Genomic DNA, 115343 nt, shown 5'->3' on the forward strand with positions numbered 1-115343 from the left:
TTTGGCGAATTTCATCCGTAGACACGATGGTTGCCCGTTCCTTTTTGGCAATTTCTTGTGCCCACTTGCTTTTGCCACTGCCCGCAATGCCTGACAGGACGATTAATTTCTTTTTCACTTATATCTCACCTCCTTTCAATAGAAACTAACTTTTCGACTTACTTTTCCAATATTATACACACTTCGCGTATAGATGGCACCCTTCTTTGTTCCTAGATTTTCCGTTCTTTACAGCCACGGACCAAAGAAATTCTGGACAGCTTGCTCGGAATAGCTATCTTCACCGCGCCAATTCACGACGGCGAAAAAGTCGTTCTTCCCGCCACGCCCTGGTCTGTCCTTGCTTGGAGCTAAAATTCCAGTGGATGCAAGAATTTCCATGAAGACATCCCGTTCATTCTTGCTAGACGGAAAGGCTCCAGTAAGACGCTTCTCCAGTTGACGGGCGGCATCGGTTGGCTCAATGCTTGCAATGATGTCTAGCACCTGACGGAGGATAGCTACATCTTCTTCCTGTACCGTAAGATTTTCTTCCTTGCTTAACAGCTCCAGATCAAGCATGAGGTACGGTAGATAATTCAGGCGAATGCCTCCCCATTTGATTCTTTCGAAATTCAGGACATTCAAATCTTCATCGGTATATTGCTCTCGTCCAGCGATATAGTAACGGTCGCATTTATGGCAGTCTCCATACATGGCGAAGTAGGTGCCGTTTTCAGGATTCGTATACTTCCCGACGTTACTTTCGAACGTATGGGCTGTCAAAGACTGAGTCAAAGCCCAACTAGACATGGCGCTGCGCAGGTACACCTTTCGCGTCGAGAGACTGTGCAAAAATGCTGCGGCGACTTGTTCTTTCGTCACTTTTTCATGCAGAGCAATGATTTTCTCTATGCACTCCTCGTGACTGATCGTCAGCGGGTCAAACATGAGGCCTTTGCTTTTGGCGTATTCAAAATCTGCTCCCGAAAAATCGAATGGGCGACTCTTCCATCCGTTGCTGCTCCAAAATGTTTTCATCAAGATTTGCTTTGCTTTTTTATCCATAAAACGATTGCTCCTTTTTTCTTTGCTTTCCATATTTTAGCGCGGATCGGATGTATGAAAAAAGAGTCCAACGTGTGAAAGATCGTTGGACTCTGATTGCTTGCTATCACGTACCGCAAAACGTTTGGTAAGGACGTGCCGATTCCGCTGGTAAAGTCGTGTATGCTACCTGTTCAGGCGTGTACGCATATGGATCAGAAAGGACTGCCAAAAGCCGTTCCATCACAGTGTTGTCGCCCTCTTTCCATGCTGCTTCCAACGCTTCTTCTACACGATGGTTTCGAGGGATGACTGCCGGATTGCTGTTTTTCATTACCTGTTGTACCGCTTCGATGTCTTCTGGCTGTCTTGTTAGTCGTGCTTTCCACTGCTCCTGCCATTCCGTGAATTCGCTCGTGCCAAACAGCACGGTACCTTCTGGTTGATTGATCGTGAGCGCACGGAATGTATTCGTATAGTCTGCACCGTGCTCCTTCATCATGTTGAGCAGACCTTCGATCAACGCTTCGTCTTGCTCCTCTTCGTTAAACAGTCCAAGCTTTGCCCGCATTCCTCTGAGCCAATTGCTGTGATACAGCTTGCTAAATTCGCCAAGGGCATCTTCGGCCATTTTCACAGCCTGCGCTTCATTTTCATGCAGCAACGGCAATAAGGTTTCCGCAAAACGAGAGAGATTCCACACAGCAATGTACGGCTGATTTCCGTAAGCATAGCGGCCTTGAACGTCAATGGAGCTAAATACCGTTGCGGGATCATACGTGTCCATGAAAGCGCAAGGACCGTAATCGATGGTTTCGCCGCTGATCGCCATGTTGTCGGTGTTCATGACTCCGTGAATAAATCCTACGAGTTGCCACTTGGCAATCAACTCCGCTTGACGCTTGATAACTCCCTTCAGTAGGAGGAGATAACGGTTTTCTTCTGTTTCGATCTCTGGGAAATGTCTTTGCAAGGTGTAATCAGCTAACGCGCGGAGATCTTCAATCGAGCACCATCTTGCCGCGAATTGAAACGTGCCTACTCTGATATGACTGGCTGCAACACGTGTCAAAATGGCACCAGGCAGCTCGGCTTCGCGATAGATAGACTCGCCAGTTGTCACTACTGCAAGGCTCCGAGTGGTAGGAATTCCGAGTCCATGCATGGCCTCGCTAATGATGTATTCGCGCAGCATCGGGCCAAGGGCCGCTCTACCATCGCCACCGCGTGAATAAGGTGTTCTTCCTGAACCTTTCAGTTGGATATCAAATCGCTCTCCGGAAGGGGTAATCTGCTCGCCAAGCAGAAGGGCCCGTCCGTCGCCTAGCATGGTAAAGTGACCGAATTGATGTCCGGCATATGCTTGCGCGATAGGCATTGCGCCTTCTGGTGCCTCGTTTCCCGCGAGCATAGCTACAGCATCGGTGCTTTGAAGGGCTTCGGCGTTCAGCCCGAGCGACTTTGCCAATGACTCGTTTAGAATGGCGAGCTTCGGTAAATGCACAGGAGGTGGGCTCATTCGGGAATAAAATGATTTCGGCAGCGTTGTATAGCTGTTGTCGAAGTTCCATCCCGGTTCAATCGTTACTTTTTTGTCCGTCATTGTATCTCCTTTTATCGATTGGTGTATTTGAATGGAAGTAACTGTACACTTGATACATTTTGCCAGTTTATTATACCCTTTTCACGCAAGATTGGAGCACATTGGTCAGGTGAAAAAACAAAAAAAACGCCGGTAAAAAGAGTCTGCTATGATGACCAGCAGACCCTTCCCAATGTTTGCAATGACTAGCTTGTCTTATTCGAATTTTGTGACAACAAATGTTCCGGTCAGCGTATTTTGGGTCATTCCTTCAAAAATGTCGTTCACTTCAGAAAGAGAAACCTCACGATTCACCATTTTGCTAGGAGAAAGTTTTCCTTGCAACACAAAGGAGAGAAAAGAGGAGTAACCATGAACCGGCATGCCAAAGGTAGAAAGGAAGCGAATCTCTTTCTTGACCATATCAGTCACAGGGATCGTAACATTTCCACCATCGTGTGTAATAAGCCCCCCTTGCAAGTGGCGTCCGTCCTTTTTGAGGCTGAGAATCGAGTTTACACATGTTTCGGAATGGCCCAGTGCATCTACAGACACGTCTGCTCCACCCTTCGTGAGTTCCATGATGGCTTCGACGGGGTTCGTTTTACGGCTGTTAATGGTATAAGCTGCTCCCATCTGCTTGGCTAACGCTAAATTCGTATCTTGAATGTCCACACCGATTACATTTGCCCCCATTGCTGAGGCAATGTTGATCGCAGAAAGTCCAAGTCCACCACATCCATAAATGGCCACCCACTCCCCAGGCATAACTTGTGCCCGATCGACCAGACCATGGAAAGCGGTCATGAAGCGGCAGCCCAAGGCCGAAGCATCGAGGAAGTCAATTTCCTCTGGCAAGTGGATGACATTCCGGTCTCCTTTTGGAACGGCGACGTATTCTGCGTAGCCGCCATCATAGGACATCCCGGGGAATGACCTGGAGTCACACAGGTTTGACTTCCCACTGAGACAAAAAGGGCAAGTTCCATCACTTCCGATAAATGGGACAACTACCCGATCTCCCTTTTTAAAATGGGTCACTTCCCTACCCACTTCTTCTACGACGCCGCAGAATTCATGACCCAAAATACGGTTTGCCGGTTGTCCATGCAGCCAAAAATGCAAGTCACTTCGGCATACTCCATTTGCCATTACTTTAATAAGAATCCCGTCTTTATCAGGTGTGGGATCTTGAACATTTTTCACTTCACATTTCTGTTTATCTACGAGTACCAGTGCCTTCATTCTGTTTACCCCCTGATATGGTTTTGATTGATCTAATTGAGGCTAATTAAGACACTTTTCGTTTTTGTGTATGCTTCAATACCTTGATAGCCCATTTCCACGCCAATTCCGCTATGCTTATGCCCACCAAAGGGAAGAGCGTTATCCGATTTGAGGTACGTATTTACCCAGACAGTTCCTGCTTCTAATGCATCGATGACTTTATGTGCAGTTGTCAAGTTTTGTGTCCATACACCGGCAGCCAATCCGTATTCGGTTTCGTTCGCTCTTTCAATGACTTCCTCTATCTGTTCAAACGGCATGACGCACAAGACAGGGCCGAATATCTCCTCTTTTACGGCAGTGCAATTTTCTTCGAGATCAGTAAGAATGGTAGGCTCCAAATAATTACCGCCTGCCAGCTCGCCCTCTTGTAGAACGTTCCCACCTATTAAAACGGTAGCTCCTTCTTTTTGGGCGATTTCAATATAATTTTTCACCGATTGCAAGTGCTCTTTGGAAATCAGCGGTCCCATCTGTGTAGCTGGGTCTAGTGGGTTCCCCACTTTCATTTTTTGTGCCATTTCAACCAATTTTTCTGTGACCTGTTGAAAGACTGACTTTTCCACATAGAGCCGAGTCCCTGCCACACATATCTGGCCCTGGTTTGTAAACATTCCCATAAACGCGCCTTGAATCGCTTTATCCAGGTCAGCATCCGCAAAAATAATGTTTGGTGATTTTCCGCCTAATTCCAGTGTGATTTTTTTCAGAGTGTCAGCGGATTTTCTCATGATGCCTTTGCCCACTTCCGTTGACCCTGTGAAACCGATTTTGTCGATATCAGGGTGACTCGTGATCGCTTCCCCAATTTTACGGCCGGAGCCTGTTACAATGTTCACCACTCCTGCGGGGAAACCCGCTTCCATGATCAGTTCACCAAGTAGCAAAGTTGTAAGGGTGGTTTGCTGGGAAGGCTTCAAAATCACGGTATTCCCTGCGGCGAGCGGAGCAGCTAACTTCCAGACTGTCCCCAGCAAAGGATAGTTCCATGGTGTGATTTGTCCGCATACCCCTAAAGGCTCTCTTCGTGTATAGGCATGAAAATTGCCACCTGATGTAAGCGGTATCGTTTGTCCTGTTAATTTTGTCGCCCATCCGGCATAATAGCGCAAATGAGCGACAGCACTTGGGACGAAGCCGTGGCGTGTTAGCGTAATCGTATTTCCGCCATCCAGCGTCTCGAGATAAGCAAATTCTTCGACGCGTTGTTCCAGCAAATCGGCGAGCTTATTGAGGAATTTTGTTCGTTCTGCAGGAGAAGTTTTGGACCAAGGCCCGTTAAATGCTGCTCTTGCTGCACGAACTGCCTGATCTACGTCTGCCTCGTCTCCTTCATAAATTTTCGCAATGACCTCCCCATTTGCTGGATTGATAGATTCATAGGTTTTGCCGGAGAGAGAAGGAACCCATTCACCGTTGATCAGCATTTGTTTTGTGCCGGAAAGGAACTGTGCTACGCTTTCTTGCGGTACACCCAAAACTTTGGACATGCTTTTCATCTCCTGTCATTTGCTTTTCTTCATTTGCATCTACTTCTAGGATATGGTTTCTCTAGTGGACGACGGTGTTAAGGAGAAGCCCTCATAGCCCTTGGCTGCTACCTCGTTGCAAATTTTGCGATAAGCTCCAACACCGCCTACATAGATGAGGAATCCACGTGGTTTGCCCTCTATATTTGCACCTGTGTACCAGGAATCTGTTTTCGTGTAGAGTGTCGAATCAGCCACTTCGCTACAATGCGTGCTCCAAGCCTCCTCTGCCTCCACTTTCGCCTCAATAGATGCAATCCCATGTTCGCGCAAATATTCTATGCAATCGCCAATCCATTCCACATGCTGCTCAATGGAAACAGGAACGTTGGACAAGGAGGAAGGACTCTCAGGACCCGTAATCATAAACATGTTCGGGAAACCAGCGTTTGCGATGCCAAGGTACGTTCTAGTTTGCGGACCTCCCGCCCATTTTTCTTTGAGTGAGATCCCGTCTTTTCCACGAATATCAATCTTAAACAACGGCCCGGTCATCGCATCGTAACCCGTTGCAAAAACGAGGATATCCAGTTCATACTCTTCTTCCGTCGTTTTGATTCCCTTGGGTGTTATCTCGGTAATCGGCCTACTCTTCACATCGACTAGCGTGACATTGTTGCGGTTATATGTCTCATAATAATTGGTGTCCAGAACAGGCCGTTTCGCAGCGAAATAATAAGTTGGTTTCAAAAGCTCGGCCACCTTGGGGTCTTTTACAACTTCGCTTATTTTGGAGCGAATAAAATCGGCTGCTGTTTCGTTGGCTTCTGCGTTTATTATCAAGTCATTGTAAGTGCTGCCTAACCCAAAGCCTCCCCGATCCCAGACCGTTTGATATTCCCGCTGGCGTTCTTCCGGTGTATCTTCCAACGCAGATCGATCATTTTGCACTTTGTGAAGATAGCCAGTTGCAGATTCACGTGTTTGCCGTTTTATCTCGCTATAGTTGGATTTCGTCTGGCGTATAAATTCCGGATCATAGGGATGGTTTCTCGCTGGCGTGCAATACCCTGGTGTCCGCTGAAAGACAAACAGATGCACTGCCTCCTCGGCAATGACCGGAATCGATTGGATGCCGCTTGAACCTGTACCGATCACGCCAACTCGCTTCCCCTTGAATTCTACTTTTTCATGTGGCCAATGTCCGGTGTGGTACCACTCGCCTTCGAAGCTATCAAAGCCCTTGAACTTGGGAATATTGGAGGAGGAGAGATTACCGACCCCCGTAATAAAATACGTCGCCGTTACATGTGTGCCATCTTCCATTTGGAGTCGCCACCTGTTATGTACCTCATCGAAATGGGCCGCCGTTATGCGCGTATGAAACTGGATGTCACGCCGCAAATCGAATTTGTCCGCTACATAGTTGAGGTAACTCAGAATTTCTGCCTGTTCCGGGTATCTAGAGGACCAAGTCCATTCCTGATAGAGCTCCTCAGAAAACATGTAATTGTAGATGATGCTTTCCGAGTCGCATTTCGCTCCGGGATAACGATTGGCATACCATACGCCACCAACATCTGGAGCGGCATCATAGGCTTGCACAGAAAATCCTGCTTCACGCAAGCGATAGAGCATGTATAGTCCTGAGAATCCCGCGCCGATGATCACCGCGTCGAAGTCGTTACTCGATTTCACCTGGGCTTTGTGCTGAGTTGATGTCATTCCTGTTCCAACCTCCCAATAAAATCATTTTGTTAGTTATCCGAATATTCCTAATTCCGCACGTGGACATTCCCTCAAAAGAAGAGGTTCAAAGCTTTACTCATTCACTACTTTGATAGCCGGTATGACAAGGGTATTCTCCTGTAAAGACTCATCCGGGGTGTAGATTCTTACTACCAAACTAAAATTTGGAGCTGTCGTTGAGGTAGGCGATGGCAGCCAGTTAGTCTCTTTGTCCTTCGGTGGTGTGCTCTGAATGTAGATATCCAGCGAACCATCCAGGTTGTATTTCAGCCCTTCCGTGCGATCGCCAATGGAATAGCGGTCCAACTCATTATCGATAAAGTGATTTTCAAAATTGTATAGGCTAATCGACCAGAACGATTTTGTCGGAGGAATCTGCTCTTTTTCAAAATGAATTACGTATTTTTTCTGTCCGACCAACGGAGTCCCGCCATCATCCACACGAGTTGATGCATAAACAGCTTCCTCCGGTGTATTGGCACCAATTCCATGCATGGCAATCATGGCTCTATTTAAATAATAGGTATCATAAATACCCACTCGCTCATTGTTTACTCGCCAATTTCCATTGTTGGGTCTTTGCAGAATACTGATGGAATTTTTTATGATCTCTTTTGCATCTTTTCCTGCTTTCGTCAAACCTTCCCATACAACAGGATCATCGTCTGCGTGAAATGTCCCTGCCTGATAATCCAAGCCGATGAACTCAAGCTTGCTTAGAAAAGCTTCATCCCTTTGTGGCGGCGGGTTAAGCTTCATCAATTCGGCGAGTAACGGGTAAAATTTTGACGGATCATCGAAGTCAGCCGATTCTATTTTGGGCAGACCGATCGCACCTGGTTTCTGTTTATCATCCAAGGGAGCTAACGTATACCCTTGTTGAATTTTATAAACGTTGGGCAAGTCTTTTTCGCCATTCACAAATGTTCTACCAAGAATCCAAAGCATGTCCGTAGGCGCCCGAACGACCTCTACGTTACTTGGCAGCTTTCCTTCCCACTTCGGTCCCACAATAATTACTTTTCCACCTTTGTAATCATCCAGATTGGACCCGCCAATATACTTGAAGGAGTTGCTGTAGGCATCCATCATTTGTAAGGTGAAATATCGATCGATTTTGGGATAGCTCAACACTTGAGGACCTTTTGATAAATCCAGCCATGCTGATGAGTACAACGTGTCATTGTTCGGTTTGACAAAATCTTTGAAGCTTGCATCTGCCAGCACCTTGTCGTGATGGAATGTGTTTAAAGGGGTTTTCTCAGTGAACTGCTGCATCGTTCTAGCCATTTCCACAAGGGTATAACCGTAAATGTAAGCATCAACCCCTACACTGTACGCCAAATTGGTACGGTACGGAGCTTGCACGAGTGGCGCCGAATTTCGTGTGGCCGAAGTCTGTGGCTGAACACTTCCTGCATGATATTGCTTGTTTTCGTTTACATATGCACTACCCGTTGCCATTGATGTCAGTACACTCAATGCTGTAATGAACATTCCTGCCTTTTTCACAAGCACTTCCTCCTTTGCTTTTTGTCAGTTTACTTTTTGCACCGTGGGAATTTCGTAATTGCCTTCCAGAACAATCGGCTTGGGTAAATACAGTCTGAGCATCAAGTTAAAATCTCCTGCTGGAGTCGGTAGCCAGTTCGATTCTTTTCCAGCAGGCGGATCTTTCTGGAGGTAGATATCGAGAGAGCCGTCTGCATTGTATCTCAGTTCCCTCGTGCGGTCGCCAATGGCATAACGGTTGAGACGGTTTGGTACGAAGTAATAATCTGCTCCATACAGGGTTAATGACCAAAAAGCATCAACAGGAGGAAGGTTATCTTTTGAAAAGTGAATGACATAGCGATTCTCTCCCGATAGTGGGGTTCCATCGCGATCCACATCCGTCCTTTGGTATACGCTCTCACTCGGGATGTTGGCACCGAAGGCCGTACGAGCGACAACTGCTCGCTTTAGGTAATCCACCCCATATGTTCCGTAATCGAGGTTTAGACTCCATGTATTTTGTCCTTGTCCTTTGACAGCACTTGCCATTGTAATGATTTCTTCCCCATCTTTTACAGCGCGCCTTAATCCTGCCAGAGTCGCTTTATCCAACGTAGTTTCATCAAAATCATCGGTTGGGGAAATTCCAATGTGTTCGAACTGGTTGACGTGAGCTTCATCCGCTGAAGCCGGCTGATTAGATTTCATGGAGCTGGTCAGGAGGCGAAAGAACGACAGCGGGTCCTTTTCGTCCAATATCGCAGCAGATGCATTCGAGGAAGAGCTGATCTTCGTTGATTGGACAAGGGGTGTAATCGTCATCTGTTTTTGAAGAGCGGTTACATTCGGAATATCTGTTTCTCCATCTATTAAAATACGCCCACCAGCAAGCACTGTATTGGTCGGGGACTTGATGACTATCCTATTTGCCGGCAGATCGCCTTTCCAGTTTGGTCCGACGATCAAAAATTTGCCTTCTTTTGTGCCAGTGGTTCTCGTCCCAATATAGTCAAAAGAATTTGTCCAAGCGTCCATAAATTGGATAGTGTAATATCTTTTTCCGAAATCAGGTACGTGCAGAACCAGTGGACCTTGCGCAAGGTCAAGATAGGCAGCAGAGTACAACGTATCGTGATTCGGGGAGACCACGCCTCTATAATCAGCAGCAGGCAGCGCTTGAAGATGAAAAAACTGATTCAAGGGCCTTTTGGCTTGTAAAGCACTTCTCTTCTTTTTTTCCAATGTCACAAGAGGATAGCCGTAAATGTAGGCTTGGATACCCAGGCTGTATGCAAGATTCTCACGTGACTGTTTGGTTGATACCGTTCCCTGCGACGCCATAGCGTTAGCCTGTGCATGAGCTGTTAAAGCAGGGGTACTAACAGAAAAGGATAGCGTTGTCAGAACAGTAGCCAGTGATAAAATCAATCGTTTTCCTTTCACCATCGTTCCAAGCCCCCTACCCTACTTGGTTACAATCTGATCGATTGTATACAGAAATTCCGTTATGCGAGAAATCGTCGCTTTTATCTGCTCCGGAAATACGGACATATTCGTAAAATATCCGTGTACTAACCCCTTCTCGCATACCGCTTCAACCTTTACTCCCGCATTCTTCAAGCGTTCGGCATATGCTATTCCCTCATCGCGCAATACATCACATTCAGCAGTGATCACGATAGCAGGAGGAAGATTGCTCAAATCTCTCGCTGATAGTGGAGCTACATACGGATTGCCTTTATCATACTCATGATTGATATAATGGTTGGAAAACCACAACATCAGGTCCCGATTCAGACCAAACCCTTCTTGAAATTCCATGTAAGATGGAGAGTCAAAGCGCATGTCCGTCACTGGGTAAATAAGGACCTGCGCCTTTATTGCCGGGCCGTTTTGGTGTTTTGCAAGAAGCGAGAGAACGGTAGAAAGATTTCCTCCTGCACTATCACCGCCAACTACCAAATCGGAAGCGCTTCCATTAATAGAGGAAGCATTTTCACTCACCCATTTTAACGCTGCATAGGAATCAGCGACGGGAACAGGAAACTTATGCTCCGGCGCCAATCGATAATCGACCGATACGACGATTCTTCCTGATAGATGAGCCAGCATCCGGCAGCTAGCATCTACGGTTTCAAGATCACCGATTACCCAACCGCCACCATGATAATAAACAAAAAGCGGAAACGGACCTTGACCCTCCGGTGTGTACATCCTGATGTTTATTTCGGCATCCGCTCCAGCAGGAATCAGCTTGTCCTCAACTTTTGCGAGCGGTGCAAGCTCTACCTCGACAGTAGGAATCTGTGCAAATATGTCTCTTACTGCTTGCGGCTCCAATTTATGAAGGGGCGGTAATTGGTTAATCCTTTCCAAATAAACTTTTGCTCTTGGATCTAAATTTGCCACGAAGCATCCATCCTTCCCTTGATATGATGTATACTTGAAGGAAATAGATTCAGAGAAGAACTATAATCCTTATCTTAAGCCTACTTTTTTCTGTATAATTGGAATATTCCCATTTTGTCGTATACTGATTCCCCCAAAAGGAGATGACAAAGTGACTGCAATCTATACCATTGAAGAACAAGTTCGAAAGCTGGATGCCATAACGAATCATGAAGAAAAATTATATAAAATTCTTGAGTACTATATGGAGCTATTTCCAGTCCAGGATGCGTCTTTATATCGCTATTCGCCTATTGGCTATTTTGGCGAAGGAATTATCTCTCTCTCTTCAAGAGGATTAAGTCATATACGGGAAAAACGAGATGATATTCGGGGATACAGCTTTTTGCAGGATATCATCCGTGAAAGAAAGGCCAAGTACTGTTCTGGCATTGAGTTCTTCAAACAAACCAGCAGCAATTACCCTCATTCCTCCAATGCTCATGCCGTTTTAGTTTCCCCCATTTGCTACGGTTCGGTCGTCATTGGCTTTATATCCTCCAAAGAATTCCATACGGGAGCAATCATTGATGACGAAATCCTTGCGTCTGTCACTCTGTATGGCAAGCTCGTTGGGAAGTTCATTGAAGACTATCAGCGGGTAGAAAACTCTTTGCAGCTAAGCAAACGAGAACTGGAAGTGATGAAAAAAATCGCGTGGGGTGAGAGTACGAAGGAAATGGCAGATTCCATGAGTATCAGTGAATTAACCGTCAAACAATACGTAAAATCCGCGATTCAAAAGTTGGGAGCTAACAATCGTTCCCATGCAGTTGGAGAACTCTACCGCCAAGGGATTATTTGATAGGATGAGTACACGGTCACATAAAAGCCGACAGGGATATCTGTCGGCAGTCTGTTCTTTGTGAAAATTCCTTTTCCCCTATAAGCCAAGATTTTTGGCGATAATATTTTTCATAATTTCTGTTGTGCCTCCATAGATTGGCATCACGGCAACATCCCGATAACGACGGGCTATCGGATATTCTTCCATAAATCCGTATCCGCCATGAAGCTGTAAGCAGCGGATTGACATCTTCCTTGCCATTTCTGTAATGAACCATTTTGCCATGGAAATTTGGGTAACGAAATTTCCGCCTTGCATATGCTTTTCTGTTAAATCATCAAGGAAGGTCTGCGCCATTTTTAATTCGGTTGCCATTTCTGCTATTTCAAATTGTGTATTCTGAAAGGAACTGATCGGTTTCCCGAAAGCATGTCTTTCTTTTACATAGCTCATGGTTGTCTTGAGCATCTCTTCTGCTATGACCATTGCACCCAAAGCAATCAAAAGCCGTTCCTGCTGCAATTTTTCCATCAAGTAGTAGAAGCCCTGCCCTTCTTCTCCTAGCAGATTACCAACGGGAACACGCGCATCCTCAAAAATCAACTCAACCGTATCTGTAGAATGCTGGCCCAGCTTTTTCAACTTGCGTCCGCGGAAAAATCCGGGTGTATCCGCATCCACCAAGAGGATGCTGACACCTTTCCGAGCTGGAGTTGCTTTTGGATCGGTTTTGACTGCAACGAAAAACAGCGATGCATTGATACCGTTGGAGATAAAGGTTTTCTGCCCGTTTACGATATAATGATCGCGCTCACGAATAGCCGCTGTACTCATACTCGCCAAGTCCGATCCGATCCCAGGCTCTGTCATCGCCACTGACGTCGTTACCTCTCCACTCACACATTTGGGCAAATACCTTTTCTTTTGCTCTTCGTTTCCAAATCTTTCGAGGTAAGGGACGATAATCGAAGAGCTCGTGCTTGCCAACGTACCTACGCCAACACGATGTAACTCTTCCGCCAAGACGAGATTAAAGCCGAAGTCGAGGCCAAGACCGCCATATTCAGGCTGCACCTGCGGACAAAGAAACCCTTGCGCACCCAGCTTCTCATAAAATTCTCGTGGCGTGTATTTTTCTTCTTCCCATTTCTCTATGTAAGGGACAGCTTCTTTTTCGAGAAATTTTTGCAAAGAAGTTCGGAGCATATCGTGTTCATGGGTGAGAAAACGTCTCTCTCTTCTAAATAAATCAAATGTATTTGGTTTAGATGAAGTCGTTGAATATGACACCATGCACCCCTCCTCTTTTTTGGATTCTTTATACATATAGGAAAGACCGTCTATGAGAACCGTGAGGGCTATAGTGGCAACCAATTCCACGGTACTCAAGCCGGTCAGTTAGGAAACGCAGACAAATCTATTACCTTGATGGCAATTTCGCCTCAAAGATGCCTGAAACTTTGACTTCTCCTTCGCTGTTCTTTGCCAGTACTTCTCCCACTACAGTGTTATCCAACTTTTTCTCCAGAACTTTTCCTACAATCTGGATCGATTCGCCAGGAAGTGTCATTTTGCTAAAACGAACTTGAATTTTCTGGATATTTTTTCGAGAAACCCAGGAAGTAACTCCTTGGGACAGCATCCCCATGACCAGCATTCCGTGAGCGATGATCTTCATGCCTGCTTTCTCGGCGAACTCTTCCACCAGATGCAGCGGGTGAAAATCGCCGGAAGCACCTGCAAACCGAACGAGCTGCACGCGGGTGATCGGTTCTTTTTCCAGAACAGGGAACTCGTATCCTTCACTTACATCCTCATAAAATATCATGGCGTTCTCCTTTCTTCTCATGCCCCATTAATGACGATGCACGATCGTGTTTCTCGTAATAGCTACCAGTTCACCTCGTTGATTTCGATACTGATTTTCAGATGTAACCAAGTCCATCGATCCGCTGCTTCCTGTCTTCGTTTCGGCATCGACAACCTTGCTCGTGACTGACAGCACATCTCCCGCGACAATGTCACCCAAGTATTCATAGGATTGCTGTCCATGCAAAACTCTCGCCAGTTTTAATCCCAACTTCTCCATTTTTTCAACGGAACCCATGCCGCCCCACAAGTCAATAACTTGCAAAAAGGTTGGCGGGATCGGGATTCCATCGTAGCCTTCTTTTTTAGCAGCCTCCAGATCGTAATAGATCGGGTTGTCATCACCGATAGCGAGTGCCAATTCTTTTATTTTTCCTTTTTCTACGGGCATGGTGTAAGGCTTAAACTCCAGCCCGATCAAATCTTTCACATTTGACACGTTCATTCACCTCATCTGCATAAATTGGACAGAATGATTACGTCAAGGAACCGCCGTTTACCCCAAGCACTTGTCCATTGATATAGTTGGACAAGGGGGAGGCGAGGAATAAAATGCTTTCAGCTGCTTCCCTTCCGCTACCAACTCGTTTTTGCGGAATGTTACTGATTAGCTTCTCCCTTACTTTTTCTGGAATGCCCGCTGCTTCTCCGTTGACAATAAGACCTTCCTCTTTGGGACGAGTAAGCCTAGTATCGATGAAACCAAAGGCAACTGCATTGCTGTTGATGTTGAATTGCCCCCACTCTTTCGCTACCACCTTGGTTAATCCAATGACACCTGCTTTTGCAGAAGAATAGTTGGCTTGCCCCATGTTTCCTCTCACCCCGGAACCGGAGGAAACATTGATAATCTTGCGGTGATGAACGATACCTTGTTCGATCTCTTTTTTGGCGACATCGCGCATGTATGGGGATGCTTCACGAATCAATCGGAAGGGCGCGATCAGATGGATGTCTAGCATTGCCTGGAATGCTTCGTCCGTCATTTTATGAAGAAGGCCGTCAATACAATAGCCAGCATTGTTCACCAAAATATCCAGTCGGCCAAAAGCAGAAATCGTCGCATCTACCAATTGCTTCGGATAGACTGGATCTGTTACGTTTCCGCAAAATGCGATCGCATCGCTTCCGAGATCCTTGATCGTAGAAACTACTTCTGCTGCCGGTTCTTCATCTCGATCTGCCACAACGACTCGCGCGCCATTTTCAGCTAATACCAATGCCGTTTCACGACCGATTCCCCGTCCAGCCCCTGTAACGATCGCTACTTGGTTTTCCAACATTTTTGCCATTTCCACTCTTCCTTCCATTTCGTTTTTATCCAACTCGATACATAGTTACGACGCAAGCACCACCAAGACCCAAGTTGTGATGCAAGGCAACTCTTGCATTTTCCACTTGCCGTTTCTGTGCCTGTCCGCGAAGCTGCCAGACAAGCTCCGTGCACTGGGCAAGACCCGTTGCTCCGATTGGATGTCCTTTTGACATCAAGCCACCAGAAGGATTGACAACCACTTTGCCACCGTATGTGTTATCGCCATCATTGATCAATTTCTCTGCTCCACCTTCCTCACATATCCCCAGGCTCTCATAGGTAATGACCTCATTTGGGGTGAAGCAGTCATGGAGTTCCAGCACATCGACTTCATCTGGGCCGATGCCTGCCTCCTCATAGACCTGTTTGGCGGCACGACGTGTCATATCCGCTCCCACCAGATTGAGGATATTGTCGTGACTGATATTCATATCCGTTGTCAGCGCTTGCGCCACGATCTCGACTGCGTTGGAAATACCGTGCTTTTTGGCAAATTCCTCACTGCAAACAATAGCCGCTGCTGCACCACACGTAGGAGGGCACGCCATGAGACGAGTCAATTTAGGCATCAATTCCGGAGCACTCATGACCTCTTCTACTGTCAGTGTTTGTGTGAATAGCGAGTACGGATTTTGAACGGCATGATTCCTTGTTTTCACGGAGACTTTTGCAAAAATGTCGGGATTCGCTCCATACTTCTCCAGATACTCCTTACCTGCTGAACCAAACAAGCGGATGGCATTTGGTGCTTGCGGAACTTCTGGCCACAATTCCTTCAAGCGATCCTGCAACCAGCCAGTTGCTGGTGTTCGATCATCCCAATGAGATTTCAATGCGCCCGGCTTCATTTCTTCAAAGCCAACTGCCAGTGCGCACTCTACAGCGCCAGACTCTACTGCTTGTCGTGCCAGGAACAGCGCATTGGAACCAGAGGAGCAGTTGTTGTTGATATTAAAAATCGGAATCCCGGTCATCCCCACCTGATATAACGCTCTTTGACCACACGTGCTGTCACCGTAAACGTAACTTGCATATGCTTGCTGGATCTCGGAATAGTCAATTCCCGCATCTTCCAGTGCACCTTTTACCGCTTTCGCTGCCATGACTTCATACGGCTCGTGTGCTCCCGGTTTTGTAAACGGTATCATATTGACGCCAATTACTTTTACTTTTTTACCCAATAGTCTCGCCTCCTTTAGTAGATTGATGAAGTCACTTTTGATATTTACGAATAATTAGAATCTTTAAATGAATAATAAATTTATGCTCGTATTTCATAAAGTTTAGAACGCAAAAGGTACATTAAGAAAATATTAATGGGTACGATTTTCCTCAACCAATGTACGGCGCAATATTTTGCCCACTGCCGATTTCGGCAATTGCTCCCTGAATTCGATCAATCTGGGCACTTTGTATTTCGCCAACCGCTCTTTGCACCATTCCACAATTTCTTTTTCTGTCAGCGAATGGTCTTTCTTCACAACAATGGCTGCTTTGACGGTTTCTCCCCGGTAGGCATCCGGGACACCGAATGTACACGCTTCTGCAACGGCTGAATGCATGTACAGGACCTCATCAATCTCGTTGGGATAAATATTGTATCCTCCTGCGATGATCATTTCCTTCTTTCTTCCGACAACATACAAGAAGCCATCCTCATCCAGCATGCCCGTGTCACCCGTAAAGAGCCATCCATCACGGATCGTTTGCGCTGTCTCTTCTGGTTTTTTCCAATATCCTTTCATGATTTGCGGACTTTTCAAAACAATTTCACCCGTTGCTCCCGGTGGCATTTCTTTCAAACCTGTTTCCATATCCACGATTTTTACATCGGCATTTGGGACTGGTATCCCTACGCTCCCTGTTTTTCGAACACCTTTTCCAAATACCCGAACGATAACAGCGTTGGATTCTGTAAGTCCATACGCTTCAGAAATACGGACGCCCGACTTATGTTCAAATGCTCGCAATACTTCTAACGGGATCGGAGCAGCACCTGATCTGCATATTTTCAATGAATGCAAATCATCCTCCCGAAAATCAGGATGATTCACTAATGCGACAAAGACAGTCGGTGAGGCTGAGAGATGAGAGGGACGATACTTGCGGATGATGGGAAGAGTGTCATGGATGCGAAAATGCATGATGGGAATGTAGACACCTGCATGGAAGATAGAGGCGATCATGACCATCAAGCCTGCACCATGGAACAACGGGAAAACACCAAGAAACCGTTCGTCGGGACGCTGAAGTGCCCCTTCGTCTGTGATCGAGGTATGGTACGTAGTCGCTACCGTGTTGTAATGCGTAATCATTACCCCTTTTGGTGTTCCTGTCGTTCCGCCTGTGTACTGTAGGACTGCAATATCTTCCATGCTATTGATTTGCAAAGGAGGGAGTGTATCGTTTTGTTCTTCGATCCACTGATAGAAGTAGGCATATCCAGCTGGATTGTGATCTATGGTTACGATCGTCAGCTTATGGTGATAGCCAGTACTTTCTAGTTTCTCGATCTGACTACTATCACAAATCAACCAGCTCGGCTCCGAGTCATCCAGCATGATAAGCAATTCCCGCTGCTGAAACATGGGATTCAGTTGGACGACAATCCCCCCTATTCGTTGAACTGCGAAATAGGCGATGATATATTCTTTGCAATTGTACAGCATGATTCCCAAGCGATCTCCCTTCTTGCATCCACGTCGATGCAAGGCACCCGCAAAACGATCCACTGCGTGCTTCAGTTCGGTATAAGTGAACGCCAGATCCGCTTCGATAATAGCTGGATGATGAGGGAATTCTTGTGCAGCTCGCTCAAGGAAATGGTAGATGGAGCACAGAGGAATTTCCATTTCAACGGGGATCGTTTTCGGATAAAAGGCGTGCCATGGCTTTTTCAAACTACCGACTCCTTTCATTAGAAAAAGTGGATTCGGATTGATGTTTTATGTAACGGCTCCGCAATTCATATTTCAGTATTTTCCCAGAAGGATTTCTTGGCAAAACGTCCGTGAAGATTACTGCGCGAGGAATCTTGTAAGCAGCGAGATGCTTCCGACAGAATTCAATTAACTCGGTTCTATCGATGGTATAACCAGGTTTTGCGACGATTACCGCTGCCACTATTTCGCCCCACTTCTCATCGGGAACTCCTATCACTGCTGCTTCCCATACACCATCAAAAGCGTACAGAATGTTCTCTACTTCAACGGAATAGATGTTGCTGCCACCCGAAATAATCATATCTTTTTTGCGATCAACAAGTGTTATGAAGCCATCTTCATCAACGGAACACAAGTCTCCCGTATATAGCCACCCGTCACGAATTGCCTCAGCAGTAGCCTCTGGATTTTTATAATACTCCTTCATGATCATGTCGCTCCGAAGAAGCAATTCCCCAATTTCTCCTGGGGCAACTTCTTTTCCATCCTTGTCAACGACTTTAGCTTCCGTCAAGAATCTTGCCTTTCCGCTTGTCCCCAGCTTTTCCTTATGATCCTCCGGATATAAGTAAATCCCGGAAGGACCGCCCTCTGTCAATCCACAGCGGTTGTTAAACTGATCCGTCTTAAACAGCTCCATGCTTCTCTTGATCAGTTCTGGGGACATCGGTGCCCCACCATACCTTAGACTTTCAATCGAGGATAAATCGTATTGGTCTGCATCTGAGACTTGCAGCATCATGTTATACATCGTTGGAACAGCAATAAATGATTGAATTTTGAAATGATCAATTGCTTTTAGAACTTCAACAGGATCAAATTTTTGTTGAATGACAAGTGTTTGTCCTAAAAATAAATCCTTGAAGAGGATACTGAATCCTGCACCGTGAAAGAAAGGCATGAAATGCAAGATTCGGCTGTTCATTGTTTCCCCACTCAAACCAAGCGAATGAAAAATGAACAAAATAGCTCGATGATGATCGAATACGGCTCCTTTGGGTCTTCCTGTCGTTCCGGATGTATACAGGATGTGAGAATCATCATGCTGTTCAACTACTACATCAGGCTCATTTTCATTTTCGGTCAGAACCTGTTGCAACGACAAATGTCCTTCTACTTGCGTATGGTGAACAGCAATACAATGAGCGACCTTGGCAGATCGAGCCTGTTCAATCAGCGCTCCATACTCTTCATCATAAATGACTAGCTTGGCATCCGAATGATCGATGAGGTATGCTGCTTCTGATTTCGTCAGGCGAACGTTGATCGGAACCGTGACAGCACCGATCTTGGCGGCCGCAAACAAAGCGATCGGGAAGATATTGGAGTTTTTCATCATGAAGCATATTTTTTCACCTTTTGTGATCCCAAGTGAAAGCAAGCCATGTGCCAGTCGATTTACGATTCGATTTAGCTGTTCATACGTGTATGTCTGATCCTGATAGATGATCGCGACTCTATCCGGCATCATATTCGCGTTTCTGACAAGTGAACTCCCCATATTCACGATGACGCACCTCACCAACAAGGAAATCTCACATTATTTCCCTTTAAATTGTGGAGCCCGTTTTTCAAAAAATGCAGTAACTCCTTCTTTCAAATCTTCCGTCTGAAAACATACTCCTTGACCAAAGGCTTCCAACTCCAAAAATTCTTCTAAACTGACATTTGCGCTATAGTGAACGAGTTGTTTGATCAGTCCAATTGACAAACTTGGCCCTTCTGCAATCTTTTGCGCTATGGAACATGCCCGCTCCAGTAAGATGTCATCATCGACTACTTCATTCACCAACCCGAGTTGGTATGCTTGTTCTGCCGAGATGCTCTCTCCCAACATCATCAGTTCTTTTGCTCGGTGAGGCCCTAATGATTGTGTTAAAAAATGAATCCCACCGAAATCGGGAAGTGCCCCCACCTTCACGAAACTTTGAATGAAGAAAGCGGAACGGGCTGCAATCACCAAGTCACAGGCTAATGCCAGACTGACTCCTGCTCCTGCTGCGGCGCCATTCACTGCTGCTATCATGGGTTTTTCCACTTTTCTCATCATGTGGAGCAGCTCATAATACTGTTTCATTCTTTTACGGGTAGAAAAGGCATTCGAAGTATCGCCCTGAACGTTATTCAAATTGCCACCAGCACTAAACGCACGTTCTGTACCCGTGATGATAACCGCTTTGACTTGGTCGTCATATTGAATTTCTCTTAATGTATCGAGTAGTTCCCATGCCACTTCCGTTAAAGGATTTCTGATTTCTGGCCTGTTCAATTTGATGATGCAGACTTTGTTTTCCATAGTGGTCACGATGTTTTTTTCCTTCATACGACTCACCTCTTTGCGTACTTGGATCGAGTTTGGTCAAATGTCATTAAAACGATAATTCTGATTGTTCGGAATCTTATATTCATGATATTCTGGTACTATCTATTTTTAAAGTTTAGAAATGAAAAGGTTCGTTATGTAAATATTAATGGCTCATATAAGCAAGCCTAAACAGTCTACTTGAAAATCAATGGTACTGAGGTGAAGCTATGCGAATCGAGCAACTAATCTACATAACTGAAATAGCAAAAACAGGATCGATTGCCAATACAGCCGAACGACTTTTTGTATCTTCACCAGGTATAAGCCTTGCGATTAGCAGTTTGGAAGAGGAACTCGGAGTTAAGATTTTTGAACGCTCACGAACTGGATTAGAACCTACCGAGTTGGGAAAAAAACTTATCGCTCATGCTCAGGAAATATTAAACCGCATCGAAGAATTTAAAAATGAGGCGAAATGTGATTCTTCCGAGTTCGAAGGACAGCTATCCATTTCAACTGTTCCAGGCATCTGTCGAACACTAGTTCCGAAAACCTTGGCTGCGATTACTACAAAATTCCCAAAGGTCCATCTTCATGTGAAAGAAGCACATCTTATGCAAGTTCGAAAAGATGTTTTAAATGGGGATGTTGACATCGGAGTTATCTACTCCTTTCCTTCTTCCCATGAAGATAACAAGTTGCTTACTACAACCCATATCACAGATACCTCAATGATGGTTTGTTTTCGAAAGGACTCGGAATTGGCAAGCAAAGAGATACTTTACATGGAGGATTTATATAACTATCCGATTGTGGCATCCACCAATTTGAGTGACACAAAAAAATTTCATGCCTATCTATTTGGCGAATTTCACAAAATTAATTTCTTTGTTCAATCTCAAAACTATGAAACAAAAAAACATTTTATCTCACAAGGAATGGCATTGGGGTTTGAAACTCGCCTAACGACGAAAACCGATCCATTTTTTCAAAGGGAAGATATCATTTGCAAGCCCCTCATTGCAAAAGAACCCGTAGTCTCCTATTATTGCATCAAATTAAAAAACCAATATGCTTCAGTACCCGGTAAGGAATTTTTAAAGGAACTGCAAGCCCAAGCGAATCAATATATAGAATGAGTAGACAATGAGTACATACATGTTACAAAAGGAGCTTCAGTAAATCTGATCTCCTTTTTTGTATAGTCGTTGATCATTGGAGGAAAAATACCATTTACATAAAACCAAATGGTGTTATATCATCATGAAGTAAAACCAAAAGGTGTTATATTTTCACTACGAAACGGAGAGATTTATCGTGGAACAGAACAATCAACAAACCGTAGAAGATATTAAACAAACCATTGTTTTCGACGCCCCTATTCAAAAGGTATGGGAGAAAGTATCCACTGCGGAAGCCATTTCTGCTTGGTTTATGCCAAATGATTTTCAACCAGTGGTAGGTCACGAGTTTCATATTCAATCGCCCTTTGGACCGTCCCCATGCAAAGTGTTGGAAGTAGAAGCACCTCATCGCCTTTCTTTTGCTTGGGATATAGACGGTTGGGTAGTCTCGTTTCTTTTAAAAGACCTGGGAGATAAAACGGAGTTTACCCTTATTCATGGTGGATGGAAAGCGGCAGATGAGATCATCGGAAAAGCAAACGCGAAGAGCGCAATGATTCGTGAGAAGATGAATCAAGGTTGGGTTGGAATTGTTCACGAGCGTCTGAAAAAGGTTGTGGAGGGCTAAATGTCTGCTTCAGCAGAAAAGGTTGATGTATTTCAAGCGATCGCTGACCCTACTCGTCGAGAAGTACTTCGCTTGCTAGCTGAAAAAGAATTGCCTATCTCTGCAATTACCTCTCATTTCCCCATAAGCCGAACGGCTGTGGTCAAGCATCTTCATATACTTGCTGACGCAGATTTGGTTACGGGACATAAGGTAGGTCGCGAGAAAATCTATCGGTTGCATCCCGGTCCCCTAACAGAAGTAAAGCAATGGCTTTCCTTTTACGAGCAGTTTTGGAACAATAAGCTCTCTATGTTGAAGCATCTGGTGGAAACCGATGGCGATGCGGCATTAACTGTCGTGCAATCGGAACCGGATCAAAAAAGGAAATAGCTTATCATGCCCTTCCCTCTTGATCGATTGACCCAAGATCAAGAGGGGTTTCTTTGATCAGGCATTTCTTATAGCAAAAAGACTGCCGATTGCTCGACAGTCTGGGTAGTTGGTTTACTTATTCAACAGCTCGGTCAGTTCAATGGATTCGGTCAAGTGCAACGGTGCCGTTCCATAAGCTTTGCCATCTTCTGAATCAAACATATGGTTTTTGTTGTCTCCGCTCAATACGAAGAACAGTGTCTTCGCCTTTACTTCTGCTTTGTTATCTGTACCAACAGTTGCTGGCAAAGTGTTTGTCGTTACTTCAGCGTAGTTGAATTCAACTGCCAAAGCCTCTTTCTTGTCCTTCTCCACCGCTTGGGTGCTGTCATCAAAACGCATTTGGTCCGCAGGTGTTTCAAAACGTTTATTCATTAGCGCAAGAATTTCCTTGAACTTGTCATCTTCCGGCTTCAGGGATGTTTTTTCCCCTTGCTTGTACACAACGATTTCTTGTGGAGCAACGATCACCTGTTGCTCTTCTTTTTTCGCTTCTTCTGGTTTTTGCGTAGTTGCTTCACCAGCTGGTTGTTGGGTACCTGTTGCCGCTTGATTTTGATTTGCTGGTTGCTCTGCAGTTTGCGTGTTGCCGCAAGCAGTCAGGACTGCTAACAGAAGTGCAGCTGGGATCAATGTAGACTTTTTCATGGTTGAGGACCACCTTTTCCATATTCTCTCTCCACTATTTTACTCGTGTAATAGAAATAAGGGCGATCGCGAATAATCGCGAACACGCCCGTGCCGTTACTGATACGTGGAGTGCTATTAACCCAAGCATTATATTACATATGGATATGAATAGCAAATTACCACTTATTGATTCTTACTTTGAAAGCTCCCCTAATCGATGAATCACATGGCATGTACATGAAATGCCCTGATAAAAAAGGGCCACTTTCATATTTTCATTCGGCGCATGATTCGCCTCATCTGCGTTCGCATACGGGACCATCACGGATGGGACTCCGAGAATCTGAGTCCAGACATAATCGGGGAGGCTCCCGCCGACTCCAGGTACAAGAAGAGGATCTACTCTGTACGCATCTCTGACTGCCTGTGTAACCACTTTCACGATCTCCAGTTCAGCAGAAGTACGAGAAGGTTTCATATCTCCTTGATGCAAGACCTCTATGGAAGGATTGTGTGTTTTCACATGTTCGCAAAGCTTTTGAAAAATATCGTCTGGGTCTTGATCGATGACTAGCCGTATATCCATTTTCACACGCGCAGTGGCAGGAATAATCGTCTTGGAGCCGTCTCCCCCGTATCCACTGTGAAAACCGCAAATATTGAAAGTCGGTTCCAAGGATACCAAGCGATAAAAGGTTTCGGCGTCCGCTTCGATATCTGGATATCCGATCTGCTCGATTAACACCTCGCGTTCAAAAGGAAGCTTGCGAAGCAAATCCAGCTCATAGGCAGTCGGTTGGCGGATATTATCGTAAAATCCTTCGATTAGCACCCTCCCTTGCTCATCACGCATCGTTTTTAACAAGTCAATAAGCATCCATGCCGGATTGGGTGCGATATTTCCCATATTTCCCGAATGATGATCCCATTTTGCTCCGTGTGCTACCAGTTCGACACCAAGAATACCCCTGACACCTAACTCAACAGAAGGAATACCACTTCCATGCATGGGCCCATCTGATGTGTAAACAAGGTCACATGCCAATAGCTCTTTATTCTCTTCAACGAAAGTCGCGAGATGAGGACTACTGTTTTCCTCCTCCCCTTCAAATATCAGCTTCACATTGACTGGCAACTCACCAAAGCTGTCCAAATACGTTTGAATCGCCAGTACCTGAGCCATTAACTGACCTTTGTTGTCTCCTACTCCTCGACAATAAATCCTTCCGTCTCGTATGGTCGGTTCAAAGGGTGGCGACAGCCATTCCTCGAGAGGCTCAGGGGGCTGGACATCATAATGACCATAGATCAATACTGTGAATGCATTCTCAGCCTTTATCCATTCTCCATATACAACTGGATGTCCTGCTGTTTCCATTAGGCGACTCTGTATCCCACATGCCTGCATCATCTCATTCAACAGCTCCGCACATTCTCGTACGCCTACATTAGTTGTACTTATGCTTTTCTGTTTCAACAAGGCGAACAATTGCTGTAAATATTGTTCTTTTCGCTCCTCTATCAGACGCTTAACAGTAGCCAAGCTCATCGTTATATTCTCTCCTATCGATTGTTTCCTTTTTGATCAGACATAGAGATGACAAGCCACACTATGCGCATCGGTCACTTGCCGCATATCTGGTCTGATTTCTTTACAAATCTCCATCACACTCGGACATCTACTGGCAAAAGCACAGCCCTGTGGAGGGTTGGCTGGCGAAGGCACGTCCCCTTGCAAAATAATTCGTTCCTTTCTCAATCGGGGATCTGCCACCGGGATGGCAGATAACAACGTCTTGGTATAGGGGTGTAATGGATTAGCGTACAATTGTTCCGTTGTCGCAAGCTCAGCCATTCTTCCTAAATACATGACTCCGACACGATTGCATATATGCCGAACTACCCCGAGATCATGGGAAATGAACAAGTAAGTCAGTTGAAATTCTTCTTGTAAATCCTGCATGAGATTTAAGATTTGCGACTGGATCGATACATCTAGTGCAGAGACGGGTTCATCAGCCACTACTAGCTGTGGTTGAAGAATCAGTGCACGAGCAATGCCAATTCGTTGCCGCTGCCCACCCGAAAATTCATGAGCATACCGCTCAGCATACGTGCGATTTAACCCGCAAACCTCCATCATATGATGTATTTTTTCCAAACGCTGATGTTCATCACCCAATCTATGGGCTTTTAGCGGCTCATCTAGAATTTCCTTTACCGTCAATCGTGGGTTAAGCGACGAGAATGGATCTTGGAACACCATTTGAAAATGCTTGCGCTGTTGCCTCAGTTCACTCGCTGATAAGGAGGACAGACTCCTGCCTGCAAAGCTGATATCTCCTGAAGTTGGTTTTATCAGGTGCAAAATCGCCCTGCCCATCGTCGATTTTCCACATCCGGATTCTCCTACCAGCCCGAGCGTCTCTCCTTGATTGATGGTAAACGAAACATGATCGACGGCCTTCACTACACTCTTCGTTTTTTGCAGCAGCTTGCTCTTCCCTGGATAAAACACCTGTAACTGTTGTACTTCTACTAATGGGTTCATCCCAACACCTCCCGTTCTCCTAGGCATGTAACCAGCAGCGGCACGTATGATTATTGCCGACCGAAACGATCGCGGGGTCTTCCCCCCAGCAACGGTCAATAACACGATCGCACCGTTCTGCAAAGCGACAACCCTTGGTGATCGACCCTGCTGGCGGGACTTGCCCTTTGATCGTATATAAGCGGCTTCTCTTTTCTACTGAAGAGGGCATGGATTGCAGTAGACCAATGGTATAAGGATGCTTAGGATTATGGAATAAATCATCGACGTCAGCTTCTTCCACGACTTCTCCTGCATACATCACCAGAACGCGATCACACATCTCAGCGACCACCCCCAGGTCATGAGTGATTAGCATGATGGCTGTATTTTCTTTTTCTTGCAATTTTTTCATCAGGTCTAAGATTTGCAATTGAATCGTTACATCCAGCGCCGTTGTTGGTTCATCCGCAATCAACAGCTTTGGCTGGCATGCCATCCCAATCGCAATCATTATCCGTTGCCGCATTCCACCCGACAATTCGAACGGATAGCTTCGGTAGATTTGCTCAGCACGGGATATACCGACGCGCTTTAGCATCTCAATGGATTGTTCTTTTGCTTCCTGTTTGGATGCGCACGTATGAAGTAGAATAATCTCATCGATTTGTCGGCCGATCGTAAAAACAGGGTTTAAGGAGGTCATCGGCTCCTGAAAAATCATCGAGATCTCGTTTCCTCGGACCACACGCATTTCTTCCTCGGAGAGTTGGGTCAAATCCCTGTTGTTATAAACAATTTGTCCATTCGTAATGCGGCCGGGTGGGCTGATCAGGCGCATGATCGATAGTGAGGTAATGCTTTTGCCGCAACCGGATTCTCCGACGATCCCCAAGGTTTCACCCGCATGAACAATAAAGGAAATACCGTTGACGACAGTTATCTCTTCCTTTTCTTTCTTAAAAGAAACCTGTAACTGGTTGACCTCTAAAATAGGCGTATTCATTCGTTCACTTCTACTCCTTTAGCTTGGGATCAAGCGTATCTCGCAGACCGTCGCCAAACAAATTGAAGCAGACGACAGTCAGTACAATGGCGATCCCAGGAAAAAATGTTGGGTAGAAAAAATTCCGGCTGTTGTCTTTGGCTGCGCTCAACATCGCCCCCCATTCCGGAGCTGTTATGTCACCACCTAGACCGAGAAAGCTAAGAGCGGCTCCAAGCAGAATCGCTGTACCAATTCTCATCGTCAAATAAACTATGACCACAGGAAGCATACCGGGCAAAATATGCCGTATGATAATCACAAAATCCTGCACACCGATTGATTTAGCCGCTTCCACATACGTCATTTGCTTTAACGCTAAAGCACTCCCTCTGACGATGCGGATGAAGATGGGAACCGTAAAAACTGCTACTGCAAAAATAAGGTTAACCATCCCAGCCCCTAGCACGGCAATCACTGCGATCGCGAGCAATATCCCAGGAAACGCCAACAAAATATCGGTTAGACGCGTAATGATCGAGTCAATCCACCTTCCGCAATATCCAGCTAATAGGCCAAGCAGCGTCCCAATAACAGCACCGATCCCGACAGATACGAAACCAATGAACAGTGTTTCACGAGTCCCAGCCAAGACACGACTGAAGATATCCCGATTTTGATGATCGGTTCCGAACCAGTGCAGTAGGGATGGCTGTTGATGTTTCCTATTGTCCATAAGTGCGATATGCGTCTGACTAGGCTGTATTTGGACGAGTACAGGCTCTTGCATCGATGTTTCAACAGCTATCGGGACAATGGTAGATACAGGCCCGATTGATACTTTCACTTGCCCGATACCCTGACCAAGCGCGGTCACCATCCCATCAGGCGTTACACGTACTACTTTTTCATCTGTCGACTGGTAATGAATTTGTCCGTCCTCTTCCGATTGCTTTTTCTTGGCTGTTACGAACCCGTTGTTTTCTTGTGAGACAGCCTTGTTCGCCCCCACTACTTGTTTCAGGTTGCTACGAATTTGTTCAAAGCCGATCAGCTTAACCTCATTTGAAAGTCTGGCCTCTAGCTCAAGCTGGAAGATGTCCCCCTTCTTTACCATGCCTGCCGGACCTTGAAGCAGCAGCTGCGTAAGAATCGGTGGGGAGTCCTCTGCAGAAACGTCTAGCTTGATCTGCGTAGCGACATCTCCTTTTGCCATCAGCACCGTTGTGCTTCCTTGCCCGACTGGTGTTATGGTGATCGAGCCATTTGATTCCCTGACGGAGGAAATCTGTCGGTTCGTACTTTGCAGCATAAGCTCAGACACAGGACGTTCTGTACCATCACTCATGATCCCGCTTATTTGAATTGATCCGGTCAATTCTTTCGTTCTGTCGATTCCCTTTTCCTCATACTGCTCTGTCACAGGCCGATTCGGATCATAGGGTGTGATCCATGGCCCTGCCAACCCTAGCAAAAAGATACCGATTAATATCCAGAAGGCTACTACCGCCATCGTCTGTTTCTTGAACTTTTTCAAAAATAGCTGAAAGGGAGAGTGAGTATTCTGACTTTTCATTCGTCTGCTCCTCTTTGTTATTCATAACGGATTTGCGGATTCACAAGACTGTAGCTGATATCTACAAGAAGATTGACGATGAGAAACTGGACGGAAAAAAGCAGAATGAGCGCTTGCATGGCCGGATAATCGCGAGCGAGAACGGAATCAATCAAATACGATCCCAGCCCTGGCCAGGCAAAAACTTGCTCAACTACGACTGCTCCTCCGAGCAAAAAGCCAAATTGCAAACCAGTCATCGTGATCACGGGAATCAGCGCATTACGCAATACATGCGTCCAAATGATGACTGACTCTCGCTGCCCTTTTGCCTTGGCTGTGCGTACAAAATCTTCCTGTAATACTTCAAGGACACTGGAGCGTGTAAAGCGGGCAATGATCGCAGACACTCCGAATCCTAGTGTTATCGACGGAAGCAGAAGGTGCGCAAAGGTTCCGCTGCCACTGGTTGGGAACCACCCCAACTGCACGGCAAACATTTGCATGAGCATGAGTCCGAACCAAAACTCCGGAATGCTAATGATCGTCGTGGTTGAGATAATCCCGATGCGATCCCAAATCGACTTGCGCCGAGCCGCTGAATAAATTCCGACAACCAGGCCTATAATCAGCGCCCAGAACATGGCGGCAAACGTTAATCCAAGCGTGTATAAGAACCGCTTACCGATCTCGTCAGACACATTGGTCTTTGTTTTATAGGAAACACCGAAATCGCCGGACAAAATTTGCTGAAGATAACGACCGTACTGCACATAGAGTGGATCATGAAAGCCTAGATTCGCTTTTACTTTCTCATAGGTGGCCATATCCATTTCCGCACCGTACATGATGCGGATTGGGTCGCCAGGGGTAAGATGTACGAACAAAAAAGAAAGGATCGAGATGATCACTAAAATGGGAATCATGCCCAATATGCGACCAAAAATATATCTAGCCATTTCCTACACCTTCTCTTCTCTTTAGAAAACTAACTTATTGTTTGTATGCAGCCTGGAGACGAACTGTATCAAGAGTAACCCCAACATCCAAGACATTTTTCCGTTTTGCGATCACCACATCCGGGACGTACAGGAATATCCATGGGGCTTCATCCATGATGACTTTTTGTGCTTCAGTGTATTTTTGCTGTGCCATGCTGTTGGCCGTTGCTTTCAATGCTTCATTTAGCAGCTGATCGACTTGTTGGTTCTGATAATAGCCAGAGTTATTATAGTTCGGTGGAATTCGGTCAGATGCAAAGTTCGGTCGCATTCCCCAATCCGCTTCCGCTGTACCTGTACCCCATCGCCCGATATAGAGATCCGTTCCCTCTCCGGCATCCAGCCTTTCAAATAGCGTGCCGCTCTCGTAAGCTTGCACCTCTATTTTGATCCCCACAGCTTGCAGCTGCATCTTGATATTTTCAGCAATCGCGACGAATTCCGTTGAATTGCGCGTCCACAACGTAGCTGCAAAACCATCAGGATAACCAGCCTCTGTCAAAAGCTGTTTCGTTTTGTCAGCGTTGTACGAATAGCTTTGCTGTTTCGCGTAGCCTTTTACCAATGGCGAAAGCGGTGAGTCGGCAGCTGTGCCAAAACCGTCAGCAACCTGGCTGATCAACAGTTCTTTGTTGATCGCGTAGTTCATCGCCTGACGCACCCGCTTGTCCTTGTACTTATCCAGCTTCGTATTCATACCGACATAAATCATGTTGAGCGATGGACCGGAGTAAACATCCAAATTTGGATCTGTTCCCATACTCCGCGCATCCAGGGTCGGCAAACTTGTCACAATGTCTACTTCGCTGGCTTTGAGCATATTGACCCGCGTACTCGCCTCCGTCACAGGCTTAAACAGAATCGCTGCTAGCTTTGCCGGCTTCTCTTTATCCCAGTAACCATCAAAGGCAGCTACCTTCACAAACTGCCCGTTCTTCCATTCGCGGAATTGGTAGGGTCCTGTCCCTACTGGATTGCGGTCCAAGTTGTATTTCGGATCATCGATCTTTTTTTGCAATTCTTTCAGCGATTTAAAGGTGGCAGAAGGATGTGCCATATAGGCAACCATCGCAGAATTGGGTTCTTTCGCCACAACAGTGATCGTGTACGGGTCTACTACAGTAACCTCCTTGATAAATCCGAAGAAGCTCGCTCTTGCCATGCCATTCTCCTTGTTCCGTACGTAATCCAGATTCTTTTTCACTACTTCTGCATCAAAGGGTGAACCGTCATGAAATAGGATTCCTTTACGTAAATGAAAAGTCAGAGAAGTTGCATCAGCGCTTAATTTGTAATCGGATGCAAGAATAGGGACAACCTCCCCATTTTCATCCAGCGTAATCAATCCTTCGAACATCGTGGACAAAATATGCAGCGTGTTGCTATCCGTGGAATTCCAAGGATCAAGTGAGGTGGCCTCCGCTTCAAGAGCCACTGTTAATTCCGCATTTCGTACTGCCTTTGCTGGTACTTCTTGTTGTTGAGCATTTCCAGGCGCTGGTCCGCTTGTTGGCGGGGGGTGACCAGAATTGCTCGTACAGGCAGATAGCATGGCTGTTGCCATCAAAAAGCTGACTGTGAGTAATCTCACTCTTCTTCTCATCTGCACGTAAATCTCTCCCCTTTCTATCAATGAAGTGAAACTACTGAATTAATTAGCATGATCTATGCCAAAAAAATAGGCAGCAGTCTATGCTGCTTCCTCGTCCTGAACCGTTGATATTTGCTGGTTTTCTCCATCAATTAATCGTGCAGTGAAATACTATTTGGTTTACGATATAGAATATTCGGTTATTTCTTGCAATTAATTCAACCAAACACACCCAAATATCCAAAAGCGAGGAAGGCATGATGAACCAATTCATTTTACTAGCTGGCAGCAAAGACACCCGAATCGCGCTTGTCAATCAACTTCAGGAGATTATGGACGGGTATGTGAGGATGAGTAGTTATTCCGTCGAGGAGGAGCTTCCAACAACCCTTCATAATCAATTGGTCGTCCTCTCCCACCCGCTCGTATTAGAAGAGCCAAAAATAAGAGCATGCCTTGGAACAAATTGCAAGCTCATCATCGCCAATAGGATCATCAATTACGAAAACATCGACAGGCTCTTATACTTACCAGCTGGAACCAAAGCTTATTACGTCAATGACTCCTTAGAAACATGTTTGGAGTCCATTGAATCACTGAAAAAGCTGGGGATTGACCACATTCATTACATACCGTATTATCCCGGCATTCCGCACGTAGAAAAAATTGATCTCGCAGTGACACCAGGGGCGTTCGAGCTAATCCCTGACCATGTTCAAGATGTAGTGAGTATCGGTCCCCGCCTGATGGACATCTCGACGATTCATCAAATACTCGACCATTTCCAACTGAACGGGCCAGGAGATGTGATCTCTCAGCGCTATTTGCGTAAAATCATTCAATTGAGCAAGCGGCTGGCTGATGCCAACCAGATCGCCACAGATTTGAATAAGCATTTGAATGAGGTGCTGGATGGCGTAAACGACGGGATCTTGACAATTACGCAAGATGGCAAGATCACGGTCTTCAATGAGGAGCTCGGCCTTCTGCTCGGTGTCTCTGCCAAGCGTGTTATTGGCAGACATATTCGTGATGTCATGGATCATCCTGAGCTCATCGACTTTTTATTTGCCCTCTCACAGGAAGAGGATCGCTGGTTTACGTTCGGTGAGGTTGAAGTCATTGTTCACCGCTTCCCTTTAAACAATGACCAATCACTCGTCGCTACGTTCAAGAATGCGAGAAAGACAATCGAGTTGGAAAGATCGCTGCGCTCCGAATTGAAAAAGAAAGGCTTTGTGGCCAAATACACATTTGACGATATGATTGGGGAAAGCTCAATCCTCACGCGCACAAAGGAAAAGGCAAAAAAACTGGCAAAAACAGACCTCACCCTCCTGATCCAAGGAGAGAGCGGCACGGGCAAGGAACTTTTTGCGAGTGCCATCCACAACGCATCGCTGCGGGATAAGAGGCCGTTTCTCGCTGTCAATTTCAGCGCCATTTCTGAGGATTTGATGGAAAGCGAGCTGTTCGGCTATGATGACGGTGCATTCACAGGGGCTAAAAAAGGTGGAAAAGTTGGCTTGTTCGAGCAAGCAAACGGTGGCACGATCTTTTTGGACGAAATCGGTGACAGTAGCCTGAAGCTACAGGCACGACTTCTGCGGGTCCTGCAGGAAAAAGAGATTATGCGCATCGGGGGAAGCCAAATCATTCCAATCGACGTACGGATTATTGCCGCCACTAACAAAAATTTGCTGCATATGATCGAACAAGGGACTTTTCGGGAAGATTTGTATCATCGGCTACGTGTGCTCTTTGTCGATCTCCCCTCCCTGCGAACTCGAACCGATGACATCCCGCTGCTCGTTCGGCATTTTATCCGACAAAGCGTACACCCACAAGTGACTATCAAGCCGGAAGTCATCGAGAGGCTCACTACCCTACCGTGGTTTGGAAATGTGCGGGAGTTAAAGAACACCATCGATTACATGCTGGCTGTCTGTGACGAGGATATCATCCAAATTGAGGACATGCCGTGGGAAAATAGCTTTTTAAAAAGCGATCATTCACATACCGAAGCGCCGGTCATTCCTGATGAAGAAGACGAGCTGCTGCTTATCTTACGGAGTATTCAAACCATCGCTGAACGTGGCGAAAGGCCAAATCGACGGAAAATAACCGAGATGAGCAAGGATTGGGCAAAGCCACTGAGCGAGCAGCAGATTCGCAGCAGATTGGATGTACTTGAATCGCGTGGATATATTGTGAAAAGCCGGGGGCCTTTTGGGACGAGGTTAACCGATACTGGATTGAGGGTATTGAAATAAAGATGGTCTATCTATTGCGGTCCTGGGAAAAATGATTTATGGTAGTGAACTACGAAATCTGGACTCATTTGATAAGGAGATGCTCAATGAATCATCAAAAAATCGTCCATTTCAGTGATAAGGACTTGGATGGCGTATCCTGTGCTATCCTGAGTCAAATTGCTTTTTCCAATCAAGAAGTCGATTCTCGCGGGGTAACTCCTTACACTGTCAATCAAGACGTACAAAAGTTTATCGAAGAAGAGCTTACCTCCGAGATGTATGTCGTGATTACCGATGTAAGTGTCAATGACGAGGTCGCAACGCTCATTCAGAAAAAAGTCTATCAGGGACATGCGTTTATCTTGATCGATCATCACCCAACCGCCCTGCCACTGGCTTCCAAGTACGAGTGGGCACAGGTTATTACAGAAGAATCAGGGAAAAAGACTTCGGCAACGAGCCTTTATTATGATTACCTGGTAAACCAGGGATATTTGACCCCTACTGGCGTTCTCTCTAACTATGTGGAGCTGGTTCGTGCCTTTGATACGTGGGACTGGGATGCAACCGGCACTGTACAGGCTAATCAACTGAACATTTTATTCTATATGGTCGAGCGAGACACGTTTGTTCAAAATGTGCTGGGACGCTTGCGTGGTGAAGGTGCTGATACGGATCAATTCGTATTTGACGAAGTAGAATCCATCCTCATTTATACAGAAGAAAAACGAATGGATGAATTTGAACAAAAAAAGCTGAAGCAAATGAAGCTGATTCCGGTAGAAATCGATTTAGACGAGCCAAAAACGTATCAAGTGGGTGTGGTTTTCCTCGAACAATATCACTCCACGACAGGCAATTTCTTATGTAAGAATGCGGAAATGATTGATTTCGTCGCGATGCTAGATCCTGGGAAAGGCAGAATCAGCTTTCGAACCATTCGCGAAGACGTGAATCTGTCTGTGATCGCCCAGCATTACGGTGGTGGCGGTCATCCAAAGGCTTCTGGATGCTCCTTTACGGGCGTTACGTTAAAGTCTTTCGTGTACCCTGCTTTACGAACGAATTAGAGCAAAAAACAATCAGTCCAATTTCTCCATCCGTGAAATGAGAAATTGGACTTTTTTTGTTTTATTCTCCTTGTGCCTCTCCGATCTCATATCGCAGTTGTATGGATCCACTTTTTCCGTAAAGCTTGGTTTCTATCAACTTCATGTCGTGACGTGTATGGATGTTGTCAAAGTAATATTTGCCGCTGCCCATTAAGACCGGATGAATAATGATTCGGAGTTCGTCAAGTAAATCAGCATTGATCAAACTTTGAACAAGACCCGCACTTGCAGGAACAATGATATCACCCTTGATTTGTTTTTTTAGCTCCTTTATTTTCGTCATGACATCGGAATGAAGGAGTGTAACCGTTTCGGCGTAGTCCCCCCAATGAACTTCTGTAGGCTCACTATTTTTGGTTACTACATACTTTTGTGTCTTATTCATAGCATCAGCCCAATCTCCCTCTTGGAACGGCCAATAGCTTGCGAAGCCTTCATAGGTGACTCGCCCCATCAAGATTGCGTCGACCTTCTGGAAGAACGCAAGACCATCCTCTGTGGCGTCCATGATTCCAGGCAACGCCCAGCTAACCATATTGTCCTCTTCTCCTGTCGGCCCCGTATAGATACCATTCAATGTGCTGCTTACGTTTGCAATTATTTTCCCCATCAGATCTCCGCCATTCTTTCGTATCGTATTATCTAAAAATTACCACATTTCACTACTCAGTATTTCTTCTCGATTGCTCAAATTTCCCTTTCGACAAAAAAGAAGGTGAGGAAAACGAAACGGTTTTCCCCACCTTCTTCCTTTTAGACGCTTTTCGTCCTATTACAGTTCAACGATCTTTGTCGCGATGTTATTGCAAAATTCCCTGTCATGCTCTACAAAAAGAATCGTTGGCGAGTGTTCGAGGAGCAGCTCTTCGATTTGCATGCGAGAAATGACGTCAATAAAGTTTAGCGGCTCATCCCAAATATGAAGATGTGCTTTCTCGCAAAGACTTTTCGCAATGAGTACTTTCTTCTTCTGCCCGCCACTAAAAGCGGAGATATCCTTCTCGAATTGCACCCGGGAAAAATCCAGCTTGCGCAAAATTGATTTAAACAAGCTCTCTTCGATCCCGTTGTCTCGCGCAAAGTCAGTCAGATTGCCCTTTAGATGGGAAGTGTCTTGAGAAACATACGAGATTTTCAATTGACTCCCCTTTCTGAAGGTCCCCGTTTGTTGGATGTTCTCTCCGCAAATGAGCTTGAGAATGCTGGATTTTCCTGAACCGTTCTTTCCCGCCAGCGCAATGCGCTCTCCTTGCTCAATTGTAAAGTTGACATCTGCGCAGACGAGCTTCTCTCCGTAATAAATTGAGACCTTCTCCAGTTCGGCTAGTTGATTTTTATGATAAGCAAGCTGTGCAATTTTTAAGCTATCCTGGTTTTCAATGTTTTTCAGCAGCTTCGATTTTTCATCAATGGCGGATTGCTGTCTTTGCTCCATCGATTTGGAGCGCTTCATCATTTTCGCAGCCTTGTGGCCAATATACCCTTTGTCTACTTTGGAACCGGAATTCAATGTTCCATTTTTCGTCTTTTCCACAGCGTCTGACCAGTTGCTTGTACGTTTGGCTGCGTCCGACAATCGTTTAATGTCTTTTTTGAGCTTCTCATTCTCAGCGAGTTCATAGTTATCCTGTCGCTGTTTATTTTCCCACCAATCAGAGAAATTCCCTTTTTGCACCTCGATGTTCGTCTTGTTGATGGACAGGATGTGATCGACACAGTTGTCTAGAAATGCCCGGTCGTGGGACACCAAAATATAACCGCTTTTGGAATGGAGATAATCACTGACGAGCTCCCTTGCATGCATGTCGAGGTGATTGGTTGGCTCATCAATTAACAAAAAACTGTTTTCCTTTAGAAATAAGGCAGCTAACATCACTTTCGTTTGCTCCCCGTTAGACAAAGATTCAAAGGGACGATATAGAACATCCTCTGAAACCTTTAAGAGGGAGAACTCGCGCATTAATTCCCATAACTGATAGTCAGGGACAATGTCTTGAACGATATCAATGGTAAGATATTCTTTGTTCTCGACTTGGAAAGGAAAGTATTCAAAGCTGACATGCGCACTAATCTTTCCGCTGTATTCATATTTACCCAGCAACAGGTTGAGGAAGGTCGTCTTCCCTCTCCCGTTTCTTCCCGTAAACCCCAATTTCCAATCCGTATCGATTTGGAAGCTCACGTTTTCAAAAATGTTATCGAAACTGCCTTCATAGGCAAACGTCAAGTTATTTACATTGATTAATGACATACAATCATCCCCCTGTATGCAAAAAAATAGAAAAGCTACAAGAAAGTTACTCTCTTGTAGCTCAAATAAATACAGCAAATCCAACTCGAAAAATAAAGTCAGATAAGGATATATTGTTTGAGTGAAGAGCTATAAGTAACTTTCTTGCACATAAAGAATAAAACACGCGAAAGATATCGCTGTTTGTTTTATTTTTTAAGCAAGAAAATTATCCATTATACTCTTCAGCTCCAGTCATTAAGTTAACAGCATCATATCATATTCATTTGTACGTTTCAACAAGTGATTTTTCCGTTTTTTTACTGTGTTTCTATTGAAACCTCGTTTTTTTCGGGTACCTCTTGAACAAGAATTTTTTTCCATAAAAAGAAGGAAATTTCAAATGTGTTTAGAATTCTCATACTTATTGAAATCATTTTACTTATTGCATTTTTATGGAGGAGTTACACTATGAAAAAAGTGGTAAGAAGTTTGGGTATTCTCGTCTTGGCATCATCATTCCTGATCGTCCCGACTCAAGCAGCAGATGCGGTAGGAAAGGGAAAAGACTCTATCGTCCGTCCACAAAAATATATCTTTGAAGGAAACTGGCGGTACGGTGATACGTTAGTAGTGGCATACGATACTTTCTTTCCGAATGGATGGATTTCGATTGAAAAAGAGCCACATCGTGGAACACAGCGTGGCTATGAAATAGCGAAATATATTGTTGGCGCTAATTATGGGCAAGTGGAAAGAAGCCTAAGCTTTAACATCCCTTCTGGATGGGTAGAAATCGGTCGAGGTTATAACAGCAAGAGACAGGCTTATATTGATATCAGAAATGAGAATAAAAAACGGTACCAACCTCAAGAGCTGGAGAATAAATGGGTCGGTACCGGCCAGCCTGTACCATATGGCTGGGTCGTGGTAAATGTTAGTCTCTATGAAAAACATATCGTAAATATCACCAGTATCCCTACTGAATCCAGCATTGAAGCGGTCAAGCATCCTTCGCCAGCCTTTGCTTATGAAATCCCAAGAGGCTGGGAAATTACTGTAGATGGAGAGCATTCTCGAATTCTTACAAGAAAGTACTAATCATAACGGATACAATCTGTTACGAAATGAGATAATGAAACGACCTGTAGGTTGCACGATGGAAAACCATTCGTGCAACCTACAGGTCGTATTCGTTATTCGAAAGGAAAACTCTCCTGCGGCTTCCAATCAAATGTGCAGTTGAATCCGATTGCCAGAAGGATCCTCTGTTACAAAATGACCGCTCTCCTCCTGAACAGATGCGCCGATTTCTCTTAACTGAGTGATTACACGATGTCTCGCTTCCTCATTCGGGAACACCATGACAAACGATTCAAGTCCTGGGCTCTTAGGATGTGGCGGTGGAGCACCGACACCCGCCCACGTGTTTAACGCGATATGATGATGGTACTTTCCAGTGGAAATGAACAGTGCCTGTGCTCCATATCGGTTCACTACCTCAAAGCCAAGTCCTTTGGTATAAAAATGTTCAGCTTCATTCAACCTCGATACATGCAGATGAATATGTCCCATGATGGTACCAGCAGGCAGACCCTTCCACGCGCTTTCTTCCCCGCTGGACAACAAATCTGTAAAATTCAATGGATCCGTTGCCATGTCTACGATCCCTTCATGCCAATTCCACCTAGCTGGATCACGATCGGCATAAATTTCAATCCCATTTCCATCCGGGTCTGATAAGTATAGCGCTTCACTAACGAGATGATCCGAAGACCCGATACGCATATTCAACGCAGAGAAGTGTCTCACTACATTTGCCAAATCAGAGCGTTTTGGCAATAATAGCGCAAAATGATACAAACCTGTCGTATGATTTTGTTTCGGTACAGCGTCATGGAGTTGTTGGATGGATAGCAACGCGGTTTTGCCATCAGCAGTCAGTTCCGCCTTTGTGGCAGATTGGTTCAAGATTTTGAATCCGATCACTTCCTGATAATAAGCCAGGGAGCGATCCAGGTTTTGCACCTTGAGATTGACTTGTCGGACAAACGTATGGGGACTTTGATGAAAATTCATGAGCGTGTTCCTCCTCGCTTATACAAATGAGCGTTCTTCGTACTACTGTCAAGCTGACCATAAAAGACCGTCTCTATTCAATGGTGAAGGTGCGTTTTTAACTTACGATTTGTAATAAAGTTACTATATTATATCTAATGCCAATTGTCACGAAAAATCCTCCCCAAACAAAAAAAAGAGCAGTCTCTCGCTCTTTTTTCGTCGTTCTTTTAGATCGCTTTTTCCACGATTTCTGCAATGTCCAACGTTTTGACGAGATGCTCCATCTCCTTTGCCTTTGTCCCGTCACTCATCATCGTGAGACAGTATGGACAGTTACTGCCGATTGTCGTTGGATTCAGACGGAGTGCCTGCTCCGTACGCTCAATATTTACCCGTTTTCCTTGTGTTTCTTCCATCCACATCATCCCGCCGCCTGCCCCGCAGCACATCGCATCTTGTTTGTTGCGCGCCATCTCCAACACTTGAACGCCCGGAATGTGGGTAAGGATTTGCCGCGGGATATCGTAAATATCGTTATAGCGCCCAATGTAACAGGAGTCGTGATAAGCAATGGATTCTTCGACTTTCTTCGTCGGCTTGATCCGCCCTTCCTGCATCCACTTCCAGATCAATTCTGTATGATGATAGACTTCTGCCTCCAAACCGAATTCTGGATATTCATGCTTAAACGTGTTGTACGTATGTGGGCAAATCGTGACGATCTTCTTTACGCCATATCCTTGGAAGTTCGCGATGTTTTCCTGGCAGAGCTGCTGGAATAAAAACTCGTTCCCCATCCGGCGGGCTGTATCCCCGGAATTGCGTTCCTCATTGCCCAGAACAGCAAAGGAAATACCTGCCGTATTCATAATTTTGACGAAAGCCTGTGCGATCTTTTGACTGCGAAGATCAAACGATCCCATGGAGCCGACAAAGAACAAATATTCGAACTCCTCTACCTCACTCACGGTAGGCACATGGATGTCTTCCCGCCCCTCTCGCCACTTCAACCGTTCTTTACGGTTAATCCCCCAAGGATTGCTTTGTCGTTCGATATTTTGGAAATAACGAGATGCTTCATGCGGCATACTGCCTTCCGTTAACACGAGATAACGGCGCATATCAATAATTTTTTCCACATGCTCATTCGCTACCGGACATTGGTCCTCGCAATTTCTGCACGTCGTACAAGCCCATAGCTCTTCTTCTGTAATGACGTCTCCGATCAGTGCGGGAGCTTGCTCTGCGGTAACAGCCACTTCATCGTGCATCGGAAAGCTCCCTTTTACCTGCGCAAACACAAAGGATGGCATCCATGCTGTACGTGATGTAATCGCTGAGCCTTTTTCCGTCAAATGATCGCGCATCTTCACAATCAGATCCATCGGCGATAACGTTTTGCCTGTACCTGAAGCAGGACACATACTGGTACATCTGCCACATTCTACACAGGCGTACAGGTCGATCAACTGATTTTGCCGGAAATCCTCGATCTTTCCGACACCATAAGTCTCTTGCTTTTCATCCTCAAAATCAATGGATGTGAGCTTCCCAACAGGTTTGGTATCGCGCAACATGATATTTACAGGCGCGAATAGTACATGCGCGTGCTTGGATTGCGGGACATAGACCATAAACGCAAGTAGCGTAAGCAGATGAACCCACCAAAACAGATAGAACAGTGCACCAGCTATTTCAGGGCGCATGCCAGTGAAAAAGCTAGCGATCAAAGATGAGATGGGAGCATACGCCCCACCTGAATCTCCCAGCCATAGATGCTCAAAGGCCAAGGTAAAGAAAATCGAAAGCATTAGTGTTGTTAAAAAGATAATCACGAGCCCCGATTTAAACCCTCGTTTCAAACGCTTTACTTTCTCGATATAGCGTCGATAGTAGGCATACCCAACTGCCAGTAGCACGAGAAAAGTCGTAATCTCCTGACTGAGACTGAAAAACTTGTGAGCCTCTCCCATCGGGTATTCAAAGCCCTTGACGAACCCTTTGATAATGAGTTCAATCGCCCCAAACTGAAGAATGATGAAGCCATAAAACATGATGATATGCATGACACCGCTTTTCGGATCTTTCAGCAGCTTTGTTTGGCCGAATACTTGCGTGAAAAAATCATTGACCCGTATCGTTGCATCCTTTTTTAGGTTTGCTTTTTTGCCGAGCTTGATAAAGACGATTCGACTGTACACGATTTGTACGAATAAGTATGTGGCATACCCTGTTATAGCGAGAAATGCTACCAAGTTTAGGAAGGATAACATAGATGAACCTCCTCAAGTCAGACGGGCATATAATCGGAGCGACTTTTCATGCGCCGATTATATGCTTGGGAAGCCTAGTCTCTCCTTACGTATAAGATCCGCCGTTGATTTGCAGGACTTGGCCGTTGACATAATTGGAGAGCGGAGAAGCCAAATACAAAATGCCAGCGGCAGCTTCCTTCGCATCTCCAGGGCGCTTCTGCGGAATTTTATCGATAAACATATTTCGGACTTTCTCCGGAATGCCTAGCTGTACCCCGGCTATGACCTCAGCCTCTTCCTTCGGTTTTGTCAGTCGTGTATCAATAAAGCCAAAGGCAACCGCGTTAGCATTGATGTTGAATTTTCCCCACTCAAGGGCAACGACTTTTGTTAAACCGATAACGCCTGCCTTGGCAGATGCATAATTGGCTTGTCCCACATTCCCCCGGATTCCGGCTACGGAAGAAACGTTGATAATTTTTCTGTGATGAACAATGCCTTGTTCGATCTCTTCTTTGGCTGCATCCCGCATATAGGGGGCTGCTTCGCGGATCAGACGGAAAGGCGCCACGAGATGGATATCCAGAATGGTATAAAATTGTTCATCCGTCATGTTATGAATCATGTTATCTAAGGTAAGTCCGGCATTGTTGACTAAAATGTCTAGTCTTCCAAATTCGGAGATGGTTGTTTCGGTTATCTTTTTCGCGAAATCTGCTTCCGTTACATCCCCGCAAAACAAGACCGCTTCTCCGCCTTTTTGCTTGATTTCCGAGACGACTTCGGCTGCTGGTGCTTCGTCTTTATCGCTAACGACAACGCGAGCACCCTGTTCTGCAAGCATCAAGGCTGTTTCTCTTCCAACACCGCGTCCTGACCCTGTAACGATTGCCACTTGATTTTCTAACATGTTCTTCATAGAGACCTCCTTTTGGTATGTAAAATGAACTCCCCTTTATGAAAATGCTGATATCCCTAGGATCTCTCTTCCCATGATCAGTTTTTGAATCTCATTTGTTCCTTCCGCGATCGTAAAATAACGGATATCACGGTAGTAGCGTTCAACCGGAAATTCTTTTGTATAGCCGTAGCCACCGTGAATTTGCAACGCTTCTTCTGCGACTTTTAGTACCTTTTCTGTCGCGAAGTATTTGGCCATCGAGCATTCTACTTTGCATGGTTTTCCTTCATCGAGTAAATGACTCGCTTGGAGACCGAGCAGACGCATGGCACTCGTCAGCGTCACCATTTCACTGATTTTGGCTTGAATCAGTTGAAAGCTGCCGATCGGTTTACCGAATTGAACGCGTTCCTTGGCATACTTCACGGAAGCGTCTACACATGCTTGGGCAATTCCAGTACAGATAAAGGCAACCATCGCCCGTGCTCCATTCAGGAATTTCAGCCCCTGTCTCAAACCATCTCCGACGGTACCCAGCAGGTTTTCTGCCGGAATCTCACAATCTTCGAAAATGAGCTCAGCAAACGGGCAGCTCGTTGTTCCCATTTTTTCAATCGGCTTGGCTTGATAAGGAGAGATTTCTTTTTCAATGATGAAAGCGGCAATACCTTTATTCCCTTTGGATTTGTCCGTTTGGGCAATGACGATGCCGATTTCCCCTTCTACTCCGTTGGTGATAAACATTTTGGAGCCGTTCAGGACCCATTTGTCTCCTCGTCGCTCTGCCCGGGTTTGAATGCTGGATGTATCGGAACCGACATTCGGCTCAGTCAAGGCAAAGAACCCAAATTTTTCACCCTTCAGTAATGGTCCTAAAAACTTCTTACGCTGTTCTTCTGTTCCGTATTCGTAAATGTGCGTCAACACCGAGTTGGAGAGTCCCACTGTTGCGCGCAACGACGGCCAGACTCTTGATAGCTCCTCGATCATCGTGAAGTACGTCGTGTAAGTAAGCCCGTGGCCACCTGCTGCCTCAGGCAGTTGACCCCCGAGATACCCAAAAGGAACGAGTCGTTGCACAATTTCTTTTGATACTGCTTTGCCTGACTTCTCATAGCTATCTACCATTGGAAATATTTCTTTTTCCAAAAATTTGCGCACCGTATCTCGAATCATCGTTTGCTCATCGGTTAATGCGAGAGACATTATATTCACCTCTTTGTATCAGGTTGGTCTACTTTCAGGCTTGCTCGTTTCTTCTTTTTCTACAATTTCGACTTCCAAATGGATGGTGTCGCCTATTTTGAGCGGTCCGAGAAATCGCCAGGATTGAATACCTAACAAAGCGATCAGGGACGGAGATGTAAAGCATGTTCCTACCTCAAAATCTTCGAAGTATAAGCATTGTTCAGACATTTTCAACCGAATCGTCCTCCGGACACATGCAGGATATCACCTGAAATATAGGAAGACTCGTCAGAAGCGAAAAACAGAACAGCATTCGCTACATCATCAGGTAAGCCAACTCGTGGAATCGGCGTGTCTCTTTTTTGCAGTTCCTTGATCTTTTCGTATTTGGGATGGCTTTTTAACGTCTCTGTTTCAATAAGACCAGGTGCAATCGCATTCACATTTATGTTGTGCTTTCCTAGCTCCTTGGCAAGTGATCGGGTTAAGCCAATGATTCCTGCTTTTGCGGAGGAGTAGTTTGCTTGGCCTGGATTTCCCAGGTAGGCGCGGGATGAAATATTGACAATCTTCCCGTATTGCTGCTCGATCATATATGGAGCAGCATATTTCGCGCAAAGAAAGGCACCTTTCAAACATACATCCAATACTTGATCCCAATCATCCTCATGCATGTCTGTGATTTTCATATCCCGTACGATTCCTGCGTTGTTGATGAGTATGTCCACTCTGCCATACGCCTGTACGGTCTTTTCGATTAACTTTTCAGTATCCTCGGCTTTGGTTACATCCACTACCGAAGTGATGGCACGTCCCCCAGCCCGGTTGATTTCGAAAGCAGTCTCTTCACAAAGTTGGCTATGAATATCGGCTACGGTAACCAGTGCTCCCTCCTGGGCGAATTTTTGGATGATCGATTTGCCAATTCCTTTTCCTGCGCCAGTGACGATAGCTACTTTCCCTTGAAATCTCATTTCGTTCCTCCAGTTCTACTGAAAGCTTTGATCGCCTTGGAGCAAGCGTCTGGCAATCGTACGCTTTTGGATTTCCGTCGTACCGTCTGGAATTCGCAAGGTTCTTGCCCATCTCCATACTTTTTCCAGCTTCATTTCATTCGTTAAGCCCATGCCGCCGTGGATTTGCATGCATCTGTCGACGACGTTTTGCACCATTTCTGTGCAATAAGCTTTGATCATCGAGATTTCCTTAAGCGGGAGCTTTTCTTGATTTTCCATTTTCCAAGCGCAGTGAAGCAGCATATTTCGAGCCGCATAGATCTCCATCGCGCAATCTGCAAGCATGATTTGGATCGCTTGATGGTTCCCAATCGTGACGCCAAACGTCTTTCGTTCATTGGCGTATTGGATTGCTTTGTCCAACGCCCATTGTGCTGCACCCACACATAATGCTGCCATGACGATCCTTCCGAGATCAACGCCGTGCAAGGCTTTGCCGAACCCTTGATGCAAGTCCCCGATAATAAACTTTTCATGTACTCTCGCATTTTCCATGGAGATGATGCCTATGCGCGAGCCTAAGTGTCCCATATACGGAATAGATGAGGTAGCTACACATGTTTTTCCATCAAATGGGACAAGGAAGCAGGTAATTCCGCCCTTTCTTTTTTCCACCAATTCCGGATCGGTCACAGCAAAAATAATCCCGTATTTAGCGTAATGCGCATTCGTAATCCACTGCTTCGTACCATTTAGAACCCAGTAGTCGCCATCCTTCACCGCTTTCGTTTTGATTGCCCATACATCTGAGCCTGCGTCTGGTTCACTCAGACCAAAGCATAAGGTAGCCTCACCTTTTGCGATACTGGGTAATAGCACTGCCTTGGTATCAGGGTGCATGCCCAACAGCACAGGTGTCAGTCCGCCTGTAAACAGACCAGCAGGGAAAATCTCCATGACTAATGGATCTAGCCCGTATTTTTTCAAGATGGCTTCATGAATCAAAGCAACAGCGATCGGTCCAAATTCATCTCCCGTTCCCCCCAGCTCAGGATCACCAAACATCGTGTAAAATCCAGCTTCTGCTGATTTTAAGCGAACTTGTTTCAACGCCTCTTGTATCCCAGGTGAGTACAAGCCGTTTTCGTCGTAAAAATATCTTTCATTTTCCAGCTCTTTTTGATATTTCTTGCGAAGCGGTTCAATTTCTACTTCAACGAATCGATAAATCGCGGAGATTACCTCTTTGATTTCTTCAGAAACCTGAAAGCTGATCATGATTGATATCCTCCCCTGTTATCCTTTTCTAACTTCAAACTGGGCACTAACCTTTACTTCTCCTCCTTCATTGACGGCTTCTGCTTCACATAGCCAACGATCTTCCTTTTCAGCTACTACGGAGCCTTTAACAATGATTTTTTCTCCTGGTCGCGTCATGCCTCGAAACCGAACGGAGAACTTCAGGAGATCATCTGCATGAAACCACGTATGGATGGCTTGCCCGACAAAGCCCATGATCATCATGCCGTGTGCGATGACGCCACCAAGCCCTGCTTCTTCGGCAACGGGCACTACCGTATGAATAGGATTGAAATCACCTGAGGCCCCGGCATATCGTACGAGTTGGCTATGTGTGATTTCCTCTTTATATAGCGGTTCGAATGGTTTACCGATCATGTTCATTCACCCCCTAGTGCCTTTCGATGATGGTCGAGCGTCCAACGACGACGGTTTCACCATGTTGATTGACGAACTCTTTTTTGATGACGACGAAGGTCATGGCCGCTTTTGTGTATACGTCCTCCACTTCTCCATAAACAGTTATGTCATCCCCGATTCTGATTTTGCCTCGGTACTCATATTCCTGTCCTCCATGGAGAACTTTTTCAATTTTCAGACCAAGAATCTTCGAAATGGACTTTTGCGTACCCCAAAATTCGATGATAGTAGGAAAAGTTGGGGGAATGAACCCGTCCTCTACGTCAACGGACTGATTATTATCGAGTGCGCACAATAGCTCTCTGACTTTGCATCGCTCCACTTTATAAGTAAAGGGTTCTAGCTTGATCCCAACTCGATCGTCTTTTTGTTTGTTCATGAGTCTCCTCCCGCTCTAACTTCTTCGTCCACCAAAACTCTGCGGAGAATTTTCCCGACAGCCGATTTTGGCAGCTCATCTCGAAATTGGATGATGCGCGGTACTTTATAACGAGCCAGCCTTTGATGACACCACTCGAGAATCTCCTCTTCCGTGACACCTGGATACTTCCGTACGATGACCGCTTTTACCGTTTCTCCTCGGTATTGGTCTGGTATGCCGAAAACGCAAGCCTCGCTGACTGCCTCATGCTGATAAAGCACTTCTTCAATTTCCGAGGGATATACGTTGTAGCCGCTTGCGATGATCATCTCTTTTTTTCGTCCCACAATCGAAAAGAAGCCATCTTCCCCCATCGTTGCCAAGTCACCCGTGAAGAGCCATCCGTCCTTCAATACAGCTGCTGTTTCCTTTGGATTTCGCCAATATCCCTTCATGATGCTTGGCGCTTTGACAATCAATTCCCCGGTTTCGCCTGGGGGCAATTCGTGCCTGCCTGTTACTACATCCACGATCTTTGCATCACATTCTGGAAGCGGTATGCCAATCGTCCCTACTCGTATGGCGCCTGCAGTCGGTGTGCCATGTGTGACCAGACCCTCTGACAAACCATACCCTTCTATGATGTTCAGTCCGGTTTTTCGCTTGAATTGCTGCGCCACCTCGATTGGCAATGGCGCTGTTCCGGATTGGCACAGTTTGAAGCTGGATAGGTCATCTTTTTTCAAGTCTGGATGTTGCAGCAGCGCAACATAGAGGGTAGGCATGCCCGGAAAAATGGTCGGGCGGTACTGACGGATGACTTCTAATGCTTGATCGACTTTGAAACGACGCACAATGATATACGTGCCCGCTAACATCATGATTCTGTTCAAGGTCACGATGCCAAATATATGAAACAAAGGTGCAATACCTAACAGTCTTTCGCCGGGGATTTGCAATTGCTTTGAAATGACAGGAAAGTTCTGAAAAACATTGCTGATCAGATTGGCGTGAGTGAGCATGACACCCTTCGAGCGACCAGTCGTTCCACCTGTATATTGCAGAAGTGCTACATCTTCACTTGGCGCAATCTCCACATTTGTAGCGTCTGCGTGGTTTTCCGAAATCCATTGGTAGAAGGTTCCGCTCTCATCGGACAGAGTGTCAACTTGAAGGAAAGTGATCGATTCAGTCATTCCGGTTTGCTCCAGTTTGGCTCCTTGCACGCCCTCGCTCACGAACCAAATCGCACCGGAATCTTCTAGGATGTGCTTCAGTTCGTGAGTCGTATACATCGGATTTACCTGTACCACGATTCCGCCCAATCGGAGTATAGCGAATAAGGAAATCACATACTCGATACTGTTAGGTAGCATGATGGCTAGTCGATCTCCCTTTTGAAAACCCCGGTGCTGGAGAGCTGCTGCCAGCCGATCCACGACCTCTTTCAATTGGGAGTAGGTAAACGTTTTTCCTCCGTCTATTACTGCTTTTTCATCGGGATATTGACTTGCCGTCCGCTTGAAAAATTCATACAAGGAGATGGACGGAATTTCCACGAGGGGGGAAACTCCGTCTGGATAAAACGCATGCCAGGGTCGAATCTCAGCTTCCTTCATGCCAACTTCTCCTCCTAAAGCGATTTTCAGGTGGTTAAGGCTAACAGTTTTTTGCCTACATCCCGAGATTTTTCGCGATAATGTTTTTCATAATTTCTGTCGTACCACCGTAGATCGGCATGACAGCGACATCTCGATAGCGGCGGGCAATAGAGTACTCTTCCATGAAGCCGTATCCGCCATGAAGCTGTAGGCATCGGGCGGACATACGCCGCGCCATTTCGGTAATCGACCACTTTGCCATGGAGACTTGCGTCGTTACATTTTCGCCCTTCATATGCCGGTTTGTCAGATCATCGAGAAAGGTCTGTGCCATGGTGACTTCGGTCGCCATTTCGGCAATTTCGAACTGAGTGTTTTGAAAGGAACTGATCGGTTTTCCGAAAGCATGTCTTTCCTTTACATAAGCCATCGTCGACTTTAGCATTTCTTCGGCAACAGCCAAAGCCCCGATTGCAATCATGATCCGCTCTTGTTGCAGCTTATCCATCAAATAGTAAAAGCCCTTGCATTCCTCACCAAGCAGATTGGATACAGGGACACGTGCCTCCTCGAAGATCAGCTCTGCCGTATCAGTAGAATGCTGCCCCAATTTCTTCAATTTGCGACCGCGAGAAAAACCCGGTGTACCGTCCTCAACCAAGAGGATGCTGATCCCTTTGTGAGCAGGAGTGGCAGTTGGGTCTGTCTTGACGCAAATAAAGAACAGCCCTGCATTGAATCCATTAGAGATGAACGTTTTTTGTCCATTGATGATATAGTAGTCTCCATCTCGCACGGCCGTTGTCCGCATCCCCGCCAAGTCGGAGCCGATGCCTGGTTCCGTCATGCCGATCGCTGTCGTAATCTCGCCAGATACGCATTTGGGCAAGTACTTTTTCTTCTGCTCCTCGGTACCATAGCGTTCCAAATAGGGAACGATGATCGAACTGCTCATACTTGCTAAGCCGCCTACTCCAACCCGACTCAATTCTTCGGCCAGAACCATGTTAAAGCCAAAATCGAGTCCAAGTCCGCCGTACTCAGGAGCAACTTGCGGGCAGAGGAATCCTTGTTCGCCCATTTTTTGATAAAACTCGCGTGGAGTGAATTGCTCTTCCTCCCATTTCTCAATGTTCGGTACGGCTTCCTTTTCCAAAAACTTGCGAAGAGAAGTACGAAACATTTCATGTTCTTGCGTGAGAAAAGGTCGATTTCTTTTGAATAAATCGAACGTCGCTGGTTTCGATGCTGGAATGGTTTGAGACATGAATCATCCCTCCGATTTGTATGGATTAGCCGATACGATACATCGTAACGACACAAGCTCCGCCAAGGCCCAAGTTATGTTGGAGAGCGACGCGTGCCCCTTCTACCTGCCGTTTGTCTGCCTGACCTCGCAACTGCCAGACCAGCTCTGTGCATTGTGCGAGACCGGTTGCTCCCAACGGATGACCTTTTGACATTAAACCGCCAGATGGATTGACAACGTAGGTTCCCCCGTATGTGTTATTGCCATCGTGGATGAACTTCTCGGCCCCGCCTTCTTCACACAAGCCCAAGCCTTCGTAAGTGATGACCTCATTGGGTGTGAAGCAATCGTGTAGCTCTACCACGTTGACCTCATCCGGACCGATCCCGGCCATTTCATAGACTTGTTCCGCTGCACGTCGGGTCATATCAGCACCAACTAGATTGAGGATAGATTCATGTGTAACATCGGTATCTGTTGTGAGCGCCTGACCCACAATTTCTACGGCATTCGTCATCCCGTGCTTGATCGCGAAGGCTTCACTGCATACAATCGCTGCCGCTGCTCCGCAGGTTGGAGGGCAAGCCATCAGACGTGTCAAATGAGGCATTAAGGCTGGGGCGTTCAATACCTCTTCCACCGTCAGCGGCTTATGAAAAAGAGAATACGGATTTTGAATCGCGTGACTTCTCGTTTTCACGGATACTTTGGCAAAAATGTCTGGGTTAGCTCCATATTTTTCAAGGTATTCCTTTCCTGCTGAACCAAAAATCTTGATCGCATTCGAAGCGGAATCCGGCACGTCTGCCCACAGCTCTTTTAAGCGATTTTGTGTCCAGCCTAACGGAGGAGTCCGATCTGTCCAGACACTTGCTAATGCGCCTGGTTTCATTTCTTCAAAACCAACTGCCAGTGCGCAATCTACCATACCCGATTCGACTGCTTGCCTCGCCAAAAATAGCGCAGTTGAACCGGAAGAGCAGTTATTGTTGACGTTAATGATCGGAATTCCTGTCATCCCGACCATATACAAAGCTCTTTGACCACATGTACTGTCTCCATATACATAGCTCGCATAAGCTTGTTGGATGTCCGAATAGTGAATGCCCGCATCTTCCAATGCGCCTTTGACCGCTTTGGATGCCATCACCTCATACGGTTCATGCGAGCCAGGCTTTGTAAACGGTACCATATTTACACCGATGACTTTTGTTTTTCGACTCATGCCTCTTCCCCCTTTGGACGATCACTAACCATTTCACATTTCACAACTATTAGGTTTAGCAAATGTCGTGCCAACACGTTTTTTCGCCAATGATCGACTCTGTCAAAGCCTCTTCGTTCATTGTGTATGTGCTGCATACAAAAATAATGATAGAACTGTATAAAATCCATACACTTTCAATACGCAAAAACCTCGTTTTCTTTAAGCGTTGCAATTTGTTCGTCGGTATAACCCAGAGATTTCAGTACGAGAATCGAATGCTCACCGAGTTTGCTTCCGATATGCTTATATTCTGGTTGGGCGGCGGAAAATTTGATCGGAAAACCAAATTGTCGCTGTGTGGTTCCGTCCGGCTTCGGTACATCCACAATCATCTCACGTGCTTTCAATTGCGGATGCTCGCACGCTTCTGCAAAAGTAAGTACGGGTTCAACACACGCTTCTATCTCCTGAAAAATGGCTGTCCATTCCGCGAAGGTTTTCGCTCGAAATGCGTTGCGAACGTAATTTTTAAAAGCTTGGACATCGTCTGGAGATTCACTGAAAGACAATGGCAACAGATCCGCGCCACCTATCGCTTCGCATAGCAGCTTACGGAATTGAGGTTCGAGACTGCCTACAGAAAAATACCGTCCATCTTTTGTTTCATAGTAGTCGTAAAAGATCCCGCCGTTTAACCGCATGACCTCTGCCTGAGGCTCTACTCCACACGCAAGATAACCAGCTCCATGAATCGTATTCAGTACGAATGCAGCATCCGTCATGCTGACGTCAATGTATTGACCTTCGCCCGTCCGCTCGCGATGCAGCAAAGCAGCCAGCATCCCAATCACGGAGTGGAGCGAACCACCCGCAATATCTGCGATATGAAAACCATGCGGAGACGGAGGCGATCCTTTTCGCCGGGAGTACTCATTGATTCCTGCAATAGACAAGTAGTTGTTGTCATGCCCAGGTCGATTATGGTACGGACCAGTCTGACCATATCCGGTGATCGAACAGTAGATCAGTCGCGAATTGATCGCTCGCAGTGCCTCAAATCCAAGGCCGAGTCGTTCCATGACCCCTGGACGGAACTGCTCAAGGACGATGTCGTATTCTTTCACGAGCTCTTTCACGATATCTACGGCTTCTTGTTTTTTGAGGTCAAGCGCGATGGAAGATTTCGAGCGATTCAAGTAGCCATGGGCTGCTGTTACACCCCCATCTACTTGTTTGCCTTGCCTGATACTGTCCGGTCGGGTGAACGATTCCACACGTAGCACTTCTGCTCCCAGATCTGCTAGCATCGTTGTTGCAAAAGGTCCCGGCAGCAAAGTTGAGAAATCGAGAACTTTATAGCCTCGCAACAAGCTCATTTTTTCACCTCATTCAAGTTGGTAGATAAAAGCTTAAAGGTAGCACTCGCTATCGCCAGCAGTTTGCCTGTATTGTTTCGTACCTCTCCTTCAGCTGTGGCAAGGCTTTTGCCTATATGGCGAATTTTTGCTGTTCCAACAACGAGATCACCCTCTTTGGCAGAGGCCAAATAATGAATATTTAAATTGACCGTTACCAGGCTGTACTCCGTCTGAAATCGGATTGTCAAACCCATCACGTGATCGAGCAAGCTCGCTATGGCACCTCCGTGCAACAAATTACCGGCGTTCAACAATTCGGATGTAATTGGCAGCTCGACTACCACATGTCCTTCTTCCCTATGCGTAATTTGAATGCCGAGATGTCGTTCAAATCCTGCTTGTATCCGTTTTTGGGGGTCCGTAATGGACATACTCTCACCTCGCTTTGCTGTTGCACTGTGACACTGTTGGCTTATCTGATTTGCAAATGCCGTGCCAAAGATAGCTTCCGTTCTTATTTGAATGAAATGCATGCGATATAAATTTTATGCGCAAGTAAATCGTACACATCTAGAACAGTTGTACAAAATCTATACACATCAACACTGGACGAACAAAGTAAAAACCCTTGATTGCTCAAGGGTCAACTCGCTGAGCTTTTATTCAGGTGTCACTATAGCGGGAAATGGATCAAATTCGTCCAATAATGCTATAAAAGCGTTGATTGGCGTCGCATCACCGGTTACTTCTATTTTTCCCGTTGCCTTGGCTTGATCAAGTGATAGACGACCAAGCATCAATGCAAAGAAAGTCACTCGATCCGTTACTAGCGAAGCGTCTGGATGAGCGTCATGCTTATTTACTTTGTTCACGAGAACCGAATTTTCCAGGTACATAGCAAACGATTGGTCTGCATCTATGATCGTTACATTCATCGTAAACTTTTTGCCTTCTGCTTTCGGACCGTTGAGTTTCACAGCTAGCAGTGTTAAGAAATCCGAAATGGGCATGTAGGTAATGATTCCTGATACATCAGTTGGAGAATTGTCCTTATTTACCCCATTGCGCAGCTCAGCGGCTCCTACCAAATACATGTTTCGCCAGTTCGCGGATTCCGCTTGGTAGCCCAATTGTTCAAACGTATTGGCCAGCAAATTTTTGGCTTCAGTATGAGTGGGATCAGCCATGACCACATGCTTTACTACTTGCGCAACCCAACGATACTCGCCTTTTTCATAATCAGCCTTTGCCTGCTGCAAAATGTTACTTGCGCCACCCATGTACTGCACATATTTCTCGGCAGCTTCCACCTGTGGTAGCGGATCTAGATCAGAAGGATGCGCGCTATAATAGCCGAGATAAAAGTTGTAGATTCCTTTTACGTTATGCTTTAGCGTTCCATAGTACCCTCGATTTCCCCAGTATTTATCCAGTGCGTCCGGAAGCTTGATTGTTTCTGCTATTTCATCCATCGTATATCCATGATTGGCTAAACGCACCGTTTGATCGTGCATATATTTATACAGATCGCGTTGCATTTTCAGATGGGCAATGGCGTTTTCTTTACCCCATACTGGCCAAGCGTGGATCATCAACAGGGCATCCACTTCTTCAGCCTCAAACAAGTCAATCGTCTTATCCAGGGCGTTTGCCCATAACAAAGCATCTCGTGTTTTTGCTCCTCTTACGGTGTAGATTTGATGCATGGATTTATTGGCATTTTCCGAGACAAACAAAGCTTTGTAATCGCGGATATAGAAATGCATTTCTGCAGGTGCTTCTGTATGGGGTGTTAATAAAAATTCGAAGGTCATTCCGTCGATTTCCATGGTCTGCGTCTCGTTTACGATATCAACTGTGGGCAGCGCAAAGCTGAACTTACCCGAATTGGTCACCGGGCCAATCCCGACAGAAACCGTTCCTGTAGCGTTGACCGGTAGATTTTTCCCGAATTGAAACCCTGCACGCCGGGCCATGATCGTACCAAGCAGTACATTTTCGCTCAACGCTTCTTTTGTAAAATGCTGTGGTGCGATAATGGGGATTTCGGGATTTTTCGCATACTGAAGTGCTGCTTCGGTACCAGCAAAATGGTCTCCATGACTTTGGCTGATAATAATCGCGGTAACCGGTTTTTTAGGTCGATGCTGATAATATAACTCCATCGCGGCTTGCATGGATTCTACACCGGCTAACGTATCAACAACAATGACTCCCTCTTTTCCTTCGATGAAAAAGGTCGTGACGATGGATTGTCCACGTATTTGATAAACGCCCTCTACCACCTTGAACAACCCTGTAATCGCATGTAACTGCGAATTTCTCCACAAGCTAGGATTGACTGTATCGGGTGCAGGCTGATCAAGGAATCCGAGCTTTTCGATGTCCCAAACAACTTTTCCAGCCTCATTTTTTATGACTTTTGCTTCTATGGGGGCGAGGAAACCTCTATTAGCATCCTCGAAATCTTGCTTGTCTTCAAAAGGGAGAGAGGCATAAACGGCCTCCTGTGCTTTTTTCGTAAAAGACGTGGCAGGTAATGACTGATTGACTTTCAAATCTGCCATTTATATACCTCCAGATGTTTATTTTTTGAATTTTCATTGGATATTTTGTCCATGGGCTCCTAGTTGTATGCATTTGGTAAAAGCAGCAAGACCATCACTACGGCAAGAGCGATAGCCCGTAAAGCGCGGCGTTTCATCCTAAAATTTGTTAATTACCGTAACTCCTACACCGGAATACGTATTCATTTCTTCGAATGATGCATTTATCTCTTCCAAGGAGATTGTTTTCGTTACCAATCTCCCGGGTGAAAGGCGCCCGCTTTCTACTAAGCGAAGCATCGTTGAAAATTCAGGCAAAGGCATGCCGATCGATCCAATAATCTGCGCTTCTTGCCGGAGTAAAAAGTTAATAGGGACGGAAGTAAGACCTCCATTCGGATTCGAACTCATACCAATCTGGACATGTCTTCCTCGCTTCGTGAGACTCAAGAGAGCATTCAAAAACGTTTCCTGGATACCGAGCGCTTCAATGGAGACGTTCGCACCGCCCTTTGTTATTTCCCGCACAGCCTCTGGAGCGTTCACTTGCTTGCTATTTACGACAGCCACTGCTCCCAGCTCTTTCGCAAAGGCCAGTTTATCATCCGCGATGTCCACCGCAATGACATTCGCTCCTGAAGCAGCAGCAATTTGAACAGCAGATAGTCCTACACCACCAGCGCCATACACGGCTACCCACTCACCAGGACGCACATTTCCTTGCGTGATGACTCCATGGTAGGCAGTCATGAAACGGCAGCCCATCGCACTTGCTTCTATAAAATCAATGCTTTCAGGCAAATGCATAAGATTTTGATCTGCTTCTCCGATATGAATATACTGCGCAAATCCGCCATTCAAATCGAAGCCGACCAATTTGAGGTTATCGCATACATTGTGGTGACCTGCGACGCAATGCGGACATACCCCATCGCCGATATTAAATGGCACAATCACTCGATCACCTTTTTTGAAATTGCGTATGTTTTTTCCGACCTCTTCCACCACTCCACTCATCTCGTGCCCTAAAATATGCGGAAAGGATTGAATCATACTCATATGTCCTGTCCACCCATGCCAGTCACTCCGGCATACGCCTGTTGCTTCTAATTTAATGATGACCCCATCCGGAGTCAGTGTCGGATCTGCGATTTCCCTTACGACCAAAGGCTCGTTAAACGCTTCTAAAACAGCAGCTCTCATGTGCATACACCCCTCATTTCTATTGATCAGATATTTTGTTTATTCCGTTCTTCTTCTACCAATTTGCTACGCAGGATTTTACCTACATGCGTTTTTGGAAGCGCTTCCCTAAATTCGATCAAGCGAGGAACCTTATATCTGGTCAGGCGTTCTCTGCACCAGCTCTGAATATCTTCTTCCGTCACATTTGCTTGTCTACCGAGAACAATGACGGCCTTAATCGTCTCGCCACGATATGGATCAGGAACACCGTAGACGCACGCCTCCAACACGGCCGGATGCTGGTAAATGACTTCTTCTACTTCTACCGGGTATACATTAAAGCCGCCCGTGATGATCATATCTTTCTTTCGTCCTACAATATAGAAATACCCCTCACTGTCCATGGTCCCGATATCACCTGTATACAGCCAGCCATCACGTATGGTACGCTCTGTCTCTTGTTGATTCTTCCAGTATCCTTTCATGACCTGTGGGCCTTTTACAATCAGTTCCCCTGATTCTCCCACCGGCATCTCTTTTGTTCCGGTAGCTGTGTCTACAATTTTTGCATCTGAATTGGGAAGCGGTAGACCAACACTCCCTACTTTTCGTTGCCCAATCAGTGGATTGCGCATCACTGCACATGTCGCTTCCGAAAGGCCATAACCTTCGATAATCGGAACGCCTGTTTTTTGTTCAAAATTTTTCATCACTTCAACAGGCAAAGGAGCTGAACCGCCTATACACATTTGAAAGCACAAAAGGTCGTCTTTCTGCAAGTCCGGATGGTTTAAGATCGCAATATACATCGTAGGCGAACCAGTAAAATAGGTAGGCCGATGTTTGCGGATCAACTCCAGAATACGATTCATCTCAAATTTTGCGACAGGAACGTACTTCGCCCCCCATTTTGACAAATTGAACGAAGCTGAACAGCCCCATACCGTGGTAGAGTGGACTAATTCCTAGCTGACAATGACCAGCTTTACTTAATACGGACTTATTTGTTTCGTATGATTGATAGAGATTCGCTATCATATTTGTGTGTGTGATCATGACGCCTTTTGATCTGCCGGTGGTTCCTCCTGTATACGTTAGGACAGCAAGCTCTTCAGGTTGTACATCCTTTTCCGGCAGGTCGGGACTCTCATGAAGAATCCAATGATGCAGATTGTCTTCCTCAAAAATTTCCCGATCTGCTGCGATGAATGTCACTTGATCAGCTAATCCGGTTTTCTTCAGCTTCTCTTTCTGTTCTCGAAAGGCAATGACCCCTGTCGCTTCTGAATCTTTGAGCAGATGTTCCAACTCGGCAGGCTGAAAATTCGGGTTGACCTGAACAACCACTCCCCCTAAACGCTGAATAGCAAAAAAGGATAGCCCATATTCCATGCTGTTTGGAACCATGATCCCGATGCGATCACCCTTTCGATAACCGCGTCGATAAAGTGCAGAAGCAATCCGTTCACACGCTTCCTTTAGTTGTAAATAGGTGATTTCTCTCTCGCTGTCAGAGATTGCGATATTAGAAGAATGTAGACGAGCCGTTCGTTCTAGCACATCATAAATGGTTATGGATGGAATCTCTACTTCGTGCGAAACTTCTTGAGGATAAAATGCGAGCCAAGGTTTATTCAAGCGACTCACCCCTCGAAAAGAACGTAATCATGCAGATCCGATTATTTCAATCTTTTCATCAACGTCTCTAGCTTTCCTTTATAGGGAGCAAGTGCAAATTCCTCCAACGGATTGCTTCCCACTGGTGCTTGGAAGAGAACACCGCGTTCGTGCGAAAATTCCTTGAATCCATAAACACCCGTATATCGTCCAATCCCGCTCTCATTGATTCCGCCAAAAGGAAGATTCGGTTCCGCCATATGCCGCATGACATCATTCACGGTTGCTCCTCCAGAAGTTGTTCTGGCTAGCAGACCACAGTACATTGATGATCACTGAAGATGTACAAAGCTAAAGGCTTGGGCTTTGAATCCATATACTCGATCACTTCATCCAAATCGGTATACGTCAGGACTGGCATAATCGGTCCAAATATTTCTTCTTGCATGATTTTCGCTTCTAGAGGGACGTACGTTACGAGTGTTGGGTGAATTCTTCCATCTTCAATCGTACCACCAAATCGTACTTTCGCCCCTCTGGAGACAGCATCCTCCAACAAATCTTGCAAACGCTGCAAATTACGTTCATTAATAATTTTGGCCATATCTGTTTGGGTAAGCTGTCCATTTTCAAAATAGCTACGTTGGACATACGCTTCAACATGCTGAACAAATTCTTCAAGTTGATGCTCTTTGACAAAAACATAGTCTGGTGCAAGGCAAATTTGTCCGGCATTCGCAAATTTGCCAAATGCGATGCGAGGAGTCATTTTCTCTAAATCAACATGCTCGTCGACAATCACAGGGCATTTGCCGCCCAGCTACAACGTAACGGATGCCAGATGTTTCGCAGCTGCCTGCATGACATGCTTGCCAATCGAAGTACTCCCGGTAAAGAAGATATGGTGAAATGGAAGGGTTAGCAAAGCTTCTGCAACATCCACTCCCCCTTCAAAGATGGCAACCTCAGATTCCTCGAACACCTCGCGAACGATTTTCGACGCAAGTCGGCTGGTTGCTGGCGCCATTTCAGAAGGCTTCAAGATACATACATTCCCTGCCCCAATCGCAGGAATTAACGGAAGAAACAGCAAGTAAAATGGAAAATTCCACGCCGAGAAAATCAGGCACTGTCCTTTTGGCTCCAAAATTATTTTTGCAGTTGCTCCCATGCTTTGTGTAGCGACTTCGACAGGCTGCATCCATTGTTCCAAGCTGGCGATAAAACGATCAATCTCATGAATGACACCGAGCACTTCTGTTGTGACGGCTTCAAAAGAAGGCTTCTTCAAATCTTGTTGAAGCGCTTGTAAAATAGCAGGAGTTTGCGTACGAATGATTGTTTTTAGTTTCTGTAATTTTTTGTATACGTTCTGCGGCATTGGTTCTTTTGACAACATGCTGATGTTTCTTTTGTAACTCGAATATTTGTTGAATATGATCCGTAACATCAACCATCAAGAAAGCCCTCCGATCATTCGTTCACGCATTTTCATCATCAGAATGTCGATCTTGGTGAGGAATTTTCCAGACAGTTCCTGGGATTATGATACGAGAACTTTCTTCAATTCTTCTGTCAGCAGTGGAACGACTTCAAACAAGTCTCCAACGATTCCGTAGTCGGCAATTTGAAAGATCGGTGCTTCCGGGTCTTTGTTAATGGCCACGATAATTTTTGAGTTGGACATTCCCGCCAAGTGTTGAATAGCCCCTGAGATGCCACACGCAATATACAGATCGGGTGTCACTACTTTTCCTGTTTGTCCGATCTGCAAGGAGTAAGCGCAGTAATCCGCGTCGCAAGCTCCACGGGACGCTCCTACTGCACCGCCAAGTGCCTGAGCCAATTCTTGCAGGGGTTGAAAGCCTTCCCCGCTTTTCACGCCGCGTCCACCAGCGACGATGATCTTGGCTTCGCTGAGATCGATACCGCTTGCTGTTTTTCGCACGACTTCTTTGATGATGGTACGAAGATCAGTGATTTCTGGCTGAAAATCTACGATCGCGGTTTGCACAGCTGTCTCTATGATTTCAAAATTATTGGGACGCAGGGTTGCGAACACCATTCCTTCTTGTTTTCGTTACATACAAGGTACTGGCTCCGTATTTGCTGATATCCTGCACATACGCTTCCTCATTCGGCGAGAACAACGCCGCGATGACTTCTCCCCCTGCCGCGACCTGATTCGCAACAGTTAATGCCTCGAGAGATACATTTCGTAATTTTCCATCCTTTACTTCGGTAAGCACTAGAACCTTTTTGCTCATGGTTAATCCTCTCCTTTTTTCTTTAGATGACCTTCGCTTCTGTACGCAGCAGTTGTGCCAATTCGATTACCTGTTCCTTGATTTCTCCGTTCAATAGGCGACCTGTTTGCTTCTTGGCAGGCAAATACTGCTCGACAATCGTTGTGCGGGCCTTTCTCTCATCGTTTGCAAGAGCCAAATCTTCCAGAGTCAAACGCTCCATTGGCTTTTTCTTCGCTTTCATAATGCCTGGCAAAGACGGGTAGCGCGGCTCGTTTAACCCTTGCTGAGCTGTTGCCAAGAGTGGAAGACCGACTTCGATGATCTCTATATCGCCTTCTACGTCTCTTTCGACGGTTGCTTTGTCACCATCGATTGTAAGTTTCGTAATCGTAGATACGTGTGGGATACCTAATGCCTCTGCAACCCGAATCGCAACCTGTCCTCCCCCGGTATCTACTGACATATTGCCCCCGAGAATCAAATCGAATGTTTGATCCTTAATCGCTGCCGTAATCAAACTAGCAATGGTGTATTCATCCGCTTCGTTTTCACCTGGATCGACGAGTATCGCTTTATCTGCTCCCATCGCAAGTGCGGTTCGAAGAGCACCCTCCGCACGCTCTGGGCCAACGGTGATCACGGTGACCTCTGCTCCGTTTTCTTCCTTGAGCTTGACTGCTTCCTCGACAGCATACTCGTCATAAGGATTCACGATAAACTCGATGCCTTCTTCATTTATCTGACCGTTCTGTATCACGATTTTTTCTTCTGTATCAAAGGTTTGTTTCAACAAGACTAAAATGTTCATCTGCATTCTCCTCCAGACTTCGTTTTATTTTCGATTATTTTGGCTGCATACGCAGTGCACCATCTAAACGGATGACTTCCCCGTTTAACATCGGGTTTTCGATAATGCTTTGAACGAGATGGGCAAATTCATTCGGCTGTCCTAACCGCTGCGGAAACGGCACCATAGCGCTTAGTGCTTGCTTAACATGCTCGGGAGCCCTGCCTAGCATCGGTGTCTCAAAAAGACCTGGCGCGATCGTAACGACACGAATGCCAAGCGAGGATAGATCCCTTGCAATGGGAAGCGTCATCCCAACCACTCCGCCTTTTGACGCACTGTAGGCAGCCTGACCCATTTGTCCTTCAAAGGCAGCAGCAGATGCCGTATTGACGATAACCCCTCTTTCCACTTGCTCGTTCGGTTCGTTCTCGCTGATTTTCGCTGCCGCTAAACGAATGACATTGAAAGTTCCGATCAAGTTGACCTGAATAATTTTGGTAAAAAGTGCAAGATCGAATGGACCGTTTTTTCCATACGTTTTTTGTGAACCGCCGATACCTGCGCAGTTAACGGCCGCTGTTATTTTACCGAATTTTTCAACCGCTTGGTCTAATGCTGACCTGACATCCGCTTCTTCGACGACGTTTGTATTTACATAAAGAACCTGGTCGCCTAGTGCTTCTGCGAGCTGGGTTCCCTTCTCATCGTTGACATCCATCATGAGTGCGTTTCCACCATGCGCTACGATATTTTTCACGGTAGCCTCTCCCAGACCTGAAGCACCGCCGGTAACTGCTACCACACTGTTTTTGAAATCCATTGCCCTTCTCTCCTTTATTGTCTAGTTCCCTTGAAATTGCGGGCTCCTTTTTTCTAAAAACGCTTGTACGCCTTCTTTTACGTCTTCTTTCAAGAACAAATCTTGGAATAACTCAGCCTCTAGCTTGAGTGCCTGCTGAAAAGGTAGCTCCATCCCTTCATCCACTGCTTTTTTTATATGCTGAAGAGCAGAAGGCGAGTTTTGGCAAATTTTTTGCGCAAGAGTCAGCGCTGCTACCAGTCCCTCGCCAGTGGGTACGACACGATTGATCAAGCCAATCCGCATGGCTTCATCTGCGGTAATATGCTCACCTGTAAACAACAATTCTTTTGCTTTCGCCTCTCCAATCAGGCGTGGTAAACGCTGTGTACCGCCTGCCCCAGGGAGCAGCCCAAGCTTCACTTCTGGCACCCCAATAAATGCGTGCTGTTCCGCAATGCGCAGATCACATGTCAAGGCAAGCTCGCAGCCACCTCCCAGTGCGTATCCATTTATAACAGCAATCGTCAGTTTCGGAGAATAATCAATGCTGTTAAAAAAATTGTGATTCTCCATAAATTGAGGAAGCAAATTTGGATTTCCGATTCGTTTTGGCAGCTCTTTGATATCGGCTCCCGCCACAAATGCTTTTTGCCCAGCTCCTGTCAAAATGATTGCCAGCACGTCGGCGCTAGCATGGAGCTCAGCGAATATGACTCGCAATTCTTCTTTGACCCCAGCACTCAATGCGTTCATCGGTGGATTGTCGATGGTGACAATCGCGATTTTCTCCCGTTTTTCAACATTGACCAGACTCATCGCTGTCTCTCCTTCCCTGTCGATTTTGTTTTGTAAGAAGAGAAAGCAAATGTCATGCCAACACCAAAAAAGTAGTTCCTTATACAAAAACAACACGAAAAATATCGGATTGTTTGATTTTCAAACAGGTAATTCAACGCAATTATCTTGTTTTCAGACACCTACACAGACTCCACTTGAAGCGGAATATCTTTGGACGGTTGATCCGGCCTGACAAACACTAAAAAGAGAATCCCCGTTACAATGAAGAGGCCCACGATGACGTAAAGCGAGTAATGAAATCCGAGCACAAAGTTATTGCCCGCTGCTTGCACTAAGATTCCTGTTATGAGCGGAGCAACGATGGAGGCTATATTGGTAATAAACGAATAGATACTTGTCATAAAACCAGCTCGTTCAGGCATGAGCTTAATCAGTATTTGCGGTCCAACTGCAGCAATGCTGTAACTCGATGTTTTTGCTAAACACAAAGCAACAAATATCCAGATAAAAGAATCAAATACCGGCATAAAGGCGAGAGATAGTCCACCAATAAGCGTGACGATCCCTGAAACCAGAACCCGCGATTTGAAATCGCTCTTAGACTTCTTATAAAGATGATCGGAAAAGGATGATAGCACCAATACCATGACTGTAGCGGCAACACCGCTTCCAGCGACGGCATAAGCCATGTTCATCGGCTCTAAGTGCAGCACTTTTGTCAAGTACAGTGGAAGCCAAATAAGCAACCAAGTGGATAGCCAAAAAGCAGAGAACGCCAATGTAAGGGTGAGAAAACATGCTGGATTGCGCAACACGGGAGAAATATCTGCCCATCTCAATTTTTTTACCTTGGATAGTGCCATTTGATTACTCGGGTGATTCTTGTTTTTTCGATCAACAAACAACCAGACGAAAGCCAAAACCAGACTTACTACACCTAAGAGTGCAAAGGTCAAACGCCAGCCATACTTTTCTATCATCGCGACAAGGATGGGCGCTGAAATAATTCCGCCAACACTGGCACCAGAGACGATGACTGCAAAGGCTATTCCTCGTTTTTCGGGAGGAAACCATTTGGCAGCATGGCTCATCACAACCGGCCCAAATGGCCCCTCAAAAGCCCCCAACAATAACCGATACAAGATCAGCATCGGCAAGGTCATGATGGCATAGGAGCCAAACTGCAGAACGGTCCAAGCAAGCAATAGAACTACGATCATTTTCGAAGTGCCGATCCGATCTGACCATGTCCCTCCAAGTAAAGCTGCGATGGCAAATAACCAGTAAAAACTGCTCCCGACCATCCCCCATTGGGCACTATTTAAGCCAAGCTCCTTCATCAAAGGGTCTGCTGCATACCCAATGATCGCCTTATCCGCATAGTTAATGACGTAGGCAAAAAACATGAGTGCTAGAACTATCCATCTCATCCCAAAACTCCCCTCCTTCGTAGTAAAAATTATAATTAGACGCAAAATTCAGAAAAAGCAAGTGTTATGCCAATCATACATGAGTCTTTTCTTATTCTTCCTTACCGTTTGGATGGATGTTGTTATGTATGGCGACTAAACACCCCTTACAGACAGATGTAAAAAATACAGACACGTAGCCATAAAAAAATGACTTCCGTTTCATCCAGAAGTCATCCATGATTTACTCTTGTACACTTAATTGGTATTTTTTCAGACGATCATATAACACAGATCTGCTTACTCCCAGTAATTTAGCTGCCTTGGATTTGTTACCGCCCGATTTCTCCAACGCTTGCTGTACAGCAGCTCTTTCTGCCTTTTCCATAAGGGTGCTCTCTGAATCAAATGAGAATGCGGTCATTTCATTTTTTCCATGACCCAACATGTATTCGGGTAAATCCGCTAGCTCAACTTTTCCGTGTTCACTGAACAGCATGGCGCGCTCCATTACGTTTCGAAGTTCACGTACGTTGCCAGGCCAATCATAGTCGATCATGGCTTTTTCAGCCAGCGGGTCAATTCCGATAATGCTTGTCCCATTCAGGCGATTCAATTCTTCCATGAAGAAAGGAATAAACAACAAAATATCTTTTTTCCTTTTCGCCAGTGGCGGAATTTCAAAAGAGATGACGTTTAATCGATAAAACAAATCGTTTCGGAATTCCCCATTTCGAACCATTTCCTCCAGGGAACGATGCGTTGCTGCTATAATGCGCACATCGACCTGGATACGCTCTGTTCCACCCACACGGTAAAATTCCTTTTCTTGGAGAACACGAAGCATTTTCGCCTGAAGCTGCAGCGACATATCTCCCACTTCATCTAGAAACAGGGTGCCCCCATTTGCCAAATCAAACTTTCCTTTTTTCCCTTTTTGCCTTGCCCCCGAGAAGGCTCCTTCTTCATATCCAAAAAATTCTGATTCTAATAAATGCTCCGGGATCGCGGCACAATTGACTGTTACAAATGGGCCATTGCTACGCCAGCTCATGCTGTGAATCGCATGGGCGAACAACTCTTTTCCGGTTCCACTCTCGCCTCTGATCAGAACAGTCGAGTTTCCTTTGGCTGTCTTCATGGCACTGCGTATAATTTTCTCCATCTGAGGGTCCTGTGTGAGAATCTGCTCAAATGAGAATCGGGAGGTCTCGTGCTGCGCTTGTGGGGCTTGCTTCTCTTCTTTTTCACTCTTTTCCAGTCTACGTACGACTTCTTTCATTTCGTGCAGACCACGGAACGAGATTTTCCCGATAACCCCGATGATTTCGTTGTCTTGCATAATGGGGACGCGATGCACGGTATATCGGATGCCTTTTACCTGCATCATCTCGCTATATTCTGGTAGACCTGATTTCATGACGCGGTCGAGTCCCAATTGAGGGAGAACATCATGGATTGGCTTATATAAAATTTGCGATTCTTCAAACTCAAAAAGCTCAAGTAAAGATGGACTCACGAAGTTAACTTCTTTCCATTCATTGATCATGATCAGACCTTCGTACGCATTATCGATGACCGTCTGCAAGATACTCTTCCATTTGACTACGCTCTGTAGCTCCTGAGCCATTTTTTCCACTTGCGATACATCTTGAAACAGAAGGATACACCCTTTTTTCCCAAAGCGAGAAATACGAGTAACGGCGTGACTATTCCCCAGTTGCAGCCGATAATGATCGGAAGGCTCCATGGACTCTAATTGAATACCTGAAATGAGCGAAGTTACCTCACGCTGGAGCAATTCTGCTTGTGTCAGCCCTATCATATTGCAAATTTTCTGATTGGCGAAAGTGATCCGTTCAGAATCATCCGTGATGATCGCGCCGAGCTCTGATCGTACCAGAATTTCTTCCAGTTGATCCTTCAAAGAACTCGTTGCTCGAAACAATGTGAAAATGATGTCCGTTTTGGTAAGCATTCCGGTTACTTGGTGGTCATCATTCAAAATGACGATGTTCCCCACTTCTGATTTTTGAATGATTTCTTGGATGTCTCCTACTGAACTGTCAATGTGAGTCCAAATGACGTCTTTTTTAATGAGGGAATGAATGGCGCTCGCTAATGGTTGTCCATCCAGAATGGCTTGATTGAGGCTGCTTCTGGTCAATACTCCATGCAATTTTTGATGCTCATCGGTAACAGGAATCGTATCCCATTTGGTCCGCTGTACGAATTGAATAGCATCAGACAAGGTATGTTCGGGGGAAAGACACTCATGTACGGGAGTAATGATATCCCTAAGCTGGGGCATTTCCTTCAACTCCATACATATATTTAGGGGCTGTTTTCATTTCTATCACATTTTTTGTAGTGGAAACAAATCCCTTCTCATATTGTAACATGGTTTCAGAGTTGGCTAGGAGTTTTTTCAAACGACATTCATTTCAGTAATTTCAGTATTGACTAAAATAACTGAAAATAATTAAGATAATACACATAACATCTTTTAGGAAGTGATGCACATGAAAAAGTCTGCTTCGATTAGTGCTGTGCTCTTGTTTGTCACTATACTCGTAGGGGTTCTTGGCTCGTACAGCATCATTATGGCACTACCACTTATTGGAGAGGAATTTCATCTGAATCCAGTGGAGCAAGGTGCGATCATCAGTGTTTATTTTTTAGGCTTCGCGATTTTTACCATTCCGGGAGGGATCATTGCTGATAAACGAGGATCGAAGCAAATTATTGTAATCAGCTTGGTACTGTGGGCAATATTGACTGCGCTTACAGGGGCGGTCACAGGTTTTGCTGCCTTACTCGTTGTCCGTTTTTTGTTGGGGTTTATCGATGCCCCACTAATGCCTGCTATGTTAAAAGCGATTGCCGAACGAACACCTGCAAACATCCGTACGACCACATTATCCATCGTTTCATCAGCCGAACCAATTGGGACTGGACTTGCCCCTTTTCTGGTAGCACCATTGATTGCGATACTGGGATGGCAGGAAGCTACTTTTGTTACAGCATCAATCGGCCTGCTCTTGGCCCCCATTCTCTGGATATTCCTTCCCCGCCCTTTCGTAATTGAACAACCTTCAAGCTCAGTATCAAAATCGAAACCTATCCCTTTCCTATCTCTTTTACGTAACGGGCATTTGTGGAAACTAACAAGTATGCTCTGCGGAATTCAAATCGTGATGGTTGGATGCTTGACATGGGTACCTACCTACTTAACAACTGAAAAACATCTCGCTATTACCCAATCAGGCTTATATGCATCGCTTCCTCTTCTCATTTCGATGCTTGGCTATTTGGCAGGCGGTTGGTTGTTTGACCGTTATTTTCATCAAAAGTTTCGAACGATGGTCATTCCGTCCCTTCTGTTCTCAACGATTTTCCTTACGCTTATGATCCTATCTGACAATGTCAACCTGTTTCTGTTGTTTGAGTCGATCTCTTTGTTTTTTCTATCCCTTACCACTCAACCTATTCTTGGACTTACCATGCGTATCATTCCCTCAGATGCTTTGGGCACTGCTAGTGGAATTCTGTTAACCGGAGGAAAACTGGCAAGTATTTTTACACCAATCGCGATGGGCGCATTCATTCAGGCGTACTCCTTTCAAGCCGGTTTTTCCCTGTTGCTAGTAGGTGCAGGAATCGCTTTTGTTTCATCCTTTCTTATCCATCTCAAAAGGAGTGAGGAGCTTGACTAATTCCATTCAAAAACTGCTACAAGATATGCCTGATTTCTCACATTTTCTAACCATCGATGAATTGGACGCCTCTTCCCGTGAATTAGCAGCCGCCTATCCACATCTTGTTACCCTCAGTACCATCGGTCACTCAACGGAAGGACACCCCATCCTCATGCTGCGAATTGGAAATGGCCAGCATCGCGCGTTGTTCGTCGGTTGTCCGCATCCAAATGAGCCAATTGGAGCTCTATCGCTAGAGTATCTCAGCAAAAAGCTATGTGAGGATACTGCCCTATTAGAGCAAATGGATTATACCTTTTATATCATCAAGGAAATCGATGTAGATGGCTGCCGACTGAATGAAGGTTGGTACGGTGGCCCGTTTTCTCCAGATTATTACATCCGCAGCTACTATCGTCCCAGTCTACTCGAACAAGCTGAATGGACATTCCCGTATGCGTATAAAACGTTCAGCTTCAGCGAGCCCATACCGGAAACCGTTGCATTTATGCGGGCGATTGATGAAGCCAAGCCGCATTTCCTCAACAGCTTGCACAGCTCCGATCAAACTGGAACGTTTTATTATGTATCGACTCCTCTTCCCGATGCATTGTGCCAACAGATCATAAAACTGACCCATGATCATCAATTACCGCTGATGATCGGCGAACCTGAGGCACCATTCATGCCCCCTATTCAAGCTGGTTTTTATCAGCTGCCTGAGCTGTCTACCATGTACGATTACTACCAAAGTATCCTACCTACTGGAGAAGACCCTGCGAAAGCAATCCTCATGGGTGGCTCATCCCGCGATTATGCTGGGTCACGTTACCGTACCTTTTGCCTTGTTTCGGAAATATCGTTGTTTACGGATCCAAGGATGGGAGATAAAACTGAAACTACTCATAACTACAAGGATGCTACGCTGGACATAGCCAAACTGGAAGGGGAACAGATTGCTTTTTTATCCAAACAGTACCAAAGCGCACAGGCATTCATAACGGTACCAACCAAATTTCAGCGATCTGTAGAGGATTTTCTGATCGGTATGGAGGAAACTCGCTCCCATCATTTAAAATCAGCTGAAAGTGATGCAGCTTTAGCGCGCTTCGCAACAGTAGCTGAAATGTTTGACTTGAAACTACGCACTTTATGGAGCTCTCTATGCTGTTGCAGCATGATGATCCGCATGCTGGACGCCCAGCCTGACAAAATCACCCTTTCAGAGATTCGAGCAGATTCAGAAAAATGGCTGGATCAAGGCTTGCAAGAGCTACTCTCCTTTTTTAACTGGTCGATGCGTCCGCTGCGCGAATTGTGCGGTGTCCAGCTAGGTTCTGCCTTGATGATCATGGAGTACCTTCGTCAAACCCATGAAAGCACTGCCACGCCACTAAAATAATGAGTGACATGAGCGCCTGTCAGCAGAGCAGGCGCATTTTCTTTTGGTATTTTCTGAAGAAAGCGATGACTATTGGTAGTATAATAGACAAAAGCATGGAAATCGGGAAACACGAGGAAAAAGGAGTCATGAAGTTGGACAAATTAACGGCAGAAACGATGCAATTGATTGAAGAAATGGCTCTCCATCACGAAAATCAAGGATTATCCAGAATTGCTGGCCGGATTATTGGACTGTTGATGGTCTCTCAGGAACCCCTTTCATCCGAGCAGATTGCCACTACATTGCAAGTCAGTCTAGGAAGTGTGTCTACCAATATGCGCATTCTTTTAAAAATTGGATTCGCGGAAAAAAAGAGTGTGACAGGTGACCGTGTGAGCTATTACATCATGGCATCAAACGCAATTGAAGAAGAGATTTTACAGAATTTAGAGCGAATCCTATCATTAAAGAATGTCATAGAAAAAGGAATACAAATTGACAGTTTGAAGCAAAGTAAGCTCGTTATCCAGCGATTCCATGAGACGCTGGAAGCAATTGACCTATACAGGGAATCTCTCAACCAAATGCTCGCTGAGTGGAAGTATCGTCGCATGTAACATCAAACAGCTCGTATCAATGGAAAAGTAGAAAGGCAGCTTTGGCGCTGAAAAAGCCACTGCTGCCTTTTTTCATAAGAGGATGACATCGATCATTTGACTGGTGATATCTCATCTTCCGTCACCCATTTGTAGTTCTTCACTTCTCCTCCCCCTGTTGTGGGAGTGTAATCGATCATATAGACCGTCGTTGTATTTGCCGTATCAAGCTTGCCTGATGCATCGAGCATCCCTTTCACATGATCCGCCTTCAAGATGACTTCCGTTCCCGGATCATACGGTTGCTTGATATGGTTCTTGATTTCCTCTTGAATAATCCATTTATAACCCTTCACAAGAGGCTCACCCGTTGTAGGCGTATAGGTCACTGAATAGGCCGTTGTGTCGTAAGCGCCCACAATCTTTGCTTTTGCCCCTTGCATCCCCGGTTGGTGACTTGCTTTCAAGATGACTTCACTCCCTACTGTAAACGTAGGTTTCGGTACAATCTCTACTTGCTCCAGTACATCCGGTGCAGCAGGACCGCCACATGCACTTAACCCCAACGCGGTAACCAGCATGAGCGATAACAGTTTCCATCTTTTCATTCTAAACACCCCGAATTCTTTGTTGTCTGTCAAAGGTATTATGGGTACACAAGACCTTCCTTATCCACTTGCATCCTGCTCGTTGCTTTACTTGAATGCATCCTTGGACGGAATGGACAAATCCTTGTTTTCAATCAACTGTAAAATAGAGCATAGAATTACTTCCGCTTCTCACTTGGCAGATCCTCGAGTATACTTTCGGCGCAAGCAAAACTCTTGTCCATAAAGACGAACCGTTCAAGTAAAATGTTTCATGTAAAAAGAAACCAGTTCTATGGACCTGCTCGTGTCCTGAACTGGTTTTCGTTCTATTCCGCTGCAAGTATGTACTTTCTGAATAAATCAAGCGGGTAGAAGTTGTCCTCTGACCAACTTTTCCTTGAATCGATTCTTTCACTCCACCAATCCAAGCCGTAAGACCCAATCCTCTCGTATCTGGCCAATCAAATCCAGGAGTCATCGACAGCAAGTGAACAGCGTAATCGTGCTTTTAACGGGATCGACCGTTTTTTGCTCTAAACAGGGAAAATAGGAATAGATAGGAGTTTCTAAATCAGCAATCAGAACGTTTCGTTCAGGGACTAAAAGATGCAGGACATGAGGTTGAAGTATTGGATTTGCATCGCATTGGGTTTCATCCTGTTTTATGGGAGGAAGATGAGCCAGATTGGAACAATGGGGATAAGAAATATTCCGAAGAGGTCGAGATTGAAATGGAGCGCATGAAAAAGCACGATGCGTTAGCCTTTATTTTTCCGATCTGGTGGTTCAGCATGCCTGCCATGTTGAAAGGATATATCGATCGCGTCTGGAACAACGGGTTTGCCTATGGTTCACGTAAACTGCATCATAAGCATGCATTGTGGATCGGCCTCGCAGCTGCTCCTGAAGATCATTTTCAAAAAAGAAATTATGACCAAATGATGGTTCACCACCTCAATGTCGGGATCTCCAGTTACGTCGGAATCGACGATTCGAGGGTTGAGTTCCTTTATGACACCTTGGCGCAAAATCCTGCGCATATCGAGCAGCTGTTGGACCGTGCTTATCACATGGGATTCCATTTTGGAAAAAAAGAGAGCCTGTCCATTTAAATTTATCTGAGCTATCGATGGGCAAATTAATGTTCTCAAAATGACCTTTCCAGACAAAGATGAGAAGTACTGGACAAAGGGCGAGGATGAACCGTTGCCTAATGAGTTCATTTTGTAAAAGAAAAAGCACCTCGTGGGTGCTTTTTTGTCTATCTATTAAGTAGGTAACTATTTCAACCAAAAATTAATAACCGTATCCCAACCTTTTTCCCCTCTAATTTCCACCGGGTCTGATACTGCGAGAATTCTATTGTTTGAGTCTACAGCATAAGCAGTTAATCTGTATAGTTTTCCAATTCTGAAACTATAAATTTTTGAGCTAGTAGTGTACGAGGTACCAGTCATATCCTCATATCCATCGGTAATATTGTAACGAACCCACTTGTATCTATCTACACCTGGAATATAATTAAACTTCACCCCAATATCTTGAAACACATCTTCATACTTTTCGTCTTCATTAGGAGATATTGATAAAACGTTTGATGACGAATATTGAGTGGATGCAGTAGTTACAGGTGTTTGCTGTCCCTCCTGTGCAAATGCAGGAACTGCTGAAGTCAATAATGCTAGTGTTGCTAAACTAGTCATAAACTTTTTCATCGTAAAACACTCCTTCTTACTCTTCTTTTTACTCGCCCTCAGAAGAGAAGCAAGTTGACAGGGGAATAGACTTGGTAGCGACATTCGAACATTACAAAATATACACAATTTCCATCTCCTTCCATTTTTTACAAAAACATCATAACATGCAATTTTAAATAATACAACCGTATCATTTTAAGTTACTCTGGCCTTTTTTCGGCTAGTGTCTCCGCAGAGAGCCACCCCTCTCCGTTTATTTATCTTCCAATCGATCCGATACATTACTTCTCGCACGCGAAATTCCCCTTAATATTTCGGTGATCATTGACAGTCATCCTTTCGCGTTTTGTCTCTCATTTCTCAAGCCAATCACATCTATGAGCACGAAAAGAGAAAGCCCCCCTTTTCTTATGAGAAAAAGAAGGCTTTCGACTATGTGTATACGCGTTACGCAAGTACCTCAACTGTGAAGCCACCAGGAGCTTTCACATAAAACGTCCATCCGTGCGATCTTACTGGCGGAGCTACTTTGTAACCATCTTCTTTTAAGCGTTGATTGATTTCATTTACTTTCTCTTCGCTCTCCTGGATGAAGCCGATATGAAATGTCTTGGGATATTGGACTTCGGCACCCTTCATCAAGGTAAACACCAGGCCGTTATCGTCAAATAGGACCCCAAAATTATCGCCACGGGCATCTGCCGACGTATCTAACTTTTTCAGGCCAAAATATTTCTCCAAGAAATCAGAAGCAGCTGGAACATCCGTAACGGTAAGATTGACGTGATTCAATTTCATAATGACCACACATCCTTTGCACGAGATTAATTCAAGCGTAGCACATTCATGCAAGTGCTAATCTTGACAGGCTCCGAGGCTGATCATTGTCATGAATATCCGTCACTTGTCTTTAATGTTTCACGATAAACCTATTTGTTTACAGCTACTTTTGATTTGTTTACGATATGAATGGCATGACCTAACACCGCTTCGGCAGCCTCCAGCCATATCTCGCTTAAAGTGGGATGCGGATGCATGGTTAACGCCACATCCTCTACACGTGCAGCAAGCTCAAGTGCCAGCACACCCTCCCCGATCAGGTTCGATGCATCAGCACCTACAACGTGCATTCCCAACAACAAATGACTTTCTTGATCCACGATCACTTCTGCAAAACCTTCTCCTTCATCCATGGCGAGTGCTCTGCCATTCGCTCGATAAGGGAAGGCTGCTACTTTGACTTTATACCCTTGAAGCTCTGCCTCTTCTCGTGTCATCCCCACACCCGCAATTTGCGGCTCGGTAAAAATCACATAAGGGACATAAGGGGAATCTACACTGCTAGGCAGCCCTGCGATCACCTCGGCTGCCACAATCCCTTGCTTCGTCGCACGATGGGCTAACGCAGGGCCAGGTGTTACATCGCCGATGGCAAAAATATGCGGCTTGTTCGTACTACCAGTCGATGTCACGGGAATATAGCCGCGCTCGTCCATTTCTACTCCCACCTGAGCAAGTCCGAGTTCACCTGTGTTAGGCACTCGCCCAATAGTGACGAGCGTTTTATGTGCGGTGATACTTTCAGAACCGTTCTTTACCGAAGTGCATGCGAGCGTGACTCTCCCATTCGCTACCTCAGCCTTCTCTACTTTTGTCGCGATCTTTACCGTCATCCCAAGCTGTTTCGCCTGCTTGAGCACTTCTTGAGAGAGATGGGCAGCTGTTTGTGGCAAAATGCGCTCCGCTGCCTCAATGACGGTCACCTGCGATCCAAGCTTGGCGAACGCCATCCCGAGCTCCATTCCAATATAGCCCCCGCCGATAATGGCCAATGTTTCTGGTACTTCATCCAATGCCAGCATATCAGTAGAATCCAGAATAGATTCTCCATCTGTTTTCAAAAACGGTGGAATGAATGGACGTGATCCTGTCGCGATAATCGCTTGTTTAAATTTGTACGTTTCAAAATCGCCACTCGTCTCTACGCCAATCCGATCACTCGAGAGAAATGTCGCTGTCCCCTTTACGACTGTAACCCCATTGGCCTGGCAGAGATAATCGACCCCATTGTTCAGTTGAGCAACGACAGAGGACTTCCACGTCTGCCAGCTCGACATATGAAAGGTCGATTTGCCTGTAGGCAGTTGGATTCCAAGCTTATTCAGACTACTTAGCTTGTGGTATTCACCTGCAGCATGAATCAATGCTTTCGACGGAATGCATCCGCGATTCAAGCAGACTCCACCCAGTACTTCTTTTTCAATCAGAACGACCGATTTCCCCAGCTGCCCAAGACGAATAGCGGCTGCATAACCTCCTGGCCCACCACCGATGACAACCACATCTGTTTCGACTGCTACTTCGCCGACTACCATCTATACCATCTCCGCAAACAATAGATTCGGATCTTCCAGCAGCTCCTTGATCCGGTTGGTAAAACGCACTGCCGTCACGCCATCGATCAGGCGGTGATCAAACGAAAGTGACAGGTTCATCATCCAGCGAATGACCCCTTCATCCTCACGCACAACCCATCGCTTCTCCATTTTGTGCAAACTGATAATGGCCACTTCGGGGTGATTAATGATGGGAGTTGCTTGCAGTCCCCCGATTGGACCTACATTGCTGATCGTGAAGGTGCCGCCTGTTATGTGTTCCATGGTCAATTTGCCTTCGCGAGCCAAGCGAGCCAGTTGATCGATTTCTTCTGCGAGTTGAAAAATAGATTTGTGGTCTGCATCCTTGATGACTGGTACGATCAATCCCTCAGGCGTATCTGTAGCAATACCGATATTGTAAAAGCGCTTGAGCAAGATTTCATTCGTATGCTCGTCAATCGATGCATTAAGCGTCGGGAATTCCTTCAGTGCAATGACCAGCGCCTTGATAAAGAACGGCAGGAAGGTCAACTTGATATTTCGTTTATCCGCATGTGACTTTAACTTTTCACGCAAAGCACGCAGCTGATCCATCTCCAGCTCATCGACAGAAGTAACATGCGGAATGATTGTGACTGATTTCACCATATGCTCGGCAATCTTTTTCCGGATGCCTTTTAACGGTAGCCGTTCGATTTCTCCCTGTGACGAAGTGGCTACACGAGTAGCGGACCCTGTTTTCGGCTGAACAACTGCTTCAGTCTCAACCGCGACTGTACTTGCCTCTAACAAACGCTCATTGCCAGTAGCCGTCGCTGGAAACTTAGCTGGTGCAGATTTTTGCAGTCGATTGGCGAATTGGCGCAAATCTTCTTCCGTTACACGCCCAGCTGCTCCTGTACCCGTGACCAACTCGATGTCCAGCTTCATCTCCCGTGCCAGCTGCCGAACGTATGGCGTGGCCAATGAGCGTCGGTGATCAGCACGAGCTGGTGCAAAATTGACTGTCTTATCCGGGTTTACGACCTTTTCTGGAAGCTTTGTCTCTTCCTTCTTTGCTTCCGTTCCTGCATCGATCACGAGAAGGGTAGTTCCGACTTCTACTGTTTCCCCTTCCGCTATGAAAATTTCACGAATGATACCAGTCACTGGCGCAGACAACTCGGCATTCACCTTGTCTGTCTGCACCTCCAAGAGTGGCTGATCCTGTTGAACGGATTCACCCGTTCGTACCAGCACTTTTACGATTTCTCCTTCATGCATACCTTCTCCCACATCAGGAAGCTTGAACTCAACCATATGACTCGCTCCTTCTCTTAAAACGTAGCCGTTTCCATAATTCCGTCCTTCACGCGTTCAGCCGTTGGCAAATAGTCATCCTCGATGCTAAATTGCGGGACGGGTACGTCATATCCGGTAATCCGTTTCACGGGAGCCTTCATGTAGATCAATGCTTCATCATTGATGATGGAGATGATCTCTGCACCCAAGCCAGCAGTCTTATGCGCTTCGTGTACGACAACTGCACGTCCAGTCTTTTTGACCGAGGCTATGATCGTATCCCGATCCAATGGATAGAGCGTGCGCAGATCAATGACTTCACAACTCAAGCCGTTTTCGCGCTCGATCTGTTTCGCAGCATCCTCTGCGACACGAAGCATCGCTCCCCAAGCAAAAATGGATACATCCGAGCCTTCCTGGACGACCTTTGCTTTTCCGATGGGCACACGATACATTTCTTCCGGAACCTCTTGTTTAAATGCGCGATACAGCTTGGTCGGCTCCAAAAAAATGACTGGATCAGGATCTTCCATTGCTGCAATCAGCAAGCCTTTCGCATCATAAGGTGTGCTTGGTGCCACAACCTTTAAGCCAGGGACATGGGCAAAAAACGTTTCGACACTCTCGGAATGAAGCTCAGGCCCGCGAATCCCTGCCCCGTACGGCGTACGTATGACCATCGGTACATGGTACTGTCCGCGAGTCCGATAGCGCATGCGTGCAGCATGAGAAACAATTTGTTCAAAGCCCGGATAAATAAAAGCAAGGAATTGAATCTCGACCACAGGAATTTTCCCGTTCATGGCAAGACCGATTGCCGCCCCGATTATTCCCGCCTCAGCTAGCGGCGTGTCCACTACACGCTCCGGACCGTACTTGTGAATCAAATCTTCGGTAGCCCGGAACACGCCACCATTTACGCCAATATCCTCGCCGAGCAGCATCATGCGTGAATCATCTGCCAATTTTTGATCCATGGCTTCCGTGATTGCTTGAATCATCGTCAGTTTGCGTTTCATGCTGGGATTCCCTCCTGCTTCGATGGCTTGACGAGCTCGCTCTCCTGTTCCGTTGCCATCCACGATGGTTCAGCGTAGACGTGCTTGAACATGTCTTCCGGCTTGGACTTCGGATAGCTTTCTGCTTCGACAAGTGCGGCGTCGATTTGTTCATTCACCCGTGCGATCAGCTCTACTTCCTTCGTTTCATTCCACAACCCTTGATTCTCCAGATATACACGCAGCCGTTGGAGTGGGTCGCGTTCTTGACGCCATTCCTCGGACAAGCTCTCTTGATCCCGGTATTTCTTCGGATCATCTGCGGTTGTGTGCGCGCCATAGCGGAATGTCACCGCTTCGATCAATGTCGGTCCTTTGCCATCTAACGCACGTTGCATGGCTTCTTTCATGGTCAGCCAAACAGCAAAGATATCATTACCGTCTATCCGAACCCCAGTGATGTCATAAGCGGCCGAACGTTGTGCAATCGTTTTCGAAGCAGACTGCTGCGAAAATGGAACGCTGATCGCGAAGCCGTTGTTTTGACAGAAGAAGATCGTCGGCGTTTGAAACACGCCTGCAAAATTCAATGCCTCATGAAAATCGCCTTCTGAGCTTGCCCCGTCACCAAAGTAGGCGATGCTGACATGCTTTTCGTTTTGCAGCTTGCTCGCCCAAGCAGTCCCTACCGCATGAACCATTTGAGTCGCGATCGGTACACATGGCGGCATGATGTGCAGATGTTTCGGGCTGATACTCCCTTCCATGTGGCCCATCCAATAGAGAAACACCCGTGCCATGGATTGACCATGGACGATCGCTGCCGCATGGTCTCGGTAGGTTGGGAAAAGCCAATCTCCAGGTGTCAATGCCAACGCGCTGCCTACTTGTGAAGCTTCCTGCCCTTCAAAGGGAGCATACGTGCCCATTCTGCCTTGTCGCTGTAGGTTAATCGACTTGCGGTCAAACTGGCGAACCAGCACCATATTTTCATACATCTTGATCATCGTCGCCTCGTCTAATTGCCCCTTGAGATCGCCTACCAGCTCACCCGCTGGACTCAATACCTGATATAATGAAGACATGGAAACATCCCTCTCTTTTTCGCTGAAAAACACCGCGGTGTCTTTCGATAATATGATTCTGCTCGTCATGCTTCTGCTTTCCTCCCTATAGAAGAGCAAGTAGCATGCCAAACAATTGAAAGCGATTTCACAACAATACGATTCGAAAATGATCATTTTTGCATATGCATAATTGCACACAGATGATTAATTCTGATTATTCCGTTTACAAGCCTACTTAGGAGGACTTCGATGTATCAAACCAAGTATTTCCAGGCCAGTGACAATCATGAGCTGGCAAAATTGCTGACGACTATCTTCAGTACGTCCCACGATGGACTGGCGATCTGTGACCGTAACGGCTACGTCCTGCTCTACAATGAGGCGTACTTGAACATCACGGGTGTTCCCGCAGACATCTTGAATAATTTTAGTTTTATGGAGCAAAAAGAAATGCATCTTGTTCCTGACTCTTCTGCTGTACGTACGATTTTGACAAAACAAACCCATAGTGTCGTGATCGATTATGCAAACGGTCGGCAAGCGATTAACACGGCTACTCCGCTGCTCGATCCAACCAAGGAATTATTGTTTGTCGTGGGAAATGTGCGTGACGTCACAGAGCTGAATCAGCTTCAGAAGGAGCTGGAGGAAACACGTCAAATCAGCTCGGCATATCAAAGGGCGCTGGAGCATATCCAAACCGATGGTGACTTTGACGAGCAGATCATTTATCGCAGTGGGCTCATGCATCGAATCGCTTCACTCGCCAAACGCTTTGCGACCAACGACTCCCCCGTCCTTTTGCTAGGCGAGTCTGGTGTCGGTAAGGATGTCATGGCGAATTACATTCACGCCCAAAGCGGACGTACAGGGGAATTTATTAAGATAAACTGTGGGGCCATTCCCGAGCATTTGCTCGAGTCCGAATTGTTTGGCTATGAGAAAGGCGCCTTTACGGGGGCAAGTCAATCGAAGGAGGGATTGTTTGAGCTAGCGGATCGAGGAACCATTTTTCTCGATGAGATTGGAGACCTCCCTTTTCCTTTACAGGTGAAGCTCTTGAATGTATTGCAGGATGGGCGGATTCGCAGACTCGGGGGAAAAACATCGCGTCAGGTTAACATGCGAATCATCGCTGCCACCAATAGCGACCTGGAATCGATGGTGGAACAAAAACGGTTTCGGCAGGATTTGTTCTACCGGCTAAATGTACTTGCTCTCACCATTCCACCCTTGCGTGAACGCCGCGAGGATATTCCGGCTCTCATTTTCTACTATTTGAAAAAGCTCGAATGGAAGTACCGGCAAGAAATGCGCATCGAAACAGATGCGTTAGAGGCACTGATGGATTATGACTGGCCAGGGAATACACGCGAGCTGAAAAATGTGGTGGAACGTTCTTTCCACATGTGTGAAAATGGGCGAATTACATTTGATCAGTTGCCGGCGTCCATTCGCAATACCCAGCAGACAGCCCTGCCGCTCCATCTCGCCAAAATGGATGAGCTGTTACCGCTAAAAGAAGCGGTCGAACGGTTTGAACGTGCGTATATCCAACGCCTCTTGAAAGAGACAGACACCATGCAGCAGTGTGCGGATAAGCTGCAAGTGAACATATCCACACTCGTGCGAAAAAAACGCAGCCTCGGAATTAAATAGCACAAAAGGAAAAGCCCGATACACGTAGGTTCGGGCTTTCGCGTTATTTCAGAGGATAGTCTCGCAAAACTTCTGAGGGCTATCTCACAAGTCCTTCTCTTAATGTGTGGATCCCATGCTCCAGATACCCCTTCAAACAGCTTAAGACGTACACCCAGCCTTCTTTATTGTCGACTATTTTTTGAAGGAGCGCAGGATCATCATCTTGAAAGCCCTCTTCGTTCACTTCAATGATCGTCGTGGCTTCATCCAGCGCGTTTAACGTAATCGTTACCGTATTTTCTTCTCCAGCCCACTGGAAAAAGATGCGTTTATTCACTTCGATTTCGTGAACGGTAATCCCTACTTCTGCGTTGTAAATATCGAAGAATAACGTAATGTTCTTCCCTTCCTCCCACCTTGCCGAGCTGGAAGAGAACCAGAAGTTGCCGATTTTCGCCGGGTCCACGAAAGCTTCGAACACTTCATGCGCAGGTCTGTTAATCTGAAATTTTGTAAGATTATTCATGCGTCCGTCAACTCGCTTTCTGATTGCTGCTTCCACCGTATCATAATCACATTTGCGAGACAAACGATAGAATGACTCCCTTTTATTCTTTTACTGCCCCAGAAGTAAGGCCAGAGATAATCCGCTTTTGGAAAATCAACACCATTACTACGAGAGGGATCGTCACGATGATGGAGGCAGCAGATATTTCTCCCCACGGAATTGTAAACATTCCCTGAAACATAACGATTCCCACAGGCACAGTCTTCATCGCTTCCTGCGTATTCAACGTCAGGGCGAACAAAAATTCGTTCCACGCTGCTATAAAAACGAGGATGGCCGTCGTAAAAACCCCAGGCATGGCGAGTGGGAAAAACACTTTGGTCATCGTCTGCCAAATGCTCGCGCCGTCTACTTTGGCTGCTTCGCCCAAATCACTCGGTATTTTGCGGAAAAAGATGGTTAAGTTCCAGATCGCAAGCGGCAGCGCGAAAGTTGTATAAGGAATGATCAGACCGATGTAGCTGTTCGTTAAGCCCATCGATTGCATGAACATAAAAATAGGTGAAATAGTAGCGATCTGCGGAAACATGGACACAGCCAGTACGACACCCAATATAATTGTCTTTCCCCGGAAGGACAGCCAGGCAATCGCATATGCAGCAAAAGAAGCGATCGTAATGGAGTAAAGTGTGGTTAACGTCGCCACGACAGTCGAATTCCACAAGTAACGGGCAAACGGTCTTTCCGTGAAGACGCGGACAAAGTTGTCAAACGAAGGATTTTGGATGATAAAATGAAAGGCTCGCTCTCCAAACAGCTCCGCTGGTGGCTTCAATGCTGCGAGGAGAATCCATAAAAACGGGAACATCACTAGAAAGACGAATAGCAGTAAACCTAAGTAAAACAAGGGACCCGTATGTTTGCGCATCCAATCACCTCCTTATTTGCCACTGCCATCACTCAGCAGATCAGCTCCTAATATTTTGACATAGCCGATGGAGATCAGCGCCACACATAAAAAAACAATGACTGCGAGCGCGGAGCCTTCTCCGAAGCTCATTTGAGCAAACATCGTTTTGTACGCGTAAATGGAAATGGTCTCGGTCGAGTTCCCGGGTGCCCCACCTGTCAGCGTGTAAATCAAATCAAACACACGAAATGCATCCAATGTACGGAACAATAATGCCACCAGAATGGTTGATTTCAGCATCGGAAGCGTAATACGAAAAAATTGCTGGGTGCGGGTTGCACCGTCCACAGAAGCTGCTTCATACAAGCTTTGCGGGATCGTTTGCAGGCCTGCGAATAAGAGCAAGGCCATGAATGGCGTCGTCTTCCACACATCTGCCAAAATAACGGAAAACATGGCGCCAGCCTTAGTCGTCAGGAGCATCCCCATATCTGAGATCAGCCCTGCCTGCTCAAAAAGATAGGCGACGATGCCATTTTGCCCGTCGTACAAAAACTTCCACATCATCGCGGAGATAACAGTTGGAATCGCCCACGGTATTAACACGGTTGCTCGAACAAGACTCCTTCCATGAAAAGGTCGATTGATCAACAGGGCAATCAATATGCCGAGCACCAATTCAATGGCAACGGAGATAATGGTAAAAAACGCCGTATTGTACAGAGCCCCCCACATCCGAGCGTCTGTTAAAAACTTCTTGTAGTAGGCAAAGCCAACAAAGTTGGGCTCGATAATCGAAGCTTCAATGCCTTGGATCACGCCAAGAGCACCCTCTGGCTTTGCAAGCAGCTTTTGCTCGCTCATTTGCAAAAGGACCGCTCTAACATCCGCCAAGCTGGTTTTGATTGCGTCTGTTTGTTCGTTCGAGAGGCTCACATATTTGAGTTCTGTGGGAACTGGTTTAAAGTCCAGCAATAGCTGGTCGATCATTTGGTATCGGCTCGCGACCTCGCCTGTTTGGTTGAGGGAAGTGTTCATTTGTTCGATTTGCGCTTGGAGCGCGGTCAATTTTTCCTTTGATGACCCTTCTGCAGAGTCCGCCTCCCTCTTTACATACCGAAGCAGATTGGGTAACGTACTGACGTAGCGCTCCAAATCTAGTCCGTATGAAGAGTGAATCTCTGATTTCGTCGGGTCGTTCAACCGGATGTCGTGCAGACTGATCCAAAAGGATCGCATGACAGGCCAAATCGCGATAACAAGTATAATGAGCAGTGCAGGAAAAATTAGCAAATACCCCATCTGTTTTTCTGAGAGAGACATTTTGGTTGATCGATTCATCCGTTCACCACCTTCCTTCCCACTAGAAGCTTGCTTGTGATTGCCCGATCGTTGTGTAACTTCCAAGGAAGCCGGTTAGACCCCCTTGGAAGCCCCACATGTTGCCGCTTATTTTTTCATCAGGTCGTTCATCTGCCTTTCCATGTTTTGCACCGCTTGCTCGGCTGTTTGCTGCCCTGCAAGCGCTTTGGATACTTCGATCTGGATCACTTCCGAAATTTTTGGATAGATCGGAGTCGTTGGACGAGATACAGCAGCACTTACGCCATCGACGAAATCTTTGTTGGCAAACAACGGACTGGCTTTTTGAACATCGGCATCATCGTAGGCTGGCAAATAGGTTGGTGCGAGCCCACCTTCTACCGCGGATATTTTCTGACCCTCTGGACCTGTCATGAATTTGAGGAATGCCCACGCTTCTTTCGGGTGCTTCGAGAACTTGTTGATTCCGCCCATCCAACCGCCGAGTGCTGCTGCGGAGCCTGCATCGCCAGCTGGCAGTGGAGCGATCGCGACTTGACCGACGATTTTGGACTGACCCTGATCCTGCGCCAACGCGAACTGATACGGCCAGTTGCGGATAAAAGGTGCCTGCCCCTCGAGGAATGCCGTATGTGATTCCGGCTCCATGAATGTGGTGATATTGGTTGGGACGAAATCGGATTTGACGACCTCGATCATTTTTTTCAACCCTTTGATCGTAGCTGGATTGTTGACCACTACTTTGCCTTGTTCATCCAAAATTTTTCCACCGTACGATGCACTGAACTCGACAAAGTTACAAACCAAACCTTCATATTGCTTGGCTTGCATCAAGTAGCCGAACTTCGTGCCGCCCTTGCCCTTCGTTGCTTTTGCTTGGGCAATCAAGTCATCCCACGTCTTTGGAGCTTCGGATACGAGATCTTTGCGGTAGAACAAGAGACCCGCGTCGATAAACTTGGGCATGGTCCATTGCTGGCCGCCAAAGTTCCCGGCATCCATGGCCCCTTTTATATATTTTCCGGTTTCGATTCCATCTTGCTCCATCAGGCGATCGAGCGGAAGGAGATAACCCGCTTGTGCGAATTCGGCTGGCCAAATGACGTCGAGGTCAAACACGTCGATCTCAGACGATTGTGCACTGAACATCGTGACGTACTGGTCATGGCTTTGTCCTGTATCCGCAGGCATTTCGCGAATCTCAATCTCGATATTCGGATTTGCTTTTTGAAACGCCTCCACGAGCTTTACAGTGGAATCCGTTGAGTCTTTGCCCCGTGCGTAGACGAGCTTGATTTTTTCTGCTGGTTGCTGTGCTGGCTCTGTTTTGGGTGCGGATGGTGTTGCAGGCTGTGATGGGGTTGTATCCGTAGAAGCTTGCTGTGGTGTGGAGGAACATGCTGCCAATGAGAAGGCCATTACTAAGGTAAGTCCAACGGATGTAAGTCTTTTCACAACTTTCATCTAAGTAACCCCCTATGCTATGTTTTAAAACGCACTGCTTCACCTTTTTGTGCGGATGCGTAGATGGCTTCGATCAATCTGTTGATGTACAAGGCTTGTTCCGGTGTGCAGAGAACCTCTGCCTTCCCTTCGATGGCGTCGATGAAATTACGGAATAAGAGTACGCGTTCTTTTTGAGGCTTTGGTTTTATTTCTGTCGAGGCAGTTACGCCGTTCCACTCGTGGTAAAGCGTGAACTGGTTATCCAATAAACGCAGGGATGCCCCGCCCTCTTGTCCATATAGTTGAAGGAAAACGTTTTCCTTTTCGATGTGAGAAGCCCAGCTTGCATCGAGCGTAAGCGACAATCCGTTTTCAAAAGTGATCATCGCTACAGCCATATCTTCCACGTCAAACTTCCCGCTATCGTCGATCCTGCCCCACTCTGACAAGCCACGTTTGTGAGGCCCGAATTTCGCGTACGTTTGCCCGAGGACGGATACAGGCTTTGGATGATCCAAGAGCCACAAGGTCAAATCGAGCATATGTACGCCGATATCAATCAACGGACCGCCGCCTGCCCATTCTTTTTGCGTAAACCAGCTTCCCCATCCTGGAATTCCATTTCGTCTGACCCAACCGGTCTTGGCGTGATAAATGTTTCCCAGCTTTCCTTCTTTCAGCCACGTTTTGACTTGCAGGGAATCGCTTCGGAATCGGTTGTTTTGTGCGACCATGAGGATTTTATCTGCTTTCTTCGCGGCTTCGATCATTTCTGTTGCTTCCTGGGCATTCATCGCCATCGGCTTTTCGCACAGCAAGTGTTTGCCTGCTGCAAGCGCACTTTTGGTTGCTTCTGCATGCAAGTAGTTCGGGACACAAACAATGATCGCGTCTGTATCAGACTCTTGTAGCATGGCCTCGTATTCGGTGAAAACCTGCGGGATGTCATGTCGCTTTGCACGATAGGAAGCCATTTCTGCGATAATATCTGCAATGGCAACTACCTCTGCTCGCGGCTCTTCTTTGATCGCCTCCAAGTGTGCTTCTGTAATCCCCCCTGCACCGATGATTCCGATTTTCCATTTGCGTCGATTCGTCATTTTCTCTCCTCCTACACCCACCATAGATTCTGGACTGGTTCTCGCAAGATGACTTGCTGTAGATTTTGAACAGCGCGCGAAAAGCCTTCCTCAATCGACATGATGGCATCCTCGTGCTCGATGCTCACGACATAATCGTATCCATTCATACGCAGTGCACTCATCATATCCGCCCACGTCTGCTGCGAATGCCCATAGCCTACGGTTCGGAAATACCAAGCACGTTCATGTAGATTGGCGTAGGAATTCATATCCGTCAGCCCGTACATGTTCACTTTTTCCTGGTCAATATACGTGTCTTTCGCATGGAAATGATAGATGGCTTTTTCTTTGCCCAAGATTTTGATCGCAGCTACCGGATCAATCCCTTGCCACCACATGTGACTTGGATCGAAGTTTGCCCCAATCCCCTCGCCTACCTGTTCCCGCAGCTTCAGCAGTGTCCCTGGCGTGTGGACGAGAAAGCCGCCATGCAGCTCCAACGCAACCTTGACATGATGCTCAGTCGCATACGCAGTCCATTCGCGCCAGTACGGGATGAGCTTCTCGTTCCATTGCCAATGGAGCACGTCTCGATACTCATTGGGCCAAGGAGCAACGGGCCAGCTCGGGTACTTCGCTCCTTCGTGGTCGCCTGCCGTGCCAGAAAAGCAATTGACCACAGGCACCTCCAGCATCTCGGCTAGCTGTACCGTTTTCACAAACGTATCGTGGGATTGCTGCGCAAAGCTTTTATCTGGTGTCAACGGGTTGCCGTGACAACTAAGCGCGCTGATTATCAATCCCCGATCCTCTACTGCTTTTTTGTACGCTCGTCTTTTTTCTGGACTTTCCAACAGCTCATCCAGATTGCAGTGTGCATTGCCCGGATAGCAGCCTGTGCCGATTTCCACCGCCTCTAAACCTGCTGCCTTCACATGATCCAGCATTTGTTCGAACGACTTCTCGCTAAAAAGAACCGTAAATACGCCAAGCTTCATATCTCTTCACCCCTTTTGAATGCGTAAACTCGTTTGCTTCTTCTATATGGTAAGACTTGTTGCCTCACTCCAATAAAGCGCTTACAGTTTGTCGAATCACGAGATGGTGTGGGACGGCGCTCATTCTCTCTACAGGTTCATGGCGGATTTGTCTGAGTAATTGCTCTGCTGCGGCTTTTCCGTACATGAACGGGTCATTGTGCACGGTGGTGAGCATTGGGCGTGAAAGTGAGGCAAGCTCCAAATTGTCGAAGCCCATGACGGAGATGTCTTCTGGTACACGAATGCCATGATCGTACAAGTAATTGAGGACGCCAACCGCCATCAGGTCTGTGGCGACAAAAACGGCTGTCGGACGAATTTTTTCCTCACAAATACGGCGCATGGCTTCGTAACCGCTCTTGGCTGTGAACTCTCCTTCCACGACGAATCCTTCATGGATGGGCAAATCATGTGCCCGCATGGCTTTTCGGTAACCGCCCATGCGATCCAGACCGCACGGCGGGTCCCATAACGGACCAGATATACACGCGATTTTTGTATGGCCTTGCGAGATGAGATAGGCGGTAGCATCATAGGAGGCTTGCACATTATTGACGTTGACAGTAGGAATCTGATAGCCGGGCAAATCGTGGCCGGTAACAACAAGGGGAACCTGAATCTCTTGCAGCGTCTGGATATTGCCCTCCAGGAAATGAATACTCGCGATAATGACACCATCGATTTGTTTTTCTTTGAACAGTCGCAAGTACTTCAGCTCTTTGTCCACCACTTCATCGGATATGGCCAAAAACATGCTGTAGTCGTACTCGCTAATGACGCTGTCAATTCCGTAAATGAGATTGGAGTAAAAATTGTTGGAGATATCGGGAATCATCACCCCGATGATGCGGGTTTCTTTGCTAACCAAGCTCCTGGCAATCGCATTCGGCTGAAAGCCCGTCTCTTGCACGATTTTCAAGACTCTCTCTCGCAGCTCTGGACGGACTGGCTTGGAATTGTTCAGCACGCGCGAAACAGTCGCGATGGAAACGTTGGCGAGTTGTGCGATGTCTTTAATGGTTACAGTAATGGTTCTTCACTCACTTTCTATCTAACGGGTAAACGTTTTCCTAATCTGAAAATAACACCCAACTTTTGTTTTGTCAATATTCAGTTAATTATAAATACTGTTGACATCACGAGAACGTGACTAAATAATGTATCATATAATTTAGTTACTAAATTAATTATGTATGAAGGAGGTTTTGTCATGAATGTTTTGCTTACAGGAATAACAGGTTATGTTGGATCTGTAGTCGCCGAGCATTTTCAGTCTCTGGGGTATCAGGTTGCTGGACTTGTTCGATCGAAAGAGAAAGCAGAGCGATTGCTCTCACAAGGGTTCACCCCTATTGTTGGCGATCTTGCGGATACCACACTGCTAACAGAAAGTGTAAAAAAATTCAATGGTGTCATTCATATGGCGATCTCGCACACACCTGATATGGAAAAACTCGATGTAGCAGCGGTTCAAGCAATGCTGAAAGGTTTGGAAGGCACTGGGAAGCCATTTATTTATACGAGCGGTACGCTGATCTATAACGATACGTACGAGAATGTCGTGAATGAGGACTCTCCTCTTGCTCCCTTGCCTTTTCTCCAATGGAAAGCGAACCAGGAGCAGGAAGTTTTAGGAGCAGCCGAGCGTAATATTCGTACGATCGTCATACGTCCAACGCTTGTATACGGTCGAGGCGGTGGACTCGTACAAGCAACGATTCAAAGGGCGAAGCTCTCTCAATCAGCCAACTATATTGATGACGGGCAAACGGCATGGTCTACGATCAATGTTGATGATTTAGCGAGACTTTACGAATGCGCTTTTTTACGAGCACAGCCAGGATCATTATTCAATGCAACTTCCAAGGAAATGATCACGACGAAAGAACTCATGACTTCGATTGCTAAAATAGCTGGGATAGAAAAAGTAGAATCATGGAGTTATGAGGATGCGGCCAAAGCATTAGGACCAGCCGCTTGGGGGGCAAGTATCAACCAGAGAGTATCTGGCTTGCGCGCGGAACAACAATTGCATTGGAGTCCCTCTGCGAACTCGATCCGCAAAGAGCTGGAGCAAGGTTCTTATCAAAACAAGTAAAAACCATAGTCCATCATCGAACTATGGTCGTGCTTCATCGCTATCCTGATACGCATGCAGGAATCTGATTGATTTCGTTAAAATCCGTATGAGTGCCTGCGCATCATCCGTACCAAGATGCTCATGCAATTGCTGAAAACGATTAAACAGCTCTTGCTCTCTTGCTGCCACAAAATCAAAGCCCTCTTTCGTAGGGGCTACGAGAATAGAGCGTCGATCCTTTGGTCCCACGGTACGGGTGATAAACCCAAGCTGTTCGAGTGATTGAATGACGTGCGTCACAGCTGCTGACGTTATTTTCAACTGCTTGCCTAGCTCGGAAACTCTGATGCCGTTCGTGCCTGGGGGACTTACGTAGGTCAAGTGAACAAGCAAATTCAATTCGCTCTGACGGAGGTCTTTCGACGGACTGAAAACATGTCCGATCCGCTTTAACTGACCAAATGCGAGAGCCAGCTCTTTCGTCGTATGATCAATGGTAACATCCGAGTTTGTATGGTCTGTACTCATCCGTTTAGACTCCCATTCTTTGATGGTATCAATCGATTATTTACGAAAATAAATGACATTGTCAAGAATGAGAGTCCACATACGACTCGAAAAAGCACCGTATGCCAGGTCTGAACTCTGACATACGGTGTTTATCCTACCTACTCTATTCTGGGAAGCAGAACTGCATCTTGCTAAACGATCTGCGCAATTCGATCACCTTAGACTGGACTACCTCGGGCTTTTCCCTGCCTGACAACACACTTACAATCAGCTCAGCAATCGTGTTCATCTCTTGTTCCTTCATGCCAAAGCGAGTAACTTCTGTCGTCCCGATACGCAAACCACTTGGGAAGTCCCAATCCTCTGGTCCGTCACCTGGAATCAAATTTTTGTTCGTGATGATGTTCGCTTCTGCCAACCGCTTGCCTACCTCGTAACCACCGCCAAACTCTTTTACGTCCAGAATGACTTGATGTGTACGTGTATAGCCTTTGTGCGCGCAAAGCACTCGAATTCCCCGTTCATCGAATGCTTTTCCCAGTGCTTGTGCATTCGTCACAATTTGCGCCATGTATTCCTTGCCAAACGCCAAAAACTCCGCCGCCGCTGCAGCCAATGCCGCTACCCGGTTGACTTGATGTGTCGCGGCAAGTGCTGGGAAGATGGCATCTGTAATCGGTACCGATAGTTCCGGGTCATTCCAGACGATGATACCGCTTTGTGGGCCACTAAATGTTTTCCCAGCAGAGCCAGTTATCACACATGCCCCTTCTCGCAACGGGTCCTGAAATTGACCGCCACCGATCAACCCCAGCTGGTGTGCGCCATCAAAATAAATGCGACCGCCCCATTCTTTCACGATCTCAGCCATCTCCTTCAGTGGAAATGGAAATATGGTCATGGAGGCGCCTAAGGTAACGAGCTTTGGCCTAACTTGTCGTGCGACTTTGGCGAACTCGTCCAAATCAACGGTAAGCTCAACGGGGTCCATTGGCACATCGACAATTTGTAAACCGCGAATGCCAGCAGGCCCGTCTACCCGATTGCTGGAATGCCCCCCAAACGGTTGCGAGATCGTCATAATCGTATCGCCCGGTTGCGTTAACGCCGCATAAACCGTCATGTTCCCGATCATGCTCGCTACCAATCGATGGTCAGCAAAATTGGCTTGGAATACTTTTTTCAATAGCTCAACACATAACGCTTCGATTTCATCGATATATTTCGTGCCAGCGAACCATCTCTGTGTGCTGCCGATATGTCCTTCCGCAGCGCGAGTACCAACCTCAGAAGCGAGCAGTTGACGTACGATGGGTGTGGTGGGTGCTTCTGGTGCGAGCAAATTCAGGCATTCCTCGCCTCGCCAAATCGCATTGCGGTTGACAGCATTCACGATCTCTTGCTGGATCAGACGGTGGGACGGACTCTCTTCGATAATGGAACGCGCCCATTGCAAAACACGTGAATCATGTACTTCCCCCTTCATTTCAACCGTACTCATGCCATTACCCCCTATTCATCATTGGAATGGTTCGTAAGCAATTTGCCGAGGTTGATCCAGTTTTCTTCCATCAAGGAAGAGGCAAGTTGGCTGTTGTTGTCTCGAATCGCTTCGATGATTCTGCGGTGCTGTTCTACTGATTCCACCCCTTCTAAGGAACCGAACCGAGCAAATTCCAAACGCCGAATTTTCGGTACAACTCGCTCAAGTGCCAGGTAGATTTCACGATTCCCCGCAGCCTCGAGGATCACGTCGTGAAAGCCGTCATCTGCTTCGATCGCTTTGATCACATCTTGCTGTTCGAGTGAGACCTCCAGCTTTTCATTCCACTCCTCCAGACTACGGATGACCTCTGACTCAAGTGGCATCGCCAAACGTGCTGCCAACCCGTGCAAAGCCGCAACAACAGGAAAAGCGTTCTTCGCCTCCTTTTCAAGTAAGGGGGTCACCCGTGTTAGAGAGCCCGGAACAGATTCAATAAGCCCTTCGTCCTCCAACCGCTTGAGCGCTTCTCTCACAGGTGTTCGGCTGACGTTAAATAAAGCCGCTAGCTCATTGTCGTTGACTCGTTGTCCTGGCTTTAGTTCTAGCATGATGATCGCTTTCTTCAAACCTTGGTATACTTGTTCGCGTAATGTGGGGCGTTCGATTTGTTTGATTAGGTTTGTGTCCATGAAACCAATATATTGGTTTTGTTTATTTCTGTCAATTTTAAATATTTAGATATATTTTCCGCGCGCGTGATTTTGAAAAGCGAATGATTTTCCCCCTCTAACTATTAGCCGTTATACCAAACGTACAGAAAAAGAGACTGCCCCACCAGTATCATTTACGAATGGGATAGCCTCTTCATTTTTGAACGTAACGCTATGATTCTGCCGGAGGACAACCATACTCCCGTACAATCTGCTCCTTCATCTCTTCAACCGGAAACCCTTCCGGATAAGTCGTCATCATTAGCATTGCGCCTTGGAGCGCCGAAGAAAAATAGAGCGATCTCAATCTCGGCTGCTTTACGCCTAACTGCTTGAATATCTGGCACTGGACTTCAAACTGCCTGCGTGACTCCTCATTTAATTGCTCTCTGTAAGAAGCAAGTACCCGATCATCTTCGGGCTGCGTCTGCAAATTCAAGTAAAAACGATAGACATCCGGTCGCTGGTAGACGTTATCAAGCGCACCGTCGACAATATGGCGCAGCTGTTCGTGCGGCGTTGCGAGCTTCGTAGCAGCCTCCATCACTTCTTTTACTTCCTCGATCCGTACCTGGACCATCGCGGCGAGAAGCTCTTCTTTGCCTTTGTAATAATTGTAAAGCAGTCCCTTCGATATCTGGGCTTGTTTGGCTACATCGTCGATTGAGGTCGCGTGGTAGCCTTTTTTTATGAAGAGCGTCATCGCAGCTGCATGGATTTTGTCTTTTGCGGCTTGGCGAATACGTTCATTTTCAGCTGGGGTACGTGGCACGGTTCAGTCAATCCTCCAAAAATTCAGTGATAGCGCGAGCGATTTCTTCAGGATGCGTCAACGTCGGTTTATGATCGGCACCCGTAATCTCGATAAACCTTCTCTCTGGTAATACTTCTTTAAAATATTCAGCAATCCGCTGCGCATCCAGGGCATCTTCCTTCCCGATAATGAAGCATGCCTGATTGGCTAATTCTTTGAGCCGCTCAATGGCAGGGGGCTGCGGCCATACGGACTCCCATGTCGCCCACTCGAACATTTTCGCTAGATTATGCTTCGCCATCTCTACCAGTAGGTCCTTCTGCGGACTTGCCATCACGAAGCGGTACGGGCAGGCCGATAAGGACAGCTCTACCATTCGGTCAACATCCGGTGCTGCTTGGATTTTCTGCATCCATTCCGTGAACGGCTGACTCGGTGTATACCCTGTCACATCAGGAGCAATCAGCACGAGCTTGCTCACTCGCTGCGGATAAGTCAGCCTAAAATCCATAGCAATTCGACCGCCTATCGAGTGCCCTACGAGAGTGGCTTCATCCAGCTGGAAATGGTCCATGACGGCAAGTAAATCATCGACGTAGTTCGCTGTCTCTGTTGGAGACGGCGATTTCCCGCATCCGCGTCCGTCGAAAGCGATGACCTGATAATGCTTCGCCAGAATCGGCGCGACGAACGTCCAATCTCGCAAATCAGCACCGCCACTGTGCAAGAGAATAACTGGTTTTCCTTCTCCTGTAACCTCATAGTACAAATCCATCGGTGATCCCTCCGTGAATTGTAGATTTGGTATATGATCCAAGTTTATTATTGAATGAACGTTTAGTCAATAATAAACAATTGCATTCCCATACAAAACAAAAAGCCCTAATCAACATGATCAGGACTTACCTCTTCACGTCAGACACAGAACAATCACGCTTCCGACTGAATACGCTTCGCCTCTGCATACAGCACTTGAATGAACTTTTTCATATTAATCCGAATATCTGAACCAGGCGATGCGGCATTGCTCTTTAACTCCGCCATCTTCTTCCACACATACGTAAAATCAAAAAACTGAGAAGCGTAATTTTCGAACTTCCAATTCGAGAGGTCTGCAAGCCCAAGAGACGCCAAATGATTCAGCGACTGATAGATCGCTCGACGGACTCTCTGCTCAGAAGCTTTGACAACCTTGGCGACTTGTGGATCGTCCACAGCTACTCCGATCCTGTCCTGTGCTACTGCCACAAAAATCTCTTTCAGGGCTGGAAATCCATTTTTAAACGTATGCGTCTGTTCGTATCCATGCAAGAAGTCCAAAATATCTAGCAAATCGTTGCTTCCATTGTCTCCCGCGATACCCAGCTCCGTTAACAGAAACTGACCCGCCTCTCGAAGTGGTTTGCCCTGTGACGGACGAAGTTGTCCGGAAGGCTGCTGGTCCACTTGCATGACGGCATTCAGCGATTTGTGGATGTCCCGTATCGAACGCTCTAGGCGAATTTTCTCGATTACTTTTTGGAGGATGGTCACGACTTCGATCTTGTTTACGGGCTTGATAATGTAGTATTCACTTCCAAGGGCGTAAGCTTGGGCAATCAAATCTTTCGTTTCTGCCTGCGAAATCATGACGATCTTTCCTGTGAATGTCGGCTTTACTTGGCGAATCGTTTCAATCCCATCCCGGTTGGGCATGAACAAATCGATCAACAAAATATCTACGTTGCGTGCGGTTAACGTATGACCGTCTACCATCGAGCCGTCAGATGCTTCCCCCACGACTTCGCCCAGATTCTCGTCTTCAATGATTTCCGTCAACATAAGACGTACAGCATCATCGTCATCAACTAAATAAAACAGCATCTTCTCACTCTTTCTTCGTTATCGGATCAATTGGTAATCGCATGAGAAATGTTGTCCCCTTCCCATCTACTCCATCCTGTAAGGAGATTTCCCCTTGCCATTGTTCCACCAATTGTTGTACATAAGACAGTCCGATCCCTGTAGAGGGGTTGCCGGTTCGATCGTATTTCGTAGTAAAGCCAGGCTTGAAAAGCAAAGCCTTTCGCCGTGGAGGTACCCCCGGTCCGTCATCGTTGATTCTGATTTCCACAACATCGCCTATCCGATCAATTTCAATGGAAATAGCTCCTGTTTGCTGGATGGCTTCCACTGCATTTGCCACCAGATTATTGATTAGAGAGAGCATCATGAAAACATGGTAGAGCGGATGTGTCCCCGAAATGGAAGCTGTGATTTGTATGTCCTTCTCCAACAAAGTTGCATACTTCATATTGCTTCGATTAATAATGTCCACGAGCTGATGGATGTCCATGTAGTCCGAAATGCTTTCATCGGATATCAGCTTGTGAAGCCCTGCAAAAATACGTTGGTTGTCCTTTTTAATCTCGTGAACCTCGCCTGCGACAATCAATGCTCGCTTGGCAAAGCTCTCTACATTCGAAGATTCTACCTGTTCTTTATGAAGCTCATGCAAGCCTTGGTATAGCTCGAAAGACTTCATACTAATACTCTCGGCATTTTGCAGTGTTTTTTTCAGATGAATCGATTCCTCATACAGGTTTGAAATCAGCATCAGCATATGCTCGTTCTGTTTTCTTGTCTGTTGCTCCCGCGACTGTGCTTCGTACAGCTTCATCATATTGAGAAAACTAATCACGATAAAGCTGTGGGATAGCGCGATGACAAGCATCTCTTGCACCGCTCCCCAAGTGAGGACAGTATCCAGTAGCACATATTGGGATAGAACCTCCAACAGATCTGCCACTACCTCAATGACCATCCCCATCAATCCAACCAGAATCGTCCTGTTGTGAAAACGGCGCATTCCGGTTAGATAAAACAGAACAGAATAGGCGAAATAAAAGAAAAAGCTAGAATAATGCGCTTGGAGGGAAGCCTCCCATGCTGTATGATTCCCCGCGATGAGGTCGATCACAATCCGAAAGCATACGACCGTCATCCCCGTCAAAAAGCCAGCGAGCACAGATGGAATTCGTTGAAACAGTAATAAAAAGAAGAAAAAGGTAGGAGCTCCAAAGCTAATTCGAAATGTCTCATTGACGGGATAAAATTTCAACTCTCCTGCCAACGGGACCGTAATGAGCATGAGCGCCAATATATACCAATCTCGTTTTACTTGTGTCTGAACACGCATGCCTCTCACTTCCCATGTTGTTTCTTGATGCCCCTATCTATTTTTATCGAGAATGTGTAAAAAGCACAAGTCTCAAAAAAAATGTGAAACTCACATGAAACAATCTGTGAGTTTTTGTTTTATTTTGTAGGGTGGTTGTAAAGTGATCATTATATGTATTTTGCGAAGCATGGAAGCGCTTTCTATACACTTCGCGTTAGAGCAATGTATTTGATTTTTGGGGGGAAAGGCGTTGATTCAACAGGTTTTACTCGTGGATGAATTACAACAATGGGTGGAACAATATCGTTCCAAGGCATCTGAAGGAAAATGTGCCAGTTATATCCCTGCTTTGGACAGAACGGATCCGAATCAGTTAGGTATTTGCATTATCGAGCCTACAGGAAAAATGCACACGGCGGGTGACTGGGAAGTTCCTTTCACGATGCAAAGTATTTCGAAAGTAATCAGTTTTATTGCTGCTTGCTGCTACCATGGTATCCCTTACGTGTTGGATCGGGTAGATGTAGAACCGACTGGAGATGCATTCAACTCCATTATCCGTCTGGAAATGAACAAGCCAGGTAAGCCTTTTAATCCGATGATCAATGCGGGAGCGATTACGACCTCTTCACTTCTCCCTGGTCAAACACCGGATCATAAACTGCGTTACTTGTATGCATTTTTCAGTAAAATTACTGGTGCTACGCCAACGGTGAACGAGGAAGTGTTTCTTTCCGAATGGGAAAACTCTCACAGAAACCGGGCACTCGCTCACTATTTAAAGGATACTGGCTATTTGGCGTGCGAAGTGGAAGACGCTTTGGAGGTCTATCTCACCCAATGCTCGATTGAAGTAACCACCGAGCAAATTGCCTTGATCGGTCTCCTTTTGGCACTCGATGGCTACCATCCGATGCGCAACGAACAAGTTCTCCCGAAGGATGTCGTCCGTTTAGCCAAAGCACTGATGCTCACCTGTGGCATGTACGATGCATCGGGCAAATTCGCCGCGAATGTTGGCCTGCCAGCAAAAAGTGGCGTCTCTGGCGGAATCATGACACTGGTTCCTCCTAACCGCAAACCACATTCACCGTTTCAAGATGGTTGTGGAATCGGTATTTTTGGACCTTCCATTGATGGTTGTGGAAACAGTGTAGCGGGCGTTTCTTTGTTAAAACATATGGCTCAGGAATGGGATGTAACGATTTTTTAGAGAATACTAAGGAAACATTCATAACAAAATTCGAGGTGACACGATGCAACAATTCCTACTTGATGTAACAGCTTCCATAAACGATTTTTTGTGGTCCTATATTATCATTGTCATGCTAATCGCGTTAGGCTTGTTCTTTACCTTCCGGGGCAAATTTTTGCAAGTACGTATGTTGCCGGAAATGATCCGTTCCATTAAAGAAGGCAGAGCGAAAGACGATGGTGGCATCTCCCCTTTTCAAGCTTTCGCTATTAGTATGGCCGCGCGTGTCGGCACAGGGAACATTACAGGAATTGCCATTGCCATTGCTTTAGGTGGTCCTGGCGCCGTATTCTGGATGTGGGTCATTGCAATTATCGGTTCAGCATCCAGTTTTGTTGAGAGTACGCTCGCTCAGATTTATAAAATCAAGGATAAAAACGGTTTTCGTGGCGGTCCGGCTTATTACATGGAAAAAGGACTGAACAAACGTTGGATGGGCGCACTGTTTGCTGTCCTCATCACCCTTTCGTTTGGTCTCGTATTTAACGCCGTGCAATCCAACACTATCACGATTGCCTTTGAAAATTCGTTCGGTACTGACCGATTGACAATCGGAATGATCATGACGATCGCATTTGCATTGATTATTTTCGGTGGTGTGAAACGCATCGCAAAAATGTCTGAGTACATCGTGATTGTCTTGGCCGTGTTGTACATAGGTATGGCCCTGTTTATTGTGATGATGAACATCACCGAGATGCCTGCACTGATCGCGTTGATTGTGAAAAACGCGTTTGGATTCGAGCAATTCGCTGGTGGAACCCTGGGTGCTGCCCTGATGCACGGCATCAAGCGTGGTTTGTTCTCTAACGAAGCTGGTATGGGTAGTGCCCCGAATGCTGCAGCTACAGCAACGACAAGCCATCCAGTGAAGCAAGGTTTGATTCAAGCATTCGGTGTTCTATTCGATACCCTCGTGATCTGTACAAGCACAGCTTTCATTATTTTGCTGTCCGGCGCATACACGCAACAAGGACTGAGTGGCATTGAGCTGTCCCAAGCAGCACTGAGCATTCATATTGGTTCTTGGGCGTCTGGCTTCCTTGCCATTATGGTATTCCTGTTCGCCTTCAGTACATTGATCGGGAACTACTATTATGGCGAGACCAACATCGAGTTTTTAAAGACAAGCAAAGCATGGCTCATGCTATATCGTTTAAGTGTACTCGCCATGGTGTTGTTCGGATCAGTGGCAAAGGTACAGCTCGTATGGGATTTGGCCGATTTGTTCATGGGCCTCATGGTCATCGTCAATCTGATTGCGATCGCCATGTTGTCAAAAGTCGCCTATGCTGCGCTACATGATTATTTGGAACAGAAAAAAGCAGGAAAAGATCCTGTGTTCTACAAGGACAGTATTGAAGGTCTCGATAATATTGAAGCCTGGGATAATGCTACTCCTTCCTCCAACAAATAGCTCTACGAATAAAAACGAGAAGCCCGTGTGGTAGCGGCTTCTCGTTTTTCATTTACAATCGCGGATCGATCTCTTTTTCCTTCGCCACTTCAAAGAGCATCGTTGCGACTACTTTTTGATATTCCGTATTTTCTGGAGAAATGTCGTCGAATTTGAACCCAAGCATCCGCTCCCCCAGCCTGTATTCCTTCATCGAAGTCTTGAGCTTTTGCGTAATATTTTTCTGATTGAACAGCTTTCGGTACTTGTGTGGAAAACGGTAGTCGTAGCCATAAATAATCGCCAAGTACTCCGGATTGCGAACCTTCATGGCAGGAACGACCTTCTGATCGATGACCTCTGGCTTGATCACGATGCCTTCCATCTTGTTTTCCAGTGTAATCGTGGAAAAGTAACGTGTCGCTAGTTCATATGCATTCGGCTCAGACAAATCGATGGCGAGAAAATGATCGTCATTTACGAAGCGATACATATCGGATGTATCCCATTTCGGCAATTGCTCGTCCCCATTCAAATAGACAGCCTTTAGAATGGAAAATGGCTTGTAGGCTAGCTCCCCTTCTCCTGCATAGAGCTCCATCTGTTTTTGGTAAATGTGATAGGCCTCCAAATGCTTGTCGACAGGAACGTAGCTCTCTTTGATTTCTCGTACATACTTGTAGTTTTGATACAAGCTTGAACCCAATTTTTCCGTGAGCGCACTCTTGGAAAGGTGGAACTGGTCTTTTTCGAATCCGCTCTCGTCATAGTTGTGAATGAGTTGGTGAAGCGCCTCTTCAAAACCATTTTCCTGCAAAAATGCAAATTCACTGTGCAGCGCGGATTCGATTGGTTTGAACTGCTTTTCGATCAAGCCCTTCCCTATTGCACTCCACGGCAACAATTCGCCATCCAAGATGAGCATTGCCATTTCATTCTGCTCCATGTATTCGCGGAACCTTGCATGTAGCTTGTCATAAATTGGTGTCAAATCAACTTGATTGATGGCATAACCGTTTCTGCTGATCGCAAAGCATTTGTCGCGATCATGATGGAGATAGAGATTGCATCTCGAACCCATGTATTTCGGCTGTAACACGACTTGCTGAATGCCTCGACTCGCGAAGTAGTCCAGCCCTGCCTTCAAAGACTCCAATTCCTGAGTCGCCTGATCCTTATCCGCCGGAGGCATCGTTCCGGAAATAAAATTGACCTTATTTTGCGAACAGTAACGGAGTCGACGGAGTTCTTCCTCTTCCAAGTCTCCCATGGATACTTGTTTTTCTGCATGGAACAAGATCGGCAGCTCATCAGTCATCACCCGATGCTCAGACTGAAACGATTTGAAAAACGGCTTGTGTGCGATCACGACGGAGGTTAAAGCATTTCCGTGCACACATCCTGTATCGAGATGGAGCTTGTTCTTCAGGCGAAACGTTTTTTGTGCCGCAATATGTCCAAAAATATGGTACGGATGGTTACTGACCGCTTCACCCGTCAAAAATGCGAGTTGCTCTTCCAATGAAGCTGTTCGGTCTATCCGAAAATTACGTTGGCGCCGCATCGAATTTGCATCAAGCTTTCCCATATACTTCTTTTTGCAGGGAGCGTGTGTTACATAATAGGACGGGCCAGTCAGTGCGTTCGATCGATAAAACGGCTGAGCGAGCGTATACAGGTGATTGAACATCGCTGTTAATTCAGCATCTTTTTCCAGGACGTGTGTGGAATCAAAGTAATTCTCCAATAGCTGCGGGTCTACCCCTTTTAATTCCTTTCGCAAGTACTTGTAGACAAAATTTTCGTGGTTCCCGACAACAAACAAGAAATGCTGTTGATTTTCGTATAGAAACTCGATGATCTCCCTGGTTTGCGCTCCTTTGTCGATCCAGTCCCCTGCTATGATGATTTTGGTATGCTGCACCTTGTCAGTCGAGATGAGACGATTGTCCTCGAGCTTGAATCCGTAGTTTTGCAGGAGACCTTTTAATTCGTGGACGCATTCGTGAATGTCTCCGATGATAATGTATGTTTGGTCTTTGGGAAGAATCGTAGCCAGATAGGCATCCTTATTATCGATCACGACCTCATAACGAGGATTAGCCACCCCATCAGCTAGTGCGTAAAAATCTTTGTGCCGTATCCGGTGTATGTTGTGGTACCCTTCCTTGGATAATGCCCGAAGCACTTCTTGCTTTAACCGGAGAATATGGTTGGTAATCAGTTTTTTTGACCGCTCGGATGCATAGTAATCTTCCCGATTGCGATAATCAAAGAGGATCACCTCCAATCGGTAATTGTTCTCGGCTGCAATTTCGCGGACTTTCGAACGGAAGTCTTCTGCTAGTCCTGTTGTATCGACAACCACGAATTCGGCGTTGATCGGAAACGATGTCACCAAGCGCAGCTTTTCAAACAGGAGCTGAAATGCTTGCTCGCTGGCCTCAAGCATCACCTGATCATACTTGTCGTAATCATAGCCCAGCAGTTCCTGGCGAATGCTATCCGAGGAAATGTATTGGACATTTGCTTTTGCGTTTTTTTGTTCATCTTCAAAAGAAAGCCTCGGCATGAGTACTTCCTTGGCAAAAGTCGTTTTCCCACATTCAGTGGGACCGACGAGCATAAAAATCGTGTGAACCTGTGTCTGTAACAGCATCGTTACGCCCCCTTTCTCTGGACAATGACGCCTTGTGTGGTGTGTATGTCATTCACGCCGTCACCAATGGATACAAATTGGCCCTGCACCCCGGCTTCTTCCATGATCTCGGTCATCCATGCCTGGAACTCTTCTTGTCCCATTTCCCATTTATGATCGTCGTGGCGATAGCCTTCCAGCTCGTAGAACGGATTAAAATCCGAGTTCGGTGTAGTTATGACAAAATGGTCAAAATCCAATCGACTACAGATTTGCTTGATGAGCACTCTCGCTTCTTCTTTGCTCATATGCTCAATGACCTCAGTCAAAATGACATCTACCTGCTCACCGTTGTAATCCTGCAAAAACTGATCAAGCGAGCGGAACAAAATCAGATTCGAGATTTCTTTTTCCTCAGCCCTGCGTCTGACTACTTCCAGTGATTGTTCATCGATATCGATGGCATAGTAATATTGCGGCAGCTTGGTAGCGAACGGGATCGCATAAAAGCCTTCTCCACATCCGATATCTACAATAGATTTGGTAAAAGGAAGCTTACTCGCGATGTAGTTCCTTCTCTGCAAACCGGTGCTGCCGTACTCCAATTGAATGGGGTAGCGGTTCGTCTTCTCGATCTCGGTCTTGTACTTGCGATAGCGCTCTCTCGTTGTCAGGAAGTTGCGAGCGAACAGGCTTCGTATGTAAAAAGGTGCGTCGATAACATGGATGCTTTTGATGTATTTATCCAGGATGTTATCGGATATGTCGATGTACTCTTTTCCAAACATACTCAAGAATAGACAGAGCACACTCACGACGTGGAGAAGCTGATGCAGACTCGTTCTCGTTGTGATGGTCAGAGCGTAGCTTTTATCGGCGTGGTGCTTGAGTTCAAAGGTAAAGTCCTTGAGGTGCTTTTCAAAAAATGTCAGATACAGCAGTCGTTCGATGTGAATCATGTTGATGAAAAAAACATGCTCATACCCTTCTGCATCCCGCTCGTTGTGTTGCTTCATTGGAGCGGAAAAAAACTCATTAATCGCATTTAACGGAAACAAGGGTGTATTGTACCGGGAGACATTCAAATATTCAAAATGCTCCTGTTCGGTTTGTTTATAAGAGACCTCATTTTCTGCGTCTTTAAAGTAAACGTTGTATGTATCCGTATTGGAAAACCACCCGTATGCGATGCCTTTTCGAATGGATCGTAAACTCAGTCCGGAATTCGGATTTTTCTTGATCATGTACGAAAAGTCCGGATTCTGTGATCGTAGCTGAACAATGGCCATACGTTGTCTCACCTCTGCAAAAGAAGAATGAATACCTATTGACAATATTCGCCTTTCCATCCCCTGCTGAACAGGGTAAAAGTATTACGACTTTCCCATTAACAGAAGCATTTGATTCAATTTGCTGTTCTTGGTATAGTGAAATCCGCGATAACAAACCAGCGGGAGGTGCGTCAGATGCCTTATTACAAGCCGATTGAGATCGCTCGCGAGCTACATATTAGTACGAGTGCTTTGCGCCATTATGAATCATGGGGAGTCGTTCCTGCTCCTGATCGTGCAGACAATGGGTATCGACTTTATACAGAAATCCATCTTGCCTATTTTCGTTGCCTGCGCGCCATGTTTCCCGGCTTTGGTGTCGCTGTCACATGTGAAGTCCTTCTATCACTTCAAAAAGCGGATATGGATACTGCCTTTTGGCTCGTGAATAAAGAACAGGCCAACCTCCAACAAGAGAAGGTCGCAGCAGACCAAACACTCGAGCTTTTGGAAAATCTCGATCTCCCCTTGCCTCCAAACAAAAAGTGGCGAAACCGCATGACGATTGGTGAAGTCGCTGCTTACACAGGAGTCACAACGTCTGCGATCCGCCATTGGGAAAAAGAAGGCTTGCTTATACTGCCACGAGATCCTGAGAATGGCTACCGCCAATTCACTCCCATGGATATACGGAAGATTTTGCTTATCCGCACATTGCGCAATACGGTGTATTTTCTAACGAATATGAAAGAAATTGTACAAGCAGTAGAAAATCAAAGTATTGAACAGGCCAAAAAAGTGACGGAGGATGCGATCAGAAGCATTCACGATCGCAATCGCCATCAGATGTACGGAGTTAGGCGGTTGGTTGAATTGTGTGAGGTATTGAAGCTCGTATGATTATCTTCCTGTAAAACGCGGTGGAGTCTTGTCTAAGAAAGCTTTGGTTCCTTCCCGGAAATCTTCGGTGGATGCCACGAGTCCGAAGTAGTCTGCGCCTAGCAGTGCGGACTCCTCTACTGTCAGGTTACTCCCTCGATGAATCGCGTCCCACGTTAGTTTCACTGCAACCGGAGACTGAGCCAAAATTTCTTGGAGAACCTCCTCTGTTTCTGCCAGTAGCCGCTCACGCGAAACGACCCGATTTACCAGTCCCATTCGGTATGCTTCATCCGCATCTATCGCTGATCCTGTCAGAAGCAACTCCGTGGCACGGCCTTTTCCTATTAGCCTAGGGAGTCTGGTTGTTCCACCAAAGCCCGCCACTGCTCCAATTCGTACTTCTGGATGTCCCATTTTGGCATGGTGAACCGCAATACGCAGCGTGCACGATTCAGCGATCTCAAGGCCCCCGCCCAACGCATAGCCGTTTATTGCAGCAACGACTACTTTTCCCAACGATTCGATCTGACTCGTGACCGAAACGGCCAACTGAGCAAAATCCCTTACTTCCAACGGTGTCGCTTGATGCAGATACGAGATGTCAGCCCCTGCCGAAAATGCTTTTTCTCCCGCCCCTGTAAGGATGACCGCTTTCACACTGTTATCGGATTTGATCCTGTTTAAGATGGTCGAAAGCTGATAAAGGACATCTCGGTTCAATGCATTCAATGCCTCTGGTCTGTTTAGCGTAAGGGTCACGATTCCTTTCTCATTCTTGTACAAAACAACCTCTTCAACGCTCATCTTTCCATCCTCCCATCGTTTTATAAGCTACTAAATAAAAAAGCACGTTTCGACCAGGCAAACTTCTGGGCGATACATGCATACTTTGCTTTCTAAATGAAAATTCCTTCTTCTTCCATATACAAAACAAAAAAGGATGACCCCAGAGCTTCAACCACCGAAGCACCTTTACGGTCATCCCATTTCTTATTTCTTTTCTACGGCATGTCCGCCAAATTCATTGCGCAAGGCTGCGACCACTTTTCCGTGGAAGGTATCCTCGCCCAACGAACGGTAACGCATCAGTAAGGACATCGCAATTACGGGTGTGGCTGCTTGTAGATCCAGCGCGGTTTCCAGCGTCCATTTTCCTTCCCCGGAAGAATGCATGACCCCACGGATTTCATCGAGCTTGGCGTCTTTTCGAAAAGCTCGCTCTGTTAAGTCCATCAGCCAGCTACGAATGACGGAACCATTTGCCCACACGCGTGCGACCTCGGCAAAATCGTAGTTATACTGGCTTTTCGCAAGTACCTCAAAGCCTTCCCCAATCGCCTGCATCATACCGTATTCGATCCCGTTATGAATCATTTTCAAGAAGTGGCCGCTGCCCGCTTCCCCAGCATACAAATATCCGTTTTCGACGTTAATGTCGCGAATCATTGGCTCAATATGTGTGAATGCTTCTCGATCTCCACCAATCATCATACATGCTCCGTGGCGCGCTCCCTCCATGCCTCCGCTCGTACCTGCATCCATGAAGTGAATGCCCTTTTCCTTTAAGCGAGCATAGCGATCTAATGATTGCTTGTAATGAGAGTTGCCACCGTCAATGACGATATCCCCTGCAGCAAGCAAGGTAGAAAGTTGATCAACCAATTGATCCACAATCTCTCCTGCCGGTACCATCAGCCATATTACGCGAGGTGTCGGCAGCTTCGCCACAGCATCTTCCACCGAAAATGCTGGAATCGCGCCTTCATGACTCAACTCTTCTGCTCGCGTAGAATCTACATCATAGGCTACGACCTCATGCTGATGCGAGAGCAAATTAAGCGTGAGATTGTACCCCATTTTTCCTAATCCGAGGATCGCAAGTTTCATATCGTGTACGTCACTCCTTTTTGGATCATATCCGTTACCACGTATTATAAGATAAAAATTTTCATCTTTCATCAAAAATGAAGAAATTTTTTTTGAACCTATGAAAAGGAGTCTGATTTTCCTTATACTATCAGTACAGATCCACAATGGAACGTTAGGAGGTACCTATTGATGAACGCTTCCACCCCGCCTGCTCCTCGCGTGCTCACGCAATTACGCGCCATCTATACGCAATTAAGCGGGAAAGAACAACAGATCGCCGACTATATGTTGGAGCATGCCAGTGAAATTATTCACTTCTCGATCACGGAGCTAGCCGACCAATGCCAGTGTGCAGATGCTACCGTATTTCGTCTGTGTCGCAGACTGGGCTTTCGCGGCTACCAAGCATTCAAGATCGCCTTGGCGAGTGAAGTCACGAATCCGAAGCAAACCATTCACCAAGAAATCAACCTCGACGACGATGACGTCAATGCGATTGCTGAAAAAATTTTCACAGCGAATATCGAGACGATTCGAGATACGCAGCAGATTATCAATAAAGATGAGTTAATGAAAATCGTCTCCTGTTTGGAAAACGCAAACCGGATCGAGTTTTATGGCTCGGGAGGCTCAGCCGTCATCGCACAGGATGCGTACCACAAATTTATGCGGACAGGCATCCCTTGTCTCTATCATTCTGATGCTCACTATCAAGTAATGTCTGCCTCTCTGCTTACCAAAGGTGCTGTCGTCGTAGGCATCTCCCACTCTGGGTCCAATAAAGATATTTTGGCAGCCCTACAGGTTGCCAAGGACGCCGGAGCAAAAACAATCGGCATCACGAGCTATGGAAAATCTCCTCTCGTGCGTCTGGCAGATATGTGCTTGTACACGACTTCACGCGAAACGGTATTTCGTACAGAAGCCCTGTCGTCCAGGCTTGCTCAGCTTAGCTTAATTGATCTGCTCTATGTAGCCGTATCCTTACGGAGGCAGGATGATACGATCGCCAATATCCAGCACATCCGCGAAGCCATCTCACTCAAACGCCTGTAAATCAGGCGTTTTTTCTTTTGCTTACCCTCCTCTTGCAACTTGCAGGAGAAAAATGCAAATCATACAAGCATCGTGTGAAGTGTTCAATTATGAAATAATTTTTTTCTTAATGCTTAACAAATGAAAAAAATTTCGATATAATCGCGGTATCTCCATGACAACACGTTGAAAGCGTATTCAATTAGGGGTGACTTCTATGACGCAAACCTATTTTATCGGGCTTGATATCGGGACAACCAGTACCAAAGCAATTGTATTCACTCCTTCCGGCGCCATCCGCGGTACGGGTAATATCGATTATCAGCTACTCGTTCCCCAGCCGTCTTGGGCTGAGCAAGAACCGGAGACGATTTTTGCTGCTGTCATCCAGGCATTGAAGCAAGCGCTGGAGCATGCAGGCATTGCCAAAAGCGAGATCGGTGGTATTGGCTTCTCTACTGCCATGCATAGTCTGATCGCTGTCGACCCGAGTGGCAATCCCCTGACGAACAGCATCATCTGGGCTGACAATCGGAGCGTGGCACAAGCAGATCGACTAAAAGCAGACGGTGTCGGTCATCAGATTTACTTAGCGACGGGCACGCCTATCCATCCCATGTCTCCCCTGCCCAAAATCATGTGGCTACGGGAGAATTTGCCTGATACGTTTCGGCGGGCAGCCAAGTTTATTTCGATTAAGGAGTATGTCATTTATCGGCTTTTTGGTGAGTATATCGTCGATTACTCCATTGCTTCCGCTACGGGGCTGTTCAATCTGAGAAAGCTCAACTGGGATGAGGACGCGCTGCGAGTCGCAGGCATTTCCAAGCAACATCTCAGTGAGCCTGTACCGACTACTCATATCCTGCGAGGAATGAAGATTCGTTATGCGGAAGAGATCGGAATCGATCCAGATACGCCTTTCGTTGTCGGTGCTAGCGATGGGGTTTTGGCAAACCTCGGCATCGGAGCCATTGATCATGGACAAGTAGCCATCACGATTGGCACGAGTGGCGCTGTAAGAACCGTAGTTCCAGAACCGATCACCGATCCAAAAGGACGGACATTCTGCTACGTGCTGACAGAAAATCATTGGGTGATTGGCGGCCCCTCGAACAACGGTGGGATCATGCTTCGCTGGTTCCGTGACGAATTCAGTTGGCCCGAAGTGGAAAAAGCCAAACAGCTCGGCGTCGATCCCTATGAAGTTATGATCCAAGCTGCTGAGCATGTTCGAGCTGGTGCAGACGGGTTGCTCTTTCTCCCCTTCCTATCCGGCGAACGAGCTCCGTACTGGAACGCCCAAGCAAGAGGCTCCTTCTTCGGTATCGGCCTCCATCATAAGCGCGAGCATTTTATCCGAGCTGTACTTGAAGGAATCTTGTTTAGCGTCTACAGCATCGGTATCGCCCTGCGCGACCTGGCAGGTGGAGCCAAGGAAATCCGGGCATCGGGTGGATTCGCCCGCTCGCGGGAATGGCGCCAGATTATGTCCGACATGTTCGGGTATGAAGTGCTGATTCCGGAGAGTCATGAAAGCTCGAGCTTTGGTGCCGCTCTCTTGGCGATGCATGCATTGGGGGCAATGGATCATTTGCAAGATGTGAAAAAGATGATTCATATTTCCCATCGCCATGAGCCTGATTTGGAACGATCCAGTGTCTATTTGGAGCTTTTCTATATATACGAGCGTGTTTATTACAACCTGCTGGAAGAGTACAAGCTGATAGCCGAATTCCAAAAGCGGTTGAACAACTAGAGACAACAACTAGGGAGGGTTCATCATGCCACTCGTCATAACACTGCTGTCTATCATCTTTCTGCTCGTTCTCATTACTCGCTTCAAACTGAACCCATTTATTGCGTTGTTATTGGCCGCTGGATTTGTGGGAATCGCATCCGGCATGCCGCTTGTAAAAGTTGTGGATTCGATCAAGGATGGAATGGGTGGCACACTCGGCTTTATCGCGATCGTGCTTGCCTTGGGAACTATGCTTGGCAAAATGATGGCAGAATCTGGCGGTGCCGAACGCATAGCCCGTACTCTCATCAATCGCTTCGGTGAGCAAAACGTACATTGGGCCATGATGTTCGTGGCATTTATCGTAGGGATTCCGGTATTTTTCCAGGTTGGTTTTGTTCTCTTGATTCCACTCGTGTTTACGATTGCCAGACAAACAGGTGTCTCCCTTGTCAAAATCGGAATTCCGCTCGTAGCCGGCCTGTCCATCGTTCACGGGATTGTGCCGCCGCACCCTGCTGCTATGGCCGCTGTCGATCTGTTCCAGGCGGATGTTGGTAAAACGATTTTGCTCTCGATCATTGTCGCACTGCCTTCCGCGATTATTGCAGGACCACTCTACGGTAGTTGGATTAGCAAACGGGTCAAGACCAGCATCTCTCCAGAGCTCTCTTCCCAGTTGGCAGAGCCAAAATCCGAGCGTGATTTGCCTAGCTTTGCGATCACCGTCTTCACTGTCTTGCTCCCCGTGCTGTTGATGCTGTCTGCTACGGTTGCAGATGTGACGCTGCCAAAAGAAAATACCATTCGCCAATGGGCTGATTTTATCGGTAGCCCGATTACGTCTCTGTTGATTGCCGTGATTGTTTCCTTCTGGACGCTCGGGTTCAACCGCGGTTTTACCAAAGACGATATTCTCAAATTCACAAATGATTGCTTGGCCCCAACCGCGACAATCTTGCTCGTTATCGGCGCAGGTGGCGCATTTAACAAAGTACTGCTGAACAGCGGTGTGGGTGACTATATTGCTGAGCTCGCTACTGCATCTGCGATCTCTCCTATTTTCCTGGGCTGGCTGATCGCGGCCTTGATCCGTGTGGCAACTGGCTCTGCAACCGTCTCCATGATGACGGCAGCTGGTATCGTAGGTCCGATCGCGATGCAAATCCCTGGAACAAGCCCAGAGCTTTTGGTACTGGCAACAGGTTCTGGCTCCCTGATCCTGTCTCACGTAAATGATTCTGGTTTCTGGCTGATCAAGGAATACTTCAATATGTCCGTGCAAGATACACTGAAAACGTGGACAGTGATGGAGACCATTCTTTCTGTTGTGGCAATCATCTTGATCATGGGACTATCCTATATCGTGTAACCCGAAATGAAAAACAGGTCTTTCCATCCACATCACTGGAGGTAAGACCTGTTTTTTGTCTAGCTGGGTAACTCACTACTTCATTCGTTTGGCAATCGGATGATCTTCTTTCAGCTCTAGTAAATCCCACAGGTTGCCATATAAATCCTGAAAGACCGCCACCATTCCGTACGGTTGTTCGCTTGGCTCTCTCACAAATTGGATGCCTTTTGCGACCATCTCATGATAATCTCTCCAAAAATCATCTGTGTTTAAAAAGAGAAACACTCTCCCGCCAGCCTGATTCCCGATAAACCGCTCTTGCTCAGGTTTGGATGCTTTGGCAAGCAAGATTGTAGTGCCAACAGAACCAGGTGGAGCTACGACAACCCACCGCTTATCCTGTTCTGCCTGATACGTATCTTCCACTAAGGTAAAATGGAGCTTCTTCGTATAAAACGCAATGGCTTCATCATAATCTTTGACCACTAGCGCGATATGGACGATGGATTGAATCATTTGCTCAATACCTCCAGCTTCAAGGTTATGGAATGAAATGATTTGTTTGGGGCATCCTATGCCTTGGGGCTGCACGTTTGATATAGCAGAACTTCCCAACACTAATCGAGGGAGTGACAATCTTGACTACTAACAACGAACGCAATCACAACGATGCTGTTGACAACGTTGACAACAACGAAGCAAACATGTCAGGCAGTGGAGCTTCTGAAGCAGTAGGAACAGTTGGCGGTGCGGCAGTAGGTGCTGCCGTAGGTTCTATTTTAGGGCCGCTTGGTACCATTGCAGGTGCGGTTGCCGGGGGTGCACTTGGCAACGAAATGGGAGAGAATGTAGCGGCTGACGGCAATGACACATGGGATGTTGCGAATAATGAGGCCGATAGAGACCGAGCAGAATAAAGCAAGCTTCATCTATGTATGACAAATACGAGGTGCTGGGGCAAAAACCTGCACCTCGTTCCCATTACTTCCCGCACATGTTCATTGCCTTACTCCTCATTACTTCTTATTTAAATAATCTTCTACTGATTTTCGCTTATACTTGCCTGTTGCTACTTCGATCATCTTTTTATATTCTTCTTGTTGTTCCTTATCATCTTTTCTTTTTTTACGCTTATCTTCCTTAGCCTCCAGTGTTCTTTTCCCATTCATATTCGTTTTGTTTTTACTATCTTGATATTCGATGTCAGAATCATAACCAGTTATCGATCGTAATACTTGTAAGCTGCGCGATATTTTCTCTTTATATTGTGGATAGATCTCTTCTACTGTTTCCTGGTATAAATTCCTTCCTATCCGATGGTTTTTTATCCGTGTCAGAGTTAGGGTCTGTCCCTCTAGTATTTTGCTATACTGGGCCATTTTTTGCTGAATACTTTCAATCTCATCCTCTTCTTTCTTGTCTAATTCCTCCATCCATGTAGCGAACTCATTTGCTATGGTATCGAAGTCATCCTTTTCTTTCTCAAACCTTTCCTCTTCTTCTTGTTGTACATCAAAAAATGGGTAGTAATCCGCCTCTATTTTCTTAAGTGCCATGTATTCATTTCGAATTTTGTTTTTATCCAATTGATAAATAAATACACATTTTTTCTCGTCACGTTCGTCTAGATGGGAAATCCCTTCTGGAATAAATCTCATTTTTTCTGGCTTCTTTACATCGTCAATTTCTTCAATCTCATCGATAAGAATTTTGTTTCGCTTCAGTTTAGCTGACATGATTTCCAAAATATTGGTGGACGAAGCTTTCCCTTTTGTAACCTCACCAAAATGAGCAATTTTATTTGCTTCGTTCCCCATCCAATCTACCGGATTTTGATTTTTCAAAAAGTCTGTAGGTAAAGATTGATGCATGGAGTAGCGAATACCTTTCACTTTCTTAGCAGCGAAATTATTGGAATCAATGTCATAGAGCTCCTCATTTCCGTCCTTATCGGAAAATGCAAGATTGAATCTTGCTGTGTGGCTTTTTCTCGTAAAATCCAAATTTCCTTCATCCATTGTTTGAGAAAATTGTTCGAAAGAAGATTCACCCTTTGTTGGACTACTAAATTTCCAATTCTTTTTATCTGTCTTGGTCATATCCGCCTTCGCATCCCATTTAAACGGAATTCTGACTGGCAGCTGAATTTCCCATGGCTTCGTTGAATCAACCTGTTTCAATGCACCTAACTTTACCAATTGTTCTTGATCCACACTAAAGTTCCATTGATCGTATTTCACTTCAACGTTGTACACATACTCTGTACCTTTTCCCGCTCCACGTAGCATTTTTTCAATCGTATTATTATAGGAATGCTCGTTGTTTTTCACATCTTGCGGGGCTATATTCCACGCTTGGTTCGCTTCGATTCCTCGTACAATCTGATAACCGACCAGGTGTCCCCCATCGTATGCGGTTTTGGCTGCATCATTTTTTCCATCCCGTATCAATCGCTCTTCTGTACCCAAATTGCCGATCGCACTTACAAAAGAATCGCCTTTACGATCTTTTCTCGATGTGCCTTTTTTTACGATAGCAGAAACAGAATGAGGACGATCACATGTATCTCCTAATTCAACTGTCTTGGAAAAGAATCGTTTATTTACGTTGTCCTCACCATATGTATCTTTCAACACGCCAAAAAAGGTGGGGAGGCCTTTATCTGCTCGCACAGCAGTAAATTGACCTTCATTATCCGGATCGTTGTCATACTCATCTGTTGTGTAATCGGTTGGTTCAATACCCTTGAATTTGCCTTGTATCACAGGTTGGTTATTTTTTTGCTTTTGGAGTAAATGGATCATGGCTTTATTTCCGACTTTTTTAGCGAGCTGTAAGACATGTGGCGTTGAGTTTTTAGAGTTTGGGGATAGAGAAGAATTTTCAGGGGTTTGTCGATAACTTGATTGCGAATCTTGATTCTGGAAATACATCACATCACCTGCCAGTACGATCATTTATCGAATCTTTTCTTATCATACCAAATTCTGTCTACTTTCCCAATCCGATTGAAAGAAAACGTTACTGTACACCGACCACCGCAAAGCCAGCGGGAGAAATGCTCCTCACCCAAGCAAACTGAGGTTTCATGACCCATACTCCTTTTTTGTTGATAAAGCCCCATTTCCCGTTTAATAAGGCCGGTGCCAAGCCATTTGACTGAAAGTCGCCTGCTCTTGTATCCATTCCATAATCGGGTTCAAAGCTAGGCTTAATCACTAGTTTTCCCTTGGTGTCGATATAACCAACCTTCCCGTTTGACAAAATCCACGCCAGACCTTGATGGAAGTCGCCTGCATCTGTATAGGCGGTTTTGAGCAAAATTTTTCCGTTATTATTGACATAAGCCACCTTGCCATTGATCATCACCTTGGCTATCCCGTTGACGTATTGATAAAGCCGACTTTTCCATCCTTGTATGCCCAGGCTAACCCATTCGCGGAAAAGGAACGGTCCACAACCATGGACTTCTCTTGCTCGATAGGATGAAACTGCGGTTTGATGACCCATTGTCCCTTTTTATTGATGTAACCGTATTTCAGGTTTTGTGCAGCAGGCGCAAGTCCGTTTGCAGCGAAGGAACACACGTACGAGAATTGAGGCTTAATTACCCACTTTCCTCTTTGATCAATGAAACCCCAGGATTGGTTGGCTGGACTGTCTCCCAGTGTTGCAGCGTAGAGTCCACCCGTGTCCTTCACTTCCTCGAACGTAGGTGCCACGATCCATTCTCCCTTGCTGTTGATCACGCCTTCCTTGGCGTTGACGATGACTTGCGAAAATAGCAGAGCAGCGATGGATACAGCCATGATCGTGAATCGTTTCATCCATGATCCCTTCTTTCGCTGGCTTATTAGCAAAATCTTATACCTAATCCTATGACGTCATGGACAAGGGATTGGTTACCAAAAGAAAAGCCGACGACTCACAACATAAGTCATCGGCTTTTCTCCTTATTTGCCCACAGAGACAAAGGATTGCTCGGGCGCTTTCTTTTTCGGTGCTTTGGCATCGCCTTTCTTCTGGCTCATTTCAAAAGCGGCCAAAATCGCCTCTTGGCGTTTCATACCGGATTTCTCCAACTCCTCCATCGTGGAGACGATTTGCTTGTAATCTTTTGGAATGACTTTGACAAACTGTTGAACGGTACGTTCCCACTCATCGAGCAAAGCTTGTGCATGACGGCTGCCTGTGTGGCTGACGTGGTTTTCTAGCAAGCGTTTGACTCGAGCGATTTCCCGTTGATCTTCCAGTGTCTCCAGGAGTACCATCTCCTGATTGCACGTCGCAGCAAACTTCTCTTTATCTTCCGCCAGAACGTAGGCAGTACCGCCTGACATGCCTGCTGCAAAGTTTTTACCGACTGGGCCGAGAACAACGACACGTCCTCCTGTCATGTACTCGCAGCCATGGTCGCCTACTCCTTCAACGACTGCAGTCACTCCGCTGTTGCGAACGCAGAATCGCTCACCAGCCATCCCGTTGATATACGCCTCCCCAGAGGTCGCTCCGTAGAACGCAACGTTTCCGATAATCATGTTGTGCTCGGGAGTGAATTTGCTTTTTTTCGATGGTGCGACCGAAATTTTGCCGCCCGACAACCCTTTTCCTACGTAGTCATTCGCATCTCCCTCAAGATGAAGCGTGATCCCTCTAGGAACAAATGCCCCGAAGCTTTGACCTGCCGAGCCAGTAAAATGCAGGCGTATTGTATCCTCCGGCAGACCGTGTTCGCCAAAACGTTTGGTTACCTCGCTGCCCAAAATCGTACCGACTACGCGATTCGTATTGGTGATAGCGAGCTTTGCCTCTACCTGCTGCTGTTTATTCAATGCTGGCTTGCACAGCTTGAGTAGTTTTTGACGATCCAGCGTTTCTTCCAGCTTGTGATCTTGGTTGCGTTGATGATAGCGGCCCACTTCCTCGGAAACATCCGGTTGGAACAAGAGCGCAGACAAATCAACGTGCTTGGCTTTCCAATGATCTTTTGCCTTGTCGCTCATCTTCAGCACATGGCTCTGCCCGACCATCGACTCGATGGAGTGATAGCCCAGCTCCGCCATAATCTCACGAACTTCACGGGCAACGAGACGCATGAAATTCACGGCGTGCTGCGGATCGCCTTTAAACCGTTTGCGCAGCTCGGGATTTTGTGTCGCCACACCCACTGGGCATGTATCGAGGTGACATACGCGAGCCATGACACACCCTATGGAAACAAGTGGTGCCGTAGCGAAGCCGAATTCCTCCGCACCGAGTAGAGCTGCAATGACGACATCGCGTCCCGTCATCAGTTTGCCGTCCGTTTCCAGAACCACACGGTCGCGCAATTGGTTCAGCAAGAGTGTCTGATGTGTCTCAGCAAGACCGAGTTCCCATGGCAGTCCTGCGTGCTTGATGCTTGATTTTGGGGAAGCGCCTGTGCCTCCATCGTGTCCACTGACCACAATGACATCTGCAAGACCTTTCGCTACACCAGCCGCAATCGTTCCGACTCCAGCCTTGGATACGAGCTTCACGCTGATTCGCGCACGTGGATTCGCATTTTTCAAGTCAAAAATCAGCTGTGCCAAATCCTCGATTGAATAAATATCGTGATGAGGCGGCGGCGAAATAAGTCCAACTCCTGGTGTCGATCCGCGCACTTCGGCAATCCATGGGTAGACTTTGCTTCCTGGCAATTGACCGCCTTCGCCCGGCTTTGCTCCTTGTGCCATCTTAATTTGGATCTCTGAGGCATTGACCAAGTAATGACTGGATACGCCAAAGCGTCCTGATGCGACCTGCTTAATGGCACTGCGTCGCAAATCTCCGTTTTCATCCATGATGTAACGTGCCGAATCTTCGCCACCTTCCCCACTGTTGCTTTTCGCACCCAAACGGTTCATGGCAATCGCTAAGGTCTCATGCGCTTCTTTGCTGAGAGAGCCGTATGACATCGCCCCCGTTTTAAAGCGATGAACAATGGAGTCAACAGATTCTACCTCGTTTAGCGGGATCGGCTGTCGATTGGACTTGAAATCGAGCAAATGTCGCAGGGCTACGAATTGTTGTGCTGTCGCTTGCTCCGCATAGATTTTGTACTGCTCATAGCTGCCTTCCCGACAAGCTTTTTGCAGGGCATGAACCGTCTTCGGATTGAACAGGTGGAACTCACCGTCACGGCGGAACTGAAAATCGCTCCCTGCCTCCAATGCTTCCTCGGAATGCTCTGGCAAAAATGCTTTCGCATGGCGAATCAACGTCTCTTGCGCAATCACATCCAGTCCGATCCCCGAAATTTGAGAAGGCGTACGGCTAAAATAGCGATCTATGACGGTAGAATGGATGCCCACCGCTTCAAAAATTTGTGCGCCGCGGTAGCTCTGAATAGTCGAAATGCCCATCTTGGACATGACTTTTACGACACCCTCTACAGCTGATTGCAGGTATACTTCGACTGCTTCGTCGCTGGTGAGATCCTTCAGCCTACCCGATTCAACCAGACTGTTTACAGTTGAGATGGCGACGTATGGGTTGATCGCGTCGGCACCGTAACCAATCAGCATGGCGAACTGGTGTACATCACGTGGTTCTCCGGATTCGATGATGATGCTCGCTTTGGTACGTGTTCCTGCGCGGACGAGATGATGATGAAGTCCGCTTCCAGCGAGCAAGGCAGGGATCGCAGCCAAATCTTGATTCATTCCGCGATCTGATAAAATCAGCAAGGTGTAGCCAGCAGCAATTGCTTCATCCGCCGAAGCGAACAATTGATCAAGTGCCAGCTCCAGTCCTTGCTCTCCCCCTTGCGCCGGGAAGAGTATCGACAATGATTTCGCCTTGAACTCTTGGAATGGATTCGCGCGAAGCTTTGCCAGCTCTTGATTGGAGATCAAAGGATTGGTCAAACGAATTCTGCGGCAATTGCTCGCATCCGGTGCCAAGAGGTTTCCTTCCGCGCCAAGCACAGTATGGGTCGAAGTTACGCAAGCCTCCCGTAGCGCATCAATTGGCGGATTCGTGACTTGGGCGAATGACTGTTTGAAATAGTGGTACAAAAGCTGTGCGCGATCAGACAGTACCGCGAGTGGTGTGTCTACGCCCATCGAACCAATGGGGTCTTTCTGCTCAGCAACCATTGGGGCTAGTACCTTGTCGACTTCCTCCTGTGTATAGCCAAACGCTTTTTGGTGCGCAAGCAGGCTATCTTCTTGCAGCTCCTCCGTGCGACCTGCTGCCGGTAAATCCTCGATAGCATGCAGGTTATTTTTCACCCACTCCTTATATGGCTGTTCACTTGCGATTTTTTGCTTGATTTCCTCGTCAGATACGATTCTGCCTTCTTCGAGATCGACGAGCAGCATCCGTCCAGGGCTAAGCCGTCCTTTCTGGACAATCGTTTCATCTGGTACTTCGAGAACTCCAACCTCTGATGAGAAAATAATCGTATCATCTGATGTCACATAGTATCTCGCTGGTCGCAATCCGTTTCGATCGAGAATCGCACCGATATGTCTACCATCCGTGAAAGAAATAGCTGTTGGACCATCCCACGGCTCCATGAGGCAGCTATGGTACTCGTAAAAAGCTTTCTTATTTTCTTCGATTCGCTCATCCTGATCCCACGGTTCAGGAATCATCATCATCGCGACATGCGGCAAGGAACGACCTGCCAGCGAGAAAAACTCCACGCAGTTATCCAAAATCGCTGAATCACTACCCGCCATATCAATGACTGGCACCACTTTTGCCAAATCAGCACCAAACGCCTCGGACTGGAACATTTTTTCACGAGCCATCATCCAGTTCATGTTTCCTTGCAAGGTGTTGATTTCCCCGTTGTGAATCAAATAACGATTCGGGTGTGCCCTCTCCCATGTAGGAAATGTGTTCGTGCTGAAACGCGAGTGAACGACCGAGAAAACAGAAGTGTAAGAATTATCTTGCAAATCAAGGTAAAAAGCATCCAGTTGTCCTGGTGTGAGCAATCCTTTATAGACAATCGTACGCGAAGACATGGAAGCGGCGTAAAAATCAGCACCTGTTGCCTGTTCCACCTGCTTGCGAATGACGTACAGCTTCCGTTCAAATGCCATTTGGTCCTGTATATTCGAGCTGGCTCCGATGAATACTTGGCGGACATAAGGCTGACTCGCTACAGCCGTTTTGCCAATTTTCGTCGCATCGACAGGCACTGTTCTCCAGCCGAGCAGCTTTTGTCCCTCTGCTGCGACAATCGCCTCCAGCTGAGCTTCATACTTTTGCCGTTTCGCTTCATCCATCGGAAGAAACAGCATACCTACACCGTATTTGCCTGGCGCTGGCAGCGTGATATTCAGCTCTTTACAGGTCTTTTTGAAAAAGCCGTGTGGAATTTGCGTTAAAATCCCTGCACCGTCTCCCGTTTCCGGATCACTGCCTTGACCGCCGCGATGTTCCAATTGGCACAGAATTTTCAGACCCTTTCGGACCATATCATGCGTCGATTTCGATTTCAAATTTGCAATAAAACCAATTCCGCAAGCGTCATGTTCGAAAATCGGATCGTATAACCCTTGCTTAGCAGGCATTCCTTGTGTCGTCATGTATCTCCACTCTCCTTGCTCTCTCTGGTATGTTAATTTTAGATTGAGTGAAACGATACAAACAATATATAATTTATGCAAAATCTATCTCAAATCGAGATAAATGGGTAAGGTGGGGGTATTCATGGAGCTACGACAGATTCAATACTTCATCGAGGTTGCCAAACGAGAGCACTTCACCGAAGCCTCACATCATTTGCACGTCGCCCAGTCTGCCCTCAGTCGGCAAATCGCCAACCTGGAGGAGGAGCTCGGTGTGTCGCTGTTCCTCCGCGAAGGTCGCAATATCAAGCTGACGGCAGTTGGAAAAATCTTCTTGCAGCACGTCGAAATGGCGATGAGCGAAATCGAGAAGGCAAAAGAGAAGATTGAGGAGTTCCTCGACCCTTCACGTGGCACGATTCGTGTTGGTTTTA

Annotated in this window: 101 protein-coding genes and 3 pseudogenes (2 of these 104 running past the window's edge); 21 read left to right on the forward strand and 83 right to left on the reverse strand. The window is 46.3% G+C overall.

Going from position 1 to position 115343, the window contains the following annotated elements; translation table 11 throughout:
• The 9 genes from POF51_RS02170 to POF51_RS02210 form a co-directional block, all read right to left on the reverse strand.
• A protein-coding gene (locus POF51_RS02170; RefSeq protein WP_017248460.1) for an AAA family ATPase crosses the window boundary here: on the reverse strand, positions 1 to 118 show its start. 845 nt of this gene lie to the left of the window's left edge; 118 of the gene's 963 nt are visible here — the first part of the coding sequence; it begins with the start codon at positions 116 to 118; the stop codon falls past the left edge of the window.
• Between the two features lie 110 nt (positions 119 to 228).
• On the reverse strand, positions 229 to 1047 hold the full coding sequence (locus tag POF51_RS02175) for a hypothetical protein (RefSeq protein ID WP_069845057.1): 819 nt from the start codon (positions 1045 to 1047) through the stop codon (positions 229 to 231).
• 106 nt (positions 1048 to 1153) lie between these two features.
• The gene (locus POF51_RS02180) at positions 1154 to 2629 is read right to left on the reverse strand and encodes a protein adenylyltransferase SelO (RefSeq protein WP_069845058.1); all 1476 of its coding nucleotides are present in this window, start codon (positions 2627 to 2629) and stop codon (positions 1154 to 1156) included.
• Positions 2630 to 2824: 195 nt separating this feature from the next.
• Entirely contained in the window at positions 2825 to 3853 is a 1029-nt protein-coding gene (locus POF51_RS02185; protein WP_069845059.1) for an alcohol dehydrogenase catalytic domain-containing protein, read from the reverse strand.
• A gap of 32 nt (positions 3854 to 3885) precedes the next feature.
• Complete coding sequence (locus tag POF51_RS02190) at positions 3886 to 5385, reverse strand: aldehyde dehydrogenase family protein (protein WP_069845060.1); 1500 nt, start codon at positions 5383 to 5385, stop codon at positions 3886 to 3888.
• Between the two features lie 45 nt (positions 5386 to 5430).
• Positions 5431 to 7089 (reverse strand): flavin-containing monooxygenase, encoded by a 1659-nt coding sequence (locus tag POF51_RS02195; RefSeq protein WP_271753588.1) that lies wholly within the window; start codon positions 7087 to 7089, stop codon positions 5431 to 5433.
• Between the two features lie 96 nt (positions 7090 to 7185).
• Complete coding sequence (locus POF51_RS02200) at positions 7186 to 8625, reverse strand: DUF1254 domain-containing protein (RefSeq protein WP_083261540.1); 1440 nt, start codon at positions 8623 to 8625, stop codon at positions 7186 to 7188.
• Positions 8626 to 8649: 24 nt separating this feature from the next.
• Complete coding sequence (locus POF51_RS02205; RefSeq protein ID WP_083261542.1) at positions 8650 to 10053, reverse strand: DUF1254 domain-containing protein; 1404 nt, start codon at positions 10051 to 10053, stop codon at positions 8650 to 8652.
• A gap of 18 nt (positions 10054 to 10071) precedes the next feature.
• Entirely contained in the window at positions 10072 to 11016 is a 945-nt protein-coding gene (locus POF51_RS02210) for an alpha/beta hydrolase (RefSeq protein WP_069845062.1), read from the reverse strand.
• 151 nt (positions 11017 to 11167) lie between these two features.
• On the opposite strand from POF51_RS02210, the gene POF51_RS02215 reads away from it, so the two are divergent.
• Positions 11168 to 11860 carry a helix-turn-helix transcriptional regulator gene (locus POF51_RS02215; RefSeq protein ID WP_069845063.1) on the forward strand — a complete coding sequence of 231 codons (693 nt, stop codon included), beginning with the start codon at positions 11168 to 11170 and terminating at the stop codon, positions 11858 to 11860.
• 78 nt (positions 11861 to 11938) lie between these two features.
• Here POF51_RS02215 and POF51_RS02220 read toward each other — a convergent pair whose 3' ends face one another.
• The 8 genes from POF51_RS02220 to POF51_RS02255 all read right to left on the reverse strand — a co-directional run bounded on the left by POF51_RS02220 (position 11939) and on the right by POF51_RS02255 (position 20291).
• Complete coding sequence (locus POF51_RS02220; RefSeq protein WP_170831552.1) at positions 11939 to 13135, reverse strand: acyl-CoA dehydrogenase family protein; 1197 nt, start codon at positions 13133 to 13135, stop codon at positions 11939 to 11941.
• Positions 13136 to 13262: 127 nt separating this feature from the next.
• Positions 13263 to 13670 carry a MaoC/PaaZ C-terminal domain-containing protein gene (locus tag POF51_RS02225; RefSeq protein ID WP_017248449.1) on the reverse strand — a complete coding sequence of 136 codons (408 nt, stop codon included), beginning with the start codon at positions 13668 to 13670 and terminating at the stop codon, positions 13263 to 13265.
• 27 nt (positions 13671 to 13697) lie between these two features.
• On the reverse strand, positions 13698 to 14150 hold the full coding sequence (locus POF51_RS02230; RefSeq protein WP_017248448.1) for a MaoC family dehydratase N-terminal domain-containing protein: 453 nt from the start codon (positions 14148 to 14150) through the stop codon (positions 13698 to 13700).
• 37 nt (positions 14151 to 14187) lie between these two features.
• Positions 14188 to 15003 (reverse strand): SDR family NAD(P)-dependent oxidoreductase, encoded by an 816-nt coding sequence (locus POF51_RS02235; RefSeq protein ID WP_017248447.1) that lies wholly within the window; start codon positions 15001 to 15003, stop codon positions 14188 to 14190.
• A 25-nt stretch (positions 15004 to 15028) separates the two neighbouring features.
• Entirely contained in the window at positions 15029 to 16207 is a 1179-nt protein-coding gene (locus POF51_RS02240; protein WP_271753598.1) for a lipid-transfer protein, read from the reverse strand.
• A 132-nt stretch (positions 16208 to 16339) separates the two neighbouring features.
• Positions 16340 to 17926: a long-chain-fatty-acid--CoA ligase gene (locus tag POF51_RS02245; RefSeq protein WP_083261544.1), complete on the reverse strand. Its 1587-nt coding sequence runs from the start codon at positions 17924 to 17926 to the stop codon at positions 16340 to 16342.
• 1 nt (position 17927) lies between these two features.
• Positions 17928 to 19469 (reverse strand): class I adenylate-forming enzyme family protein, encoded by a 1542-nt coding sequence (locus POF51_RS02250; RefSeq protein ID WP_083261579.1) that lies wholly within the window; start codon positions 19467 to 19469, stop codon positions 17928 to 17930.
• Between the two features lie 39 nt (positions 19470 to 19508).
• Positions 19509 to 20291: an enoyl-CoA hydratase/isomerase family protein gene (locus POF51_RS02255; protein WP_069845067.1), complete on the reverse strand. Its 783-nt coding sequence runs from the start codon at positions 20289 to 20291 to the stop codon at positions 19509 to 19511.
• A 209-nt stretch (positions 20292 to 20500) separates the two neighbouring features.
• On the opposite strand from POF51_RS02255, the gene POF51_RS02260 reads away from it, so the two are divergent.
• From POF51_RS02260 to POF51_RS02270, 3 genes are all read left to right on the forward strand, one after another.
• Complete coding sequence (locus POF51_RS02260; RefSeq protein WP_069845068.1) at positions 20501 to 21412, forward strand: LysR family transcriptional regulator; 912 nt, start codon at positions 20501 to 20503, stop codon at positions 21410 to 21412.
• 178 nt (positions 21413 to 21590) lie between these two features.
• Positions 21591 to 22025, forward strand: a complete 435-nt coding sequence (locus POF51_RS02265) for an SRPBCC family protein (protein ID WP_069845069.1) — start codon at positions 21591 to 21593, stop codon at positions 22023 to 22025.
• On the forward strand, positions 22026 to 22397 hold the full coding sequence (locus POF51_RS02270) for an ArsR/SmtB family transcription factor (RefSeq protein ID WP_069845070.1): 372 nt from the start codon (positions 22026 to 22028) through the stop codon (positions 22395 to 22397).
• Positions 22398 to 22511: 114 nt separating this feature from the next.
• On the opposite strand, the gene POF51_RS02275 is transcribed toward POF51_RS02270, so the two are convergent.
• From POF51_RS02275 to POF51_RS02305, 7 genes are all read right to left on the reverse strand, one after another.
• A complete protein-coding gene (locus POF51_RS02275; protein ID WP_069845071.1) occupies positions 22512 to 23087 on the reverse strand; it encodes a hypothetical protein in 576 nt (191 codons plus the stop codon).
• 175 nt (positions 23088 to 23262) lie between these two features.
• On the reverse strand, positions 23263 to 24618 hold the full coding sequence (locus POF51_RS02280; protein ID WP_271753606.1) for a M20/M25/M40 family metallo-hydrolase: 1356 nt from the start codon (positions 24616 to 24618) through the stop codon (positions 23263 to 23265).
• A 36-nt stretch (positions 24619 to 24654) separates the two neighbouring features.
• Entirely contained in the window at positions 24655 to 25620 is a 966-nt protein-coding gene (locus POF51_RS02285; RefSeq protein ID WP_069845073.1) for an ABC transporter ATP-binding protein, read from the reverse strand.
• A 19-nt stretch (positions 25621 to 25639) separates the two neighbouring features.
• Complete coding sequence (locus tag POF51_RS02290; RefSeq protein WP_069845074.1) at positions 25640 to 26605, reverse strand: ABC transporter ATP-binding protein; 966 nt, start codon at positions 26603 to 26605, stop codon at positions 25640 to 25642.
• Positions 26606 to 26615: 10 nt separating this feature from the next.
• Positions 26616 to 28160, reverse strand: a complete 1545-nt coding sequence (locus POF51_RS02295) for an ABC transporter permease (protein ID WP_069845075.1) — start codon at positions 28158 to 28160, stop codon at positions 26616 to 26618.
• 17 nt (positions 28161 to 28177) lie between these two features.
• Positions 28178 to 29098, reverse strand: a complete 921-nt coding sequence (nikB, locus tag POF51_RS02300; RefSeq protein ID WP_017248436.1) for a nickel ABC transporter permease — start codon at positions 29096 to 29098, stop codon at positions 28178 to 28180.
• A gap of 34 nt (positions 29099 to 29132) precedes the next feature.
• Positions 29133 to 30743 (reverse strand): glutathione ABC transporter substrate-binding protein, encoded by a 1611-nt coding sequence (locus POF51_RS02305; RefSeq protein ID WP_069845485.1) that lies wholly within the window; start codon positions 30741 to 30743, stop codon positions 29133 to 29135.
• Positions 30744 to 30991: 248 nt separating this feature from the next.
• Here POF51_RS02305 and POF51_RS02310 point away from each other — a divergent pair, with 248 nt between their 5' ends.
• Both POF51_RS02310 and POF51_RS02315 read left to right on the forward strand, forming a co-directional pair.
• Positions 30992 to 33004 carry a sigma 54-interacting transcriptional regulator gene (locus POF51_RS02310; protein ID WP_271754182.1) on the forward strand — a complete coding sequence of 671 codons (2013 nt, stop codon included), beginning with the start codon at positions 30992 to 30994 and terminating at the stop codon, positions 33002 to 33004.
• A gap of 86 nt (positions 33005 to 33090) precedes the next feature.
• On the forward strand, positions 33091 to 34056 hold the full coding sequence (locus POF51_RS02315; protein ID WP_069845077.1) for a DHH family phosphoesterase: 966 nt from the start codon (positions 33091 to 33093) through the stop codon (positions 34054 to 34056).
• Between the two features lie 61 nt (positions 34057 to 34117).
• On the opposite strand, the gene POF51_RS02320 is transcribed toward POF51_RS02315, so the two are convergent.
• Together POF51_RS02320 and POF51_RS02325 are read right to left on the reverse strand one after the other, a co-directional pair.
• Positions 34118 to 34708 carry a dihydrofolate reductase family protein gene (locus tag POF51_RS02320; protein WP_069845078.1) on the reverse strand — a complete coding sequence of 197 codons (591 nt, stop codon included), beginning with the start codon at positions 34706 to 34708 and terminating at the stop codon, positions 34118 to 34120.
• 162 nt (positions 34709 to 34870) lie between these two features.
• Positions 34871 to 36349: an Lsa family ABC-F type ribosomal protection protein gene (locus tag POF51_RS02325; protein WP_069845079.1), complete on the reverse strand. Its 1479-nt coding sequence runs from the start codon at positions 36347 to 36349 to the stop codon at positions 34871 to 34873.
• Positions 36350 to 36799: 450 nt separating this feature from the next.
• On the opposite strand from POF51_RS02325, the gene POF51_RS02330 reads away from it, so the two are divergent.
• The gene (locus tag POF51_RS02330; RefSeq protein WP_069845080.1) at positions 36800 to 37429 is read left to right on the forward strand and encodes a hypothetical protein; all 630 of its coding nucleotides are present in this window, start codon (positions 36800 to 36802) and stop codon (positions 37427 to 37429) included.
• Positions 37430 to 37558: 129 nt separating this feature from the next.
• Here POF51_RS02330 and POF51_RS02335 read toward each other — a convergent pair whose 3' ends face one another.
• From POF51_RS02335 to POF51_RS02460, 27 genes and pseudogenes are all read right to left on the reverse strand, one after another.
• Positions 37559 to 38407, reverse strand: coding sequence for a VOC family protein (locus POF51_RS02335; RefSeq protein WP_271753614.1), 849 nt, complete (start codon positions 38405 to 38407; stop codon positions 37559 to 37561).
• A 209-nt stretch (positions 38408 to 38616) separates the two neighbouring features.
• Positions 38617 to 40662: a (Fe-S)-binding protein gene (locus tag POF51_RS02340; RefSeq protein ID WP_069845082.1), complete on the reverse strand. Its 2046-nt coding sequence runs from the start codon at positions 40660 to 40662 to the stop codon at positions 38617 to 38619.
• Between the two features lie 85 nt (positions 40663 to 40747).
• Positions 40748 to 41563: an SDR family NAD(P)-dependent oxidoreductase gene (locus POF51_RS02345; protein ID WP_069845083.1), complete on the reverse strand. Its 816-nt coding sequence runs from the start codon at positions 41561 to 41563 to the stop codon at positions 40748 to 40750.
• 36 nt (positions 41564 to 41599) lie between these two features.
• Positions 41600 to 42751: an acyl-CoA dehydrogenase family protein gene (locus POF51_RS02350; RefSeq protein ID WP_069845084.1), complete on the reverse strand. Its 1152-nt coding sequence runs from the start codon at positions 42749 to 42751 to the stop codon at positions 41600 to 41602.
• An 18-nt stretch (positions 42752 to 42769) separates the two neighbouring features.
• Positions 42770 to 42967: a hypothetical protein gene (locus tag POF51_RS02355; protein WP_069845085.1), complete on the reverse strand. Its 198-nt coding sequence runs from the start codon at positions 42965 to 42967 to the stop codon at positions 42770 to 42772.
• A complete protein-coding gene (locus POF51_RS02360) occupies positions 42964 to 43707 on the reverse strand; it encodes an SDR family NAD(P)-dependent oxidoreductase (protein ID WP_069845086.1) in 744 nt (247 codons plus the stop codon). Before POF51_RS02360 ends, POF51_RS02355 begins: the two co-directional genes overlap by 4 nt.
• A gap of 15 nt (positions 43708 to 43722) precedes the next feature.
• On the reverse strand, positions 43723 to 44967 hold the full coding sequence (locus tag POF51_RS02365) for an acyl-CoA dehydrogenase family protein (RefSeq protein WP_271753619.1): 1245 nt from the start codon (positions 44965 to 44967) through the stop codon (positions 43723 to 43725).
• A gap of 18 nt (positions 44968 to 44985) precedes the next feature.
• Positions 44986 to 45366 carry a MaoC/PaaZ C-terminal domain-containing protein gene (locus tag POF51_RS02370; RefSeq protein WP_069845087.1) on the reverse strand — a complete coding sequence of 127 codons (381 nt, stop codon included), beginning with the start codon at positions 45364 to 45366 and terminating at the stop codon, positions 44986 to 44988.
• 13 nt (positions 45367 to 45379) lie between these two features.
• Positions 45380 to 45787, reverse strand: a complete 408-nt coding sequence (locus POF51_RS02375) for an FAS1-like dehydratase domain-containing protein (protein WP_069845088.1) — start codon at positions 45785 to 45787, stop codon at positions 45380 to 45382.
• Entirely contained in the window at positions 45784 to 47388 is a 1605-nt protein-coding gene (locus POF51_RS02380; protein WP_069845089.1) for a long-chain-fatty-acid--CoA ligase, read from the reverse strand. The genes POF51_RS02375 and POF51_RS02380 overlap by 4 nt, the downstream gene beginning before the upstream one ends.
• A 55-nt stretch (positions 47389 to 47443) precedes the next feature.
• Complete coding sequence (locus tag POF51_RS02385; RefSeq protein ID WP_069845090.1) at positions 47444 to 48637, reverse strand: acyl-CoA dehydrogenase family protein; 1194 nt, start codon at positions 48635 to 48637, stop codon at positions 47444 to 47446.
• A 25-nt stretch (positions 48638 to 48662) separates the two neighbouring features.
• Positions 48663 to 49844: a lipid-transfer protein gene (locus POF51_RS02390; RefSeq protein ID WP_069845091.1), complete on the reverse strand. Its 1182-nt coding sequence runs from the start codon at positions 49842 to 49844 to the stop codon at positions 48663 to 48665.
• A gap of 176 nt (positions 49845 to 50020) precedes the next feature.
• Complete coding sequence (locus tag POF51_RS02395) at positions 50021 to 51202, reverse strand: CaiB/BaiF CoA transferase family protein (RefSeq protein WP_069845092.1); 1182 nt, start codon at positions 51200 to 51202, stop codon at positions 50021 to 50023.
• A complete protein-coding gene (locus tag POF51_RS02400) occupies positions 51199 to 51615 on the reverse strand; it encodes a PaaI family thioesterase (protein ID WP_069845093.1) in 417 nt (138 codons plus the stop codon). Before POF51_RS02400 ends, POF51_RS02395 begins: the two co-directional genes overlap by 4 nt.
• 228 nt (positions 51616 to 51843) lie before the next feature.
• Positions 51844 to 53751, reverse strand: coding sequence for an alkyl/aryl-sulfatase (locus POF51_RS02405; RefSeq protein ID WP_069845094.1), 1908 nt, complete (start codon positions 53749 to 53751; stop codon positions 51844 to 51846).
• Between the two features lie 138 nt (positions 53752 to 53889).
• Positions 53890 to 54933, reverse strand: a complete 1044-nt coding sequence (locus POF51_RS02410; protein ID WP_069845095.1) for a zinc-dependent alcohol dehydrogenase family protein — start codon at positions 54931 to 54933, stop codon at positions 53890 to 53892.
• 26 nt (positions 54934 to 54959) lie between these two features.
• Positions 54960 to 55787, reverse strand: coding sequence for an AMP-binding protein (locus POF51_RS02415; protein ID WP_271753629.1), 828 nt, complete (start codon positions 55785 to 55787; stop codon positions 54960 to 54962).
• 1 nt (position 55788) lies between these two features.
• Positions 55789 to 56553 carry a class I adenylate-forming enzyme family protein gene (locus POF51_RS02420; protein ID WP_271753632.1) on the reverse strand — a complete coding sequence of 255 codons (765 nt, stop codon included), beginning with the start codon at positions 56551 to 56553 and terminating at the stop codon, positions 55789 to 55791.
• A 41-nt stretch (positions 56554 to 56594) separates the two neighbouring features.
• Positions 56595 to 56858 (reverse strand): aldehyde dehydrogenase family protein, encoded by a 264-nt coding sequence (locus POF51_RS02425; protein ID WP_271753634.1) that lies wholly within the window; start codon positions 56856 to 56858, stop codon positions 56595 to 56597.
• A pseudogene (locus POF51_RS02430) lies at positions 56840 to 57982 on the reverse strand (aldehyde dehydrogenase family protein). The gene POF51_RS02425 and the pseudogene POF51_RS02430 overlap by 19 nt, the downstream one beginning before the upstream one ends.
• A 93-nt stretch (positions 57983 to 58075) precedes the next feature.
• Positions 58076 to 58597: pseudogene (locus POF51_RS02435) on the reverse strand (electron transfer flavoprotein subunit alpha/FixB family protein); the annotation flags it as partial.
• Positions 58569 to 58799 (reverse strand): hypothetical protein, encoded by a 231-nt coding sequence (locus tag POF51_RS32150; RefSeq protein WP_442869500.1) that lies wholly within the window; start codon positions 58797 to 58799, stop codon positions 58569 to 58571. The gene POF51_RS32150 and the pseudogene POF51_RS02435, both read right to left, overlap by 29 nt.
• A gap of 22 nt (positions 58800 to 58821) precedes the next feature.
• Positions 58822 to 59589 carry an electron transfer flavoprotein subunit beta/FixA family protein gene (locus tag POF51_RS02440; protein ID WP_069845097.1) on the reverse strand — a complete coding sequence of 256 codons (768 nt, stop codon included), beginning with the start codon at positions 59587 to 59589 and terminating at the stop codon, positions 58822 to 58824.
• A gap of 34 nt (positions 59590 to 59623) precedes the next feature.
• The gene (locus POF51_RS02445; protein ID WP_069845098.1) at positions 59624 to 60391 is read right to left on the reverse strand and encodes a 3-hydroxyacyl-CoA dehydrogenase; all 768 of its coding nucleotides are present in this window, start codon (positions 60389 to 60391) and stop codon (positions 59624 to 59626) included.
• A gap of 21 nt (positions 60392 to 60412) precedes the next feature.
• Positions 60413 to 61189: an enoyl-CoA hydratase/isomerase family protein gene (locus POF51_RS02450; protein WP_069845099.1), complete on the reverse strand. Its 777-nt coding sequence runs from the start codon at positions 61187 to 61189 to the stop codon at positions 60413 to 60415.
• 161 nt (positions 61190 to 61350) lie between these two features.
• Complete coding sequence (locus tag POF51_RS02455; RefSeq protein WP_069845100.1) at positions 61351 to 62601, reverse strand: MFS transporter; 1251 nt, start codon at positions 62599 to 62601, stop codon at positions 61351 to 61353.
• 223 nt (positions 62602 to 62824) lie between these two features.
• Positions 62825 to 64891: a sigma-54-dependent Fis family transcriptional regulator gene (locus tag POF51_RS02460; RefSeq protein WP_069845101.1), complete on the reverse strand. Its 2067-nt coding sequence runs from the start codon at positions 64889 to 64891 to the stop codon at positions 62825 to 62827.
• A gap of 211 nt (positions 64892 to 65102) precedes the next feature.
• On the opposite strand from POF51_RS02460, the gene POF51_RS02465 reads away from it, so the two are divergent.
• The 3 genes from POF51_RS02465 (at position 65103) to POF51_RS02475 (ending at position 68279) form a co-directional block, all read left to right on the forward strand.
• Complete coding sequence (locus POF51_RS02465; RefSeq protein WP_069845102.1) at positions 65103 to 66296, forward strand: MFS transporter; 1194 nt, start codon at positions 65103 to 65105, stop codon at positions 66294 to 66296.
• A complete protein-coding gene (locus tag POF51_RS02470) occupies positions 66280 to 67680 on the forward strand; it encodes a M14 family zinc carboxypeptidase (RefSeq protein WP_244521694.1) in 1401 nt (466 codons plus the stop codon). Before POF51_RS02465 ends, POF51_RS02470 begins: the two co-directional genes overlap by 17 nt.
• A 128-nt stretch (positions 67681 to 67808) precedes the next feature.
• Positions 67809 to 68279 (forward strand): GbsR/MarR family transcriptional regulator, encoded by a 471-nt coding sequence (locus POF51_RS02475; protein ID WP_069845487.1) that lies wholly within the window; start codon positions 67809 to 67811, stop codon positions 68277 to 68279.
• 92 nt (positions 68280 to 68371) lie between these two features.
• Here the strand turns inward: POF51_RS02475 and POF51_RS02480 are convergent, their stop codons facing one another.
• Positions 68372 to 68866: a YdhK family protein gene (locus POF51_RS02480; protein ID WP_069845104.1), complete on the reverse strand. Its 495-nt coding sequence runs from the start codon at positions 68864 to 68866 to the stop codon at positions 68372 to 68374.
• A 560-nt stretch (positions 68867 to 69426) separates the two neighbouring features.
• Here POF51_RS02480 and POF51_RS02485 point away from each other — a divergent pair.
• Positions 69427 to 69960 (forward strand): annotated as a pseudogene (locus POF51_RS02485) (NAD(P)H oxidoreductase); the annotation flags it as partial.
• Positions 69961 to 70128: 168 nt separating this feature from the next.
• On the opposite strand, the gene POF51_RS02490 reads toward POF51_RS02485, so the two are convergent.
• The 6 genes from POF51_RS02490 to pdhA all read right to left on the reverse strand — a co-directional run bounded on the left by POF51_RS02490 (position 70129) and on the right by pdhA (position 76287).
• A complete protein-coding gene (locus POF51_RS02490) occupies positions 70129 to 70563 on the reverse strand; it encodes a hypothetical protein (RefSeq protein WP_069845105.1) in 435 nt (144 codons plus the stop codon).
• 429 nt (positions 70564 to 70992) lie between these two features.
• Positions 70993 to 71343 carry a VOC family protein gene (locus tag POF51_RS02495; RefSeq protein WP_017248396.1) on the reverse strand — a complete coding sequence of 117 codons (351 nt, stop codon included), beginning with the start codon at positions 71341 to 71343 and terminating at the stop codon, positions 70993 to 70995.
• Between the two features lie 131 nt (positions 71344 to 71474).
• Positions 71475 to 72920, reverse strand: a complete 1446-nt coding sequence (gene lpdA, locus POF51_RS02500) for a dihydrolipoyl dehydrogenase (protein ID WP_069845106.1) — start codon at positions 72918 to 72920, stop codon at positions 71475 to 71477.
• Complete coding sequence (locus POF51_RS02505) at positions 72921 to 74222, reverse strand: dihydrolipoamide acetyltransferase family protein (protein ID WP_069845107.1); 1302 nt, start codon at positions 74220 to 74222, stop codon at positions 72921 to 72923.
• A gap of 17 nt (positions 74223 to 74239) precedes the next feature.
• Positions 74240 to 75223: an alpha-ketoacid dehydrogenase subunit beta gene (locus POF51_RS02510; RefSeq protein WP_069845108.1), complete on the reverse strand. Its 984-nt coding sequence runs from the start codon at positions 75221 to 75223 to the stop codon at positions 74240 to 74242.
• Positions 75220 to 76287: a pyruvate dehydrogenase (acetyl-transferring) E1 component subunit alpha gene (gene pdhA / locus POF51_RS02515; protein ID WP_069845488.1), complete on the reverse strand. Its 1068-nt coding sequence runs from the start codon at positions 76285 to 76287 to the stop codon at positions 75220 to 75222. Before pdhA ends, POF51_RS02510 begins: the two co-directional genes overlap by 4 nt.
• A gap of 231 nt (positions 76288 to 76518) precedes the next feature.
• On the opposite strand from pdhA, the gene POF51_RS02520 reads away from it, so the two are divergent.
• On the forward strand, positions 76519 to 77928 hold the full coding sequence (locus POF51_RS02520) for a sigma-54 interaction domain-containing protein (RefSeq protein ID WP_069845109.1): 1410 nt from the start codon (positions 76519 to 76521) through the stop codon (positions 77926 to 77928).
• Between the two features lie 79 nt (positions 77929 to 78007).
• On the opposite strand, the gene POF51_RS02525 is transcribed toward POF51_RS02520, so the two are convergent.
• The 7 genes from POF51_RS02525 to POF51_RS02555 form a co-directional block, all read right to left on the reverse strand.
• On the reverse strand, positions 78008 to 78499 hold the full coding sequence (locus POF51_RS02525) for an SRPBCC family protein (RefSeq protein WP_069845110.1): 492 nt from the start codon (positions 78497 to 78499) through the stop codon (positions 78008 to 78010).
• A gap of 19 nt (positions 78500 to 78518) precedes the next feature.
• A complete protein-coding gene (locus POF51_RS02530) occupies positions 78519 to 79346 on the reverse strand; it encodes a carbohydrate ABC transporter permease (RefSeq protein ID WP_069845111.1) in 828 nt (275 codons plus the stop codon).
• A gap of 12 nt (positions 79347 to 79358) precedes the next feature.
• Positions 79359 to 80669 (reverse strand): carbohydrate ABC transporter permease, encoded by a 1311-nt coding sequence (locus POF51_RS02535; protein ID WP_069845112.1) that lies wholly within the window; start codon positions 80667 to 80669, stop codon positions 79359 to 79361.
• 108 nt (positions 80670 to 80777) lie between these two features.
• Positions 80778 to 82115 (reverse strand): ABC transporter substrate-binding protein, encoded by a 1338-nt coding sequence (locus POF51_RS02540; RefSeq protein ID WP_069845113.1) that lies wholly within the window; start codon positions 82113 to 82115, stop codon positions 80778 to 80780.
• Between the two features lie 17 nt (positions 82116 to 82132).
• On the reverse strand, positions 82133 to 83197 hold the full coding sequence (locus POF51_RS02545) for a Gfo/Idh/MocA family protein (RefSeq protein WP_271753651.1): 1065 nt from the start codon (positions 83195 to 83197) through the stop codon (positions 82133 to 82135).
• A gap of 11 nt (positions 83198 to 83208) precedes the next feature.
• Complete coding sequence (locus tag POF51_RS02550; protein WP_069845115.1) at positions 83209 to 84177, reverse strand: sugar phosphate isomerase/epimerase family protein; 969 nt, start codon at positions 84175 to 84177, stop codon at positions 83209 to 83211.
• Positions 84178 to 84241: 64 nt separating this feature from the next.
• Positions 84242 to 85249, reverse strand: coding sequence for a LacI family DNA-binding transcriptional regulator (locus POF51_RS02555; RefSeq protein ID WP_069845116.1), 1008 nt, complete (start codon positions 85247 to 85249; stop codon positions 84242 to 84244).
• 180 nt (positions 85250 to 85429) lie between these two features.
• Here POF51_RS02555 and POF51_RS02560 point away from each other — a divergent pair, with 180 nt between their 5' ends.
• Positions 85430 to 86317 (forward strand): NAD-dependent epimerase/dehydratase family protein, encoded by an 888-nt coding sequence (locus POF51_RS02560; protein WP_069845117.1) that lies wholly within the window; start codon positions 85430 to 85432, stop codon positions 86315 to 86317.
• Positions 86318 to 86338: 21 nt separating this feature from the next.
• Here the strand turns inward: POF51_RS02560 and POF51_RS02565 are convergent, their stop codons facing one another.
• The 7 genes from POF51_RS02565 to POF51_RS02595 form a co-directional block, all read right to left on the reverse strand.
• The gene (locus POF51_RS02565; RefSeq protein WP_069845118.1) at positions 86339 to 86827 is read right to left on the reverse strand and encodes a MarR family winged helix-turn-helix transcriptional regulator; all 489 of its coding nucleotides are present in this window, start codon (positions 86825 to 86827) and stop codon (positions 86339 to 86341) included.
• Positions 86828 to 86972: 145 nt separating this feature from the next.
• The gene (glyA, locus tag POF51_RS02570; RefSeq protein WP_069845119.1) at positions 86973 to 88310 is read right to left on the reverse strand and encodes a serine hydroxymethyltransferase; all 1338 of its coding nucleotides are present in this window, start codon (positions 88308 to 88310) and stop codon (positions 86973 to 86975) included.
• 11 nt (positions 88311 to 88321) lie between these two features.
• On the reverse strand, positions 88322 to 88984 hold the full coding sequence (locus POF51_RS02575) for a GntR family transcriptional regulator (protein WP_271753658.1): 663 nt from the start codon (positions 88982 to 88984) through the stop codon (positions 88322 to 88324).
• Between the two features lie 193 nt (positions 88985 to 89177).
• Positions 89178 to 89777, reverse strand: a complete 600-nt coding sequence (locus tag POF51_RS02580; protein WP_069845121.1) for a TetR/AcrR family transcriptional regulator — start codon at positions 89775 to 89777, stop codon at positions 89178 to 89180.
• 7 nt (positions 89778 to 89784) lie between these two features.
• Complete coding sequence (locus POF51_RS02585) at positions 89785 to 90534, reverse strand: alpha/beta fold hydrolase (protein ID WP_271753660.1); 750 nt, start codon at positions 90532 to 90534, stop codon at positions 89785 to 89787.
• Between the two features lie 155 nt (positions 90535 to 90689).
• Positions 90690 to 91622 (reverse strand): response regulator, encoded by a 933-nt coding sequence (locus POF51_RS02590; RefSeq protein WP_017248377.1) that lies wholly within the window; start codon positions 91620 to 91622, stop codon positions 90690 to 90692.
• A 4-nt stretch (positions 91623 to 91626) separates the two neighbouring features.
• On the reverse strand, positions 91627 to 92937 hold the full coding sequence (locus POF51_RS02595; protein ID WP_069845123.1) for an ATP-binding protein: 1311 nt from the start codon (positions 92935 to 92937) through the stop codon (positions 91627 to 91629).
• Positions 92938 to 93154: 217 nt separating this feature from the next.
• Between POF51_RS02595 and POF51_RS02600 the strand changes: the two genes are divergently transcribed.
• The gene (locus tag POF51_RS02600) at positions 93155 to 94132 is read left to right on the forward strand and encodes a glutaminase (RefSeq protein ID WP_069845124.1); all 978 of its coding nucleotides are present in this window, start codon (positions 93155 to 93157) and stop codon (positions 94130 to 94132) included.
• A gap of 43 nt (positions 94133 to 94175) precedes the next feature.
• A complete protein-coding gene (locus POF51_RS02605; RefSeq protein WP_069845125.1) occupies positions 94176 to 95591 on the forward strand; it encodes an alanine/glycine:cation symporter family protein in 1416 nt (471 codons plus the stop codon).
• 52 nt (positions 95592 to 95643) lie between these two features.
• Here the strand turns inward: POF51_RS02605 and POF51_RS02610 are convergent, their stop codons facing one another.
• Positions 95644 to 98229 carry a metallophosphoesterase gene (locus POF51_RS02610; protein ID WP_271753667.1) on the reverse strand — a complete coding sequence of 862 codons (2586 nt, stop codon included), beginning with the start codon at positions 98227 to 98229 and terminating at the stop codon, positions 95644 to 95646.
• A gap of 2 nt (positions 98230 to 98231) precedes the next feature.
• Positions 98232 to 99497, reverse strand: a complete 1266-nt coding sequence (locus POF51_RS02615) for a class I SAM-dependent methyltransferase (RefSeq protein ID WP_271753669.1) — start codon at positions 99495 to 99497, stop codon at positions 98232 to 98234.
• A gap of 177 nt (positions 99498 to 99674) precedes the next feature.
• On the opposite strand from POF51_RS02615, the gene POF51_RS02620 reads away from it, so the two are divergent.
• Positions 99675 to 100379, forward strand: a complete 705-nt coding sequence (locus POF51_RS02620) for a TioE family transcriptional regulator (protein ID WP_271753671.1) — start codon at positions 99675 to 99677, stop codon at positions 100377 to 100379.
• On the opposite strand, the gene POF51_RS02625 is transcribed toward POF51_RS02620, so the two are convergent.
• Positions 100380 to 101165 carry an enoyl-CoA hydratase/isomerase family protein gene (locus POF51_RS02625; protein WP_069845129.1) on the reverse strand — a complete coding sequence of 262 codons (786 nt, stop codon included), beginning with the start codon at positions 101163 to 101165 and terminating at the stop codon, positions 100380 to 100382. It lies immediately after the preceding gene.
• Between the two features lie 186 nt (positions 101166 to 101351).
• Positions 101352 to 102248: a phosphogluconate dehydrogenase (NAD(+)-dependent, decarboxylating) gene (gnd, locus tag POF51_RS02630; protein WP_271753674.1), complete on the reverse strand. Its 897-nt coding sequence runs from the start codon at positions 102246 to 102248 to the stop codon at positions 101352 to 101354.
• A gap of 171 nt (positions 102249 to 102419) precedes the next feature.
• On the opposite strand from gnd, the gene POF51_RS02635 reads away from it, so the two are divergent.
• The 3 genes from POF51_RS02635 (at position 102420) to POF51_RS02645 (ending at position 106378) form a co-directional block, all read left to right on the forward strand.
• The gene (locus POF51_RS02635; protein ID WP_069845131.1) at positions 102420 to 103286 is read left to right on the forward strand and encodes a MurR/RpiR family transcriptional regulator; all 867 of its coding nucleotides are present in this window, start codon (positions 102420 to 102422) and stop codon (positions 103284 to 103286) included.
• A gap of 196 nt (positions 103287 to 103482) precedes the next feature.
• The gene (gntK, locus tag POF51_RS02640; protein WP_069845132.1) at positions 103483 to 105024 is read left to right on the forward strand and encodes a gluconokinase; all 1542 of its coding nucleotides are present in this window, start codon (positions 103483 to 103485) and stop codon (positions 105022 to 105024) included.
• Positions 105025 to 105049: 25 nt separating this feature from the next.
• On the forward strand, positions 105050 to 106378 hold the full coding sequence (locus tag POF51_RS02645) for a GntP family permease (protein WP_069845133.1): 1329 nt from the start codon (positions 105050 to 105052) through the stop codon (positions 106376 to 106378).
• 75 nt (positions 106379 to 106453) lie between these two features.
• Here POF51_RS02645 and POF51_RS02650 read toward each other — a convergent pair whose 3' ends face one another.
• Positions 106454 to 106876 carry a VOC family protein gene (locus POF51_RS02650; RefSeq protein WP_069845134.1) on the reverse strand — a complete coding sequence of 141 codons (423 nt, stop codon included), beginning with the start codon at positions 106874 to 106876 and terminating at the stop codon, positions 106454 to 106456.
• Between the two features lie 188 nt (positions 106877 to 107064).
• Here POF51_RS02650 and POF51_RS02655 point away from each other — a divergent pair, with 188 nt between their 5' ends.
• Positions 107065 to 107277, forward strand: coding sequence for a glycine zipper domain-containing protein (locus POF51_RS02655; protein WP_026043071.1), 213 nt, complete (start codon positions 107065 to 107067; stop codon positions 107275 to 107277).
• Between the two features lie 99 nt (positions 107278 to 107376).
• On the opposite strand, the gene POF51_RS02660 is transcribed toward POF51_RS02655, so the two are convergent.
• The 4 genes from POF51_RS02660 to gltB form a co-directional block, all read right to left on the reverse strand.
• On the reverse strand, positions 107377 to 109317 hold the full coding sequence (locus POF51_RS02660; RefSeq protein WP_244521676.1) for a hypothetical protein: 1941 nt from the start codon (positions 109315 to 109317) through the stop codon (positions 107377 to 107379).
• Positions 109318 to 109381: 64 nt separating this feature from the next.
• Positions 109382 to 109726 carry a WG repeat-containing protein gene (locus tag POF51_RS02665; RefSeq protein WP_069845135.1) on the reverse strand — a complete coding sequence of 115 codons (345 nt, stop codon included), beginning with the start codon at positions 109724 to 109726 and terminating at the stop codon, positions 109382 to 109384.
• An 8-nt stretch (positions 109727 to 109734) separates the two neighbouring features.
• Entirely contained in the window at positions 109735 to 110187 is a 453-nt protein-coding gene (locus POF51_RS02670) for a WG repeat-containing protein (protein ID WP_069845136.1), read from the reverse strand.
• Between the two features lie 126 nt (positions 110188 to 110313).
• The gene (gltB, locus tag POF51_RS02675) at positions 110314 to 114927 is read right to left on the reverse strand and encodes a glutamate synthase large subunit (RefSeq protein ID WP_271753682.1); all 4614 of its coding nucleotides are present in this window, start codon (positions 114925 to 114927) and stop codon (positions 110314 to 110316) included.
• A gap of 124 nt (positions 114928 to 115051) precedes the next feature.
• Between gltB and POF51_RS02680 the strand changes: the two genes are divergently transcribed.
• Positions 115052 to 115343 carry the 5' portion of a LysR family transcriptional regulator gene (locus POF51_RS02680; protein WP_069845138.1) on the forward strand. It continues 611 nt past the right edge of the window, so only the first 292 of its 903 coding nucleotides appear in the window; its start codon is at positions 115052 to 115054; its stop codon lies beyond the right edge, outside the window.

The sequence above is a fragment of the Brevibacillus sp. AG genome, from assembly GCF_028369215.1.
GTDB classification, from domain to species: domain Bacteria; phylum Bacillota; class Bacilli; order Brevibacillales; family Brevibacillaceae; genus Brevibacillus; species Brevibacillus porteri.

What these genes read in the sequence shown, in the direction of transcription:
- POF51_RS02425 (WP_271753634.1), bottom strand. Translation starts at nt 56,858, where the DNA reads ATGTACTGTGGTCTGCTAGCCAGAACAACTTCTGGAGGAGCAACCGTG.
- POF51_RS02655 (WP_026043071.1), top strand. Translation starts at nt 107,065, where the DNA reads ATGTCAGGCAGTGGAGCTTCTGAAGCAGTAGGAACAGTTGGCGGTGCG.
- POF51_RS02315 (WP_069845077.1), top strand. Translation starts at nt 33,091, where the DNA reads ATGAATCATCAAAAAATCGTCCATTTCAGTGATAAGGACTTGGATGGC.
- POF51_RS02365 (WP_271753619.1), bottom strand. Translation starts at nt 44,967, where the DNA reads ATGATCAGCTTTCAGGTTTCTGAAGAAATCAAAGAGGTAATCTCCGCG.
- POF51_RS02290 (WP_069845074.1), bottom strand. Translation starts at nt 26,605, where the DNA reads ATGAATACGCCTATTTTAGAGGTCAACCAGTTACAGGTTTCTTTTAAG.
- POF51_RS02255 (WP_069845067.1), bottom strand. Translation starts at nt 20,291, where the DNA reads ATGAAGGAAAAAAACATCGTGACCACTATGGAAAACAAAGTCTGCATC.
- POF51_RS02590 (WP_017248377.1), bottom strand. Translation starts at nt 91,622, where the DNA reads ATGCTGTTTTATTTAGTTGATGACGATGATGCTGTACGTCTTATGTTG.
- POF51_RS02275 (WP_069845071.1), bottom strand. Translation starts at nt 23,087, where the DNA reads ATGAAAAAGTCTACATTGATCCCAGCTGCACTTCTGTTAGCAGTCCTG.
- POF51_RS02195 (WP_271753588.1), bottom strand. Translation starts at nt 7,089, where the DNA reads ATGACATCAACTCAGCACAAAGCCCAGGTGAAATCGAGTAACGACTTC.
- POF51_RS02295 (WP_069845075.1), bottom strand. Translation starts at nt 28,160, where the DNA reads ATGAAAAGTCAGAATACTCACTCTCCCTTTCAGCTATTTTTGAAAAAG.
- POF51_RS02575 (WP_271753658.1), bottom strand. Translation starts at nt 88,984, where the DNA reads ATGGACACAAACCTAATCAAACAAATCGAACGCCCCACATTACGCGAA.
- POF51_RS02605 (WP_069845125.1), top strand. Translation starts at nt 94,176, where the DNA reads ATGCAACAATTCCTACTTGATGTAACAGCTTCCATAAACGATTTTTTG.
- POF51_RS02505 (WP_069845107.1), bottom strand. Translation starts at nt 74,222, where the DNA reads ATGGTTGAGTTCAAGCTTCCTGATGTGGGAGAAGGTATGCATGAAGGA.
- POF51_RS02280 (WP_271753606.1), bottom strand. Translation starts at nt 24,618, where the DNA reads ATGAGCTTGGCTACTGTTAAGCGTCTGATAGAGGAGCGAAAAGAACAA.
- POF51_RS02325 (WP_069845079.1), bottom strand. Translation starts at nt 36,349, where the DNA reads ATGTCATTAATCAATGTAAATAACTTGACGTTTGCCTATGAAGGCAGT.
- POF51_RS02375 (WP_069845088.1), bottom strand. Translation starts at nt 45,787, where the DNA reads ATGAACAAACAAAAAGACGATCGAGTTGGGATCAAGCTAGAACCCTTT.
- gnd (WP_271753674.1), bottom strand. Translation starts at nt 102,248, where the DNA reads ATGAAACTTGCGATCCTCGGATTAGGAAAAATGGGGTACAATCTCACG.
- POF51_RS02475 (WP_069845487.1), top strand. Translation starts at nt 67,809, where the DNA reads ATGAAGTTGGACAAATTAACGGCAGAAACGATGCAATTGATTGAAGAA.
- POF51_RS02270 (WP_069845070.1), top strand. Translation starts at nt 22,026, where the DNA reads ATGTCTGCTTCAGCAGAAAAGGTTGATGTATTTCAAGCGATCGCTGAC.
- POF51_RS02585 (WP_271753660.1), bottom strand. Translation starts at nt 90,534, where the DNA reads ATGGATTTGTACTATGAGGTTACAGGAGAAGGAAAACCAGTTATTCTC.
- POF51_RS02350 (WP_069845084.1), bottom strand. Translation starts at nt 42,751, where the DNA reads ATGTCTCTCGCATTAACCGATGAGCAAACGATGATTCGAGATACGGTG.
- POF51_RS02285 (WP_069845073.1), bottom strand. Translation starts at nt 25,620, where the DNA reads ATGAACCCATTAGTAGAAGTACAACAGTTACAGGTGTTTTATCCAGGG.
- POF51_RS02225 (WP_017248449.1), bottom strand. Translation starts at nt 13,670, where the DNA reads ATGATATTTTATGAGGATGTAAGTGAAGGATACGAGTTCCCTGTTCTG.
- POF51_RS02175 (WP_069845057.1), bottom strand. Translation starts at nt 1,047, where the DNA reads ATGGATAAAAAAGCAAAGCAAATCTTGATGAAAACATTTTGGAGCAGC.
- POF51_RS02535 (WP_069845112.1), bottom strand. Translation starts at nt 80,669, where the DNA reads ATGAATCGATCAACCAAAATGTCTCTCTCAGAAAAACAGATGGGGTAT.
- pdhA (WP_069845488.1), bottom strand. Translation starts at nt 76,287, where the DNA reads ATGTCTTCATTATATCAGGTATTGAGTCCAGCGGGTGAGCTGGTAGGC.
- POF51_RS02660 (WP_244521676.1), bottom strand. Translation starts at nt 109,317, where the DNA reads ATGATCGTACTGGCAGGTGATGTGATGTATTTCCAGAATCAAGATTCG.
- POF51_RS02400 (WP_069845093.1), bottom strand. Translation starts at nt 51,615, where the DNA reads ATGTCCATTACGGACCCCCAAAAACGGATACAAGCAGGATTTGAACGA.
- POF51_RS02540 (WP_069845113.1), bottom strand. Translation starts at nt 82,115, where the DNA reads ATGAAAGTTGTGAAAAGACTTACATCCGTTGGACTTACCTTAGTAATG.
- gltB (WP_271753682.1), bottom strand. Translation starts at nt 114,927, where the DNA reads ATGACGACACAAGGAATGCCTGCTAAGCAAGGGTTATACGATCCGATT.
- POF51_RS02345 (WP_069845083.1), bottom strand. Translation starts at nt 41,563, where the DNA reads ATGAAGAACATGTTAGAAAATCAAGTGGCAATCGTTACAGGGTCAGGA.
- POF51_RS02410 (WP_069845095.1), bottom strand. Translation starts at nt 54,933, where the DNA reads ATGAGAGCTGCTGTTTTAGAAGCGTTTAACGAGCCTTTGGTCGTAAGG.
- POF51_RS02495 (WP_017248396.1), bottom strand. Translation starts at nt 71,343, where the DNA reads ATGAAATTGAATCACGTCAATCTTACCGTTACGGATGTTCCAGCTGCT.
- POF51_RS02385 (WP_069845090.1), bottom strand. Translation starts at nt 48,637, where the DNA reads ATGTCTCAAACCATTCCAGCATCGAAACCAGCGACGTTCGATTTATTC.
- POF51_RS02645 (WP_069845133.1), top strand. Translation starts at nt 105,050, where the DNA reads ATGCCACTCGTCATAACACTGCTGTCTATCATCTTTCTGCTCGTTCTC.
- POF51_RS02520 (WP_069845109.1), top strand. Translation starts at nt 76,519, where the DNA reads ATGTATCAAACCAAGTATTTCCAGGCCAGTGACAATCATGAGCTGGCA.
- POF51_RS02550 (WP_069845115.1), bottom strand. Translation starts at nt 84,177, where the DNA reads ATGAAGCTTGGCGTATTTACGGTTCTTTTTAGCGAGAAGTCGTTCGAA.
- POF51_RS02390 (WP_069845091.1), bottom strand. Translation starts at nt 49,844, where the DNA reads ATGAGTCGAAAAACAAAAGTCATCGGTGTAAATATGGTACCGTTTACA.
- POF51_RS02185 (WP_069845059.1), bottom strand. Translation starts at nt 3,853, where the DNA reads ATGAAGGCACTGGTACTCGTAGATAAACAGAAATGTGAAGTGAAAAAT.
- POF51_RS02415 (WP_271753629.1), bottom strand. Translation starts at nt 55,787, where the DNA reads ATGAATCGTATTCTGGAGTTGATCCGCAAACATCGGCCTACCTATTTT.
- POF51_RS02620 (WP_271753671.1), top strand. Translation starts at nt 99,675, where the DNA reads ATGCCTTATTACAAGCCGATTGAGATCGCTCGCGAGCTACATATTAGT.
- POF51_RS02320 (WP_069845078.1), bottom strand. Translation starts at nt 34,708, where the DNA reads ATGGGGAAAATAATTGCAAACGTAAGCAGCACATTGAATGGTATCTAT.
- POF51_RS02650 (WP_069845134.1), bottom strand. Translation starts at nt 106,876, where the DNA reads ATGATTCAATCCATCGTCCATATCGCGCTAGTGGTCAAAGATTATGAT.
- POF51_RS02330 (WP_069845080.1), top strand. Translation starts at nt 36,800, where the DNA reads ATGAAAAAAGTGGTAAGAAGTTTGGGTATTCTCGTCTTGGCATCATCA.
- POF51_RS02340 (WP_069845082.1), bottom strand. Translation starts at nt 40,662, where the DNA reads ATGTTATCCTTCCTAAACTTGGTAGCATTTCTCGCTATAACAGGGTAT.
- POF51_RS02220 (WP_170831552.1), bottom strand. Translation starts at nt 13,135, where the DNA reads ATGGTGTCATATTCAACGACTTCATCTAAACCAAATACATTTGATTTA.
- POF51_RS02615 (WP_271753669.1), bottom strand. Translation starts at nt 99,497, where the DNA reads ATGGCCATTGTTCAGCTACGATCACAGAATCCGGACTTTTCGTACATG.
- POF51_RS02260 (WP_069845068.1), top strand. Translation starts at nt 20,501, where the DNA reads ATGCGAATCGAGCAACTAATCTACATAACTGAAATAGCAAAAACAGGA.
- POF51_RS02205 (WP_083261542.1), bottom strand. Translation starts at nt 10,053, where the DNA reads ATGGTGAAAGGAAAACGATTGATTTTATCACTGGCTACTGTTCTGACA.
- POF51_RS32150 (WP_442869500.1), bottom strand. Translation starts at nt 58,799, where the DNA reads ATGAGCAAAAAGGTTCTAGTGCTTACCGAAGTAAAGGATGGAAAATTA.
- POF51_RS02670 (WP_069845136.1), bottom strand. Translation starts at nt 110,187, where the DNA reads ATGAAACGATTCACGATCATGGCTGTATCCATCGCTGCTCTGCTATTT.
- POF51_RS02510 (WP_069845108.1), bottom strand. Translation starts at nt 75,223, where the DNA reads ATGAAACGCAAACTGACGATGATTCAAGCAATCACGGAAGCCATGGAT.
- POF51_RS02250 (WP_083261579.1), bottom strand. Translation starts at nt 19,469, where the DNA reads ATGGGGAGTTCACTTGTCAGAAACGCGAATATGATGCCGGATAGAGTC.
- POF51_RS02370 (WP_069845087.1), bottom strand. Translation starts at nt 45,366, where the DNA reads ATGATCGGTAAACCATTCGAACCGCTATATAAAGAGGAAATCACACAT.
- POF51_RS02310 (WP_271754182.1), top strand. Translation starts at nt 30,992, where the DNA reads ATGAACCAATTCATTTTACTAGCTGGCAGCAAAGACACCCGAATCGCG.
- POF51_RS02480 (WP_069845104.1), bottom strand. Translation starts at nt 68,866, where the DNA reads ATGAAAAGATGGAAACTGTTATCGCTCATGCTGGTTACCGCGTTGGGG.
- gntK (WP_069845132.1), top strand. Translation starts at nt 103,483, where the DNA reads ATGACGCAAACCTATTTTATCGGGCTTGATATCGGGACAACCAGTACC.
- POF51_RS02395 (WP_069845092.1), bottom strand. Translation starts at nt 51,202, where the DNA reads ATGAGCTTGTTGCGAGGCTATAAAGTTCTCGATTTCTCAACTTTGCTG.
- POF51_RS02360 (WP_069845086.1), bottom strand. Translation starts at nt 43,707, where the DNA reads ATGAGATTTCAAGGGAAAGTAGCTATCGTCACTGGCGCAGGAAAAGGA.
- glyA (WP_069845119.1), bottom strand. Translation starts at nt 88,310, where the DNA reads ATGAGTACGGTTGAAATGAAGGGGGAAGTACATGATTCACGTGTTTTG.
- POF51_RS02490 (WP_069845105.1), bottom strand. Translation starts at nt 70,563, where the DNA reads ATGAAAAAGTTTATGACTAGTTTAGCAACACTAGCATTATTGACTTCA.
- POF51_RS02335 (WP_271753614.1), bottom strand. Translation starts at nt 38,407, where the DNA reads ATGAATTTTCATCAAAGTCCCCATACGTTTGTCCGACAAGTCAATCTC.
- POF51_RS02445 (WP_069845098.1), bottom strand. Translation starts at nt 60,391, where the DNA reads ATGGATTTCAAAAACAGTGTGGTAGCAGTTACCGGCGGTGCTTCAGGT.
- POF51_RS02545 (WP_271753651.1), bottom strand. Translation starts at nt 83,197, where the DNA reads ATGACGAATCGACGCAAATGGAAAATCGGAATCATCGGTGCAGGGGGG.
- POF51_RS02305 (WP_069845485.1), bottom strand. Translation starts at nt 30,743, where the DNA reads ATGAGAAGAAGAGTGAGATTACTCACAGTCAGCTTTTTGATGGCAACA.
- POF51_RS02465 (WP_069845102.1), top strand. Translation starts at nt 65,103, where the DNA reads ATGAAAAAGTCTGCTTCGATTAGTGCTGTGCTCTTGTTTGTCACTATA.
- POF51_RS02595 (WP_069845123.1), bottom strand. Translation starts at nt 92,937, where the DNA reads ATGCGTGTTCAGACACAAGTAAAACGAGATTGGTATATATTGGCGCTC.
- POF51_RS02455 (WP_069845100.1), bottom strand. Translation starts at nt 62,601, where the DNA reads ATGAGATGGATAGTTCTAGCACTCATGTTTTTTGCCTACGTCATTAAC.
- POF51_RS02610 (WP_271753667.1), bottom strand. Translation starts at nt 98,229, where the DNA reads ATGCTGTTACAGACACAGGTTCACACGATTTTTATGCTCGTCGGTCCC.
- POF51_RS02625 (WP_069845129.1), bottom strand. Translation starts at nt 101,165, where the DNA reads ATGAGCGTTGAAGAGGTTGTTTTGTACAAGAATGAGAAAGGAATCGTG.
- POF51_RS02565 (WP_069845118.1), bottom strand. Translation starts at nt 86,827, where the DNA reads ATGAGTACAGACCATACAAACTCGGATGTTACCATTGATCATACGACG.
- POF51_RS02530 (WP_069845111.1), bottom strand. Translation starts at nt 79,346, where the DNA reads ATGCGCAAACATACGGGTCCCTTGTTTTACTTAGGTTTACTGCTATTC.
- POF51_RS02450 (WP_069845099.1), bottom strand. Translation starts at nt 61,189, where the DNA reads ATGAGTCTGGTCAATGTTGAAAAACGGGAGAAAATCGCGATTGTCACC.
- POF51_RS02560 (WP_069845117.1), top strand. Translation starts at nt 85,430, where the DNA reads ATGAATGTTTTGCTTACAGGAATAACAGGTTATGTTGGATCTGTAGTC.
- POF51_RS02190 (WP_069845060.1), bottom strand. Translation starts at nt 5,385, where the DNA reads ATGTCCAAAGTTTTGGGTGTACCGCAAGAAAGCGTAGCACAGTTCCTT.
- POF51_RS02180 (WP_069845058.1), bottom strand. Translation starts at nt 2,629, where the DNA reads ATGACGGACAAAAAAGTAACGATTGAACCGGGATGGAACTTCGACAAC.
- POF51_RS02235 (WP_017248447.1), bottom strand. Translation starts at nt 15,003, where the DNA reads ATGGCAAAAATGTTGGAAAACCAAGTAGCGATCGTTACAGGGGCTGGA.
- POF51_RS02635 (WP_069845131.1), top strand. Translation starts at nt 102,420, where the DNA reads ATGAACGCTTCCACCCCGCCTGCTCCTCGCGTGCTCACGCAATTACGC.
- lpdA (WP_069845106.1), bottom strand. Translation starts at nt 72,920, where the DNA reads ATGGTAGTCGGCGAAGTAGCAGTCGAAACAGATGTGGTTGTCATCGGT.
- nikB (WP_017248436.1), bottom strand. Translation starts at nt 29,098, where the DNA reads ATGGCTAGATATATTTTTGGTCGCATATTGGGCATGATTCCCATTTTA.
- POF51_RS02440 (WP_069845097.1), bottom strand. Translation starts at nt 59,589, where the DNA reads ATGAACATTTTAGTCTTGTTGAAACAAACCTTTGATACAGAAGAAAAA.
- POF51_RS02380 (WP_069845089.1), bottom strand. Translation starts at nt 47,388, where the DNA reads ATGAAGGAAGCTGAGATTCGACCCTGGCATGCGTTTTATCCAGACGGA.
- POF51_RS02405 (WP_069845094.1), bottom strand. Translation starts at nt 53,751, where the DNA reads ATGGCAGATTTGAAAGTCAATCAGTCATTACCTGCCACGTCTTTTACG.
- POF51_RS02460 (WP_069845101.1), bottom strand. Translation starts at nt 64,891, where the DNA reads ATGCCCCAGCTTAGGGATATCATTACTCCCGTACATGAGTGTCTTTCC.
- POF51_RS02665 (WP_069845135.1), bottom strand. Translation starts at nt 109,726, where the DNA reads ATGATCAATGGCAAGGTGGCTTATGTCAATAATAACGGAAAAATTTTG.